The sequence below is a fragment of the Amycolatopsis sp. NPDC104587 genome, from assembly GCF_055583645.1.
This window is the reverse complement of the sequence record NZ_JBVJNO010000015.1, coordinates 1-108,772: the sequence shown is the minus strand read 5'-3', so window position 1 is coordinate 108,772 and position 108,772 is coordinate 1. Positions and strand designations below refer to the sequence as shown.

At 71.2% G+C, this 108,772-nt stretch carries 122 protein-coding genes and 1 tRNA gene (1 of these 123 cut by a window edge); 75 read left to right on the top strand and 48 right to left on the bottom strand.

The genetic code is table 11. The features are described 5' to 3' along the window. Positions 1 to 738, bottom strand: the 5' portion of a protein-coding gene (locus tag ACZ61C_RS37890; RefSeq protein WP_465312732.1) for an FAD-dependent monooxygenase. The gene continues 453 nt to the left of window position 1, outside the view; 738 of the gene's 1,191 nt are visible here — the first part of the coding sequence; it begins with the start codon at positions 736 to 738; its stop codon lies beyond the left edge, outside the window. 119 nt (positions 739 to 857) lie between these two features. Between ACZ61C_RS37890 and ACZ61C_RS37885 the strand changes: the two genes are divergently transcribed. Then, the gene (locus tag ACZ61C_RS37885; protein ID WP_465312731.1) at positions 858 to 1,505 is read left to right on the top strand and encodes a TetR/AcrR family transcriptional regulator; all 648 of its coding nucleotides are present in this window, start codon (positions 858 to 860) and stop codon (positions 1,503 to 1,505) included. Here ACZ61C_RS37885 and ACZ61C_RS37880 read toward each other — a convergent pair. From ACZ61C_RS37880 to ACZ61C_RS37860, 5 genes are all read right to left on the bottom strand, one after another. Then, the gene (locus tag ACZ61C_RS37880) at positions 1,500 to 1,775 is read right to left on the bottom strand and encodes a YggT family protein (RefSeq protein ID WP_465312730.1); all 276 of its coding nucleotides are present in this window, start codon (positions 1,773 to 1,775) and stop codon (positions 1,500 to 1,502) included. The genes ACZ61C_RS37885 and ACZ61C_RS37880 overlap by 6 nt on opposite strands. Before the next feature lie 86 nt (positions 1,776 to 1,861). Beyond that, positions 1,862 to 2,860, bottom strand: coding sequence for a hypothetical protein (locus tag ACZ61C_RS37875; RefSeq protein WP_465312729.1), 999 nt, complete (start codon positions 2,858 to 2,860; stop codon positions 1,862 to 1,864). Next, a complete protein-coding gene (locus tag ACZ61C_RS37870; RefSeq protein ID WP_465312728.1) occupies positions 2,857 to 5,037 on the bottom strand; it encodes a hypothetical protein in 2,181 nt (726 codons plus the stop codon). Before ACZ61C_RS37870 ends, ACZ61C_RS37875 begins: the two co-directional genes overlap by 4 nt. Positions 5,038 to 5,071: 34 nt before the next feature. Next, entirely contained in the window at positions 5,072 to 5,680 is a 609-nt protein-coding gene (locus ACZ61C_RS37865; RefSeq protein ID WP_465312727.1) for a TIR domain-containing protein, read from the bottom strand. Between the two features lie 60 nt (positions 5,681 to 5,740). Beyond that, entirely contained in the window at positions 5,741 to 6,496 is a 756-nt protein-coding gene (locus ACZ61C_RS37860; protein WP_465312726.1) for a hypothetical protein, read from the bottom strand. 589 nt (positions 6,497 to 7,085) lie between these two features. Here ACZ61C_RS37860 and ACZ61C_RS37855 point away from each other — a divergent pair. Together ACZ61C_RS37855 and ACZ61C_RS37850 are read left to right on the top strand one after the other, a co-directional pair. Then, positions 7,086 to 7,466 carry a hypothetical protein gene (locus ACZ61C_RS37855; RefSeq protein ID WP_465312725.1) on the top strand — a complete coding sequence of 127 codons (381 nt, stop codon included), beginning with the start codon at positions 7,086 to 7,088 and terminating at the stop codon, positions 7,464 to 7,466. Between the two features lie 211 nt (positions 7,467 to 7,677). Further along, a complete protein-coding gene (locus tag ACZ61C_RS37850; protein WP_465312724.1) occupies positions 7,678 to 8,352 on the top strand; it encodes a hypothetical protein in 675 nt (224 codons plus the stop codon). A 52-nt stretch (positions 8,353 to 8,404) separates the two neighbouring features. On the opposite strand, the gene ACZ61C_RS37845 is transcribed toward ACZ61C_RS37850, so the two are convergent. The 11 genes from ACZ61C_RS37845 to ACZ61C_RS37795 form a co-directional block, all read right to left on the bottom strand. Continuing rightward, complete coding sequence (locus ACZ61C_RS37845) at positions 8,405 to 8,845, bottom strand: sugar 3,4-ketoisomerase (RefSeq protein WP_465312723.1); 441 nt, start codon at positions 8,843 to 8,845, stop codon at positions 8,405 to 8,407. 31 nt (positions 8,846 to 8,876) lie between these two features. Further along, the gene (locus tag ACZ61C_RS37840; RefSeq protein ID WP_465312722.1) at positions 8,877 to 10,418 is read right to left on the bottom strand and encodes an amino acid adenylation domain-containing protein; all 1,542 of its coding nucleotides are present in this window, start codon (positions 10,416 to 10,418) and stop codon (positions 8,877 to 8,879) included. Between the two features lie 26 nt (positions 10,419 to 10,444). After that, entirely contained in the window at positions 10,445 to 11,524 is a 1,080-nt protein-coding gene (locus ACZ61C_RS37835; RefSeq protein ID WP_465312721.1) for an acyl-CoA dehydrogenase family protein, read from the bottom strand. Then, positions 11,517 to 12,704, bottom strand: coding sequence for an acyl-CoA dehydrogenase family protein (locus tag ACZ61C_RS37830; RefSeq protein ID WP_465312720.1), 1,188 nt, complete (start codon positions 12,702 to 12,704; stop codon positions 11,517 to 11,519). The genes ACZ61C_RS37835 and ACZ61C_RS37830 overlap by 8 nt, the downstream gene beginning before the upstream one ends. Next, complete coding sequence (locus ACZ61C_RS37825) at positions 12,701 to 12,955, bottom strand: acyl carrier protein (RefSeq protein WP_465312719.1); 255 nt, start codon at positions 12,953 to 12,955, stop codon at positions 12,701 to 12,703. The genes ACZ61C_RS37830 and ACZ61C_RS37825 overlap by 4 nt, the downstream gene beginning before the upstream one ends. Positions 12,956 to 12,957: 2 nt before the next feature. After that, positions 12,958 to 14,265 carry a type III PLP-dependent enzyme domain-containing protein gene (locus ACZ61C_RS37820; protein ID WP_465312718.1) on the bottom strand — a complete coding sequence of 436 codons (1,308 nt, stop codon included), beginning with the start codon at positions 14,263 to 14,265 and terminating at the stop codon, positions 12,958 to 12,960. Continuing rightward, on the bottom strand, positions 14,258 to 15,766 hold the full coding sequence (locus ACZ61C_RS37815) for a class I adenylate-forming enzyme family protein (RefSeq protein ID WP_465312717.1): 1,509 nt from the start codon (positions 15,764 to 15,766) through the stop codon (positions 14,258 to 14,260). The genes ACZ61C_RS37820 and ACZ61C_RS37815 overlap by 8 nt, the downstream gene beginning before the upstream one ends. Further along, positions 15,763 to 16,830, bottom strand: coding sequence for an acyl carrier protein (locus tag ACZ61C_RS37810; RefSeq protein WP_465312716.1), 1,068 nt, complete (start codon positions 16,828 to 16,830; stop codon positions 15,763 to 15,765). Before ACZ61C_RS37810 ends, ACZ61C_RS37815 begins: the two co-directional genes overlap by 4 nt. Before the next feature lie 264 nt (positions 16,831 to 17,094). Continuing rightward, on the bottom strand, positions 17,095 to 18,291 hold the full coding sequence (locus tag ACZ61C_RS37805; protein ID WP_465312715.1) for an ABC transporter substrate-binding protein: 1,197 nt from the start codon (positions 18,289 to 18,291) through the stop codon (positions 17,095 to 17,097). Then, the gene (locus tag ACZ61C_RS37800; protein ID WP_465312714.1) at positions 18,288 to 19,532 is read right to left on the bottom strand and encodes an acyltransferase family protein; all 1,245 of its coding nucleotides are present in this window, start codon (positions 19,530 to 19,532) and stop codon (positions 18,288 to 18,290) included. Before ACZ61C_RS37800 ends, ACZ61C_RS37805 begins: the two co-directional genes overlap by 4 nt. A 239-nt stretch (positions 19,533 to 19,771) precedes the next feature. Continuing rightward, positions 19,772 to 19,844: transfer RNA gene (locus ACZ61C_RS37795), tRNA-Arg, on the bottom strand. Between the two features lie 149 nt (positions 19,845 to 19,993). Between ACZ61C_RS37795 and ACZ61C_RS37790 the strand changes: the two genes are divergently transcribed. Both ACZ61C_RS37790 and ACZ61C_RS37785 read left to right on the top strand, forming a co-directional pair. Next, positions 19,994 to 21,082, top strand: coding sequence for an epoxide hydrolase family protein (locus ACZ61C_RS37790; protein WP_465312713.1), 1,089 nt, complete (start codon positions 19,994 to 19,996; stop codon positions 21,080 to 21,082). Between the two features lie 177 nt (positions 21,083 to 21,259). Beyond that, entirely contained in the window at positions 21,260 to 22,180 is a 921-nt protein-coding gene (locus ACZ61C_RS37785; RefSeq protein ID WP_465312712.1) for a cation diffusion facilitator family transporter, read from the top strand. On the opposite strand, the gene ACZ61C_RS37780 is transcribed toward ACZ61C_RS37785, so the two are convergent. Both ACZ61C_RS37780 and ACZ61C_RS37775 read right to left on the bottom strand, forming a co-directional pair. Then, positions 22,181 to 22,873: a DUF305 domain-containing protein gene (locus tag ACZ61C_RS37780; RefSeq protein WP_465312711.1), complete on the bottom strand. Its 693-nt coding sequence runs from the start codon at positions 22,871 to 22,873 to the stop codon at positions 22,181 to 22,183. Then, on the bottom strand, positions 22,870 to 23,670 hold the full coding sequence (locus ACZ61C_RS37775) for a DUF3105 domain-containing protein (protein ID WP_465312710.1): 801 nt from the start codon (positions 23,668 to 23,670) through the stop codon (positions 22,870 to 22,872). Before ACZ61C_RS37775 ends, ACZ61C_RS37780 begins: the two co-directional genes overlap by 4 nt. 196 nt (positions 23,671 to 23,866) lie before the next feature. On the opposite strand from ACZ61C_RS37775, the gene argS reads away from it, so the two are divergent. The 8 genes from argS to prfA all read left to right on the top strand — a co-directional run bounded on the left by argS (position 23,867) and on the right by prfA (position 34,245). Next, positions 23,867 to 25,528 carry an arginine--tRNA ligase gene (argS, locus tag ACZ61C_RS37770; RefSeq protein WP_465312709.1) on the top strand — a complete coding sequence of 554 codons (1,662 nt, stop codon included), beginning with the start codon at positions 23,867 to 23,869 and terminating at the stop codon, positions 25,526 to 25,528. Positions 25,529 to 25,531: 3 nt separating this feature from the next. Next, entirely contained in the window at positions 25,532 to 26,962 is a 1,431-nt protein-coding gene (gene lysA, locus ACZ61C_RS37765) for a diaminopimelate decarboxylase (protein WP_465312708.1), read from the top strand. 6 nt (positions 26,963 to 26,968) lie between these two features. After that, on the top strand, positions 26,969 to 28,282 hold the full coding sequence (locus ACZ61C_RS37760; protein ID WP_465312707.1) for a homoserine dehydrogenase: 1,314 nt from the start codon (positions 26,969 to 26,971) through the stop codon (positions 28,280 to 28,282). 76 nt (positions 28,283 to 28,358) lie between these two features. After that, on the top strand, positions 28,359 to 29,420 hold the full coding sequence (gene thrC, locus ACZ61C_RS37755; protein ID WP_465312706.1) for a threonine synthase: 1,062 nt from the start codon (positions 28,359 to 28,361) through the stop codon (positions 29,418 to 29,420). Next, a complete protein-coding gene (thrB, locus tag ACZ61C_RS37750) occupies positions 29,417 to 30,301 on the top strand; it encodes a homoserine kinase (protein WP_465312705.1) in 885 nt (294 codons plus the stop codon). The genes thrC and thrB overlap by 4 nt, the downstream gene beginning before the upstream one ends. Before the next feature lie 410 nt (positions 30,302 to 30,711). Then, entirely contained in the window at positions 30,712 to 32,688 is a 1,977-nt protein-coding gene (gene rho, locus ACZ61C_RS37745) for a transcription termination factor Rho (protein ID WP_465312704.1), read from the top strand. 179 nt (positions 32,689 to 32,867) lie between these two features. After that, entirely contained in the window at positions 32,868 to 33,098 is a 231-nt protein-coding gene (gene rpmE / locus ACZ61C_RS37740; RefSeq protein ID WP_086863515.1) for a 50S ribosomal protein L31, read from the top strand. A gap of 76 nt (positions 33,099 to 33,174) precedes the next feature. Continuing rightward, a complete protein-coding gene (prfA, locus tag ACZ61C_RS37735) occupies positions 33,175 to 34,245 on the top strand; it encodes a peptide chain release factor 1 (RefSeq protein ID WP_465312703.1) in 1,071 nt (356 codons plus the stop codon). Between the two features lie 13 nt (positions 34,246 to 34,258). Here the strand turns inward: prfA and ACZ61C_RS37730 are convergent, their stop codons facing one another. The 4 genes from ACZ61C_RS37730 to ACZ61C_RS37715 are packed head-to-tail and all read right to left on the bottom strand — an operon-like array spanning position 34,259 to position 37,555. Further along, positions 34,259 to 34,639: a VOC family protein gene (locus tag ACZ61C_RS37730; protein ID WP_465312702.1), complete on the bottom strand. Its 381-nt coding sequence runs from the start codon at positions 34,637 to 34,639 to the stop codon at positions 34,259 to 34,261. A gap of 22 nt (positions 34,640 to 34,661) precedes the next feature. Further along, positions 34,662 to 36,125 (bottom strand): glycan biosynthesis hexose transferase WsfD, encoded by a 1,464-nt coding sequence (gene wsfD / locus ACZ61C_RS37725; protein WP_465312701.1) that lies wholly within the window; start codon positions 36,123 to 36,125, stop codon positions 34,662 to 34,664. Positions 36,126 to 36,143: 18 nt separating this feature from the next. After that, positions 36,144 to 36,575 carry a GtrA family protein gene (locus tag ACZ61C_RS37720; protein WP_465312700.1) on the bottom strand — a complete coding sequence of 144 codons (432 nt, stop codon included), beginning with the start codon at positions 36,573 to 36,575 and terminating at the stop codon, positions 36,144 to 36,146. Further along, the gene (locus tag ACZ61C_RS37715) at positions 36,572 to 37,555 is read right to left on the bottom strand and encodes a glycosyltransferase family 2 protein (protein WP_465312699.1); all 984 of its coding nucleotides are present in this window, start codon (positions 37,553 to 37,555) and stop codon (positions 36,572 to 36,574) included. The genes ACZ61C_RS37720 and ACZ61C_RS37715 overlap by 4 nt, the downstream gene beginning before the upstream one ends. 235 nt (positions 37,556 to 37,790) lie before the next feature. Here ACZ61C_RS37715 and prmC point away from each other — a divergent pair, with 235 nt between their 5' ends. The 16 genes from prmC (at position 37,791) to aroA (ending at position 52,899) form a co-directional block, all read left to right on the top strand. After that, on the top strand, positions 37,791 to 38,657 hold the full coding sequence (gene prmC / locus ACZ61C_RS37710; RefSeq protein ID WP_465312698.1) for a peptide chain release factor N(5)-glutamine methyltransferase: 867 nt from the start codon (positions 37,791 to 37,793) through the stop codon (positions 38,655 to 38,657). A 148-nt stretch (positions 38,658 to 38,805) separates the two neighbouring features. Beyond that, positions 38,806 to 40,776, top strand: coding sequence for a M6 family metalloprotease domain-containing protein (locus ACZ61C_RS37705; RefSeq protein ID WP_465312697.1), 1,971 nt, complete (start codon positions 38,806 to 38,808; stop codon positions 40,774 to 40,776). A gap of 67 nt (positions 40,777 to 40,843) precedes the next feature. Then, positions 40,844 to 41,494: an L-threonylcarbamoyladenylate synthase gene (locus ACZ61C_RS37700; protein ID WP_465312696.1), complete on the top strand. Its 651-nt coding sequence runs from the start codon at positions 40,844 to 40,846 to the stop codon at positions 41,492 to 41,494. A gap of 74 nt (positions 41,495 to 41,568) precedes the next feature. Then, positions 41,569 to 42,726 (top strand): glycosyltransferase family 4 protein, encoded by a 1,158-nt coding sequence (locus ACZ61C_RS37695; protein WP_465312695.1) that lies wholly within the window; start codon positions 41,569 to 41,571, stop codon positions 42,724 to 42,726. Between the two features lie 49 nt (positions 42,727 to 42,775). Next, a complete protein-coding gene (locus ACZ61C_RS37690; protein ID WP_465312694.1) occupies positions 42,776 to 43,213 on the top strand; it encodes a hypothetical protein in 438 nt (145 codons plus the stop codon). 522 nt (positions 43,214 to 43,735) lie between these two features. Further along, positions 43,736 to 44,521 carry a F0F1 ATP synthase subunit A gene (atpB, locus tag ACZ61C_RS37685; protein ID WP_465312693.1) on the top strand — a complete coding sequence of 262 codons (786 nt, stop codon included), beginning with the start codon at positions 43,736 to 43,738 and terminating at the stop codon, positions 44,519 to 44,521. A gap of 55 nt (positions 44,522 to 44,576) precedes the next feature. Beyond that, on the top strand, positions 44,577 to 44,831 hold the full coding sequence (locus ACZ61C_RS37680; protein ID WP_465312692.1) for an ATP synthase subunit c family protein: 255 nt from the start codon (positions 44,577 to 44,579) through the stop codon (positions 44,829 to 44,831). Positions 44,832 to 44,865: 34 nt separating this feature from the next. After that, positions 44,866 to 45,417, top strand: coding sequence for a F0F1 ATP synthase subunit B (locus ACZ61C_RS37675; protein ID WP_465312691.1), 552 nt, complete (start codon positions 44,866 to 44,868; stop codon positions 45,415 to 45,417). Between the two features lie 6 nt (positions 45,418 to 45,423). Next, complete coding sequence (locus ACZ61C_RS37670; RefSeq protein ID WP_465312690.1) at positions 45,424 to 46,248, top strand: F0F1 ATP synthase subunit delta; 825 nt, start codon at positions 45,424 to 45,426, stop codon at positions 46,246 to 46,248. A gap of 57 nt (positions 46,249 to 46,305) precedes the next feature. Next, positions 46,306 to 47,943, top strand: coding sequence for a F0F1 ATP synthase subunit alpha (gene atpA / locus ACZ61C_RS37665; protein WP_465312689.1), 1,638 nt, complete (start codon positions 46,306 to 46,308; stop codon positions 47,941 to 47,943). Between the two features lie 11 nt (positions 47,944 to 47,954). After that, on the top strand, positions 47,955 to 48,893 hold the full coding sequence (locus ACZ61C_RS37660; RefSeq protein WP_465312688.1) for a F0F1 ATP synthase subunit gamma: 939 nt from the start codon (positions 47,955 to 47,957) through the stop codon (positions 48,891 to 48,893). Further along, the gene (gene atpD, locus ACZ61C_RS37655; protein WP_285476233.1) at positions 48,893 to 50,320 is read left to right on the top strand and encodes a F0F1 ATP synthase subunit beta; all 1,428 of its coding nucleotides are present in this window, start codon (positions 48,893 to 48,895) and stop codon (positions 50,318 to 50,320) included. Before ACZ61C_RS37660 ends, atpD begins: the two co-directional genes overlap by 1 nt. Positions 50,321 to 50,434: 114 nt before the next feature. Next, a complete protein-coding gene (locus ACZ61C_RS37650; RefSeq protein WP_465312687.1) occupies positions 50,435 to 50,800 on the top strand; it encodes a F0F1 ATP synthase subunit epsilon in 366 nt (121 codons plus the stop codon). A 25-nt stretch (positions 50,801 to 50,825) separates the two neighbouring features. Further along, on the top strand, positions 50,826 to 51,260 hold the full coding sequence (locus ACZ61C_RS37645; RefSeq protein WP_465312686.1) for a DUF2550 domain-containing protein: 435 nt from the start codon (positions 50,826 to 50,828) through the stop codon (positions 51,258 to 51,260). Between the two features lie 69 nt (positions 51,261 to 51,329). Beyond that, positions 51,330 to 51,650: a putative quinol monooxygenase gene (locus ACZ61C_RS37640; RefSeq protein WP_465312685.1), complete on the top strand. Its 321-nt coding sequence runs from the start codon at positions 51,330 to 51,332 to the stop codon at positions 51,648 to 51,650. 10 nt (positions 51,651 to 51,660) lie between these two features. Continuing rightward, a complete protein-coding gene (gene aroA, locus ACZ61C_RS37635) occupies positions 51,661 to 52,899 on the top strand; it encodes a 3-phosphoshikimate 1-carboxyvinyltransferase (protein ID WP_465312684.1) in 1,239 nt (412 codons plus the stop codon). On the opposite strand, the gene ACZ61C_RS37630 is transcribed toward aroA, so the two are convergent. Beyond that, positions 52,896 to 53,468, bottom strand: a complete 573-nt coding sequence (locus ACZ61C_RS37630; protein WP_465312683.1) for a cob(I)yrinic acid a,c-diamide adenosyltransferase — start codon at positions 53,466 to 53,468, stop codon at positions 52,896 to 52,898. The two genes, aroA and ACZ61C_RS37630, sit on opposite strands and share 4 nt — an antisense overlap. A 61-nt stretch (positions 53,469 to 53,529) precedes the next feature. On the opposite strand from ACZ61C_RS37630, the gene murA reads away from it, so the two are divergent. Both murA and ACZ61C_RS37620 read left to right on the top strand, forming a co-directional pair. Next, positions 53,530 to 54,804 carry a UDP-N-acetylglucosamine 1-carboxyvinyltransferase gene (murA, locus tag ACZ61C_RS37625; RefSeq protein WP_465312682.1) on the top strand — a complete coding sequence of 425 codons (1,275 nt, stop codon included), beginning with the start codon at positions 53,530 to 53,532 and terminating at the stop codon, positions 54,802 to 54,804. Between the two features lie 50 nt (positions 54,805 to 54,854). Then, the gene (locus ACZ61C_RS37620; protein ID WP_465312681.1) at positions 54,855 to 55,430 is read left to right on the top strand and encodes a Uma2 family endonuclease; all 576 of its coding nucleotides are present in this window, start codon (positions 54,855 to 54,857) and stop codon (positions 55,428 to 55,430) included. 3 nt (positions 55,431 to 55,433) lie between these two features. Here ACZ61C_RS37620 and ACZ61C_RS37615 read toward each other — a convergent pair whose 3' ends face one another. Further along, positions 55,434 to 56,027 carry a TetR/AcrR family transcriptional regulator gene (locus ACZ61C_RS37615; protein ID WP_465312680.1) on the bottom strand — a complete coding sequence of 198 codons (594 nt, stop codon included), beginning with the start codon at positions 56,025 to 56,027 and terminating at the stop codon, positions 55,434 to 55,436. Positions 56,028 to 56,120: 93 nt separating this feature from the next. On the opposite strand from ACZ61C_RS37615, the gene ACZ61C_RS37610 reads away from it, so the two are divergent. Genes ACZ61C_RS37610 through ACZ61C_RS37600 form a run of 3 tightly spaced genes read left to right on the top strand, consistent with a single transcriptional unit; the run spans position 56,121 to position 58,544 of the window. Then, the gene (locus ACZ61C_RS37610) at positions 56,121 to 56,546 is read left to right on the top strand and encodes a nuclear transport factor 2 family protein (RefSeq protein ID WP_465312679.1); all 426 of its coding nucleotides are present in this window, start codon (positions 56,121 to 56,123) and stop codon (positions 56,544 to 56,546) included. After that, positions 56,539 to 57,357 carry an NAD(P)H-binding protein gene (locus ACZ61C_RS37605; protein WP_465312678.1) on the top strand — a complete coding sequence of 273 codons (819 nt, stop codon included), beginning with the start codon at positions 56,539 to 56,541 and terminating at the stop codon, positions 57,355 to 57,357. Before ACZ61C_RS37610 ends, ACZ61C_RS37605 begins: the two co-directional genes overlap by 8 nt. Then, entirely contained in the window at positions 57,354 to 58,544 is a 1,191-nt protein-coding gene (locus ACZ61C_RS37600) for an alpha/beta hydrolase family protein (protein ID WP_465312677.1), read from the top strand. The genes ACZ61C_RS37605 and ACZ61C_RS37600 overlap by 4 nt, the downstream gene beginning before the upstream one ends. On the opposite strand, the gene ACZ61C_RS37595 is transcribed toward ACZ61C_RS37600, so the two are convergent. From ACZ61C_RS37595 to ACZ61C_RS37585, 3 genes are all read right to left on the bottom strand, one after another. After that, a complete protein-coding gene (locus ACZ61C_RS37595; RefSeq protein WP_465312676.1) occupies positions 58,541 to 59,155 on the bottom strand; it encodes a LysE family translocator in 615 nt (204 codons plus the stop codon). The genes ACZ61C_RS37600 and ACZ61C_RS37595 overlap by 4 nt on opposite strands. A 77-nt stretch (positions 59,156 to 59,232) precedes the next feature. After that, positions 59,233 to 59,856, bottom strand: coding sequence for a LysE family translocator (locus ACZ61C_RS37590; RefSeq protein WP_465312675.1), 624 nt, complete (start codon positions 59,854 to 59,856; stop codon positions 59,233 to 59,235). Continuing rightward, on the bottom strand, positions 59,856 to 60,479 hold the full coding sequence (locus ACZ61C_RS37585) for a LysE family translocator (protein WP_465312674.1): 624 nt from the start codon (positions 60,477 to 60,479) through the stop codon (positions 59,856 to 59,858). Before ACZ61C_RS37585 ends, ACZ61C_RS37590 begins: the two co-directional genes overlap by 1 nt. Before the next feature lie 78 nt (positions 60,480 to 60,557). On the opposite strand from ACZ61C_RS37585, the gene ACZ61C_RS37580 reads away from it, so the two are divergent. The 6 genes from ACZ61C_RS37580 to ACZ61C_RS37555 all read left to right on the top strand — a co-directional run bounded on the left by ACZ61C_RS37580 (position 60,558) and on the right by ACZ61C_RS37555 (position 64,709). Continuing rightward, positions 60,558 to 60,770, top strand: coding sequence for a hypothetical protein (locus ACZ61C_RS37580; protein WP_465312673.1), 213 nt, complete (start codon positions 60,558 to 60,560; stop codon positions 60,768 to 60,770). After that, complete coding sequence (locus ACZ61C_RS37575; protein WP_465312672.1) at positions 60,743 to 60,934, top strand: hypothetical protein; 192 nt, start codon at positions 60,743 to 60,745, stop codon at positions 60,932 to 60,934. The genes ACZ61C_RS37580 and ACZ61C_RS37575 overlap by 28 nt, the downstream gene beginning before the upstream one ends. Further along, a complete protein-coding gene (locus ACZ61C_RS37570) occupies positions 60,900 to 61,421 on the top strand; it encodes a PH domain-containing protein (RefSeq protein ID WP_465312671.1) in 522 nt (173 codons plus the stop codon). Before ACZ61C_RS37575 ends, ACZ61C_RS37570 begins: the two co-directional genes overlap by 35 nt. Before the next feature lie 264 nt (positions 61,422 to 61,685). After that, positions 61,686 to 62,192: a hypothetical protein gene (locus ACZ61C_RS37565; RefSeq protein WP_465312670.1), complete on the top strand. Its 507-nt coding sequence runs from the start codon at positions 61,686 to 61,688 to the stop codon at positions 62,190 to 62,192. 271 nt (positions 62,193 to 62,463) lie between these two features. Continuing rightward, complete coding sequence (locus ACZ61C_RS37560) at positions 62,464 to 62,601, top strand: hypothetical protein (protein WP_465312669.1); 138 nt, start codon at positions 62,464 to 62,466, stop codon at positions 62,599 to 62,601. A gap of 92 nt (positions 62,602 to 62,693) precedes the next feature. Beyond that, entirely contained in the window at positions 62,694 to 64,709 is a 2,016-nt protein-coding gene (locus tag ACZ61C_RS37555; protein ID WP_465312668.1) for a protein meaA, read from the top strand. Here the strand turns inward: ACZ61C_RS37555 and ACZ61C_RS37550 are convergent. Beyond that, complete coding sequence (locus tag ACZ61C_RS37550) at positions 64,702 to 65,238, bottom strand: cysteine hydrolase family protein (protein ID WP_465312667.1); 537 nt, start codon at positions 65,236 to 65,238, stop codon at positions 64,702 to 64,704. The genes ACZ61C_RS37555 and ACZ61C_RS37550 overlap by 8 nt on opposite strands. Positions 65,239 to 65,309: 71 nt before the next feature. Between ACZ61C_RS37550 and ACZ61C_RS37545 the strand changes: the two genes are divergently transcribed. Next, a complete protein-coding gene (locus ACZ61C_RS37545) occupies positions 65,310 to 66,272 on the top strand; it encodes a GlxA family transcriptional regulator (RefSeq protein ID WP_465312666.1) in 963 nt (320 codons plus the stop codon). Further along, positions 66,269 to 67,042 (top strand): enoyl-CoA hydratase-related protein, encoded by a 774-nt coding sequence (locus ACZ61C_RS37540; RefSeq protein WP_465312665.1) that lies wholly within the window; start codon positions 66,269 to 66,271, stop codon positions 67,040 to 67,042. Before ACZ61C_RS37545 ends, ACZ61C_RS37540 begins: the two co-directional genes overlap by 4 nt. 10 nt (positions 67,043 to 67,052) lie before the next feature. On the opposite strand, the gene ACZ61C_RS37535 is transcribed toward ACZ61C_RS37540, so the two are convergent. After that, entirely contained in the window at positions 67,053 to 67,598 is a 546-nt protein-coding gene (locus ACZ61C_RS37535) for an NUDIX domain-containing protein (RefSeq protein ID WP_465312664.1), read from the bottom strand. Between the two features lie 37 nt (positions 67,599 to 67,635). Between ACZ61C_RS37535 and nucS the strand changes: the two genes are divergently transcribed. After that, positions 67,636 to 68,295, top strand: a complete 660-nt coding sequence (gene nucS / locus ACZ61C_RS37530; protein WP_465312663.1) for an endonuclease NucS — start codon at positions 67,636 to 67,638, stop codon at positions 68,293 to 68,295. Between the two features lie 58 nt (positions 68,296 to 68,353). Here the strand turns inward: nucS and ACZ61C_RS37525 are convergent, their stop codons facing one another. Both ACZ61C_RS37525 and ACZ61C_RS37520 read right to left on the bottom strand, forming a co-directional pair. After that, positions 68,354 to 68,881: a hypothetical protein gene (locus ACZ61C_RS37525; protein WP_465312662.1), complete on the bottom strand. Its 528-nt coding sequence runs from the start codon at positions 68,879 to 68,881 to the stop codon at positions 68,354 to 68,356. 12 nt (positions 68,882 to 68,893) lie between these two features. Continuing rightward, the gene (locus ACZ61C_RS37520; RefSeq protein WP_465312661.1) at positions 68,894 to 69,052 is read right to left on the bottom strand and encodes a hypothetical protein; all 159 of its coding nucleotides are present in this window, start codon (positions 69,050 to 69,052) and stop codon (positions 68,894 to 68,896) included. 448 nt (positions 69,053 to 69,500) lie between these two features. Between ACZ61C_RS37520 and ACZ61C_RS37515 the strand changes: the two genes are divergently transcribed. The 8 genes from ACZ61C_RS37515 to ACZ61C_RS37480 all read left to right on the top strand — a co-directional run bounded on the left by ACZ61C_RS37515 (position 69,501) and on the right by ACZ61C_RS37480 (position 77,769). Continuing rightward, a complete protein-coding gene (locus tag ACZ61C_RS37515; protein WP_465312660.1) occupies positions 69,501 to 70,277 on the top strand; it encodes a hypothetical protein in 777 nt (258 codons plus the stop codon). A gap of 188 nt (positions 70,278 to 70,465) precedes the next feature. After that, positions 70,466 to 72,163, top strand: a complete 1,698-nt coding sequence (locus ACZ61C_RS37510; RefSeq protein WP_465312659.1) for a sodium:solute symporter family protein — start codon at positions 70,466 to 70,468, stop codon at positions 72,161 to 72,163. Positions 72,164 to 72,172: 9 nt separating this feature from the next. Continuing rightward, positions 72,173 to 72,463 (top strand): hypothetical protein, encoded by a 291-nt coding sequence (locus tag ACZ61C_RS37505; RefSeq protein ID WP_465312658.1) that lies wholly within the window; start codon positions 72,173 to 72,175, stop codon positions 72,461 to 72,463. A 47-nt stretch (positions 72,464 to 72,510) separates the two neighbouring features. Beyond that, positions 72,511 to 73,515: a DUF3558 domain-containing protein gene (locus ACZ61C_RS37500; protein WP_465312657.1), complete on the top strand. Its 1,005-nt coding sequence runs from the start codon at positions 72,511 to 72,513 to the stop codon at positions 73,513 to 73,515. A 67-nt stretch (positions 73,516 to 73,582) separates the two neighbouring features. Next, positions 73,583 to 74,584 carry a dihydroxyacetone kinase subunit DhaK gene (dhaK, locus tag ACZ61C_RS37495; protein WP_465312656.1) on the top strand — a complete coding sequence of 334 codons (1,002 nt, stop codon included), beginning with the start codon at positions 73,583 to 73,585 and terminating at the stop codon, positions 74,582 to 74,584. Then, positions 74,584 to 75,213 (top strand): dihydroxyacetone kinase subunit DhaL, encoded by a 630-nt coding sequence (dhaL, locus tag ACZ61C_RS37490; protein WP_465312655.1) that lies wholly within the window; start codon positions 74,584 to 74,586, stop codon positions 75,211 to 75,213. Before dhaK ends, dhaL begins: the two co-directional genes overlap by 1 nt. Then, entirely contained in the window at positions 75,210 to 75,881 is a 672-nt protein-coding gene (gene dhaM, locus ACZ61C_RS37485; protein WP_465312654.1) for a dihydroxyacetone kinase phosphoryl donor subunit DhaM, read from the top strand. The genes dhaL and dhaM overlap by 4 nt, the downstream gene beginning before the upstream one ends. A 121-nt stretch (positions 75,882 to 76,002) precedes the next feature. Further along, positions 76,003 to 77,769 (top strand): 3-hydroxyacyl-CoA dehydrogenase family protein, encoded by a 1,767-nt coding sequence (locus tag ACZ61C_RS37480; protein WP_465312653.1) that lies wholly within the window; start codon positions 76,003 to 76,005, stop codon positions 77,767 to 77,769. On the opposite strand, the gene tsaA is transcribed toward ACZ61C_RS37480, so the two are convergent. Genes tsaA through ACZ61C_RS37465 form a run of 3 tightly spaced genes read right to left on the bottom strand, consistent with a single transcriptional unit; the run spans position 77,770 to position 79,441 of the window. Beyond that, on the bottom strand, positions 77,770 to 78,180 hold the full coding sequence (gene tsaA, locus ACZ61C_RS37475; protein ID WP_465312652.1) for a tRNA (N6-threonylcarbamoyladenosine(37)-N6)-methyltransferase TrmO: 411 nt from the start codon (positions 78,178 to 78,180) through the stop codon (positions 77,770 to 77,772). After that, positions 78,177 to 78,605: a nucleoside deaminase gene (locus ACZ61C_RS37470; protein WP_465312651.1), complete on the bottom strand. Its 429-nt coding sequence runs from the start codon at positions 78,603 to 78,605 to the stop codon at positions 78,177 to 78,179. The genes tsaA and ACZ61C_RS37470 overlap by 4 nt, the downstream gene beginning before the upstream one ends. Continuing rightward, positions 78,602 to 79,441 (bottom strand): LLM class flavin-dependent oxidoreductase, encoded by an 840-nt coding sequence (locus ACZ61C_RS37465; RefSeq protein WP_465312650.1) that lies wholly within the window; start codon positions 79,439 to 79,441, stop codon positions 78,602 to 78,604. The genes ACZ61C_RS37470 and ACZ61C_RS37465 overlap by 4 nt, the downstream gene beginning before the upstream one ends. A 93-nt stretch (positions 79,442 to 79,534) precedes the next feature. Between ACZ61C_RS37465 and ACZ61C_RS37460 the strand changes: the two genes are divergently transcribed. Together ACZ61C_RS37460 and ACZ61C_RS37455 are read left to right on the top strand one after the other, a co-directional pair. Further along, a complete protein-coding gene (locus ACZ61C_RS37460) occupies positions 79,535 to 79,999 on the top strand; it encodes an Lrp/AsnC family transcriptional regulator (protein WP_465312649.1) in 465 nt (154 codons plus the stop codon). After that, positions 79,983 to 80,507 carry a P-loop NTPase family protein gene (locus ACZ61C_RS37455; protein ID WP_465312648.1) on the top strand — a complete coding sequence of 175 codons (525 nt, stop codon included), beginning with the start codon at positions 79,983 to 79,985 and terminating at the stop codon, positions 80,505 to 80,507. Before ACZ61C_RS37460 ends, ACZ61C_RS37455 begins: the two co-directional genes overlap by 17 nt. Before the next feature lie 2 nt (positions 80,508 to 80,509). Here the strand turns inward: ACZ61C_RS37455 and ACZ61C_RS37450 are convergent, their stop codons facing one another. After that, positions 80,510 to 80,986, bottom strand: a complete 477-nt coding sequence (locus ACZ61C_RS37450; protein WP_465312647.1) for an Lrp/AsnC family transcriptional regulator — start codon at positions 80,984 to 80,986, stop codon at positions 80,510 to 80,512. A 58-nt stretch (positions 80,987 to 81,044) separates the two neighbouring features. Here ACZ61C_RS37450 and ACZ61C_RS37445 point away from each other — a divergent pair, with 58 nt between their 5' ends. Further along, a complete protein-coding gene (locus ACZ61C_RS37445; protein WP_465312646.1) occupies positions 81,045 to 82,163 on the top strand; it encodes a trans-sulfuration enzyme family protein in 1,119 nt (372 codons plus the stop codon). On the opposite strand, the gene ACZ61C_RS37440 is transcribed toward ACZ61C_RS37445, so the two are convergent. Next, positions 82,160 to 82,366 carry an FmdB family zinc ribbon protein gene (locus ACZ61C_RS37440; RefSeq protein ID WP_465312645.1) on the bottom strand — a complete coding sequence of 69 codons (207 nt, stop codon included), beginning with the start codon at positions 82,364 to 82,366 and terminating at the stop codon, positions 82,160 to 82,162. The two genes, ACZ61C_RS37445 and ACZ61C_RS37440, sit on opposite strands and share 4 nt — an antisense overlap. A 45-nt stretch (positions 82,367 to 82,411) precedes the next feature. On the opposite strand from ACZ61C_RS37440, the gene ACZ61C_RS37435 reads away from it, so the two are divergent. The 3 genes from ACZ61C_RS37435 (at position 82,412) to ACZ61C_RS37425 (ending at position 85,252) form a co-directional block, all read left to right on the top strand. Further along, positions 82,412 to 83,536: an alkaline phosphatase family protein gene (locus ACZ61C_RS37435; protein ID WP_465312644.1), complete on the top strand. Its 1,125-nt coding sequence runs from the start codon at positions 82,412 to 82,414 to the stop codon at positions 83,534 to 83,536. 94 nt (positions 83,537 to 83,630) lie between these two features. Next, a complete protein-coding gene (locus ACZ61C_RS37430; protein ID WP_465312643.1) occupies positions 83,631 to 84,731 on the top strand; it encodes an NAD/NADP octopine/nopaline dehydrogenase family protein in 1,101 nt (366 codons plus the stop codon). Between the two features lie 215 nt (positions 84,732 to 84,946). Beyond that, positions 84,947 to 85,252 carry a hypothetical protein gene (locus ACZ61C_RS37425; RefSeq protein WP_465312642.1) on the top strand — a complete coding sequence of 102 codons (306 nt, stop codon included), beginning with the start codon at positions 84,947 to 84,949 and terminating at the stop codon, positions 85,250 to 85,252. Positions 85,253 to 85,283: 31 nt separating this feature from the next. Here ACZ61C_RS37425 and ACZ61C_RS37420 read toward each other — a convergent pair whose 3' ends face one another. Continuing rightward, positions 85,284 to 85,823, bottom strand: coding sequence for a GNAT family N-acetyltransferase (locus tag ACZ61C_RS37420; RefSeq protein WP_465312641.1), 540 nt, complete (start codon positions 85,821 to 85,823; stop codon positions 85,284 to 85,286). Between ACZ61C_RS37420 and ACZ61C_RS37415 the strand changes: the two genes are divergently transcribed. Then, the gene (locus ACZ61C_RS37415; RefSeq protein WP_465312640.1) at positions 85,822 to 86,583 is read left to right on the top strand and encodes an alpha/beta fold hydrolase; all 762 of its coding nucleotides are present in this window, start codon (positions 85,822 to 85,824) and stop codon (positions 86,581 to 86,583) included. The genes ACZ61C_RS37420 and ACZ61C_RS37415 overlap by 2 nt on opposite strands. On the opposite strand, the gene ACZ61C_RS37410 is transcribed toward ACZ61C_RS37415, so the two are convergent. After that, positions 86,571 to 87,392 (bottom strand): phosphotransferase, encoded by an 822-nt coding sequence (locus ACZ61C_RS37410; RefSeq protein ID WP_465312639.1) that lies wholly within the window; start codon positions 87,390 to 87,392, stop codon positions 86,571 to 86,573. The two genes, ACZ61C_RS37415 and ACZ61C_RS37410, sit on opposite strands and share 13 nt — an antisense overlap. A gap of 134 nt (positions 87,393 to 87,526) precedes the next feature. Here ACZ61C_RS37410 and ctaD point away from each other — a divergent pair, with 134 nt between their 5' ends. The 4 genes from ctaD to ACZ61C_RS37390 all read left to right on the top strand — a co-directional run bounded on the left by ctaD (position 87,527) and on the right by ACZ61C_RS37390 (position 91,857). After that, positions 87,527 to 89,314: an aa3-type cytochrome oxidase subunit I gene (gene ctaD, locus ACZ61C_RS37405; RefSeq protein WP_465312637.1), complete on the top strand. Its 1,788-nt coding sequence runs from the start codon at positions 87,527 to 87,529 to the stop codon at positions 89,312 to 89,314. 116 nt (positions 89,315 to 89,430) lie between these two features. Next, positions 89,431 to 90,660, top strand: coding sequence for a phosphoserine phosphatase SerB (gene serB / locus ACZ61C_RS37400; RefSeq protein WP_465312636.1), 1,230 nt, complete (start codon positions 89,431 to 89,433; stop codon positions 90,658 to 90,660). Further along, positions 90,657 to 91,436 carry a peptidyl-tRNA hydrolase gene (locus ACZ61C_RS37395; protein ID WP_465312635.1) on the top strand — a complete coding sequence of 260 codons (780 nt, stop codon included), beginning with the start codon at positions 90,657 to 90,659 and terminating at the stop codon, positions 91,434 to 91,436. The genes serB and ACZ61C_RS37395 overlap by 4 nt, the downstream gene beginning before the upstream one ends. 16 nt (positions 91,437 to 91,452) lie before the next feature. Further along, positions 91,453 to 91,857: an OsmC family protein gene (locus ACZ61C_RS37390; protein WP_465312634.1), complete on the top strand. Its 405-nt coding sequence runs from the start codon at positions 91,453 to 91,455 to the stop codon at positions 91,855 to 91,857. Here the strand turns inward: ACZ61C_RS37390 and ACZ61C_RS37385 are convergent. The 4 genes from ACZ61C_RS37385 to ACZ61C_RS37370 all read right to left on the bottom strand — a co-directional run bounded on the left by ACZ61C_RS37385 (position 91,854) and on the right by ACZ61C_RS37370 (position 95,473). After that, positions 91,854 to 92,102 carry a hypothetical protein gene (locus tag ACZ61C_RS37385; RefSeq protein ID WP_465312633.1) on the bottom strand — a complete coding sequence of 83 codons (249 nt, stop codon included), beginning with the start codon at positions 92,100 to 92,102 and terminating at the stop codon, positions 91,854 to 91,856. The genes ACZ61C_RS37390 and ACZ61C_RS37385 overlap by 4 nt on opposite strands. 1 nt (position 92,103) lies before the next feature. Then, the gene (locus ACZ61C_RS37380; RefSeq protein ID WP_465312632.1) at positions 92,104 to 92,445 is read right to left on the bottom strand and encodes a hypothetical protein; all 342 of its coding nucleotides are present in this window, start codon (positions 92,443 to 92,445) and stop codon (positions 92,104 to 92,106) included. Positions 92,446 to 92,503: 58 nt separating this feature from the next. After that, the gene (locus tag ACZ61C_RS37375) at positions 92,504 to 94,555 is read right to left on the bottom strand and encodes an ATP-dependent DNA helicase (protein WP_465312631.1); all 2,052 of its coding nucleotides are present in this window, start codon (positions 94,553 to 94,555) and stop codon (positions 92,504 to 92,506) included. Positions 94,556 to 94,885: 330 nt separating this feature from the next. After that, on the bottom strand, positions 94,886 to 95,473 hold the full coding sequence (locus ACZ61C_RS37370; RefSeq protein WP_465312629.1) for a biotin transporter BioY: 588 nt from the start codon (positions 95,471 to 95,473) through the stop codon (positions 94,886 to 94,888). 206 nt (positions 95,474 to 95,679) lie between these two features. Between ACZ61C_RS37370 and ACZ61C_RS37365 the strand changes: the two genes are divergently transcribed. After that, on the top strand, positions 95,680 to 96,297 hold the full coding sequence (locus ACZ61C_RS37365; RefSeq protein WP_465312881.1) for a hypothetical protein: 618 nt from the start codon (positions 95,680 to 95,682) through the stop codon (positions 96,295 to 96,297). On the opposite strand, the gene ACZ61C_RS37360 is transcribed toward ACZ61C_RS37365, so the two are convergent. The 3 genes from ACZ61C_RS37360 to ACZ61C_RS37350 are packed head-to-tail and all read right to left on the bottom strand — an operon-like array spanning position 96,298 to position 98,823. Next, entirely contained in the window at positions 96,298 to 96,942 is a 645-nt protein-coding gene (locus ACZ61C_RS37360) for a bifunctional 4-hydroxy-2-oxoglutarate aldolase/2-dehydro-3-deoxy-phosphogluconate aldolase (protein ID WP_465312628.1), read from the bottom strand. After that, on the bottom strand, positions 96,939 to 97,508 hold the full coding sequence (locus tag ACZ61C_RS37355; protein WP_465312627.1) for an isochorismatase family protein: 570 nt from the start codon (positions 97,506 to 97,508) through the stop codon (positions 96,939 to 96,941). Before ACZ61C_RS37355 ends, ACZ61C_RS37360 begins: the two co-directional genes overlap by 4 nt. Positions 97,509 to 97,521: 13 nt before the next feature. After that, complete coding sequence (locus tag ACZ61C_RS37350; protein ID WP_465312626.1) at positions 97,522 to 98,823, bottom strand: nicotinate phosphoribosyltransferase; 1,302 nt, start codon at positions 98,821 to 98,823, stop codon at positions 97,522 to 97,524. A gap of 73 nt (positions 98,824 to 98,896) precedes the next feature. Between ACZ61C_RS37350 and clpS the strand changes: the two genes are divergently transcribed. The 6 genes from clpS (at position 98,897) to ACZ61C_RS37320 (ending at position 102,499) form a co-directional block, all read left to right on the top strand. After that, positions 98,897 to 99,196 carry an ATP-dependent Clp protease adapter ClpS gene (gene clpS, locus ACZ61C_RS37345; RefSeq protein WP_465312625.1) on the top strand — a complete coding sequence of 100 codons (300 nt, stop codon included), beginning with the start codon at positions 98,897 to 98,899 and terminating at the stop codon, positions 99,194 to 99,196. After that, on the top strand, positions 99,193 to 99,750 hold the full coding sequence (locus ACZ61C_RS37340) for a DUF2017 domain-containing protein (RefSeq protein WP_125313000.1): 558 nt from the start codon (positions 99,193 to 99,195) through the stop codon (positions 99,748 to 99,750). The genes clpS and ACZ61C_RS37340 overlap by 4 nt, the downstream gene beginning before the upstream one ends. Continuing rightward, complete coding sequence (locus tag ACZ61C_RS37335) at positions 99,747 to 100,730, top strand: P1 family peptidase (RefSeq protein WP_465312624.1); 984 nt, start codon at positions 99,747 to 99,749, stop codon at positions 100,728 to 100,730. Before ACZ61C_RS37340 ends, ACZ61C_RS37335 begins: the two co-directional genes overlap by 4 nt. A 68-nt stretch (positions 100,731 to 100,798) precedes the next feature. Then, positions 100,799 to 101,206, top strand: a complete 408-nt coding sequence (locus ACZ61C_RS37330) for a M67 family metallopeptidase (RefSeq protein WP_465312623.1) — start codon at positions 100,799 to 100,801, stop codon at positions 101,204 to 101,206. Between the two features lie 66 nt (positions 101,207 to 101,272). Continuing rightward, positions 101,273 to 101,545 (top strand): MoaD/ThiS family protein, encoded by a 273-nt coding sequence (locus ACZ61C_RS37325; RefSeq protein ID WP_086679767.1) that lies wholly within the window; start codon positions 101,273 to 101,275, stop codon positions 101,543 to 101,545. Between the two features lie 3 nt (positions 101,546 to 101,548). Beyond that, positions 101,549 to 102,499 carry a PLP-dependent cysteine synthase family protein gene (locus tag ACZ61C_RS37320; protein ID WP_465312622.1) on the top strand — a complete coding sequence of 317 codons (951 nt, stop codon included), beginning with the start codon at positions 101,549 to 101,551 and terminating at the stop codon, positions 102,497 to 102,499. 1 nt (position 102,500) lies between these two features. Here ACZ61C_RS37320 and ACZ61C_RS37315 read toward each other — a convergent pair whose 3' ends face one another. Beyond that, on the bottom strand, positions 102,501 to 103,328 hold the full coding sequence (locus ACZ61C_RS37315) for an MBL fold metallo-hydrolase (RefSeq protein ID WP_465312621.1): 828 nt from the start codon (positions 103,326 to 103,328) through the stop codon (positions 102,501 to 102,503). A gap of 9 nt (positions 103,329 to 103,337) precedes the next feature. On the opposite strand from ACZ61C_RS37315, the gene ACZ61C_RS37310 reads away from it, so the two are divergent. After that, positions 103,338 to 104,045, top strand: coding sequence for an aspartate/glutamate racemase family protein (locus ACZ61C_RS37310; RefSeq protein ID WP_465312620.1), 708 nt, complete (start codon positions 103,338 to 103,340; stop codon positions 104,043 to 104,045). Position 104,046: 1 nt separating this feature from the next. Here ACZ61C_RS37310 and ACZ61C_RS37305 read toward each other — a convergent pair whose 3' ends face one another. Then, on the bottom strand, positions 104,047 to 104,889 hold the full coding sequence (locus tag ACZ61C_RS37305; protein ID WP_465312619.1) for an arylamine N-acetyltransferase family protein: 843 nt from the start codon (positions 104,887 to 104,889) through the stop codon (positions 104,047 to 104,049). Positions 104,890 to 104,982: 93 nt separating this feature from the next. Here ACZ61C_RS37305 and ACZ61C_RS37300 point away from each other — a divergent pair, with 93 nt between their 5' ends. From ACZ61C_RS37300 to rdgB, 5 genes are read left to right on the top strand one after another with little or no spacing between them, the layout of a single operon-like run. Further along, positions 104,983 to 105,633, top strand: a complete 651-nt coding sequence (locus tag ACZ61C_RS37300) for a rhomboid family protein (protein ID WP_465312618.1) — start codon at positions 104,983 to 104,985, stop codon at positions 105,631 to 105,633. Beyond that, positions 105,630 to 106,436, top strand: coding sequence for a glutamate racemase (gene murI, locus ACZ61C_RS37295; RefSeq protein WP_465312617.1), 807 nt, complete (start codon positions 105,630 to 105,632; stop codon positions 106,434 to 106,436). Before ACZ61C_RS37300 ends, murI begins: the two co-directional genes overlap by 4 nt. A gap of 29 nt (positions 106,437 to 106,465) precedes the next feature. Beyond that, positions 106,466 to 107,233 carry an MBL fold metallo-hydrolase gene (locus ACZ61C_RS37290; RefSeq protein WP_465312616.1) on the top strand — a complete coding sequence of 256 codons (768 nt, stop codon included), beginning with the start codon at positions 106,466 to 106,468 and terminating at the stop codon, positions 107,231 to 107,233. A 23-nt stretch (positions 107,234 to 107,256) separates the two neighbouring features. Then, entirely contained in the window at positions 107,257 to 108,033 is a 777-nt protein-coding gene (gene rph, locus ACZ61C_RS37285) for a ribonuclease PH (protein ID WP_155541338.1), read from the top strand. Beyond that, the gene (rdgB, locus tag ACZ61C_RS37280) at positions 108,030 to 108,638 is read left to right on the top strand and encodes an RdgB/HAM1 family non-canonical purine NTP pyrophosphatase (RefSeq protein WP_465312615.1); all 609 of its coding nucleotides are present in this window, start codon (positions 108,030 to 108,032) and stop codon (positions 108,636 to 108,638) included. Before rph ends, rdgB begins: the two co-directional genes overlap by 4 nt. Positions 108,639 to 108,772 lie beyond the last annotated feature (134 nt).

Below are 108,772 nucleotides of genomic sequence, written 5' to 3'. Positions count from 1 at the left end.
GCCGGTGTCCGCGAAGAGCTGCGCGACGAGCGCGCGCTGCTCGTCGGTGGTGCGGCGGCGGAACTCGACACCGTCGGCGGCGAAGACGAGCGCGACGTGCAGCCGGTCCGGCAGCCGGTGGCTGCCGACGGTCAGGCCGCGGCCGGGCTCGTTGTACATGACGCTGCTGTGGTCGAGGCCGAGGTGGTTGGGCGCGGTGAACCCGGCGATGCCGAACCCGAGGTCGCGGCGGAAGTCCGCCTCGGGCCCGAAGGCCGCGGCCCGCACCCCGGAGTGCACGCCGTCGGCCCCGACGGCGAGGTCGAAGGTCCGCGGCGCGCCGCGGGAGAAGGTGACCTCGACGCCGTCCGCCGTCTCGGTCAGGCTGGTGACGCGGTCACCGAAGACGTATTCGGTGTAGTCCGCGGTGTGCTCGTAGAGGATCCGCGCGAGGTCACCCCGCAGGATCTCGACCTCCCCGCTCCAGGCGGCGCCGGGCACGGTGAGCGCCGGCCGCGCGTCGAGCCCGAGCACGGTCTGGTCACCCATGGCGGTTTCGTGGCGGCGGACGTCGTCGAGGATGCCCATGGCGTCGAGCAGCTTGACCTGCTCCCCGCGGAAGTCGACGGCCTGCCCGCCGGGCCGCAGCGCGGGCGCGGTCTCGACCACGGTGACGCGGTAGCCGCTGCGGTGCAGCCAGAAGGCCGCCGACGGGCCGGCGATGCTGGCCCCGGACACGAGCACGGTCTTGGCGGTCATCGGAAGTTCCTCTCGGTCGGTGCTGATGACCGAAGAGTGCGGGAGACCGCTGACGGCCCTCGCACGATCCGCTGACGGTTCGGCCGGTGGTGCCCGGTTCGAGTGGTTAGCATGGCGCGGTGGACCGCTCCGCCGCAGGCCGGATCCAGGACGGCGAGGAGATCGTCGAGGCGCGCATCCTGGATGCCGCCGCGCACCTCATCGCCGAGGACGGGTTCGGCCGTCTCAAGCTCGGGGGCGTCTGCGCTCGCTCGGGGTACGCGCGGTCCGTCATCTACCAGCACTTCGGCGACAAGGACGGGCTCGGGCAGCGGCTCGTCGAGCACGCCGTCGAGGAGTTCACCAACGCCTACAGCGAGGCGGTCGCGGCCCGGACCGGCGCGGCGACCGCGACGCCGATGGACATGCTGCGCGCGCTGCTGGACATCATCTTCGAGCTGATCCGCACGATGCCGACGCTCAACCAGGCGTTCCTCGCCCTCTGGGGCGACGCGGCGGCGGAGAGCTCGGCCCTGCGCGGCGCCCTGACCGAGGCCGACCGCCGCTTCCGGTTCGCGATCGCCCAGACGGTGGCCAGCGGCGTCGCGGACGGGACCATCACCGGCGTCCGCGACGCGGACTCCTACGCGTCGGCGCTGCTCGCCCAGCTGCGCGGCATCTCGATGCAGGCACTGGTCGACCCGGACGGCGTCGACCTCCGAGGCGTCCGGGCCGAGCTGGAACGCGGCATCGACCGCCTGTCCGCGGGCTTCCGCGGCTCGTTATAGGGCGAACGCGATCGACCGCAGCACCAGCACGGCGATGAAGACCAGCGTGAAGGCCAGATCGAGCGAAATCCCCCCGATCCGCACCGGCCGCACGACCCGCCGCACCGGCCCGATGACGGGTTCGGTGGCCGAGTAGGCCAGCCCCCGTGCCCGCCGGGCCCACGGCGGGCTGTCGGCGACCATCCCCACCCAGTCCAGCACCATCCGCGCGATCAGCACCAGCATGTACAGGGTCAGCGCGAAACCGAGCAGTGTCCCTAGCGCACCCATGGTTCCCTCCGTCCTTCTCACCTGGAGAACGTCCGGAGGGGACCGGGTAGTGCCGGATCCGTCCGTTTCTCAGCTTTTCGACAGGATCACGCGTCGCCCGAGGGCCCGGCGCCGTTCGAGCCGCCCGCCGGCTCGGCCGGTGCCTTGTCGGACGACGGCTTGGCGGGCGCGGGCTTCGGCGCCGGGTCCGCCGTCTTGGCCGCGGCCGGCTCGGTGACCCCGGACACGACGGGACCGCTTTCGATCGCCGCCTTGGTGTTCCGGCGCTCGAGACGCTGACGCATCGTCTCCCGCTGGCCGCCGAGCCCGTTGCCGCCGAAGAGGTTGCCGAACGCGGTGCGGTGCACCTCGGAGACGTCCATGTCCTCGAGGTTCCCGCCCATCGCGATCTGCAGCGCCTTCAGCTTGATCTCGGCCTCGGTGTTGCGCTCGCTGCTCAGGTAGGCCAGCACCTCGCGGACGTCGCCGTTGTTCGTGGCGAGCAGCTGCGCGATCTGCTCCTCCGAACTGCCGTGGGAGACCTCGCGCAGCTCCTTGCGCCGCAGCTCCTGCACCCCGAGCTCCTGCTTGGCCTCGACCACGCCCTGCGTGTTCACCGGCTGGACCGTGACCGAGTAGCCGCCGAGCTCCACGTCCCGGGACGGGTGGGCCGAGCTCAGCCGCGCCTCGATCGCCCGGGCCGCCTCGGTCGGGCGCAGCACGTCGAACCGCGCCGCCGTGTCGCGGATTTCGCGGGCGAGCGAGGGGAGCAGCGCGGCGGTCATGTCCTGGATGCTGTCCCGCGCGATCGTGAACGGGTCGAGCACGCGGCACGCCAGCTCGACCCGCACCGAGAAGGGGAACACGGCTTCCGCGCTGGCCGCCTGCACGGTGAACGAGAGCCCGTGGTTGGCGACGTCGATCACGTACCGCCGGTACTTGCCGAGCCGGCCGGTCGGCGCGGGCCGCCCGTGCCACAGCACGATCGGCTCGCCCGCGGTGCGGATGAGCACGTGCGCCGTGCCGAGCTCGGGCACCGGGGGCGAGCCGAACCAGCGCCGGCCCACCTCGGTGCGTTCCAGGATGGGGTTGTAGGTCCGGGTCATGACACCTCTTCTTCCGCCTCGTCCATCAGGTCGTAGAACGTCGCCGCGGCGACCGAAGGCTGGTAGCGGTCCTGGGCCCACAGGCCCAGCGCGTAGTGGACGCGGTTCTGGTCGCCGGTGCTCTCGTCCGCGATGTCGGCGACGAGGCCGAGGACGACCTCACCGGCGTCGGCGTCCTCGTCGACCCGACGCACCCAGGTCCGCAGTCCGGCGAGGGCCAGGTCCCGGACGAACCGGTTGCTCATGGCCCGGCTCCACAGCATCGCCATGTACTCCCGGTTTTCGTCCGCGGTCCGCAGCAGCAGGGGCCAGCTCTCGTCGGTCTCGGGCCGGACGACGCAGGTGAACACGAGCAGCGCCTTGATGAACGCGTCTTCGTCGTCGCGGTTGTCCGTCCATTCGCCCAGCGCTTCCAGCACGTCGCGGCCGCAGCCCGCGCCGAGGAGGGCGCCCGCGCTCGCGGCCACCGCGCCCAGCACCTCCCACTTGTCCGGGCAGACCACGAAGTCGCGAAGGATTCCCAGCGCCCTTCGCGGCTCCCGGATCCCGAGTGGACCGCCGGCGGCCAGCGCCGCGGTCGTGCAGAGATTTTCGGTGTTCTTGGAGTACGCCGCCACCGCCCAGTCCTCGAGCACCGACCAGGCCGCGCGTTCGTCACCGAGCGCGCCGGCGACGTTGAGCCCCTGCGCTGCCGTCTGCCGCAGCCACGGTGAGCTTTCCCGGCCCCACGGCTGCAGGTACTCGTGCACCCCGTGCTGGAAGTCCTGCCGCGCCAGGATGCCGATGGCCTGCGCCGCACCGGCGCGGATCTCGACGTCGGCGTGTTCGGCCAGCTCCTTGAGCCACTCCAGGATCTTCAGCCGCGCCCCGTCGTAGCCGCACCAGACGATCCCGAGCACCGCCGGGCGCACCCGCGGGTGCCGGAACCGGACCGACGGCGCGCGGCGCAGATCTTCGGACGGCACGAGCTGGAGCCAGGTGTGGTCGGCGAGCAGCCGCTGCGTGTACCGCAGGGACGTCGGCGCCCGGCTGCCGCCGCTCAGCCGCTTGTAGAGCGAAACCGCCGCGTCCGCCACCTTGAGGTAGCCGGTGTTGTCCAGCACCGCGGTGGCCAGCACCAGCGAAAGGTCCTTCGCCTCCGGTTCCCGGCTGAGCCACTCGCGGACCAGGCCCTCCGGGTTGCCCAGCTTCGCGGCGGTTTCCGCGAGACTGCGCCCGGTGCGGTGGCTCTCCTGGATCTCCGTGGCGGCGCGGACCGCGAACGCCGGGGTGTTCCGCTCGGTGAGCACTTCGAACAGTTCGGTGCCGGCCAGCTCCTCGAGCAGCTCCTCGGCTTCGGACGGCATCGTGTCCCGCAACCGGCGGCGGAGGATCTCCACCGGGTCGGGCAGCTCCCACTCGTCCAGCACGAACTCAGCGCGGTTGGGCACCTCGTCGAGCGAGCCGCGGGGCGGGCCGGTGACGACGACCAGGTAGCTGTTCGCCTCGTGCAGCCGCTGCGCGGTGTTCCGCAGCCACTCCTCGGTGATCCGGGCCGCGGTGAAGGCGTCGTTCCGGCCGGGTTCGTCGAACACGACGAACCCGGTGTCCTCGCGCGGCACCCGCCACATCGGGTTCGTGAGCGCCGACGCCGGCACTTCGGCGACGGCCTCCGCCTGCTTGCCCTCGTGGAGGGTCGTCCGGAGCAGCTGCAGCGCCCGCGTCCGCTTGCCGGTGCGGGCCGGGCCGGCCAGCACGACGAGGTTTCGCTCCGCGAGCAGCTCCAGCTCGTCGCGGAACCCCGGCGGCTCGACGAAGGACGCCGTCGCTTCGTCCAGGTCGCGTTCGGAGAAGCTGACCTTCGGTGAGCGGCGGCCGGGACGCCGCCGGTCGAGCTCCTCGTCGAAGGAGCCGGTGAAGACGGTGATCGACTCGGCGTTGAACTGGTTGATCCCGCGGGCTACGTACTCGCCCATCCGGGTCTGGGCCAGATGGCTCGTCTCCCCCTGCACGTTGCGCACGGCGCTGTCACGCCCGAGGTCCGCCGGCGGGGACGACGGCGCGGCCGGCTCTTCGGTCTTGGTCTCCGGCTTCTCCCCGGTCTTGGCCTCCGGCGGGGGCGTGGCGGGCGGCGGAGGTGGCGAGGGCGGCGTCGCCGGTGGCGTCGGCGGCGGGCTGGGTGGTCTTTCGTCGGCCACGGGGACTCTCCTCTGACGGGCTGGGTGAGATCGGTCAGGTGCCGGCGGGCCAGTCGCCGAGGAAGATGCCGCCGATGTGCGTGCCGCTCTGGATGACGTTGCCGTGGACCGTGCCGAGGACGGTGTTGTTCGTGGTGGTGCCGGCGCCGGGCGCGCTCGGCGGTGCCGGGGCCGGGCCCAGCGCCGGGATCTGCCGCCGCAGGCGCGTGACGAGCCGGTCGAGGTCGGGCTTGCTGTTGCGGAACGCCACGATGGTGCTCTGCTTCTCGGTGAGCTCGCGCAGCGATCCGGGCAGCTCGGCCGGGTCGAGCAGGTGACGGCGTTCGAGGTGCACCGGGATGACCTGCTTGTTCAGCCGGAGCCCGAGCTCGATCTCACGGCGGACGAAGTCGTTCGGGTCGTCCAGCCGCCGTCGGCCGTCTTCGCCGGTCGCGGTCAGCCACCGCGGCCCGATCACCACGAGCACCGCGACGGAGGCGGACACGGCGTCGAACATCGCCGTCGCCCAGTCGTCGCCGAGGTCGATCGAACGGGAGGCGAAGAACACCGCGTCCGGACCGAACTCGCGGGTGAGCTCGTGGTCGAAGAATGCCGCCGCGAACGGTTCGTCGGTGGTGCGATAACTGAGGAAAACCTGGGTCACGGGCAGCTTCTCCGTATCCGAGTTCGTCGTGTTTTTGTCCGTCAGTTGTCCAGCGGGGTGCTATTTCCGGAGCAGGGTGCTGCCGTTGTAGCCGCCGGTGTGCGTGATGCGCTTCGCGTAACAGCCGTCCTTGTCGATGCCGGCGGTGTCGCACCAGCCGTTCGCGGACTCGCCGCTGCTGTAGGGCTGCGGGAGGACGGTGACCCAGAAGTTGCCCTGCTTGAAGCTGCTGTAGTCCCCGGACCACAGCAGCAGCGCGCCGGGGTACCTCGCCTGCAGGTTCGCGAAGTCCGCCCAGATGGCCAGGTGGTCGTAGGTCGTGCCGTTCGCCTTGAGGCCGAGCGACTTCGACGACAGCTGGGGCACCCAGGAGTCCGCGAGCTGTTCGACCTGGCCGCGGTCGTGCGCGACCTGGGCTTCGAGCCGTTGCTGCGCCGAGCTTTCGTCGGTGGGCGTGGGATCCGGCGTGCTCGTGGCGACCTCGAGCGGAGCGGTGGTCGTGACCGGCGCCGCGACGTCGCTGGGCGCGGCCGCGACCGGCGTCTTGCGCCCGGTGTTGGCGGTCAAGGCGACGATCACCACGATCGCGGCGACCACGGCGACCGCCGCCACTGCGGCGAGAACCCGCTTGACTTGCCGCGGCTCGCCCGGCGCGGGCTCCTCGGACGCCGGCTCGGCGGGCGGCGGCGTGCCGGGCACCAGCACCGGCGCGGGGGCCGGCGGCAGGTCCTCCAGCGGGATCAGCCGGACGTCGGTCTCGTCCTCGGCGTGCTCGGTTTCCGGCTGCACGGCGGGGAATTCCAGGGTCATGGACATGGCGGCCGCCGGCCCGCAACCGTCGCAGAGCTCACCGCCCGGTCGCGTGGGCGCCGTTCCACACCGCGCACAGGGGACAGACATGGTCGGCTCGCCTTCACTGGATCGTTTTCCATCGCTGAGATCGAAGTCTCGTCAGCCATTTGGAACGTTACCGGATCAGGTCAGGACGGCATAAGGTATTGGCAACGGTTGGATATCGAGGAATGGGAAAGTGGACAGATCCAGGAAAATTCCTGGACAGAAATGCCGAAAAGGCCTGATGGCAGCCTTGTGCGTGGCCGGGCGCGGGAGCGCTTTCTCGTCTGGTGGCGAGCCGAGTGTTGGTCCGGCAACCGGATCCCGTGCCACTGTGCTGCTCGTCGCAGCCGTGCTCCATGCGTGTTCACTTGAGGTCTCCCGACCTGCGAATATTACTTTTAGTAGTCAGTTGAGCGGGGTTTATGGGTTGCATTTGGGTGGCATGTGGGTAGCATAAGAGGACGTCGCAGGCCGGGAAGTGGCCTGCCGCAGGTCCCCGTGCGCCGATGGGTCGGCGTGGTGCGGCGGGGAGCTGCGGCACCCGTGGCGTCCGGACCTAGGAGGCCCCATGCCGCCCGTTGATCTCGACATCGACATCCACGAGCAGACCACGCGACTCGACCTGCCGGAACTGGTCCGGCAGCTGATCGCGCACCTCGGGCCGACCCTCGTAGCCACCCTCGCGGATGTCCGGGACCGCAAGCTGCCCTACAAATGGGCCAACCCCGACGGCGCCACACCGCGGCCCGAAAGCCAGCAGAAACTGCTGGCCGCGCATCGGATCTGGGCGATGATCAGCGGGGCCGAGGGGGACAACGTGGCTCGGGCGTGGTTCATCGGGGCCAATCCGCGCCTGGGCGAAGAGGCGCCGGTCATCCGCCTTCGCGAAGGTCAGATCAAAGCGGTTCTCCAGGCCGCCAAGGCGTTTGTCGAGGGGGTCGACGACTGAGCCGGCGCACGTCACTTTGTCGTGACGACTGGTAACACGGACCCGTTCGGGTCACGACTGTCCATGCATTGAGGCGACACTGGGCCGAACCGGCCCAGTCGACTGAAATGAGGACAGCGTGACTCGCCGGGTATGTTCCCAGACAGGTCTGAAGATCGAATCCTTCCCCCGGCGGCCGGTGTGGCGCATTGCCAAGATCTCTTACGGGCCGATGAACCCCCGTCAGCGCCCGGAGGTCGCCGAGCGGGGGGACTGGGGTCGGTACGACGTCCCGAAGCACCGCACGATCTACGGTGCGACGCCGAGGGAATGCGCCTACGCGGAGTCGCTGGCCGCGCAGCGGCTGAAGTTCGTTCCCGGGACGTCGCACGACCTGAACCTCGCCGACCTGTTCGACGGCGAGGAAAACGCCAGCTTCCACGATGAGATCGAACGGGAGTGGCAGGAACGCAACCACATGTCGCCGGGCACGGTTGCCGCCGGCTGGCGGCACGAACGCAAGCTCTATTCGTTGCAGCTGCCGGAAAACGGCTATTTCGTCGACGTCGAAGCGGCGGAGAGCATCAGCGTGATCTCACGGGCGATGCGCCTCGAGTGGCTCACGGTGGGCGCCTTGCGCGGGGAAAATCGGGTGCTCACCACCAAGGTCGCCGAGTGGTTGTGGAACGTCGAGCTCGACGACGGTTCGTCCCCGCACGGAATCCGGTACGCGTCGAAGCACGGGAACGACTGGCTTTGCTGGGCCATCTGGCTTCGCGTGATGGACGACGGCGGGACCGCTTCGGACGAACCGACCTCCGCCGACTCCGGCGTGGCGATCGAGGCGAGCGAACGGAACCGTCCACTGCGGAGGGTTGCCGACATGAACGACCTGAAGATCTTTTGAGCTCCAGCGGAGGCTCCCGGGCCCTCGCTCGGCAGCCCAGGAGCCCCGCCCGCTAAGCGGCCAGCCCCTGCGCCGCCTCGTGGAACTCGTCGTAGTCGCGGTAGTAGTCCGCCTCGTCGTACTCCTCGGAGGCCAGGCACAGCAACACCGCTCCCGGGGCGAACTCCGTGACGTCGCACCACACCATCGGGCTCACGTACAACCCCCGGCTCGGGTTGTCCAGCACGTACGTCGCCTGCTCGAAGCCGTCGTTCGCGACCACCGTGAAGCTTCCGTGGATCGCGATCAGGAGCTGGCGCAGCTCGCGGTGGCCGTGGGCGCCGCGGGACGCGCCGTCCGTGATGTTGTGGAGGTAGAACGCTCGGCGGACCTCGAACTCGATGTCGTGGCGGGGCTGGATCACCGTCAGGCGGCCGCGCTCGTCGGCGTGCTCGGGGAAGTCGATGATTCTGCAGGGCTCGATCCTGCCGATCACGGGCTGGTTGTCGGCCATGGGTCACCTTTCCTTCGCGTTGACGGGATCCTCACGCGGCCTCGGGCGTGGCCAGCCGGGCGGCCACCACCGCCCGGTCGACCTTGCCGTTCGGGTTGAGCGGCAGCTCGTCGAACGCCGTCGCGTGGCGCGGCACCATGTAGGCGGGCAGCTTCGCCCGCACCCCGGCGAGCAACGCCTCGGCGTCCTGGACGCCGCCGGTGTACGCGGCCTCGAGGTCCAGCTCGCCGTTCGGGCCGGCCAGCGCGACGACCACCGCGTCCCGCACGCCCGGCCGCGCCCGCAGCGCCGCCTCGATCTCGCCGAGCTCGACCCGGTAGCCGCGGATCTTGACCTGGTGGTCGAGCCGGCCGTGGTGGACGAGCTCGCCGCCGGAGACGCGGACGCGGTCGCCGGTGCGGTACCAGTGCTCGTCGGTCAACGGCGCCGATCCGTCGTAGACCTCGGCGCGCTCGCCGTCGAACGTGACGAACCGGCCGATGTTGTCGGCGGGGTCCAGGTAGCCAGGGAACCGCTGCGGCCCGCGCATGCACAGCTCGCCGTCTTCCGCGGGCACGCCGTCCTCGTCGACGACCAGGGTCTCCAGCGCCGGGTACGCCGTCCCGATCGGGACCGTGCCGTTCGCCGGCCGCGGCCACGCGCCGAGCTCGCCGGGCAGGCGGTAGCCGGTGCAGGTGATCGTCACCTCGGTGGGGCCGTAGCTGTTCTCCAGCGCGCTGTCCGGCGCCGCCGCGCGCCACGCCTCCGCCTGGCTCGTCGTCAGCGCCTCGCCGCAGAACACGCTCCACTTCAACGTCGGCATGCTGCCAGGAGCCAGGCCGCGCAGCCGCTGCGCGAACGAAACCACCGACGGCACCGAGCACCAGTGCGTGATGCGCGCCCGCTTCACGAACCGCGCCGGCGCGAGGACGTCGTTGCCGGTGGGCACCACCAGCGTCGCGCCCGAACCCCACGCCAGGAACATGTCGCGCACGGACGGGTCGAAGGTGAGGTCGAAGATCTGCGACACCCGCGCGTCCGGGCCCACGCCGTACAGCGGGATCACGTAGTCCAGGTACGCGGAGACGTTGTGGTGCCGGATCGGCACGCCCTTCGGGGTTCCGGTGGACCCGGACGTGAAGAGGATGTAGGCGAGGTCGTCCGGACCGGCTGCGGAGCGCGGCAGCTCGGGCGGAATCCCCTCACGGAGTTCGGCCAGCCGAGGATCGAGCCGGACGACGGGAGCCGGAAAGTCCGGGACGTCTTCCTGCGTCAGCACCAGGTCGAGGCCGGCCGCCTGGGTGATCGAGGCGTTGCGGGCCACCGGGAACGCCGGGTTCAGCGGCACGACGGTGGCGCCGAGGCGTTGCGCCGCAAGGTATCCCGTGTAGGCGAGCGGGCAGCGCGCGGCCAGCAGGCCGATCCTCGCCGGCACCCCGCCGTGCTCGGCGACGAGCGCCGCCGCCAGCCGCCGGGCCAGCGCGTCGAGCTCGGTGTAGCTGAACTGCTCGCCGGCCACCTCCAACGCGGTCCGGTCGCCGAACCGCGCCACGGTGGTGGTGAACCAGTCGTCGAGCGTGCGGGTGTCGGTCATGGGTTCCCTCCTCGGCTGGGCCGTCATCAGGCCGTCTCCGCCAGCAGCGCGTCGGCCGCGTCCGCGACCCCGGACAGCACGACTTCGGTGACGCCGCCGCCGATCCCGAAGACCGCGGCCTGGGCGCGCAGCCACTGCGCGCCGCCGGTCGCGAAGCCATCGGCGCCCTGCAGCTGGGCGCAGTCCGCGAGCACTCGCTCGGCGGTCAGCCCGGCACTGGCCTTCAGCAGCGCGGCGGCCGAGCCGTCGTACCGCGTCGCCACGCGGTCGCCGAGCTCCTGGCACAGCGCGTGCAGCTGCCGCACCGCCACCACGGACGCGGCGAACCGCTGGCGCACGCTGTCGTTGCGCCACAACGGTTCGTCGGACCGCGCGGGGTCTTCCAGCCGGCTCTTCGTGGCCGTCAGCACCCGCCGGCACAGCGCGACCGCCCACAGGGCGCCGGCGAGCCGTTCCACGGCGATCTGGCGGGCGAACCCGGCCAGGCCGCGGCCCGGGCGGCCGACCAGGTGCTCGCGCGGCAGCCGCACGTCCTCGAAGGTCACGTGGCCGACGCCGGCGCCGTCGAACAGCTCGGTGTCCGCTTCGCGCGCGGTCACCCCGGCGGCCGACGCCGGGACCAGCACCCACGTGAAGTTGGTGAAGTGCCGGCCGGGGCGGTGCCGCGCCAGCACCAGGAACTGGTCCGCCTGGGTGGCGTTGGTGATCCAGCGCTTGCCGCCGCTCAACACGAGCTCGTCGTCGCCGATGGCGACTTCGGTGCCGAGCGCGGTCAGGTCGGAGCCGGCGGTGGTGTCGGTGGCGGCCAGCGCCGTCACCGACGTCCCGGCGAGCGCGTCCGCCAGCGCCGCCGCGGCCGGGCCGGAGCCGGTGGTCAGCAGCGGGACCGCGGTGGCCACCTGGACGCACACCGAAAGCGTGGCCCCGACGCTCACCTGAGCGTCCACTTCGGACAGCAGACGGCCGAGGCCCGCGGGGTCCACACCGAGTGCCGGGTCGCCGCCGCGGTACGCCGACCGCAGCGCGCCGGACGCGCCCAGCGCGGCCCAGACCTCCCGGCCGCCGCCGGTCAGCGCGTCACCCGCGTCGGGCCGCAGCTCAGGCAAGACGCACCTCCGGGTCGAGCAGGGCCAGTCGGCCGTCCGCGAGCCGCAGCCGGTCGTTGCTGTAGTTCAGCGCCGCGGACCGCAGGTCGCGCAGCGACCGCTCCAGGCCGGTGGGCGAGTCCTTCAGGTAGCCGTGCTGCAGGCCGACCGCGTCGATCAGGTCCTCCACCGCGGCGTGGCACTGCTCCGCGGCGGTGACCTTCAGCGCGTTCAGCAGGAGCTGATAGCGCGGGCGCGAGAGGTCGTCGGCCTCCGCCACCCGCTGCGCGGTCTGCCGCAGCAGGGCGTGCACCGCGTCCACCCGCTGCCGGGCCGACCCGAGCCGGCTCAGCAGCAGCTCGGAGTCGAGGTTGAACCGGCGACGGCTTTCCCGGGCGCGCAACAGGGTCAGCACCCCCGACAGCGCGCCGCAGGCGGTGCCGAGCCAGCTCGCCGACCACCCGAGGTGGGCCAGCGGCCCGAAGACCTCCGACGCGATCTTGGCGAAGCCGCCGTGCTCCCCGACGACCTGGTGCGCGGGCAGCCGCCCGTCCAGCCGCAGCGGTGCGCTGTGGCTCGCGCGCATCCCCATCGGCTGCCAGTCGCCCGACGCGGTCAGCTGCAGCTGGTCGCGGTGCGCGTACACGAGCGAGACCTGGTTGGGCGACGTCGCACCGGGACTGCGCATGGTGACGAGGAAGCCGTCCGCGTGCGTCCCACCGGTCACGATCGGCGCGAACCGGTCCACGACCAGGTCGCCGCCGGACTCCTCGAGCTCGGCCTGCGCGGTGCGCAGGTGCCCGCCCTTGCCGGCCTCGGTGGTCACCGACGCCAGGTAGATCCGGCCCGCGGCGATCTCGGGCAGCAGCTCCGCGCGCAGCCGCGGGCCCGCGTGCCCCACCACCGCGGCGACCTGCTGGCAGTGCATCGCGAAGATCATCGCCACGGACATGTCGGCGCGCCCGAGCTCGATCGCCGCGTCCAGCAGGTCGGTGACGCCGCCGCCGAGGCCGCCGTGGTCGCCGGGGACCAGCAGGCCCAGCAGCCCGGTCGCCCGCAGCTCGGCCAGCGCCTCCACCGGGAACGTCGCTTCCCGGTCGTGGTGCGCCGCGTGCTCGGCGGCCACCGCGGCCACGCGCTTCGCGAGGGCTGTGACGCTCGCCGGCGACGGCTCGGCCAGGGCCACCGTCGCGTCGCTCATGCCGCTTGCTCGCCGGGGGTGCCGAGGGCGGCCTGCACCGCGTTCCACAGGCTGCCGGCGGTGGCGAAGGTGGCGTCGGTGAGGTCCTCGTCCGGCAGCGAGACGTCGAAGACGTCCTCGATGGCGAACAGCAGCTCGATGGACTGCATGGAGTCCAGCCCGAGCTCCCACAGCTTCGACTCGGGGGTGATCTCCCGCCCGTCCAGGAACCTCAGGAATCGGGTGAGCAGCTCGGTGAATCGCGGGTCCATGATCATTCCTTTCCTGTGGCACCAAGGCGAATCGGGTCACGCGCGAGGTGCAGCCGGGAGGCGTGGACAACGGGCGAACCGGGCCGGTCACCGTCGATGACGAGCTCCGCCGGGGCGGGGTGGCCGAGGAAGCCCAGCAGGCTCGCGTGCAGGCCGTAGGCCCCGGTGTTGGGGACCGCCAGCAGGTCTCCGGGCACGAGCCGGGGCAGCGGGGTGTTGCGCGCCCAGGTGTCCAGGGGGGTGCACAGCGGGCCGACGACGGTCGTCTCGACCGCGTCGCCCCGATCGGGTGCGTCGCCGACGGTGAGCAGGTGGGGGACCAGGGGCGGCAGCCGGCGCAGGCCGGACATGCCGCCGAGGTGGTTGATGCCGGACTCGAGGACCACGATTTCCCGGCCGTGGGACCGTTTTGCGTCGAGCACGGCGGTGACGAGCGTGCCCGCGGTGCCGGCCAGGTAGCGGCCCGACTCGAACGCGATCTCCGGGCTGCCGGTGCGCCAGCCGGGCACGCCGTCGTCGAAGAGCTGCTCCAGCCGTTCGCGCAGCCCGGCGAACTCGACCGCGGCGCCGGCCCGCGCGAACGGCGCGCCGAAACCGCCGCCGAGGTCGAGCACCTCGATCGTCGCGCCTTCCGCCTCCAGCGCCGCGACCAGGCGCGCGGTGGTGCGCAGGGTGTGGCCGAACTGGGCGACGAGGTCGTCGGTGCTGACCAGGTTCGTGCCCATGTACAGGTGCAGCCCGACCACGGCCGCGTGCGGCCGGCCCGCGAACCGGCCGGGTTCGGCGAGCACCCAGCCGGTGTCCGCGCCGAACTGGGACGGCACGCCGGTCATCGCCAGCCGCTGGCCGGGCGTCGGCTGGTCGTCGTTGACCCGCAGCAGGCAGCGCGCCCGGACCCCGAGGCCCGCGGCGATCCGGTCCAGCTGGTCCAGCGCCGCCGGCGAGTCCACCGAAAACGTGCGGACGCCCGCGCGCAGGGCCGCCGCGACGTCGGCGTCGCGCTTCCCGGGCCCGGTGTAGAGGGCCTTCGCCGCCGGCCAGCCCGCCTCGATCGACGCCGCCAGCTCACCCGGCGAGCACACCTCGGGCTCCGCGCCGGCCTCCCGCAGCTCCCGCAGCAGCGCCGGGTGCGGGTTCGCCTTGAGCGAGTAGTAGAGGCCGCAGCCCTCGGGCAGCGCGGCCCGCAGCCGGCGCGCGTTGCGCCGCACCTCGGCCAGGTCGTACACGTACGCGGGGGTGCCCACCTGCGCGAGCGCGTCCCGCACCGACGGGGTCAGGGTGAGCCGCTGGTCCAGCACCGCCTCAGACATGCCGCGCCTCCTTGATCAGGCCGGCGAGCGCCTTGCGGTCGACCTTCCCGTTGCGGGACAAGGGAAGCTCGTCGATGACCACGCAGCGGCGGGGGATCTTGAACTCCTCGATCTGCTCCCGCATGCCGGCCAGGACCTGCTCGGCCGTCAACGTCCCGGTGACCACCAGCGACGCCGGCTCGCCGTCGCCCGGCGGCAGCACCGCGGCCGACGCGCAGCCGGGCACCCGGCGCGCGGCGGCCTCGACCTCGGTCGCGCTGACGCGGAAGCCGCGCTCCTTGTAGATATCGTCCCGGCGGCCGGAGAAGTAGAGGTAACCGTCTTCGTCGACCCAGCCGTAGTCGCCGGTGCGCAGTTGCGGGAACAGCCCGTCGGCCTTGGGGAACCGCTGCTCGGTCAGGTCGGGACGCCGCCAGTAGCCGGCCATCACGTTCGGCCCGCGCACGACGATCTCGCCGACCTCGCCCGGCGGTTGGCGCCGCCCGACGTCGTCCACGACGAACACCTCGGTGCCCGGCAGCGCGCGTCCGCTCGAACCCGGGCGGGCCAGGTCCTCGTCCGGGGGCATGATGGTGGCCCGCTTGCACTCGGTGAGCCCGAACATCAGCTGCACGCGCAGCGTGGGAATGGCCGCGCGGAGGGAAACCAGCGCCTCGGACGGCATCGCCGCGCCCGTGTTGGTGATCAGCCGCAACGCCGGGGCCGGACCGCCGCGGGCCAGCAGCCGGGCGAGCGCCTCCGCGACCGCCGGCACCGCCGCCAGCACCGTGGCGCCGGCGCGCACGAGGTTGCGGGCCAACGCCGGCCCGACTTCCGCCGGCTGTCCGAGCCAGACGTGCGCCCCGCTCGCCGCTCCGAGGAACAGCTGGTAGAGCCCGTAGTCGAAGGACAGCGGCAGCGGCGAGTACACGACGTCGTCGTCCTGATAGGACAGTTGCGAGTGGATGGCGAGGACCGCGAAGACGGCTTGCTGGTGCGTGGAGACGACGGCCTTGGGCAGCGACGTCGTGCCCGAGGTGTAGATCAGGCACACCGGGTCGACCGGCAGCGGCTCCTGGCCGGCCGGCGGCGTCCAGGGCCGCGGTTCGCCGGTGAACGCGGCTTCGGCCAGCTCCTCGGTGCCGATCGCGTCGATGCCTTTGGCACGAGCGTCGTCGACGACCGACTCGTCCGCCCCGACGACCAAGACGGGCTCGCAGTCGTCGAGCACGTGGGCCAGGGGACGGCCGCGCACCTGCTCGTGCAGGAGGGTGAACGCCACCCCGACGCGCGCCGCCGCGTACAGCAGCGCGGGAGTCAGCGGGGTCGAGCCGGCGACGACGACCATCCGGTCGCCGCGCCGCAGACCGCGGTCCGCGAGCCGATGGGCGAGCCGGTGGCTCGCGGCCGCCAGCTCGGCGTGGGTCAGGGTGGTCCCGCCGCTGGTCACGGCCGGCCGGCCGGGCCATCGGGCGGCGGCGTCGTCCAGCAGCTGCGCCAGCAGGGTCGGCTGGGAGTTCACGCGGCTCCTTCCGTGGCGCCGGCCAGCCGGCACAGCCCGTCGAGGTGGTGCAGGTTCTCCGGCAGCAGGTCGTCCGGGTCGAACTCGACGTCGAGCCGGTCTTCCAGGCGCGCCACGACCTCGACCAGCCGCACGGAGTCGAACCCGGGCAGCAGGGTGAGCTCGGGCTCGGCCAGCACGCGCTCGGTGCTCGTGCCCAGCACGTCGGCCACGATCCCGGCGACGGTGTCGCGCAGGTCGTCCGGCGAGGCTGCGCCGAACACGTCCCGGTCGGCGGCCAGCGCCTGGCCGAGCCGGTCGAGCAGCCCGGTCGGCTCCCGGCGGCCCCGCTCCACGCGGCGGGCGGCCAGGTAGGTCTGCTCGGTCAGCAGGTCCCAGGCGCGCAGGTGGTCCTCGGCCGCGCCGGCGCCCGAAAACGCGGCGTGCAGCTTGCGGGACCGGGTCAGCAGCCAGGTTTCGAGGGTCAGCCGGTGCAGCGCCGCGGCCCGGTCTTCGTGCCGGGCGTACGCGTCCAGGTAGGGCGCGGGATCGGCGATGTCGACGACCGGGGTGACCACCGGCGCGCTCGCGGCGGGCGCCAGCGCGACGACGTGGTCCGCGGTGGGGAGCTTCGCCCAGTCGGTCGACCAGTGGCCGGGCACGGCGTTGCCCCACGGCGTCTGGTTCCGGTAGGCGTCGGTGATCTCGGCGCCGGCGGGGCTGTTCTCCACCAGGAAGCTGTGCTCCATGTGCTGCTGGCCGTAGTACGGCGTCCAGGAGAGGTCGTAGGCGTCGGCCACGACGTAGAGCTCGCCGTACTGGAGCGCCAGGTCCGCGAGCTCCGTCGCCGGGACGTCCCGCCAGTGCTCGGTCACCCGCAGGCCCAGGAGCTCTTCCGCGTCGGCGAGGTGGGCGGCCAGGCTCGGCTCGACGGTCGGCAGCCCGTCCGGGCCGGCCGCGGGCCGGAACCGCAACGCGGCGCCCAGCGCCAGGTGCGTGTCCGGACCGTGGTGGCGGTCGGCGACCACCGCGAGGTTGGCCTGGAGGCAGTCCAGCAGCTCCGCGTGGACCGTGAGCTCCGTCATCGGACCCGCCTCCCCGCTTCGCCGGCGGAGCAGGCGGACGACGGTGGGCTTTCCTGCTGCACGAGCGTCATGTCCACTCCCAAGTCTCAGCGCTTCAGGTCGCGGGCACCGACCGGAACCCGGCCACCGGCGTTGGGGAAGCGGTGGATCTCGCCGTCCGCCGGCGGATCCCCGAGCTCCGGACCTCACGATCGAGCCTGTTCGGCTCCCTCTGATTCTTCTGAACCCCCGCCGTGGGGGTCTACTCCTGGAGTGTCTTCGGCCTCACCGGCCGGTGAGGCCCGCCGCGATCGCGGCTTGCAGCTCCGCGACGTCACCCGTCGAGGAGAAGGAGTTCACCGCGAGGACGACCGGCATCACCCGGTCCGGGGAGGTCGCCGAGCCGTGCATGCACGACGGGACGAGCCGCAGCCGGTGGAGGTCCGCGATCGCCGCCCGCTGGTAGGGCGGGTAGTCGGCGGGGTCCGCGTCCCGGCGGATGGGGACGGATCCCTTGCGGGTGTTGAAAGCCCGCTGCCCTTCGAGGCCGGCGACGGTCTGGAGCCAGCGGTTCGCGCCCGCCGCGTTGGGGGCGTTCTTGGGCAGGACGAACCCGTCGCCGAGCCACTGGAACGTCCCCTCGGCGCCCGGGAACGGCTGGTACGTGTAGTTCGTGAGGCCGTTGTCCTCCAGTTCGGCGGCCACCCAGTCGCCCATGAAGAAGTAACCGGCTTTCCCGTTGCTCAGCCGCTTCGCCGCTTCGGTCCAATGCAGACTGTCGCGGTCCGGGTTGGAGTACGACAGCAGCTTCTTGTAGTCCTCGAGCACGCGGGTGATGTCCGCGTGCGCCCAGTCGGCGTCCGCCGTCCAGAGGGATTCGAAGCGGTCGGCGCCGAGCTCGCCGAGCAGGAGTCCTTCGAGGAGGTCGAGCTGGGTCCAATGTGGACCGAGTGCGAGCGGGTGATCGAGGCCCGCGGCGCGCAGCTCGTCCAGGTGGTGGAAGAGCTCCGCGAGGGACGCCGGCCGGGCGGTGAGCCCGGCCCCGGCCAGCGTGTCCCCGTTGCCCCACAACAGCAGGCGGTGGATGCCCGTCGGCAGGCAGTAGACGCTCCCGTCGACCGAGAGGCCCTCGAGCAACGCGGGAGGCAGGAGACTGGTGAGGCCCCACCGCGCGAACTGGTCGTCCAGGTCGGCGAGCGCCCCGGCGGCGACGTGGTCGGTCACCTCGCCGCCGGGGTGGACCTGGAAGCTGTCCGGCGGGTCGCCGGCCCGCAACCGGGAGGTGAGCGCCGCCACCGGGTCCGCCACCCCGTCCCCGGAGAGGACGGGGTTGACGAACTCCAGGTCGGGCGACCGGCGGGCGAACACCTCCGCGAGGGAGTCGACCGCGGCCTTCTCGACGACCCGTTCGGGATCATCGTCGGTCGCCCAGGCGTAGACCTCGACCTTGCGGTCGTCCCGGTGTGCGGGCTCGGTGCTCATGCCGCGCTGCGCTCCTCACCCGCGTCCGGCGACTTCGGGCCGGGCGTCTCGACCGCCTTGAGCGGCGCGGTCTTCTTGCGGCCGAACTTGCGCATCATCGGCGACTCCACGAAGCGGAACAGGATGAAGCCACCGAGGATGCTCAGCGCGGCCATGCCGAGCAGGACCAGGATCGCGACGGGGGTGGAGAACTGGCCGCCGGTGACACCCCGGAACCAGAAGACCGTCACGATCTGGACCATGTAGAACCCGAAGGAGATCTGCCCGAGGAAGACCCAGCGTTTGCCGTTCACCCGGGTGCGCGCGCCCCGCAGGTCCGCGCTGGCGAAGGCGGCGATCACGATGCCGATCGGCGCGAGGGTGATCAGGTTGATCGCCAGCTGCACCGGCGCGTACAGCGCGACGAACCAGGCGACGACCATGATCACGGTCGCGACCAGCGGGCCGACCTGCTTCGGCCACTTGCCCGCGGCGACGATGCGCGCCAGGAACATGCCGGTCAGGAACTCGAAGATGCGCCCGACGGGGAAGAGGTAGGCGAGCCAGTACTGCGTCGGGGACATCGGGTCCGGCGAGCCGGCGGCCGGGCCCTCGATGACGGTGTTGACCAGGAGCTGGTAGATCCCGAGGCCGGCGAGCATCGCGACCGCGCCGATCCACAGGCCGCGCGCCTTCAGCCGGAAGAGCGGCCGGACGAGCAGCGGGAAGGTCAGGTAGAAGAGCAGCTCCGCGCAGAGCGACCAGGCGGGCACGTTCATGGCCTGGCTGATCTCGTAGGTGGGGAACCACGACTGGATCAGGAACAGGTTGGGCAGCCACACGCGCCAGCTGACCACGCCACCGGCGAACAGGACCATGACGACGATCCACATGACCACGTGGTTCGGGAAGACCTTCACCAGCCGGCGGCGGATGAACGACCTCGCGGTGGTGGTCGGCCGCGCGGACCAGGTGATGACGAAGCCGCTCAGCACGAAGAAGAAGGACAACCCGATGTAGCCGCTGAAGGCGAAGGTCGTCGCGTACCACGTCGCGGCGCCGGTGTCGGCGAACGGGCTGACCGACGCGAACGTCGGGCCGAGCGGGCTCATCATCAGCCCGGTGTGGAAGAGGAACGTCATGATCGCGGCGATGAACCGCAGCCCTGTCAACGAGTTCAGCGCCTTGGCCGGCGTCGCCGTGCCCCCGGAGCCTGGGCCGACGGGCACTAGCCTCGCCGCGCCGCCATTGCTGTCACTCACGACCTACTCCTTCACGCTGGCCGGTCGGTTCTTTGGCGGAACCGTACGATTCCGGACGCGACGAAGACGTCTCCACGTTTGCTCTGGGAGGAGATCGAAGGCGAGTACCCACGCAAGGTGACCACGCTCGGGGGTCCGGGGGCTTGCCCCCGGCGGGGGCCTGGGGGCTCGGCCCCCGGAAAGCACAAAACCCGAGATCCGGTTCGCGCAATCCGCGAACAGACCTCGGGCATCTCGGGTGCCCTCGGCAGGATTCGAACCTGCGACACCTGCCTCCGGAGGGCAGTGCTCTATCCCCTGAGCTACGAGGGCCCATCGCTGGGCGACTCGGAAAGCTTAGCGCATCGTCCGGGGCTCGCGCGGGCAGGTGGGGCGATGGGTGATCCCGCTGGTCAGCGCAAGGAAGTTGATCCACTCACCCGCACGTCGCTAGCGTGGGAGCCTCACCCGAAGGAGGCGAGATGGCCGAACCCTTCCAGGTACCTCTCGACGAGGTCGACATCGCCGATCTGCGGGAGCGGTTGCGGCGGACGCGGTGGCCGGAGGCGGAGACCGTCGGTGACTGGTCGCAGGGGGTTCCGCTGGCCTACGTGCGTGAGCTCTGCCGGGACTGGGGTGAGGAGTACGACTTCGGGTTCGCCGGGCGGCTCAACGCCTTTCCGCAGTTCCGGGCGACCGTCGACGGGGTCGGGGTGCACTTCCTGCACGTCCGGTCGCCGCACGCGGACGCGCTGCCGCTGGTGCTCACCCACGGGTGGCCCGGCTCGGTGCTGGAGTTCCTCGACGTCATCGGGCCGCTCGCCGAGCCCGAAGATCCCGCCGACGCCTTCCACGTCGTCGTTCCCTCCCTGCCCGGGTACGGGTGGAGCGACAAGCCGGCGCTGAAGATCGCGCGGGTCGCCGAGCTGTGGGACGCGCTGATGGTGTCGCTCGGCTACGACCGCTACGGCGCCCAGGGCGGTGACTGGGGCGCCGCCGTGACGAACGCGCTCGGGCGCTCGCCGCGGGTGGCCGGGGTGCACGTCAACTTCGCGCCCGTGCGGCTCGAGCAGGACGATCCGACGCCGCAGGAGCGCAAGGCGCTCGCCGACCTGCAGGAGTTCCGGCGGACCGGGGCGGGCTACTCCGCCGAGCAGGGCACGCGGCCGCAGACGCTCGGGTACGGCCTGACCGACTCGCCGGCCGGGCAGGCCGCCTGGATCGCCGAGAAGTTCTGGGCGTGGACCGACAACAAGGGCCACCCCGAGGACGCCGTCGACCGGCAGAAGATCCTCGACGCGATCTCGGTCTACTGGTTCACCGCCACGGCGACCTCGTCGGCGCGGATGTACTGGGAGAACAACGACCGCGACCTGTCCACAGTGGACGTGCCGGCCGGGGTTTCGGTGTTCCCCAAGGAGATCGTGCGGCCGTCGCGGCGGCAGGCCGAGCAGCGGTACACCGACCTGCGCTGGTTCGAGGAGCTGCCCGTCGGCGGGCACTTCGCCGCCCTCGAGCAGCCGCGGCTGTTCGTCGAGCAGGTTCGCGGGTTCTTCCGGCTGGTGCGCTAGCCGCGGGCGACGTCGAAGCGTGACCGGTCCACCAGGCGGGAAACCCCTCCTGGTGGATTGGTGACGAACAAGCCGCGGAGTAGCTTTCGGATGGGTGAACTTAGCCTCACCTCTGTTGCACATATGCGCATTCGACTATATGTTTGGCCTCGGAACAACACGCGGAACGGAGGCGAGATGGGACACGGCCACGGACACGGCCACACGAGCGCGCCGGCGAGCGCGTCCGGGCGGTACGTGCGCAGCCTGACCGTCGCGCTGGGCGTCGGCGCCGGCTTCATGGTGCTGGAGTTCGTCGTCGGCTTCACGACCGGCTCGCTGGCCCTGATCTCCGACGCCGCGCACATGTTCACCGACGTCCTCGGGGTCGGCATGGCCCTGACCGCGATCGTCCTGGCGCGGCGCAGCGGCCCTACGGTCAGCCGAACGTTCGGGCTCTACCGGGCCGAGGTGCTGGCCGCGCTCGGCAACGCGATCCTGCTGTTCGGCGTCGCGGGGTACGTCCTGGTCGAGGCCATCGGCCGGATCAGCGACCCGCCGGCGGTGCCCGGCCTGCCGGTGCTGCTGGCCGCGTCGGCCGGTCTGCTGGCCAACGTCGTGTCGTTCGCCGTGCTGCGCTCGGGGGCGAAGGAGAGCCTCAACGTCCGCGGCGCGTATCTGGAGGTGCTGGCCGACCTGATCGGCTCGGTCGGCGTCCTGGTCAGCGGCGCGCTGACGCTGCTGACCGGCTGGCGCTACGCGGACCCGATCATCGGTGTGGCGATCGGCCTGTTCGTGCTGCCTCGCACGTGGGCCCTGGCCCGCCGCGCGCTGCGGATCCTCTTCCAGCACGCACCCCACGGCGTCGACGTGGGCGCGATCAACGCCGAGCTGGCCGCGCTGCCGGGGGTCGCGGACGTGCACGACCTGCACGTCTGGACGCTGACGTCCGGCATGGAGGTGGCTTCGGCGCACCTGACGCTGGCCCCGCCGGCGAAGCAGTCGGACGTGCTGACGGAGGCGCAGAACCTGCTGGCCTCGCGGTACTCGATCGAGCACGCGACCCTGCAGGTGGAGGCGCCGCAGTGCGCGCAGCGCTGCCAGGAGCTTTCCTGGTAGTCAGGGGAGCGGCTGGGCGCCCCGGCTGGAGAGCATCAGCTTCATCTGGTCCATCTCCGCACCCTGCGACGTCACGATGCTCCGCACCAGGGCCTGCAACGCCGTCAGGTTCGAATGCCCCGCCGCGTACTGGGCCATCGCCGTTCCGCCCTGGTGGTGGCGCAGCATCAGCTGGAGGAAGTACACGTCCAGCTCCTTGCCCGACAGCGAGCGCAGCTTGGCCAGCTCCGCCTCCGTGGCCATACCCGGCATCAGGGCGCCCGCCGCCGGGTTGACCGACGACGTGCCCATCGACATGCCCGGCATGCCGGACATCGGCTCCGTCATCCACTTCATCGGCGCGCCGATCGCCTGCTCCGGCTGGTCCCACAGCATGAGCCAGCCCTTCATGCGGCCGACCTGCTCCAGCTGCGTGCGCTCGATGTCGAACGCCAGCTGGCGGATCTCCGGGTCGGTCGAGTGGTCGCGCGCCCAGCCGGCCATCGTGACGGCCTGCAGGTGGTGCGTCGACATGTCCTGGGCGAACCCCACCTCGACCGACCCGGCTGCCGGGGTGGCGGCAGCCGAGCCGTTGTCGAGGGTGCGGGTCAGGAACATCCCCGCGGTCGCGCCGATCAGCAGCACCGCCAGCAGCGCGCCGCCGATGATCACCCAGCGCGACCACGTGGGCGGCCCGGGGGCCTCCGAAGTCACTTGGTGGCCGGGGCCGACGGCTGCTGGCTCATCCCGCCGGTCTGCTGGTCGGTCTGCGCGTTCGGCGTGCCCTTGTAGTCCATCGGCTTCGCGTCCGGGCCCGGCTTCGACGGGTCGAACGGCGGCGGGTTGTCCGGGTCGAACTGGCCCGGGCCGAGCGCGTCACAGGAGGCGCCGACCTCGGGGTAGACGCCGTTCGGGTTGCTCCGCAGCGCGGCGATGAACTCGTCGATGCGCGGGTCGTCGGCCTTGTCGACCTTCAGCTGGTGGCCCCACGACTGCAGCGAGACCGGCTTGTCGAGGCCCGGGTACGGCGACATCATCGTGTACGGCTTGCCCTCGACGCGGACCTTGAGCAGGTTCAGCGCGTCACCCGTGATCTGCTGCGGGTTGTAGGCGATCCACACGGCGCCGTGCTCGAGGCCGTGCACCATGTTCTCGGTGCGGACGGCGTTCGGGTACACGGTGCCGGTGCAGGTGGCCCAGTACCCGTCGTGCGGGCCGCCGAACGGCGGGGTCTTGTCGTAGGCGACGCGCTCGGTCGGGAGCACGTGCACACTGCCGGTGTAGGTGGCCGTCACCACGCCCGGGATGCGCTTGGAGGGGTCCGGGTCGGACGCGGTCGGCGCGAAGGACGCGGCGGCCGCCTCGCGGTCGGACTGCTCACGCTTCGGCGCGGACGCCACCATGTAGTAGGTGATCACGGCTCCGGCCAGGGCGACGATGGCGATGACCGCGATGATCGTGCCCCACGGCGTGCCCTTCTTGGCCACGACCGAACCGCGGGCCGCCTTCACAGCCGACCCCTTTTTCCGAGTTGTCCGGTTCGCCATGGCTCCCGCGTTCTCCCTCTGGTGGCTGCGGACGGATTCCCGCCCGGGCCAGTGTAGAGACCGCGCGTCTGATCACCGTTAACGCCTCACGTGCTCGCCCATCGTGATGTCCCCGAGACCGATGAAAGCGCCCGACCTGGGCACACCTAGAATTCGCGGAGTGACTCCCGCCGCTCTCGCCGACCTGGTCCGCAGCTCCGCCGTGCAGGTGCTCGCCGCACGCGGCATCACCGACGCCGTGCTGCCGGAGCAGGTGACCATCGAACGCCCGCGCAACCCCGACCACGGCGACTACGCGACGAACCTGGCCCTCCAGGTGGCCAAGAAGGCCGGGCTCAAGCCGCGCGACTTCGCCGACGCGCTGGCCGAGGCGGTCTCGGCGGACGAAGGCGTCGCCTCGGCCGAGGTGGCGGGCCCCGGCTTCCTCAACTTCCGGCTCGCCGCGGCCGCCCAGGGCGACATCGTGCGCCAGGTGCTCGACGCCGGCGCCGCGTTCGGCCGCGGGGACGCGCTGGCCGGCACGAAGATCAACCTCGAGTTCGTTTCGGCGAACCCGACCGGCCCGATCCACTTGGGCGGCACCCGCTGGGCCGCGGTCGGCGACGCGCTGGGCCGGGTCCTGGGCTCGCAGGGCGGCGAGGTCACCCGCGAGTACTACTTCAACGACGCCGGCGCGCAGATCGACCGGTTCGTCCGCTCGCTGATCGCCGCCGCGAAGGGTGAGCCCGCGCCGGAGGACGGCTACGCGGGCGGGTACATCAACGACATCGCCGCCGAGGTCATCAAGGCCGAGCCGAGCGCGCTCTCGCTGCCGGAGGAGCAGCGGCACGAGACGTTCCGCCGGATCGGCATCGAGCTGATGTTCACCGAGATCAAGCAGAGCCTGCACGAGTTCGGCACCGACTTCGACGTCTTCTTCCACGAGAACTCGCTGCACGAGTCGGGCGCGGTCGACGCCGCCGTCCAGGAGCTGAAGGACTCCGGCAACCTCTACTTCGAGGACGGCGCCTGGTGGCTGAAGTCGAAGGAGTACGGCGACGACAAGGACCGCGTCGTCATCAAGCAGGACGGCAACCCGGCCTACATCGCCGGCGACCTGGCCTACTTCAAGGACAAGCGCAACCGCGGCTTCGACCTCTGCATCTACATGCTCGGCGCGGACCACCACGGCTACATCGCCCGCCTCAAGGCCGCGGCCGCCGCGTTCGGCGACGACCCGGGCACGGTCGAGGTGCTGATCGGCCAGATGGTCAACCTGGTCAGCGACGGCAAGCCGGTCCGGATGTCCAAGCGCGCCGGCACCGTGATCACCATGGAGGACCTCGTCGAGGCGGTCGGCGTCGACCCGGCCCGCTACGAGCTGATCCGCTACTCCGTGGACTCCACTTTGGACGTCGACCTGGACCTGCTGCGCAAGCACTCCAACGACAACCCCGTCTACTACGTCCAGTACGCGCACGCGCGGCTGGCGTCCCTGCAGCGCAACGCGGCCGACCTCGGCCTCGCGAAGCAGTCCGGTTCCGACGTCGATTTCGGACTGCTCACGCTGCCCGCCGAGGGCGACCTGATCCGCACCATCGGCGAGTTCCCGGAAACCGTGCGCCGTGCCGCCGAAATGCGGGAGCCGCACCGGATCGCGCGCTACCTCGAAGAACTCGCGGGCGCCTACCACAAGTTCTACACCGTGGGACGAGTCCTCCCGATGGGTGACGAAGAAGCCACCCCGCTGACCTTCGCGCGGCTCGCGCTGTGCGAAGCGGCGCGCCAGGTGCTGGCGAACGGTCTCGCCCTGCTCGGTGTCTCTGCTCCGGAACGGATGTAAGAAATGGCGCACCCCGCGGGCCCCCGGCACGCCGACGTCTACCCCCACGCCGACACCTCGGGGCTGCAGCCCTCGGGGGTCGAAGAGCTCGACAAGCTGCCCGCGAAAGTGTGGCCGCGCAACACCTTCCGCGGCGGTGACGGCGTCGTGCGGATCGCCGGCGTCGACGTCCGCGAGCTGGCCGAGCAGCACGGCACGCCGCTGTTCGTGGTCGACGAGGCCGACTTCAAGTCCCGGTGCGCGGACTACGCCGAGGCGTTCGACGACCCGTCGCTCGTGCACTACGCGTCCAAGGCGTTCCTCTCCATCGAGATCGCCCGCTGGGTGGCCGAGCAGGGGCTGAGCCTGGACGTCTGCAGCGGCGGCGAGCTCGCGGTGGCACAGCGCGCGAACTTCCCGGCCGACCGGATCACCTTCCACGGCAACAACAAGTCGCCCGCGGAGCTCGAGGCCGCGATCGTCGCCGGCGTGGGCACGATCGTGCTCGACTCCTACTTCGAGATCGCCCGGCTGGCCGACATCGCCGCGCGGCACGACGTCGTGCAGGCGGTCCTCATCCGGGTGACCGTCGGCGTCGAGGCGCACACCCACGAGTTCATCGCGACCGCGCACGAGGACCAGAAGTTCGGGTTCTCGCTGGCCTCCGGCGACGCCGCCGAGGCGGTGCGCCGGGTGCTGAACTCGCCGTCGCTCAAGCTGGTCGGCCTGCACAGCCACATCGGCTCGCAGATCTTCGACGCCGACGGCTTCGAGGTCGCCGCCCGCCGCGTCGTCGGGCTGCTCGCCGACCTGGCCAAGGAGCACGGCCCCGAGCTGCTCGACCAGCTGAGCCTGGTCGACCTCGGCGGCGGCTTCGGCATCGCCTACACCGACAAGGACAACCCGCCGCCGCCCGCGCAGATGATCACGCAGATCCGCGAGATCGTCCGCAAGGAGTGCGCGTACGCGGGCCTGCCGGTGCCGCGCATCGCCGGTGAGCCCGGCCGCGCGATCGCCGGCCCGGGCACGGTCACGCTGTACGAGGTCGGCACCATCAAGGACGTCTCGCTCGGCGACGACCGGTCGCGCCGGTACGTCAGCGTCGACGGCGGGATGAGCGACAACATCCGGACCGCGCTCTACGACGCGGTGTACGACGTCCGGCTCGTTTCCCGGTCCGCGGGCGACAACGAGCAGCCGACGCAGGCCGTGCTGTCCCGGGTCGTGGGAAAACACTGTGAGTCCGGCGACATCGTCGTACGAGACTGCTGGCTGCCCGACACGCTGGCTCCCGGCGACCTGCTGGCCGTCGCGGCGACCGGCGCCTACTGCTATTCGATGGCGAGCACGTACAACCGGCAGCCGCGCCCGGCCGTGGCCGCCGTGCGCAACGGCAGCGCCCGGCTGCTGCTGCGGCGGGAGACGACCGACGACATGCTGCGCCTGGAGGTCTGAGCACCAGTGTCTGCCCCAGAGGAACGACCGTCCATCAGGGTCGCCCTGCTCGGCTGCGGGACCGTCGGCGGCCAGGTCGCCCGGCTGCTCACCGAGCAGGCCGGGGAGCTGGCCGCGCGGGCGGGTGCGCCGGTCGAGCTGGCCGGGATCGCGGTCCGCCGCCCGGACAAGCACCCCGAGCTGCCGCCGGAGCTGCTGACCGCGGACGCCGAGAAGCTCGTGACCAGCGACGACGTCGACGTTGTGGTCGAGCTGGTCGGCGGCATCGAGCCGGTGCGCGGCTGGCTGCTGGCCGCGCTCAAGGCCGGGAAGTCCGTGGTCACGGCCAACAAGGCGCTGCTGGCCGAGCACTCCGCCGACCTGTTCGAAGCGGCCGACGCCGCGGGCGCCGACCTCTACTTCGAGGCCGCGGTGGCGGGGGCGATCCCGCTGCTGCGCCCGCTGCGCGAGTCGCTGGCCGGTGACCGCATCACCCGCGTGATGGGCATCGTCAACGGCACCACCAACTACATCCTCTCGGCGATGGACTCCACCGGCGCGGGCTACGCCGAGACGCTCGACGAGGCCAGCCGGCTCGGGTACGCCGAGGCCGACCCGACCGCCGACGTCGACGGGTACGACGCCGCGTCGAAGGCCGCGATCCTCGCTTCGCTCGCCTTCCACACCCGGGTCACGGCTTCGGACGTGCACCGCGAGGGCATCGCCGACGTCACGGCCGCCGACCTCGGCGCGGCCCGGATGCTCGGCCGCACGGTGAAGCTGCTGGCCATCTGCGAGCGGGTGGCCGACGACGACGGGGTCGAGTCGGTGTCCGCCCGCGTGCACCCGGTGATGATCCCGCGCGGCCACCAGCTGGCCGGCGTCGGCGGCGCGTTCAACGCCGTCTACGTCGAGGCCGACGCGGCCGGCGAGCTGATGTTCTACGGCCAGGGCGCGGGCGGCGCGCCGACCGCGAGCGCGGTGCTCGGCGACCTCGTCGCGGTGGCCCGCAACCGGGTCGCCGGCGGCCGCGGCCCGCGCGAGTCCGCGCACGCGGCGCTGCCGGTGCGGCCGATGGGCCAGACGCCGACCCGGTACCACGTAAGCCTTTCCGTGGCCGACCGCGCCGGTGTGCTCGCGCAGGTGGCGCAGGCGTTCGCCGCGAAGGGCGTCAGCATCGCGGCGGTGCGCCAGAGCGACGTCGGCGACCGCGCGAGCCTCGTCGTCGTGACGCACCAGGCGCCCGACGCCGCCCTGCAGTCCACTGTGGACGAGATCGCGCGGCTCGACGTCGTGCACGAAGTTGTCAGCGTCATGCGGGTGGAAGGCGAAGACCAGTGAGCGACGCTTGCGAGCGAACCATGGAAATCATGCGCCAAAAAGGATTGAACACTGTCTCGCGGAGCGAGGCGATCGCATGATCAGCCAGCCCTGGCCGGGAATCATCGAGGCGTACCGGGACCGCGTCCCGGTCCCGGACGGCGCGCAGGTCGTCACGCTCGGGGAGGGCAACACGCCGCTGCTGCCCGCGCGGCACCTGTCCGAGCTGACCGGCTGCGAGGTGCACCTCAAGGTCGAGGGCGCCAACCCGACCGGCTCGTTCAAGGACCGCGGGATGACCGTGGCCATCACGCACGCGCTCGCGAGCGGGCTCAAGGCGGTGATCTGCGCGTCGACCGGCAACACCTCCGCCTCGGCCGCGGCCTACGCCGCCCGCGCCGGCCTGACCTGCGCCGTGCTGGTGCCGCAGGGCAAGATCGCGATGGGCAAGCTCGCCCAGGCCGTGCTGCACGGCGCGCGGATCCTGCAGGTCGACGGTAACTTCGACGACTGCCTCGAGCTGGCCCGCAAGACCGCGGCCGACTACCCGGTCACGCTCGTCAACTCGGTCAACCCGGTGCGCATCGCCGGCCAGAAGACCGCTGCCTTCGAGATCTGCGACGTGCTCGGCGAGGCGCCGGACATCCACTGCCTCCCGGTCGGCAACGCCGGCAACATCACGGCGTACTGGGCGGGGTATTCGGAGTACGCGAACGACGATGTGGTGAAGAACACCCCGCGGATGTTCGGCTTCCAGGCGGCCGGCGCGGCGCCGCTGGTGCACGGCGAGCCGGTGCGCGACCCGGACACGATCGCCACCGCGATCCGGATCGGCAGCCCCGCGTCGTGGACCGCCGCGGTGAAGGCGAAGGACGCCTCCGACGGGCTCTTCGAGGCCGTCACCGACGAGAAGATCCTCGAGGCGTACCGGCTGCTGGCCGGGCGCGAGGGCGTGTTCGTCGAGCCGGCGTCGGCCACCAGCGTGGCGGGCCTGCTCGCCACGGCCGCCGACGGACGGCTGCCGCGCGGCTCCCGCGTGGTCTGCACGGTCACCGGCCACGGCCTGAAGGACCCGCAGACGGCGCTGGCGGGCAACGTCGAGGTCGAGCCGCTGGCCGTCGACCCCTCGGCGGTCGCGGCGGCGCTGGACCTGCGATGACCGGGTTCCGCGTCACCGTCCCGGCCTCCACCGCGAACCTCGGGCCGGGCTTCGACGCCTTCGGGATGGCACTCGGCCTCTACGACGTCGTCGAGGTGCAGGTCGTCGACGCCGGCCTCAAGGTCGAGGTGGTCGACGCCGGCGCGGGCGGCGTCGCGGACGTCCCGACCGACGAGACCCACCTGGTGGTGCGCGCGATCCGGCGGACCTGCGCGCACCTCGGGGTCGAGCCGCCCGGCCTGCACCTGCGCTGCTTCAACGCGATCCCGCACGCCCGGGGGCTCGGCTCGTCCGCGGCGGCCGTCGTGTCCGGCGTGGCCGCGGGGTACGCGCTGGCCGGCCGTCAGCTCGACGGCTTCGACGCGTTGCAGCTGGCCGCGGGCTTCGAGGGCCACGCCGACAATGCCGCGGCCAGCCTGGTCGGCGGGCTCGTCGTCGCCTGGTGCGAGGGCGGGGAGTTCCACGCCGAGCGGCTCGCGCCGCACGCGTCGATCCGGCCGGTCGTGGCCGTGCCGTCGGTGCGCTCGGCCACCGCGACCACCCGCGGCCTGCTGCCGGCGGCGGTGCCGCACGCCGACGCCGCGCACAACGCCGGCCGCGCCGCGCTCGCCGTGCACGCGCTGACGGCGAAGCCGGAGCTGCTGCTCGCGGCCACCGACGACCGGCTGCACCAGCACTACCGCGCGCCCGCCTACCCGGCGAGCGGCGAGCTGGTGGCGACGCTTCGTGCACGCAGCGTGGCCGCCACCGTCTCCGGCGCGGGCCCGACCGTGCTCGCGCTGACGACGACGGGAATAGTGCCGCCAGAGGTCGACGTTGAGGGCTTCGACGTCTTCGAGCTGCCCGTGGATCTCACGGGTGTGCAGGTTGCGGCTCAGTAAAGGCTGGGTCACGTGGCCGCGGCCGGTCCCGCCACGCGGGGGGTGGTTGTTGCACCCGGCACCGCCGCGGTCTACCCTCGGGGGCGTTCGATCACCGTGCGTTTCCGCACCCGATGTCGGTCCCGGGAAATTTCCCGGATGGCATCCTTCGTCGATCCGCCGAATCCGCACCGCCTGGCAAGCGGGGTAACGCGGAGGGACGCAGGCGGGTTTCCGGTCTCGGCGGTGTCGGATTCCGCATCCTCCGAATGGAGGACGCAAACCCCTGTGGTGGAGGCGCTCCAGCTGTGTTTCGCACGGCCGAAGAGCTCATCTCCCGTATCGGGGGGCAGTTACGCCGGTTCGCGATCAGAAGCGAGCGGCAGTCCGCTGATCCGCCTGGAGGCGTGGATCGGTCAGGAAGGACATGTGTGAGCAACACCGATCTTTTGAGCGACGTGGGTAGCAGCGCCGCGGAGTCGAACGGCAGCACCCCCGCTCCCAAGAAGACGGTCGGCGGGTTGACCGGTAAGACCGTGGCGGAACTGCGTTCGCTGGCTGGGGAGCTCGGCGTCGGCGAGACGACGGGCATGCGCAAGGGCGACCTGATCGCCGCGATCCGCGAGCGTCAGGGCAAGTCCCGCAAGCGTGCGGCCGCCGAGACGCTGCCCCTGGAGGGCGTCGGCGAGCCGGTCAAGGCTCCGAAGCGCGAGCCCAAGGCCGAAGCGCCGTCGGCGCCGGCCGAGACCAAGCCGGAGCCGCAGGCCGAGGCCCCGGCGGCGAGCGCCACCGATCTGCCGGCCGCCCCGCCGCAGGAGCGCCCGCAGCAGGACCGGCAGGACAAGCAGGACGGCCCGCAGGGCCAGGACGGCCAGCCCGAGGAGGGCGGCCGCAGCCGGCGCCGCCGCGGGTCGAACCGCGCCGCCGGCGCCCCCGAGGGGCAGGGCGGCGACCGTCAGCAGGGCGAGCGCCAGCAGGGTCAGGGCGGCGACCGCCAGCAGGGTGGCGGGAACAACAACCGCGACCAGCAGCGTCAGGGCGGCGGCAACCGCAACGACAACCGCCAGGACGGCAACCGCCAGCGCAACCAGCAGGACGGCGGCAACCGCGGCGGCGGGCAGGACAACCGCGACAACCGCGCCCAGCAGCAGGACGACGACGAGGAAGGCGGCCGCCGCGGCCGTCGCTTCCGCGACCGTCGTCGCCGGGGCAGTGGCGGCGGCCAGCGTGACGGCGGTTCGCCGGACACCGAGATCCGCGAGGACGACGTCCTGCTGCCCGTCGCGGGCATCCTGGACGTGCTCGACAACTACGCGTTCGTGCGCACGTCCGGCTACCTCGCCGGCCCGAACGACGTGTACGTGTCGCTCTCGCTGGTCCGCAAGTACGGCCTGCGCCGCGGTGACGCCATCACCGGTGTCGTGCGCCAGCCGCGCGACGGCGAGCAGCAGCGGCAGAAGTTCAACCCGCTGGTGCGCGTCGACTCGATCAACGGCCTGGAGCCGGACGAGGCCAAGCGCCGTCCGGACTTCACCAAGCTGACCCCGCTGTACCCGAACGAGCGGCTGCGCCTCGAGACCGAGTCGCACAAGCTCACGACCCGCGTGATCGACCTGATCATGCCGGTCGGCAAGGGGCAGCGTGCCCTGATCGTGTCGCCGCCGAAGGCCGGTAAGACCACGATCATGCAGGACATCGCGAACGCGATCTCCACGAACAACCCCGAGTGCCACCTGATGGTCGTCCTGGTCGACGAGCGTCCGGAAGAGGTCACCGACATGCAGCGCTCGGTGAAGGGCGAGGTCATCGCCTCGACCTTCGACCGGCCGCCGGCGGACCACACCTCGGTCGCGGAGCTGTCGATCGAGCGGGCCAAGCGCCTGGTCGAGATGGGCCACGACGTCGTCGTGCTGCTCGACTCGATCACGCGGCTCGGCCGCGCGTACAACCTGGCGGCCCCGGCGTCCGGCCGGATCCTGTCCGGTGGTGTCGACTCGACCGCGCTCTACCCGCCCAAGCGGTTCCTCGGCGCGGCGCGCAACATCGAGAACGGCGGCTCGCTGACCATCTTCGCCACGGCGATGGTGGAGACCGGGTCGACGATGGACACGGTCATCTTCGAAGAGTTCAAGGGCACCGGTAACGCGGAGCTCAAGCTCGACCGCAAGATCGCCGAGCGCCGGGTGTTCCCGGCCGTCGACGTCAACCCGTCGGGTACGCGCAAGGACGAGCTGCTGCTGAACCCGGACGAGCTGGCCGTGACCGTGAAGCTGAGCCGGGTGCTGCACGCGCTCGACTCGCAGCAGGCCATCGACCTGCTGATCTCGCGGCTGCGCAAGACGAAGACGAACGTCGAGTTCCTGATGCAGGTCTCGAAGACCGCCCTCGGCGGCGGCGAAGACGACTGAGCGTACGCCGGAGGCCTCCCCGCGGTCGGCGCGAGGAGGCCTCCGGCGCGTTCGGAATACCAGGTCAGCGGGGTGCGTTCCAGTGATCGTCAGCCCGTCTGGCAGAATTACCCGCTGAAGTCCGGCGCCGGTTCACCCCGTGGACGACTGGGGACCCGGAGCCAACGAGAGAGGACACCATGAAGAGCGGCATTCACCCCGAGTACGTGGTCACCGAAGTGAACTGCGACTGCGGAAACAGCTTCACCACGCGCAGCACCAAGACCAGCGGCAACATCCACGTCGAGATCTGCTCGAACTGCCACCCGTTCTACACGGGCAAGCAGAAGATCATGGACACCGGTGGCCGGGTCGCGCGCTTCGAGGCTCGCTACGGCAAGCGGCAGAAGAAGGACGCCGACGCCAAGTAGCTTTTTTCACGGCGCCCACCCGCACGCGCGGGTGGGCGCCGTTTCTTGTCTTTACCCGGGCTGAGAGGTGGCAGAGGTGGATTCGAGCTCGCTCAAGGGGCTGCTCGCCGAGCACGCGGAGCTGGAGACCCAGCTGGCGGACCCGGCGGTGCACGCCGACCAGGCGCGCGCCCGCAAGCTCGGCCGCCGCTACGCCGAGCTGACGCCGGTGGTGCGGGCCGTCCACGAGCTCGACACGGCCCGCGACGACCTCGCGGCCGCGCGGGAGATGGCGTCGGAGGACGCGGAGTTCGCCGCCGAGGCCGAGGAGCTGAGCGCGAAGATCCCCGACCTGGAGTCGAAGCTCACCGAGCTGCTGCTGCCGCGCGACCCGTACGACGGCTCCGACGTCGTGATGGAGATCAAGTCCGGCGAAGGTGGCGAGGAGTCGGCCCTGTTCGCCGGCGACCTGCTGCGGATGTACCTGCGCTACGCCGAGCGCCACGGCTGGAAGGCCGAGGTGCTCGACTCGGTCGACTCCGACCTGGGCGGCTTCAAGGACGTCACACTCTCGATCAAGACGAAGTCGGCGGTCGTCGACGGCGTCTGGTCCCGCCTGAAGTTCGAAGGCGGCGTGCACCGCGTCCAGCGTGTGCCGGCGACCGAGTCGCAGGGCCGGATCCACACGTCGGCGTCCGGAGTGCTGATCTACCCGGAGCCGGAGGAGGTCGAGGTCGAGATCGACCCGAACGACCTGCGCATCGACGTGTTCCGCTCGTCCGGCCCGGGTGGCCAGAGCGTCAACACGACCGACTCGGCGGTCCGGATCACGCACCTGCCGACCGGCATCGTCGTGTCGTGCCAGAACGAGAAGTCCCAGATCCAGAACCGCGCGCGAGCCCTGCAGGTGCTGCAGGCCCGCCTCCAGGCGATCGCGGAGGAGGAGGCGGCGGCCAAGGCGTCGGACGCGCGCAAGTCGCAGGTCCGCACGGTCGACCGCTCGGAGCGGATCCGGACGTACAACTTCCCGGAGAACCGCATTTCGGACCACCGGGTGAACTACAAGGCGTACAACCTGGACCAGGTCCTCGACGGCGACTTGGACGGTGTGCTGGACGCGCTGGCGACGGCGGACCGCGAAGAACGCCTGGCGGCTTCCGCCGGCTGACGCGCCTGGCTGGTCAGCGCTGTTCGGCGACCAGCCAGCACAGGCAGAAGGGGTGACCGGCCGGGTCGGCGTACACCTGGAAGTCGTCGCCGGACGTCGCTCCCGACGCCGGCTTCAGCACCGTCGCGCCAAGCGCCGTGACCTGCTCGTGCGCCTCGGCGAAGTCGTCGACCCACAGGTCGAGGTGCACCTGCTGCTCGACCGGGCCGGCCGGCCACTCGGGCCGCCGGTGATCCGGCGCGAGCTGCACGCCGATGCGTGGGGCGCCGTCGACCAGCACCATGTGCCAGTCGCCGTCCTCGTCCACCTGCCCGCCGAGGACGCCCGCCCAGAAGTGGCTCTCGGCCGCGAGGTCGGCCGCGTCGAACGTGACGACCTGGTGCTTGATCCGCATCACCGCAGTCTGCCAAAGGCGGTCAGCGGAGGGCGGGCTTCTCCGGCTCGCGGAAGGCGTCGAAGATCTCGGTCGGCTGATCCACATCCGCGACCTCTTCGGGCCCGGGCTCGGCCTGAGCCGGCTTCGGGAAGAAGCTGATCACCCCGAACACCAGGGCCAGGAACGTCGGGAACAGCGTCAGCAGCTGGTGCTTCACCCCCTCGACACCCTCACCGAGCGCCGAGAGGCCGAACTGGCCCACCGCGAACAGCAGCAGGAAGAACACGACGATCCCGAACTCGCGCCGGTGGCGGCGGAACGCGCGGATGCCGGCCCAGCCGATCAGCAGCCAGAACGGCACCAGCACGAACAGTCCCAGCGGCGCCGCCAGCGCCGACAGCCCGGAGAACACCGGCACGCGGAACTCCTGGGCCATCTGCGGGAACCCGGCCGACTCGGCGAAGCTGCCCAGGCGGGCCGGCCGCGCCGTCAGGGTGTCGACCGCGCCCTGCTGGAGGATCTGGGCCGTGCGCAGCGGGTGGGACGCGTAGTACTGGACCACGTTGCGGCGGCTGATCTTGTCGCGGAAGCCGTTGTAGTCCGCGTCCGTCCACGGGCTCGCTTCCCACCAGCCCTTGCCGATGAACTTCTTCGCGCTCGGCGGCAGACCGAGCGCGTCCAGGTCGGCGTCAGTGTTGTGCTTGCCGTCCACGATGCTGTCGAACACGACGTGGAACACGTTCGCTTCGCGGTACTCGGCGTTCGCCGGGTCGCCGTGGGACTGGACCAGCGCCGTCCCCGCGCCGACGACCACCAGCACGCCCAGCGGCAGCACCCAGCGCGCGAAGCCCCGCTTCCCGAGCGGCCGGACCAGCACCAGCGCGAGCACCAGCAGCGGGATCAGCAGCAACGTCTGCGACTTCGCGTTGATGCCGATCAGCGCGCCCAAGACGGTCAGCGCCGCGCCCCAGTAGCGCCACGCGCCCGCGCGGTGCATCAGCAGCAGCCCGCCCGTGGTCAGCAGCATCCCCACGAACCCGGCGCCCTCGCTGAGCACGGACGCGAAGTAGCCGAAGAACGCCGAGTCGGCCATCACCAGCAGCAGCAACACCGCCGCGACGACGCGGTAGCGGGTGCTCAGGTCGAGCGCGAGGACGGTCGCCGCGACCCCCACCGCGACCAGCACGCACGTGATCGCGCCGAGCACCAGCAGGTTGAGCTCCGCCGACGAGCCGAGCACCTTCCCCAGCTTGCTCGCGAACCAGTCGAGCCACGCCTGGCTCGAGATGTAGTCGCTCTTGCACGCCGACCCCGGGCCGTAGCTGAAGTGCACGTAGAACTCGGACTTCAGCTCCGGGTGCCGGCCGCCGAGGGCGCACAGGAGGCGCCAGCCGTCGCCGTTGTCCGCCATCCCGACCGGCCTCGGCACGAGGAACCGGAGCAGCAGCACACCCAGCGAAAGGACGAAGACGCCCAAGCCGAAGCGCAGTTCACGAGTACGCACTCGGAACAGCGTACGAGATCACGCAGAGTCGGCGGGCGCTGCACCGGGAACGGGCGAAACGGGCCGGTGCCGGAACACCACGTAGTGGTAGAGCAGGTAGTTCCAGAACAGCCCGACGACGATCGCCGCGCCCTTCGGCACCAGCAGGTTGACCCCCGGGAACAGGTGGCTGACCAGCGTGATCACGCCGAACTGGACCACCCAGAGCCCGAACGCCGTCACGCCGAAGAACAGCAGCGCCTGGCGGCGGATGTCGCCGTCCCTCGCGCGGAAGGTGAAGTTCCGGTTCAGCGTGAACGACAGCAGCATGCCCGCGGTCGTCGAAATGAAGTTGGCCAGGAACGTCGGCACGCCGAGCGTCGCGAGCAGCGCGTACCCCAGCGCGTCGACCAGGGTGTTGCCGATCCCGACGATCCCGAAACGGACCTGCGTCGCGGTGACGAACCTCATCGGGCGGCGCTCCGGTTCCCGGCGGGCTGCCCGGTGCGCACCGACGCCACCGTGTATAGCGGCCGGTTCTGCACCTGCGAGTACGTGCGGCCGACGTAGCTGCCGAGCACGCCGAGCATGATGATCTGGATGCCGCCGAGGAAGAACATCGCGATGGTGATGAACGCCCAGCCGGGCACCGCGGTCTCCGGCGCGAACAGCTTCACGCCGACGACGTAGAGCACGCCGAGGAAGCTCAGCAGCGAGATCAGGTACCCCATCCGCGTGATCATCCGCAGCGGCGTCGTCGAGAACCCGAGGATGCCGTCGGCGGCGAAGCGCAGCATCTTCGTCAGCGGGTAGCCGGTCACGCCGGCGTGGCGCTTGTCGCGGTCGAACAGCACCGCCGTCTGCTTGAACCCGACGTAGCTGACCAGGCCGCGCAGGAACCGGTCGCGTTCGCGGTACTTGCGCAGCTCGTCGACGACCTTGCGGTCGACCAGCCGGAAGTCGCCGGTGTTCTTCGGGATGTCCACCGCGGCCATCTTCCGCAGGAACCAGTAGAACGCGCTCGCGGTGAACCGCTTGAACGGCGGGTCCTGGCGCGACCGCCGTTGCGCGTAGACGACGTCGTAGCCCTCTTCCCACTTCTCGAGCAGCTCGAGCGCCACCCGCGGCGGGTCCTGCAGGTCGCTGTCCATGATGATCACGGCGTCCGCGTCGACCAGGTCGAGCCCGGCGGTGACGGCCATCTGGTGCCCGAAGTTGCGGGACAGTTCGACGACGGTGACGCGAGGGTCGCGCGCGCCGAGCTCGGTGAGCCGCTCCAGTGAGGCGTCGCGGCTGCCGTCGTCGACGTAGACGAAGCTGAACTCGTACCGCCCGGCCAGCGGCGCGGTGACCTCGTCGACCGTGCGGTGCAGCAGGTCGACGTTCTCTTCCTCGTTGTAGATCGGGAAGATGAACGCGACCCGGCGGCGCTGGTCCGGCTCGTTCGGCACGGGCACTCCCGGAGGTCGGTGTCACGGTCATCTTAGGAACCGCCGGCGGCTTCGCCGGCCACGGTGTCCGGTTCCATTCTGGCGGTGACCGCCGTTACGCGGGCGTTTGTCACGCGCGTGAGCCGGGCACGGCCCGCGCGGGTGCCTCGATACGCTGGACGATGGAGGACCGGCGCGTGTCCTGACGGGGGAGTTCCGCCTGGTGTGCCAGGCTTGACGAGGTGAAGGACGACGAGTGAATCGGCAGCCGCTGCGCCTGGCCATCATCGAGGCCACCCGGATTCTCGAGCGGGCCGGTGTCGCCTCACCGCGGTTCGACGCCGAGGTGATCGCCGCGCACGTGCTCGGGGTCGAACGCGGGCGGCTGCCCATGGTGCCGCTGGTCGACCCGCCCGTCATCGAGGCCATCGGGCAGCTCGTCCAGCAACGCGCGAAGCGGATCCCGCTGCAGTACCTGACGGGCTGGGCCGCGCTCGGGGAGATCACCGTCGCGGTCGGGGCCGGCGTGTTCGTGCCGCGGCCGGAGACCGAGCTGCTGCTCGAGTGGGGCGTCAAGTTCCTGCAGGGCCGGGAGTACCCGGTCGTGGTGGACCTGTGCACCGGCTCCGGGGCGCTCGCCCTGGGTGTCGCGCACGCCCGGCCGGACGCGGTCGTCTACGCGGTGGACGTCGACCCGCAGGCGCTGGCCTGGGCGCGGCACAACGCGGACGTCCACGCCGACGCCGGCAACACCCCGATCCGGCTGTACTCCGGGGACATCGGCGACCCGACGATGTTCGCCGAGCTCGACGGCCTGGTCGACCTGGTGCTGTGCAACCCGCCGTACGTCCCGGAGGGGACCCCGGTGCCCCCGGAGGTCGCCGAGCACGACCCGCCGCGCGCGGTGTTCGCGGAGGAGAGCGGCCTGGCGGTGATCCGCCACGCGATCGCGGCGGGCGCGCGCCTGCTGCGCCCGGGCGGCGGCCTGGCGATCGAGCACGACGACACGCACGGCTCGGCGGTCCCGGCGCTGGTGCGCGCGCGGCGCGTGCTGACCGGCGTCGAGGACCACGCGGACCTGACGGGGCGCGCGCGGTTCGTCACGGCTCGACGACTGGGCTGAGCGGCGGCGCGGCTGACAAACCGGCCAGACTTTCGTCGTGGGGCAAGCGGGTAAACCTCCCTCCGCGGCAGAACGGGGACAGCTCGGCTCAATACGGTCGATCACCGGGACCCACCTCCCCCGTGGGTGTCCAGTGAAGGAGCCGCAGATGCGTTCCAGAACCCCGAAAGCGCTCGCCCTGCTCGCCGCCGTCACGGTCCTGACCGGGCTCGGCGCGGGCACGGCCGCCGCCGCGCCGCTCACCCGTGGCTGGCCGGCCCCGATCGACGCAACGCACTGGGAGAACCAGGACCACATGACCTGGTCCGACTACAAGAAGGTGCCCGGCACGAACTGGGCCGACCCGAGCCTCAAGCCCACCCAGCGCACCTTCAAGGGCGCCGTTGTCCTCGCCGACTACCCGGACCAGGACTTCGTCGTCACGAAGCCGGCGAACTCGACGATCTTCGGCAACCCGGGCCCCGCCGCCGCGAACATCCCGCGGGCCGGCGTCGCGAAGTACTACCAGGACTTCCTCAACAAACCCGAGGCGCTCAACAACGGGCACACCATCAACGAGTACTGGATGGAGGACTCCGGCGGCCGGTTCGGCGTGCAGCTGACCGCGTTCGGGGCGTACCGGATGCCCGGGAAGTCCTACGAGTACGGCATGGAGTTCCAGCCGAGCGCCTGCCCGCCGAGCGCGAACTGCACCAGGGACATCCGCACCGACGCCAACGCGGCCTGGCGCGCCGACGTCGGGGACACCGCGAACCAGTTCGACTTCGTCTTCTACCTCTCCGCCGGCCAGGACGAGAGCTCGACCTGGCAGGAGTTCGGCGAGATGAAGTTCGGCGCCAAGGAGAACGTGCCCGACGCGTTCGGCCCGCCGAACCACGACCTGCCCAACTACGCGGCGACCCGTTATGTCCCGTGGACGTCGTGGGCGTCGGCCGCCAGCATCTGGCCGAACGCGCAGGACGGCAGCTCGGTGCAGGCCGAAAGCTCCGGCCAGTCGACCTACGCGCACGAGTTCAGCCACATCCTGGGCATCGGCGACAACTACAACAACCCGTTCGGGGTCCCGCCGTCCCGCAGCTACAGCGGGCCGTGGGACATGCTTTCGCGCGGCACGTTCAACGGGCCCGGCGGACCGCACACCCGCTGGCAGATCCCGGCGACGCAGGGCAGCTCGATGGGCGCCCAGCACCAGCTGCGCAACAAGCTGAAGCTCGGCATCGTCGACCCGGCGGACGTCCTGCAGCTCGACCGCGACGCGCTGGCGAAGACCGGCCCGGTCAGCGCGCGCCTGACCGCTCGGGAGACCGAAGCGCAGCCCGGCGCGTTCACCGGGCTGAACATCAAGCTCACCGGCGGGGACAAGGCGCCGAAGTGCGACCGCGCCAAGGACCCGTTCTGCGACGGCGGCGGGTACGACAACTACACCGTCGAGGTGGTCGACCGGATGGGCGCGGACTCCTTCGCGCCGGACTCCGGCGTCATGATCACCAAGACGAAGAACAAGGACAACGCGCCGTTCGACTGGGTGATCGACGCCAACCCGCAGGACATCGGCATCACCGACTACACCAAGCCGGACGGCACCCCGGTGAAGATCACCGTCGGGGACTACCGGCAGCTCAACGACGCCCTGTTCAAGGCGGGCACCGAGGCGGCGAGCCCGTACGAGTACACCGACCAGGCGAACCGGCTGCGGTTCCTGGTCACCGATCTCGCCCGGGACCGCCGCGGCATCCTGTCGTACACGGTCACGGTCGCCTCGCTGGACGGCGCGGGCAGCCAGGCGCGCGGCGCCGCGGTGACCCCGGCGCTGCCGGCGTTCACCCGCGACGGGCTCGCGACCTGCGACTTCGGGCTGCTCAACACGGGCTCGGCGCGCGGTGCGAAGGCGCCGTACGACACCGACACCTACCGGCTGAGCGTCTCGACGGACGCGAAGGGCTGGCAGGTGCGGCTGCCGAACGAGCTGGCGACGGCGAAGTTCGGCCAGTTCACGAAGGTGGCTGCTTTCGCGAAGCGCGGCGGCGGTGACCTGGCCGCCCGGGTGAAGCTGACGGCGACCTCGGTGAGCGACCCGTCGAAGACCGCGACGGCGAGCTGCACGGCGTTCGGCTTCTGACGCGTGCTCGTGGGTGGTGAGCGGGGCTGACGGCCTCCTCACCACCCACGAGGCTAGGCTCCTTGCCATGAGCGTGGTCTACGACTGCAGCAAGCGTGACTCCCGGGCCGACGGGCTGGCCGCGGCGGCGGGTGCGGTCCGGTCGAGCAGGCTGGTCGTCCTGCCGACCGACACGGTCTACGGCATCGGCGCCGACGCGTTCGACGCGGGCGCCGTCCAGGCGCTGCTGCGCGCGAAGAACCGCGGCCCGGACATGCCGGTCGGCGTGCTCGTCGGCTCCTGGTCCACTGTGGACGGACTGGTGCTCGGCGTGCCCCCGCAGGCGCGCGCGCTCATCGAGGCGTTCTGGCCGGGCGACCTGTCCATCGTGCTCCCGCACGCGCCGAGCCTGCAGTGGAACCTCGGCGACGCGCGCGGCACCGTGATGCTCCGGATGCCGCTGCACCCGGTGGCGCTGGAGCTGCTGCGCGACGTCGGCCCGATGGCCGTCTCGAGCGCGAACGTCTCCGGCCGGCCGCCGGCGAGCACCGCGCAGGAGGCGCAGGAACAGCTGGGCGACTCGGTCGCGGTGTACCTCGACGGCGGCTCCAGCGGCGAGGCCGTCGCATCGACCATTGTGGACCTCACCGGCGCCGAACCGGTGGTGCTGCGCGAGGGCGCCGTGGCCAAGGCAGCCGTGGCGGAGGTGCTCGGTGTGCCCGCGGAAACGTTGGCGTGAAGCCGGATCAGGCCGGGAACCGCGGCACGATAGCGTGTCGCGGGTGACCCCGACCCCGCGAGCGTGACGCCCCCGTGCCGCCCACATCCGGTCTGCTCCCCATCCGGGAATACATCCTCGTCGCGCTGACCGCGACGGCCGTGACCTACCTGCTCACCGGTCTCGTGCGCCGGCTCGCGATCCGCGTCGGCGCGATCGCCAACCCGCGGGCGCGCGACGTCCACGTCGCCCCGATCCCGCGGATGGGCGGGATCGGCATCTTCCTCGGCGTCGCCGGCGCGATGGGCCTGGCCCACCAGCTGCCCGCGCTGTCCCACGGCTTCGACGCCTCGTTCGACTCGGTCGGCGTGCTGCTCGCGGCCGGGGTCATCTCGCTGATCGGCGCGCTCGACGACCGGTTCGAGCTCGACGCGTGGACGAAGCTCGCCGGCCAGGTCATGTGCGCCGGGATCCTGGTCATCTTCGGCGTGCAGTGGGTGTCGTTCTGGGTGCCGTGGGGCGGGCAGGGCGACTCGTTCGGCTCGGTGCTGGTGCTGGACAAGAACCAGGGCGCGCTGCTCACCGTGCTGATGGTCGTGGTGATGGTCAACGCGATGAACTTCGTCGACGGCCTCGACGGGCTGGCCGGCGGCCTCGGGTTCATCGCGGCCGCGGCGACGTGCGCGTTCTCCCTCGGGCTGCTCGACAGCTCCGGCGGCGACGTCGGCACGTACCCGCCCGCGCTGATCGCGGCCACGCTCGCCGGGGCGTGTCTGGGCTTTCTGCCCTACAACTTCCAGCCGGCCAAGATATTCATGGGCGACTCCGGCTCGATGATGATCGGCCTGATGCTCGCGGGCGCGACGACGTCGGCGTCCGGGCGCGTGCCCTACCCGCAGTTCAGCGGCAAGGACGCGATCGCGCTGCTGTCCCCGCTGGTGGTCGTGGCGGCGGTGCTGTTCGTGCCGCTGCTGGACCTGATCATGGCGGTCGTCCGGCGCACCCGCCGCGGCGAAAGCCCGTTCGCGGCGGACAAGATGCACCTGCACCACCGGCTGCTGGAGATCGGGCACTCCCAGCGCCGCGCGGTGCTCCTGATCTACTTGTGGGCCGGGATCCTCGCGTTCGGCGCGGTGTCGGTGACGCTCTTCGACGACGCCGCGGCGCTGTGGATCATCGGCGCCGGGCTGGTGTTCGCGGTGGTGGTTTCGGTCATCCCGCGGCTGCGCTCGCGCCACCAGCCCGGCGCCTGATCCGCCGGGTTCTCTACACTCGGGTGTCGAACCGAGCAGGGAGCCAGTCGTGAGCGAGACCGAAACGCAGGAGAACCCCCACGCCAAGCCCGTGGTGGAGGCGGCCCGCGCGATGACGAAGGCTTCGCTGGTGGCGACCGTGCCCGCGGTGGTGGTCTGCATCGTCCTCTTCAGCATCCTCAACGGCCTGCACGGCTTCCTCGGCTCGCTGGTCGGCGCCGTGCTGGCGATGCTCGCGTCGCTTTCGACGCTGGGCATGATGCGCTTCAGCGCGGGCCTCGACCCGATGTTCGTCATGGTCATCGCGCTGAGCGGGTACGTCGTGAAGGTCATCGTGCTCTTCGGTGCGTTGACGCTGTTGAAGGGCGTAACCGCCCTGCACCCGCTGTCGCTCGGGATCACCATGATCGTCGCCATCCTGGTGGCCGCCGGGGCCGAGTTCGCGGCCTTCCGCAGGACCAAGATCCCGACGATCATCCCCTCCTGACCACAGCCGGGTCCCCTCACGCAGGGTGAGGCGGCCTGCCGCCGCCCGAGTGTGACCGGGACCACCTCCGTGCGCTTTCGCGCGCCCCTCCGGGACCCCTTCGAAGGGCTCGCCTGCGGCGTGGGAGACGGGGTCCCGCCCGGGTCCGGACCTGGGTCCCGGGACCACCCGGGACCTAAGTCCTGGGCTGATCGGTTGGTATGGAGTACGCCTGTACGGCACTGATTGACCTGCTGGTATGGTCCGCGTCAAGGGTGGCGGCCTCGGCCGCACGCTCCCTAAGACGAACCGCGATCAGCAGTGTGGCGACCGTGTAGTTCCGCCTCTTCCGCCGCTGGTCCGAAGTAGACCGCAGGGCAGTGTTCACGCGAGACAACCCCGTGTGCAGAACGTGAAGCCGTGTTCATCGCACAGTGGGGCAGCCGCCTCCGGCGTCCCGATACGTATCGGGTACGTTAAGTCCAGATCGTGACGATTCCCCCGGCGGAGTGAACGCCGGCCGGGAGAACCGGAAGGAGCCCAGTGGGCGCGCTGGTACTGGCCGAGGGAGCGGTGTTCGCACCGCCCGGAGCCGAAAGCTTCATCTTGCCGCCGATCTTCGGCTCGGTCACCAAGCCGATGCTGCTGGTCGTGCTTTCGGTCGTGATCATCGCGACGTACTTCCTGCTGGCGACCCGCAAGCTGCAGGTTGTGCCGGGCAAGGGGCAGTTCGTTGCCGAGTCCATCTACGACTTCAGCCGCAACAACATCGCGCGCGAACAGATCGGCAGCAAGGACTTCAAGCGGTTCGTCCCTGTCATCTTCGCGCTGTTCACCTTCATCCTGGTGAACAACCTGTACGGCGTCATCCCCGTGCTGCAGTTCCCGACCATGGCGCGCTTCGGTTTCCCGGTCGCGCTGTCGGTCCTCGTGGTCTACCCCGTGTATCACTTCGTCGGGATCAAGAAGCACGGCCTGGGTGGGTACCTCAAGAAGGAGCTCGCGCCACCCGGAGTTCCGCCGATGGTGCTTCCGCTGTTCGCACTGATCGAGTTCGCGGAGAAGTTCTTCCTCAACCCGCTGACGCTCGCCATCCGTGTTTTCGCGGCGATGTTCGCCGGTCACCTGATCCTCGCCGTGTTCACCCTGGGCGGCACCTTCCTGCTGACGGAGACGTCCGGCTGGGCCCTGAAGCCGGTTTCGCTGGTGGCGTGGATCTTCGCCATCGGACTGACCTTCCTCGAGGCCTTCATCCAGGTGCTGCAGGCCTACATCTTCGCCCTGCTGTCGGCCGGGTACATCGGCGCCGCGCTGGCGTCGGAGCACTGAGAACACAAGCCCCCGATCCACGCGAGCGCGTGGACCGAAGTGAAGGGAAATGCACGTGAGCAACATCGTTCTGGCCCAGCAGGCCGCCGAGGCCGTCAACCTGAACAAGGGTCTCGCCGCCATCGGCTACGGCCTCGGCGCCATCGGCCCGGGCATCGGTGTGGGTCTGATCTTCGCCGCCGTCATCAACGGCACCGCGCGTCAGCCGGAGGCGCAGAGCAAGCTCCAGGGCATCGGTTACGCGACCTTCGTGCTGACCGAGGTGCTCGCCCTGATCGGTATCGTCATCTACTTCATCGCCTCCGCCTGAGCCCGTCCAGCTCGCCGCTTAAGGAGACGTTGTCGTGACGAACGAACTGGTTCTGGCATCGGAAACACCGTTGCCGATCGTGCCGGACATTTCCGAGCTCATTCTCGGCATCGTCGCCTTCCTGATCCTGCTGTTCATTCTCAAGAAGTACGTCGTCCCTCGTTTCGAGAAGGCGTACGAAGAGCGTGCGCAGAAGATCGAGGGAGGCATCGAGAAGGCCGAGAAGGCCCAGGCCGAAGCCGAAGAGGCGCTGGCCAAGTACCGGGCGCAGCTCAACGACGCCCGGTCCGAAGCCGCGAAGATCCGCGACGACGCCCGGCTCGAAGCCGAGCAGATCAAGGCGGAGCTGCGGGCCGAGGCCGAGGCCGAGTCCCAGCGGATCGTCGCCCAGGGCCAGGCCGCGCTGCAGGCCCAGAAGGCGCAGATCATCGCCGAGCTGCGGGCCGACATGGGCCGCAACGCCGTGGAGCTGGCCAGCCGCATCGTCGGTGAGTCGCTCGAAGACGAGGCGCGCCGTCGTGGCACCGTCGACCGGTTCCTCGCGGAGCTGGACACCGCCGGTGCTGCTGGTGGGGCGGGGAAGTAGACCGGAATGACGCTGCATGCTGCGAGCCGTGAAGCGCTCGGCCTCGCCGAGGAACGCCTCGGCGAGGTTCTGGCCGACGCGGGAGCCGACGCGGCCACGGTCGGCGACGAGCTGCTCTCGGTCGTCGACCTGCTGGACCGTGAGATCGGCCTGCGCCGGGCCGTGAGCGACGCCTCGACCACGCCGGAGGCGCGCACCGGGCTGGTGCGCCGGCTGTTCGACGGCAAGCTCTCGGAACCGGCGCTGAAGGTGCTCGACGCCGTGGCGGGCAGCCGCTGGTCCAGCCCCCGCGAGCTGACCGACGGGCTCGAGTCGCTCGGCCGCTCGGCGCTGCTGACCGCGGCCGAGAAGACCGGGAACGTCGACACCGTCGAGGCCCAGCTGTTCCAGGTCGCGCGGATCGTGGCCGGCGCCCCGGAGCTGGAGACGGCGCTCTCCGACCTGGCCGGCCCCGCCGACGCAAAGCGCACCCTGGTGCGCGGGCTGTTCGCCGACAAGGTGGACGTCGTCACCGAAACCCTCGTCGAGCAGGTCGTGCGCCGGGCCAAGGGCCGCGGCGTCGGCGTCGGGCTCGACAAGCTGGTCAAGCTGGCCGCGGAACGCCGTGAACGCTCGGTCGCGTACGTGACCAGCGCGAACGCTCTGTCCGACGAGCAGACCGCCCAGCTGGGCGCGAAGCTCAACGACATCTACGGGCGGCAGATCGCGCTGCACGTCGAGGTCGACCCGCGGCTCGGCGGCGGGCTCGTCGTCCGCGTGGGCGACGAGGTCATCGACGGGAGCGCGGCGGGTCAGCTGGCGGCCCTGCGCAGGCGGCTGGCCCGGGCATAGCCCCGGGTCACACAAGACTTTGCATACTGGCAAGAACGAAGCGAGAGCGGGAAAGACATGGCCGAGCTGACGATCTCCTCGGATGAGATCCGTAGCGCGATCGAGAACTACGTCTCGAGTTACGCCCCGGACGTGAGCCGGGAAGAAGTTGGCGTCGTGGTCGACGCGGGTGACGGCATCGCCCACGTCGAAGGCCTCCCCTCGGCCATGGCCAACGAGCTGCTCGAGTTCCCCGGCGGCGTCCTGGGCGTCGCACTGAACCTGGACGCGCGCTCCATCGGCGCCGCGATCCTCGGCGACTTCGAGAGCGTCGAAGAAGGCCAGCAGGTCAAGCGCACCGGCCAGGTCCTGTCGGTGCCGGTCGGCGACGGCTACCTCGGCCGCGTCGTCAACCCGCTGGGCGCCCCGATCGACGGTCTCGGCGACATCGAGACCACCGACCGCCGCCCGCTGGAGGTCAAGGCCGCTTCGGTGGTCGAGCGCCAGCCGGTGTCGGAGCCGCTGCAGACCGGCATCACCGCGATCGACGCGATGACCCCGATCGGCCGCGGCCAGCGCCAGCTGATCATCGGTGACCGCAAGACGGGCAAGACCGCCGTTGCCGTGGACACGATCATCAACCAGAAGGCCAACTGGGAGACCGGCGACCCGCAGAAGCAGGTCCGCTGCATCTACGTCGCGATCGGCCAGAAGGGCTCCACGATCGCGGCCGTGAAGAAGTCCCTCGAGGACTCCGGCGCGATGGAGTACACCACCATCGTCGCGGCGCCCGCGTCCGACTCCGCCGGCTTCAAGTGGATCGCGCCGTACACCGGCTCGGCCATCGGCCAGCACTGGATGTTCGAGGGCAAGCACGTCCTCATCGTGTTCGACGACCTGACCAAGCAGGCCGACGCGTACCGCGCGATCTCGCTGCTGCTGCGCCGCCCGCCGGGCCGCGAGGCCTTCCCCGGCGACGTCTTCTACTTGCACTCCCGTCTCCTCGAGCGGTGCGCGAAGCTCTCGGACGAGCTGGGCGCCGGTTCGCTGACCGGGCTGCCGATCATCGAGACGAAGGCCAACGACGTGTCGGCCTACATCCCGACGAACGTCATCTCGATCACCGACGGCCAGTGCTTCTTCCAGTCGGACCTGTTCAACGCCGGTCAGCGCCCGGCCATCGACGTGGGCATCTCGGTGTCCCGCGTGGGTGGCGCCGCGCAGGTCAAGGCGATGAAGTCGGTTTCCGGCTCGCTCCGCATCGACCTGTCGCAGTACCGCGAGCTGGAGGCGTTCGCCGCCTTCGCCTCGGACCTCGACGACGCGTCGAAGGCGCAGCTCGAGCGTGGTGCCCGCCTGTACGAGGTGCTCAAGCAGCCGCAGTACTCGCCGATCCCGGTCGAGGAGCAGGTCTGCACGGTGTGGCTGGGCACGAACGGCCACTACGACTCGGTCCCGACCGAGGACGTGCGCCGCTTCAACCACGAGTTCCTCGACTCGGCGCGCCGCAAGCACGACGACGTCCTCGGCGCGATCCGCGACTCGGGCAAGTTCGAGGACTCGACCGCCGAGAAGCTGGTCGCCGCGGTGAACGAGTTCAAGAAGGAGTTCACCACCTCCGAGGGCAAGCAGCTCGAGGAGAACGCGGACGCCATGGAATCCGACAAGGTCGGGCAGGAGACCGTCAAGGTCAACAAGCCCGCCCCGAAGAAGTGAGCTGGTAGCTCATGGCCGCACAACTCCGGGAACTCCGGTCGCGCATCAAGGCGACCAAGTCGATCGGCAAGATCACCAAGGCGATGGAGCTCATCGCCACCGCGCGCATCACCAAGGCGCGGGCGCGGGTCGCCGCTTCCCGGCCGTACGCGGACGAGATCACCAAGGTGCTCTCGGCGCTGGCCGGCGCGGCCACCACGCTCGACCACCCCATGCTGGTCGAGCGCCCGAACCCGAAGCGGGCCGCCGTCCTGGTCGTGACCAGTGACAAGGGCCAGTGCGGTGGGTACAACTCCAACGTGCTGCGCGCTACCGAAGAGCTGCTCGCCCTCCTCCGTTCGGAGGGCAAGGAGCCCGAGGTCTACGTCACCGGCAACAAGGGGCTGAACTACTACCGGTTCCGGGGCCGCGAGGTCGTAGACGGCTGGACGGGCTTCTCCGACCAGCCGGGCTACGCGAACGCGGTCGCGGCCGGCGACGCCCTGGTCGAGTCCTTCATGCGGGGCGTCGACGACGAGCACGGCAACGCCGACGGCATCACCGGTGTCGACGAGATCCACATCGTCTACACCGAGTTCGTGTCGATGCTGACCCAGCGGCCGACGGCCAAGCGCGTCGCGCCGCTCGAGGTCGAGTACTCCGAAGGCGAAGAGGAGAAGCCCGCCGGGCTGCTCCCCAGCTACGAGTTCGAGCCGAGTGCCGACAAGCTGCTGGACGCGCTCCTGCCGAAGTACATCAACACGCGGCTCTACGCGGCCTTCCTCGAGTCGGCCGCGTCCGAGCTGGCCGCGCGCCGCACGGCGATGAAGGCCGCCTCGGACAACGCGAACGAGCTGGTGGGCAACCTGACGCGGGAGATGAACCAGGCCCGCCAGGCGCAGATCACCCAGGAGATCTCCGAAATCGTCGGTGGCGCGAACGCGCTCACCGCAGCAGGAAGTGATGATTGATGACCAGTACTGAAGCCCCGCGCGCCAAGGGGCGCATCGTCTCGGTGACCGGGCCGGTCGTCGACGTCGAGTTCCCGCGCGGTTCCGTTCCCGACCAGTTCAACGCGCTCAAGGTCGAAATCGAGTTCGAGCAGCTGCGCAAGACCGTGACGCTCGAGGTCGCCTCCCACCTGGGTGACAACCTCGTCCGCACGATTTCGCTGCAGCCGCAGGACGGCCTGGTCCGCGGCGCCGAGGTCACCGACACCGGCAAGCCGATCACCGTGCCGGTGGGCGACAAGGTCAAGGGCCACGTCTACAACGCGCTCGGCGAGTGCCTCGACGAGCCCGGCTACGGCGACGACCTCGAGCGCTGGGGCATCCACCGCAACCCGCCGTCCTTCGACCAGCTCGAAGGCAAGACGGAGATGCTGGAGACCGGCCTGAAGGTCGTCGACCTGCTCACCCCGTACGTCCAGGGTGGCAAGATCGGCCTCTTCGGCGGTGCCGGCGTGGGCAAGACGGTGCTCATCAAGGAGATGATCACCCGTGTCGCCCGGAACTTCGGTGGCACCTCGGTGTTCGCCGGGGTCGGCGAGCGCACCCGTGAGGGCAACGACCTCTTCCTGGAGATGAGCGAAGACGGCGTCATCAACGACACCGCCCTCGTGTTCGGCCAGATGGACGAGCCGCCGGGCACGCGCATGCGCGTCGCCCTGTCCGCGCTGACCATGGCGGAGTACTTCCGCGATGTGCAGAACCAGGACGTGCTGCTCTTCATCGACAACATCTTCCGGTTCACCCAGGCCGGCTCCGAGGTGTCGACCCTGCTGGGCCGCATGCCTTCGGCCGTGGGTTACCAGCCGACGCTGGCCGACGAGATGGGCCAGCTGCAGGAGCGGATCACCTCGACCCGGGGCCGGTCGATCACCTCGATGCAGGCGATCTACGTCCCCGCGGACGACTACACCGACCCCGCGCCGGCCGCGACGTTCGCCCACCTGGACGCCACCACCGAGCTTTCGCGTGGTGTCTTCCAGAAGGGCATCTTCCCGGCGGTGGACCCGCTGGCGTCGACGTCGACGATCCTCGACCCGGCGATCGTCGGTGAGGACCACTACCGCGTGGCCTCCGAGGTCATCCGGATCCTGCAGAAGTACAAGGAGCTGCAGGACATCATCGCGATCCTCGGTATGGACGAGCTCTCGGAAGAGGACAAGCTCACCGTCCAGCGGGCCCGCCGGATCGAGCGGTTCCTGTCGCAGAACATGCTGGTCGCCGAGGCGTTCACGCAGATCCCGGGCTCGACGGTGCCGCTTTCGGAGACCATCGAGTCGTTCGACCGCATCTCCAAGGGTGACTTCGACCACTACCCGGAGCAGGCGTTCCTGGGCATCGGTGGCCTCGAGGACCTGGAGAAGAAGTACAAGGAAATCACCAAGAAGTGATTTCGTGAGCTCGGCGGGGGCAGTGTCCTATGTGGACTCGGGCCCCCGCCGTTCTCATACCGGGATACAGACCTATTACACTCGGTGGTAACACCCCGAGCGAAGGAGTGCTACGTGGCCGAGATGTCCGTGGAGCTGGTGGCTGTCGAGCGCCGTCTCTGGTCGGGTACCGCCACTTTTGTGGTGGCCCAGACCACCGAGGGTGAGATCGGCATCATGGCCGGCCACGAACCCGTGCTCGGGCAGCTCGTCGAGGGTGGTGTGGTCAAGGTGACGACCACGGACGGTGAGACGGTCTGCGCCGCGGTGCACGGCGGGTTCCTCTCCGTGACCGGCACCGGGGTGAGCATCCTCGCCGAGAGCGCCGAGCTGTCCGACGAGATCGACGTCAGCGCGGCGAAGGCGGCCCTGAACGCCGATGACGAGACCGAGCGGACGAGGGCCACCGCCCAGCTCCGCGCGGCAGGTCAGTCGGCCTGAGCGGGAGACGGGCAGGAGCCGGGCCGTGACGATCACCGTGGTGGTAACCGGGCTCCTGATCGTGCTCGTCGTGCTGGTCGGGTGGTACGGCCAGCGCTGGATCCGGATGCGCCGGGGCGGGGGCGTGAGCGTCGCGCTGCGGTGGCGTCCGGACAACGCGCGCGCGGGCTGGCACCTGGGGCTGGGCCGCTACGAGGGGGACGAGTTCGTCTGGTACCGCGTGTGGAGCCTGCGGACCGGCCCGGACCGCGTCTTCCAGCGTGAAAGCATGCAGATCGCCGATCGGCGCGACCCCTCCGGCAGTGAGGCCTACGCCGTCCCCGAGGGGGCGACCGTGCTGCGCTGCGAGTCCGAGACCCAGGAGGCGATCGAGATCGCCATGGGCCCGGGCGCGCTGACCGGCTTCCTGTCGTGGCTCGAGTCCGCCCCGCCCGGGCGACGTCTTCCCCGGGCTTCCTGACCCGCTGTCTCACTGTGCTGTCTCAAACCGAGACAGCCACGGCCGCGGTTTTGGCCTACGGTTGAGGCCATGATCTTCATCGTGGTCAAGTTCCCGGTCAAACCGGAGCACGCGGAAGCCTGGCCGGACATCGTCGCGGACTACACCAAGAACACCCGCGGCGAAGCGGGCAACCGGTTCTTCGAGTGGTCGCGCAGCCTCGAGGACAAGAACACGTACGTGCTGGTCGAGGGCTTCGAAGGCCAGGATGCCGCCGTCGCGCACGTCGGCTCCGAGCACTTCAAGTGGGCGGTCGCGAACCTGGGCGCCTACATCAGCGACCACCCGCAGATCATCAACGTCCAGGACGCCTCCGACTGGGGCCCGATGGCGGAGATCCAGCCCCACTAAACTGGGGTCCGTGACCCTCGTCGAGATCCCCGGCTCCAAGTCCGTCACCGCCCGCGGCCTGTTCCTGGCCGCCGCCGCGCACGGCACCACGACCCTCGGCCGTCCGCTGCATTCGGACGACACCGAGGGCTTCGCCGAGGGGCTCGTCAAGCTCGGTTACCGCGTCGACCGGCAGCCGGGCGCGTGGACGATCGAAGGCCGTCCGTCGGGTCCCGGTGTCGCTTCGGCCGACGTCTTCTGCCGCGACGGCGCCACGACGGCCCGGTTCCTGCCCGCGCTGGCCGCGGCCGGCACCGGGACGTTCCACTTCGACGCGTCCGACCAGATGCGCCGCCGCCCGCTCGGCCCGCTGACCGACGCGCTGCAGGAGCTCGGCGTCGACCTGACCTTCGAAGGCGAGCCCGGGCACCACCCGCTGACTGTGCGCGCGAACGGCGTCAAAGGCGGTTCACTGACCCTCGACGCAGGCTTGTCGTCGCAGTTCCTGACCGCGTTGCTGCTGCTCGGGCCGCTGACCGCGGAGGGGCTGCGGATCACGGTGACGGACCTGGTGTCGGTGCCGTACGTCGAGATCACGCTGGAGATGATGCGCCGCTTCGGGGTCGACGTCCGGCGTGAGGGCAAGACGTTCGTCGTGCCGCCTGCGCCGTACCAGGCGTGCGAGTACCCGGTGGAGCCCGACGCGTCGACGGCCAGCTACTTCCTGGCCGCGGCGGCGGTCACCGGCCGCACGGTGACCATCCCGGGGCTGGGTTCGGCCGCGCTGCAGGGCGACGTTCGCTTCGTCGACGTCCTGCGCCAGATGGGCGCGCACGTGTCGCTGGAGCCGGATTCGGTGACGGTCGCGGGTCCGTCCGACGGCCTGCGCGGCGTCACGGTGAACATGCGCGACATCTCCGACACGGTCCCGACCCTGGCCGCGATCGCGCCGTTCGCTTCGGGCCCGGTGCGCATCGAGGACGTCTACAACACGCGGATCAAGGAGTGCGACCGCCTGGACGCGTGCGAGGAGAACCTGCGCGCGCTCGACATCCAGGTCGAGACGGGCCGCGACTGGATCGAGATCCAGCCCGGCACGCCCACCGGAGCCCTGGTCAAGTGCCGCCGCGACCACCGGATCGCGATGGCGTTCAGCATCACCGGCCTGCGGACGCCCGGCATCACCCTGGACGACCCGGACTGCGTGAAGAAGACCTTCCCCGGCTTCCACCAGGCGCTGGGGTCGCTGCGGGCGAGCTGGGGGATCTAGGGCTGCCCGCCCGGCGCCCACAGCACGTCACCCTCGGGGTTCGCCAGCCGCGCGAGGATGAACAGCAGGTCCGAGAGCCGGTTCAGGTACTTCACCGCGACCGGGTTCGTCGTCTCCGGCTCGGCCTCGTACAGCGCCCACGCGCTCCGCTCCGCCCGGCGCGACACCGTGCGCGCCTGGTGCAGGAACGCCGCACCCGGCGTGCCCCCGGGCAGGATGAACGACGTCAGCTTCGGCAGGCGGTCGTTGAACTCGTCGCACCAGCCCTCGAGCCGCTCGACGTACTTCTCCGTGATGCGCAGCGGCGGGTACGGCGGGTCGTCGGAGATCGGGAGGCACAGGTCCGCGCCGACGTCGAAAAGATCGTTCTGCACCGTGCGCAGGACATCCTTGACCTCGTCCGGCAGCGCGCCCAGCGCGACGGCCAGGCCGATGACCGAGTTCGCCTCGTCGGTGTCGGCGTAGGCGCCCAGGCGCGGGGACGTCTTCGGCACGCGGGACCCGTCGCCGAGCGCGGTCGTGCCGCTGTCGCCGACCTTCGTGTAGACCCGGTTGATGCGAACGACCATGAACCCACCATAGCGGCCCCCGCCCGGGCCGAATCCGGGCGAGAGGGCATGATTGGCGGCCATGAGCGAGCACTTCGACGTGCATGGCGGAGCCCGGCTGGTCGGCGAGGTCGACGTGGTCGGCGCGAAGAACAGCGTGCTGAAGCTGATGGCCGCGGCCCTGCTGGCCGAGGGCACCACGACCATCACGAACTGCCCGCAGATCCTCGACGTCCCGCTGATGGGCGACGTGCTGCGGAGCGTCGGCTGTGAGGTCGTCATCGAAGGCGACACGGCCACCATCACGACGCCGGCCGAGCTGTCGCACCGCGCGGACTCGGCCGCGATGGGCAAGCTGCGCGCGTCCGTCTGCGTGCTGGGCCCGCTGGTCGGCCGGCTGAAGCAGGCCGTCGTGGCGCTGCCGGGCGGCGACGCGATCGGCTCGCGGCCGCTGGACATGCACCAGAACGGCCTGCGCAAGCTGGGCGCGACGAGCACGATCGAGCACGGCTGCGTCGTCGCGAAGGCCGAGACGCTGGTCGGCGCGCAGATCTGGCTCGACTTCCCGAGCGTCGGCGCGACCGAGAACATCCTGATGGCGGCTGTGCTCGCCGAGGGCACCACGGTCATCGACAACTGCGCGCGCGAGCCCGAGATCGTCGACATCTGCACGATGCTCGTCGAGATGGGTGCGAAGGTCGAGGGCGCCGGGACCTCGACGCTGACCGTGCACGGCGTGGAGCAGCTGCACCCGACCACCCACAGCGTCATCGGCGACCGGATCGTCGGCGCGACCTGGGCGTTCGCCGCCTCGATGAGCCGCGGTGACATCACCGTGCGCGGGGTCAACCCGCACCACCTCGACCTGGTGCTGAGCAAGCTCCAGCTGGCCGGCGCGGACGTCGAGACGTTCGGCGACAAGGGCTTCCGCGTGGTCCAGCCGGAGCGCCCGAAGGCCGTCGACTGGGTGACGCTGCCGTACCCGGGCTTCGCGACCGACCTCCAGCCGTTCGCGGTGGCGCTCTCGGCGGTGTCCGAGGGCACGTCGATGATCACGGAGAACGTCTACGAGGCGCGGTTCCGCTTCATCGAGGAGATGATCCGCCTCTCCGGCGACGCCCGCACCGACGGCCACCACGCGGTGGTCCGCGGCGTCGAGCGGCTCTCCAGCGCGCCGGTCTGGGCGTCCGACATCCGCGCGGGCGCGGGGCTGGTCCTGGCCGGCCTGTGCGCGGACGGCGTCACCGAGGTCTGGGACGTCTTCCACATCGATCGCGGCTACCCGCACTTCGTCGAGAACCTCAACCGCCTGGGCGCGAACATCAAGCGCGTGAGCGGCGAACCCGACCGCAAGTAGTCACGCACCAGGTATCGTAAACTTCGGTAAACCGCGGACAGGGGGTTGCGATGACGGCGCTGCCCGACTGGATGGTGCTTCCGCCCGAAGGCCTGTCGGTCGACGGATACGAAGCTTTGCCCGAAGAGGTCTGCCGTGTCATCGAGATCGTCGATGGAGCGATTGTCGTGAATCCGGCCCCGCGCCGTCCGCATCAGAAGATCATCCGCCGGATGTCCTATGCGCTTGAAGAGGCATGCGGAGCTGGTCTGGCCGTCGAGTTCGACGTTGACCTTCGGCTCCGGGACGTGCCGCTGCTCAATCGGCGGCCGGACCTCGTCGTCTATGACGCGTCGCTGAATGCGGATGCTGTCCTGCGGCCGGATCACTGTTCCCTGGTGATCGAAGTCATGTCACCGGGGTCGATCACAGCCGACCAGACGGATAAACCCGCGGAGTACGCGGCCGCACGGATTCCCCGCTTCTGGCGGGTGGAGAACGAGACGGACGACGTCCGCGGGCTCACGGTTTTCTGCTACCGGCTCGACCCGACGACCGGCGTTTACACCTCTTCGGGCGCACACAAGGGGAAACTGGCCGTTTCGGATCCCTTCGACTTCGCGATGGACCTCGCCGACCTGCTTTGAGCGTCAGGCGTCCCGCGCGCCCAGCGCGCGCAGGGCGTAGGTCACCAACCGGTCGAGGTAGTCCGGTTCCGCCGGGGCCAGGCGGACCACCAGGCGCCAGTAGATCGGCGCCGCAAGGGCGTCGAGCGCCAGCTCCATGTCCAGGTCCGCCGCCAGCTCGCCGCGGGCGATCGCACGGCGCAGCATCGCCTCGCCGACCTCGCGGCGGGGGCCGCCGATCGCCTCGCGCAGGCCGGCGCCGCGGTCCGGGTTGCGGGCGTCCTCCGCGACCAGGTCCGGCAGGATCCGCGAGAACAGCGGGTGCGTCAACCAGTCGATCAGGGCCTGCATCGTTTCGCGCAGGTCCCCACGCAGCGAGCCCGTGTCGACCTCCGGCGCGCGGGTCACGCTGAACTCCGTCACGACGGAGGCGATCATGTGGTCCTTCGACACCCACCGCCGGTACAGCGCGCTCTTGCCGACGCCGGCGCGTTTCGCCACGGCTTCCATCGACAGCCGCCCGTAGCCCTGCTCGGCGAGTTCCCACATGACGGCGTCGGCGATCGCCTGCGTGACCTCGGGCTGGAGGACCGCGGCGCCGGTCGGGGTGCGTGCCATGAGCGCAGTGTAGCGGGTGGACGGAACGGTACCGTCCCGTCTACAGTGACGTCGGGACGGTACCGTCTCGTCCAAACGTCGAAGGAGACTGCGATGCAGCCGCGAGACCTCGTTCGGCAGGCCCTCGACCTGCTCCTCGAGCACAACATGACCGGGTTTGCGAACCTCTGGGCCGCCGACGGCGTGCTCGAGTTCCCGTTCGCCGCGCCGGGCTACCCGCAGCGCGTCGAGGGTCGCGACGCGATCCGCGAGTACCTGCGCGACTACCCGAACCTGCTCGACGTCCGAGAGCTCACCGCGCAGACCGTGCACGAGACCGCGAACCCGGCCGTGGTCGTCGTGGAGATGACGGTCGCGGGGGTGGTCGTCGCGTCGCAGAAGCCGTACGAGCTGTCCTACATCGCGGTGATCACCGTCGCGGACGGCGAGATCCGCCACTACCGCGACTACTGGAGCCCGCTCGCCGCGGCCGAGCTGCTCGGTGGCGTCGACGAGCTGACGGCGGCCTTCAGTGGCTGACGTCCTCGTCCTCGGCGGCACCGGCACCACCGGTCGCCGGGTCGTCGCGGGCCTGCGTGAGGTCGGCGTCACGGTGCGCGCCGCGACGCGCAAGCCGGACGAGCCCGGGCAGGTCCGGTTCGACTGGACCGACCGCGCGACCCACGCCGACGCGCTGCGCGACGTCTCCGCGGTGTACCTGCTGCCGCCGATCGGCGAGGCTTCACCGGCGAAGCTCGTGGCGCCGTTCCTGGACGACGCTCTGACGGCGGGCGTCCGGCGGGTCGTGCTGCTCAGCTCGTCGGCCGTCACGGTGGACACACCCGGGCTCGGCGACCTGCAGCGGCTGGTGCGCGCGGCGCCGGAGTGGGCCGTGCTGCGGCCGTCCTGGTTCATGCAGAACTTCACCGGCGAGCACCTCGTCGCGCGGGGCGTGCGGGACGGCGAGATCGTCACCGCCACCGGCGACGCCCGGATCGCGTTCGTCGACGCCGGCGACATCGCCGCGGTCGCCGTCCGCGCGCTGACCGACGCCGAACCGCACAACACCGAACACGTGCTGACCGGTCCGTCGGCGGTGAGCTACGCCGAAGCGGCCGCGATCATCACCGCGCGCACCGGACGTCCGGTGCGTCACCGTGCGGTCAGCACTGCCGAGTTCGCCGCCCTGGTCGCGGCGTCCGGGATCCCCGGAGAGTTCGCCACTGTTCTCGCCGCGCTCGACGAAGACATCCGGCGCGGCGCCGAAGACCGCGTCACCCCGGCCGTCGAAGCGGTCACCGGCCGGCCCGCCCGCCCGTTCGAAACCTTTGTGGAGGAAGAAGTCCGATGAAGCAGCTCATGTTCGAAGAGGACCCGCAGTTCTGGTTCGAAACCCTGCGCCTGTTCGGCCACGCGGCCTACGGCGGCTCGGACTTCGGCGAGGTGCTCGCCGCCGCGTCGACCGTGACGCCCGGCGACTACGACAGCTGGCACGACGCCTACCGCGGGCTCGCCGACCGGCTGTACACCGAAGCCGCCAATGCCGGCCCGGTCACCGCGCGCGACCTGCTGCTGCGCGCGTCGACCTACTACTTCTCGGCGGAGTTCTTCCTGCACGGCGACCCGTCGGATCCGCGGATCGCGGCGGCGTACGACCGCAGTGTCGAGTGCTTCCGGCGCGCGGAGGTCGCCGAGCCGGTCGAAATCCCTTACGAGGGAACGGTTCTGCGCGGGTACTTCTACCGCGCGCCGGGCTCCGGGCCGAAGCCGGTGCTGCTGATGCACAGCGGCTTCGACGGCAGCGCCGAGGAATGCCACTTCATGGGCGCGGGAGCGGGCGCGGAACGCGGTTACCACGTGCTGACGTTCGACGGCCCCGGCCAGCCGAGCGCGATCCGGCACGACAAGCTCGTGTTCCGGCCGGACTGGGAGCACGTCGTGACCCCGGTGGTGGACTTCGTGCTCGGGCTCGAGGACGTCGACCCGGCGCGGATCGCGCTGCTGGGCATCAGTCTCGGCGGTGAGCTGGCTCCGCGCGCGGCGGCGTTCGAATCCCGGCTGGCGGCGGTCGTCGCCGTCGACGGCGTGTACGACGCGGGATCCGCGGTGACGCAGATGCTGCCGTGGCCGCGGGAGGAGATCGTCCGCCGGGCTTCCGCGCCGGAGGACGAAGAGTTCGACGCGATCCTCGCGGCCGGCCGCGAGGATCGCGCGACCCTGCGCTGGGCGTGCGACCACGGCCGTTACGTCCTGGGCGCGGCGACGGACCGTGAGTTCATCGCGAAATACCTCGAGTACACATTGGAAGACGGGATCGCGGAGCAGATCACGGCCCCGACGCTGGTCTGCGAGGCGGCGGACGACCTGTTCTTCGGCGGTGAGCAGGAGACCGAGCCGCGCCGGCTGTACGCGCACCTGAACGCGCCGAAGACGCTGATGACGTTCACAGCGGAGGAGGGCGCGGACGCCCACTGTCACGTCGGCGCCCAGCGGCTCGCGGCCGGCCGGGTCTACGACTGGCTGGACAAGACGCTCTAGCTTTCGACCGCGAGCGCGGCCCCGAAGCCGAGTAGCGCGGTGCCGGTGACGCCGTCGAGGGTGCGGCGGACCCGGCGCCGCAGCAGCCACGCCCGGATCCGGTGCACTCCGGCGACGATGACGAGCTGCCAGAGCGTCGCGAGCACCCCGACCGTGGCGGCGAGCAGCAGCGACTCGGCGATCGTGGACTCCGGCGTCAGGAACTGCGGCAGCATCGAGAGGTAGAAGACGAGGACCTTCGGGTTGGTGAGGTTGCAGAGAAAACCTTCCCGCCAGCGCCGGCCGCTGCTCGGCTTCGGCCGTGACAGCGCGCTGTAGTCGCCGCGCCACGCGGCGATCAGGGCTTTGACGCCGAGGTAGCCGAGGTACGCGGCGCCGGCCCAGCGCAGGGTTTCGAAAACGGGCTCGGACCGCACGATGACGGCGCCGAGGCCGAGCGCCGCGGCCGCACCTTGGACGAGGTTCCCGGACCCGATGCCGACCGCGGTCAGCACCCCGCCCCGCCGCCCGCCGGCGAGCGAGTTCTTGAGCACCAGTGCGGTGTCCGGCCCCGGCACGACCAGGACGAGCAGAACGAAGAGCACGTAGGTGCCGTAACTTCCCCAGGTCATCAGCCCAGGTTAGGACGGGACGACGCCGAGCCGGCCGAATCCCGGAATGTGGCATCGCCGCACGACGCGGCGCTTGGTCAGCCTTCGAGGGCCAGCGCCGCGCCGAATCCCATCAGCGCCATGCCCGTCGCGCCGTCCATCGCGCGGCGGACCCGGCGGCGCTGCAGCCAGCCGCGGACGCGGTGCACGAACAACAACAGCAGCACCTGCCACACCACGCCCAGCGCCGCGACCGTGTACGCCAGCAGCAGCGAATCACCGAAAGCCGACGCCGGGGTGAGGAACTGGGGCAGCACCGACAGGTACAGCACGATCACCTTGGGGTTGGTGATGTTGGACAGGAACCCCTCGCGGAAGCGCCGGCTCCGGGAAGCCCGGGCGCGGCGGACGTCGTCCAGCGCTTCGTAGTCACCTCGCCAAGCGCCGCGCAGGGCCTGGATGCCCAAGAACACCAGGTACGCCGCGCCCAGCCACTTCACCGTTTCGAACACCGGCTGGTAGCGCGTGATCACCGCGCCCAGCCCGAGCGCGGCCGCTGTGCCCTGCAGGAAGTTCGCGACGCTGATGCCGGCGCACGCCCAGCCGCCGCCGCGGGCGCCGCCGGTCAGGGCGTTCTTCAGGACGATCATCGTGTCCGGGCCCGGCATCATCGCCAGGAACGCCATCATCCCGGCGAAAGCCGCGTAGGTGCTCCACGTCATCAGGACTCCAGGGCGAGGGCGGCGCCGAACCCGAGCAGCGCGGTGCCGGTGACGCCGTCCAGCGTACGGCGCACGCGCCGCCGGCCCAGCCACGTGCGGACGCGGTGCACGAACACCAGGAGCACCAGCAGCCACAGCATGCCCAGCGCCGCGACCGTGTACGCCAGCAGGAGCGAGTCGCCGAACGTCGAGGCGGGAGTGAGGAACTGGGGCAGCACCGAGAGGTACAGCACCAGCACCTTCGGGTTGGTGATGTTGGAGAGCAGCCCTTCGCGGAACCGCCGGAACCCACCGCCGCGCCGCCGCTGGGCCTGCTCGACGACGTCGTAGTTCCCGCGGAACGCACCGCGCAACGCCTGGATGCCGAGGAAGACGAGGTACGCCGCGCCGATCCACTTGAGCGCGAGGAACACCGGCTGCGACTTCGCGATGAGGACGCCCAGCCCGAGCGCCGCGGCGCTGCCCTGCACGGCGTTGCCGGTGAAGATGCCGAGCGAAGCGAGCAGGCCGCCGCGGAAACCGCCGGAAAGCGCGTTCTTCAGCATAACCATCGTGTCGGGCCCCGGCGCGAGCACGATCAGGATGACGATGACCAGGTAACTGCCGTACGAACTCCACGTCACGGCTGCCCACGCTAACCGACCGGTATCGGTTCGGTCTCGCGGATTTCCGTCACATCGGCCGCCGCGTAGCTTGTGGGCGTGTACCGGGGGGAACTCACGCTGCAAGACAGCGAAAACCTGCTGTGGCAGTGTTCGCCGCGGCCGGTGCCCGCCGAGGTCGAGAACCGGAAGCTGCTCGTCGCGCTGTTCCTGCTCTGGCTCGGCGTGACCGGATGGTTCGTGGTGGACGGGGATGTCACGGGCGCCATCGTCTCGATCGCCCGATGCGCGACCTGCCCGAGCCCACGCTGAAGAAGCACGCCGACGGCACCGGCACGCTGACCTTCACCGACGCCGAAGACCGGCGCCTGCACCGGGTGATCCACCTCGACCGGCACGCCGAGCGCGACCTCAAGCTCGTCGGCAGAGTAGTGTTCGGCCATGTCAGCAGGGGAAATCGATCTTCTACCCGGTGAGCGCGTGCTCTGGGCGGGAGAGCCGGTCCAGCGCCCGTTGTACGTCGCCGCGGACGGGGTGATCGCCCCTGCCGGACTCGTCCTCGCCGCCGTCGCCCTCTGGTTCCTGCTCACGAAGGAGCCCAGCGGCCTGACGATGACCCTTACGCTTGTCGTGCTCGTGATCGGCCTCTACGGCGCGATCGGCCGCTCGGCTGTCCGGTATCTCGGGCTCGGGCGCACGACGTACGCCGTGACCGACAGCCGCGTCATCGCGCGCTCGGGGCTGTTCCGGCAGAAGGAACGCTCGAGCGAGCTGGCCGCCGTGTCGGAACCGGTCCTCAAGCCGGGATCGTCGTCCCGCACCGGCACGATCACGTTCGGGCCGGGGACGGTGACGCTGATGGGTGTCGGCGAGCCCAAGCGGGTGCGCGACCTGCTCACCAAGGCCATCACCGAGGCCAGGGCCCGCCAGGCTCCCCCGGAAACGGACACTCCGGCCGCCTGAGGACAACCCCGGCGCCCGCTCGAGCGTGCGACGGGCATGCAGGAACGCGTGCTGTGGACCGGCAAGCCGGTCGGGTACGTGTCCGGTCGAGCCGCGCCTGGTGGCCGCCGCCCAGTACGGCGCGCACCAGAACAAGTCCGGGCCGCTCCCCGGTGGTGCCGGCGGGCATCACCGAGCCGGACGATCCGCCCGTCCGACCCGGGTCGGGGCAACCCCTCGAAGCTCCCGCGCGTAAGTCGGGCAACAACACCGGGGGAGGCCAGAGTGGACGTGCCGCCGAACGTTCTGCTGCCGGGTGAGCGGCTGCTGTGGTCGGACCGGCCGCGGCGCTTCAGGCTCAACGGAACGGACTGGTCCCGCATCGTCTTCGGCGTGGCCTGGGCGACCTTCGGGTTCGTGTTCCTCGCCCCCGGACGGTTCGGGTTCTTCCCCCTGGTCTGGGCGCTGGCCGGGCTCGCGGGCGCGGGGTGGCCCGTCGTCGCGCGGCAGTGGTTCCTGCGTCGCACGGTGTACGTCGTCACCGACCTGCGGGTCGTGGCGGCCGACCGCGTCTCGGGAAAGACCTGGGGTTCGGCGGACCTGAGCGCGTTGCCGCCGCCGGTCGCGCGGGCCGGCGCCGTCACCTTCGGCGGGAGCGGGGGATTCCTGGCGGCTTTGACCCGCGTCTTGGGCAACGGGCCCGCCGTCGTGAAGCTCGAGGCGGTGCCGGACGCCGAACGCGTCCGCGACCTGATCGCCCAGGCGCGGACCCGGCCGACGGCGGCCGGATGAACACGGTGTTGTTCCCGGGCGACGAGGTGCTGTGGTCAGGACGGCCGAGCCGGTTTCCGCCGCACTTCGAGGAATGGCTCTGGCTGGGCTTGGCGGCGGCCTGGGGCGTGCTGATGTCCGTGCTCTTCGCGGTGTCGCTCGGCCGGCACAGCCCGATGGCCTTCTTCGTCCTGCCGATGATCGTGTTCGCCTTGCTGCCACCGGCCGCGCTGATCTTCGTCCGGCAGCGGATGGCACGCTCTCGTTCGGCTGGCCCGACCCGGTGGCCCGGGTGGGGGCGTTCTTCTCCCCGCCGCGGTGGGGGCCGCCGCCGGACCGGTCGCTGTCCCTGCGCCGGGTGGAGCTGCGCGGGATCCCGGAGCCGGAGCCGGTGCGGGACCTGATCGTGCGAACGCAGGGTGCGCGCTGACCGCTCGAATCACCCGGACGTGTCCGATTGCACTGCCCGGCTAAGTTACCGGCCGGTACACTCGACGAAACATCCACCGCCGGAGGTGTCCTGTGCCGTACCCAACGGACCGTGAACGTGACCGACCGTGGGTGATGCGGACCTACGCGGGGCACTCCTCCGCGGCCGCGTCGAACGAGCTGTACCGGCGCAACCTCGCCAAGGGCCAGACCGGCCTTTCGGTCGCCTTCGACCTGCCGACGCAGACCGGCTACGACCCCGACCACCAGCTGTCCCGCGGTGAGGTCGGCAAGGTCGGCGTGCCCGTGTCGCACATCGGTGACATGCGGCGGCTCTTCGACGGCATCCCGCTCGCCGAGGCGAACACGTCGATGACGATCAACGCGCCGGCCATGTGGCTGCTCGCGCTGTACGTCTCCGTGGCGCGCGAGCAGGCCGAGGCCGAGGGCCGGGACGTTGACGAAGTCCTCGAGAAGCTCACCGGCACCACGCAGAACGACATCATCAAGGAGTACCTGTCCCGCGGGACCTACATCTTCCCGCCGGGGCCGAGCCTGCGGCTGATCACCGACATGATCGCGTGGACCGTGCACCACGTGCCGAAGTGGAACCCGATCAACATCTGCAGCTACCACCTGCAGGAAGCCGGCGCGACGCCGACGCAGGAGGTCGCCTACGCGCTGTGCACCGCGATCGCCGTGCTCGACGCCGTCCGCGACTCCGGGCAGGTCGAGCCGGCCGACATGGCCAAGGTCGTCGCGCGGATCTCGTTCTTCGTCAACGCCGGCGTCCGGTTCGTCGAGGAGATGTCCAAGATGCGCGCGTTCACCGCGCTCTGGGACGAGCTCACGCGGGATCGTTACGGCGTAACGGATCCCAAGGCGCGCCGGCTGCGCTACGGCGTCCAGGTCAACTCGCTCGGGCTCACCGAAGCCCAGCCGGAGAACAACGTCCAGCGGATCGTGCTCGAGATGCTCGCGGTGTCGCTCTCCCGCGGTGCCCGCGCCCGCGCGATCCAGCTGCCCGCGTGGAACGAGGCGCTCGGGCTGCCCCGGCCGTGGGACCAGCAGTGGGCGCTGCGGATGCAGCAGGTGCTCGCGTTCGAGACCGACCTGCTGGAGTACGAAGACATCTTCGACGGCTCGCACGTCATCCAGGCCAAGGTCGACGAGATCATGGCCGGCGCGCGCGAGGAGATCGCGCGGGTGCAGGACCTCGGCGGCGCCGTCGCCGCGGTCGAGAGCGGTTACATGAAGTCGCAGCTGGTCGGGTCGCTGGCCGAGTACCGCCGCGGGATGGAGAACGGCGAGCGGATCCTGGTCGGCGTCAACAAGTTCGAGACGTCCGAGCCGTCGCCGCTGCAGGCCGAGGGCGCGAAGGCGATCGAAACGATCGACCCGGCCGTCGAAAAGGCCGCCGTCACGGCGATCGAGGAGTGGCGGACCCAGCGGGACGCCGCCGCCGTCGAAGCCTCGCTGGCCGCGCTGAAGGAACGCGCGCAGACCACGGAAAACCTCTTCGAGGCCACTGCGGACTGTGCCCGCGCCGGCGTCACCACCGGCGAGTGGTCCGGCGCGCTGCGCGAGGTGTTCGGCGAATACCGGGCGCCCACCGGGGTTTCCGCCACGGCCGCCGGCGGGGGTGACCCGGAGATCGAGCGGGTGCGTTCCCGGGTCCGGGAAACCGAAGCGGAGCTCGGCGAGCGGCTGCGGATCCTGGTCGGCAAGCCGGGCCTCGACGGCCATTCCAACGGCGCCGAGCAGGTCGCCGTGCGGGCGCGCGACGTCGGCTTCGAGGTCGTCTACCAGGGCATCCGCCTGACGCCCGAGCAGATCGTCGCGGCCGCGGTGCAGGAGGGTGTGCACGTCGTCGGGCTCTCGGTGCTCTCCGGCTCGCACCTCGAGGTCGTCCCGCACGTCGTCGACGGCCTGCGTGCCGCCGGTGCCGGCGACGTGCCGGTGATCGTCGGCGGCATCATCCCGCCGGACGACGCCGCGTTGCTGACCGAACGCGGCATCGCCCGGGTGTTCACGCCCAAGGACTACGAGCTGACCGGCATCATGGCCGGCATCGTCGACCTGATCCGCGAGCGCCACGGCCTCAGCTGAGGCCGGCCAGGATGTCCTTGGTGGATTTCACGGTGGCGAACTGGTTGGCCAGGTTCGCCGCCGTGACGCGGTACAGCTCGTCGGCGGTCACCTCCGGGAGGTCGAACGTGAAGGTCGCGTCGAGCGCGAAAGTCACGTCGTAGCCCAGGTTTCCGCCCATCCGCGCGGTGGTCTCGCAGCAGAAGTTCGTCTGGATCCCGGCGAGCACAAAACTCGTGATGCCACGCTTGCGCAGCCACGCGTCGAGGTCGACGTCGCCGAGGAACGCCGAGTTGACCTGCTTGCCGAACACCAGGTCCGGGCGCGCGCCGTCGAGCTCGGGCTTGAAGTCGTTGCCGGGCTGCCCGGGCCGCAGCGGCGAGCCCGGCTTCACGGAGTCGTGGTGCACGAGCACGACCGGCAGCCGCCGCTCCTGCCACGCGTCGAGGAGTGCCTTCATGTTCGCTTCGGCGCCGGGGTTGTTGCGCGGGCCCCAGAAGGCCGCGTCGTCGAACCCGCGCTGGACGTCGATCAGGATGAGTGCCGTCATGCCGTCGAGTTTTGCGGCTGCCCGGCCGTCAGGGGAGTGGCAGAAGACGCGCGATGCGGTACTTTCCTGCCATGCGCACGATCGGCGTTCTGCTGCTGCCGGGCACCCGGATGTTCGACCTAGCGGTGATCGGCGAGGTCTGGGGCCAGGACCGCACCGACAGCGGCATCGGCCCGTTCAGCGTCCGTTTGTGCAGCTCAGGGCGGGTGCGGACGGCGGTGTCGCCGTTCGGTGACGTCGCGGCGACGCATGGGCTCGCCGGTCTCGACGGCTGCGACCTCGTGCTGGCGCCCGGCCGCGACGACCCCCACGCCGCGGTCCCGGCGGTCGCCGTCGCGGCGCTGCAGCGGGCGCACCGGGCGGGGACGACCGTCGCCGCGTTGTGCTCGGGCGCGTTCACGCTGGCCACCGCCGGCCTGCTCGACGGCCGCCCGGCGACGACGCACTGGCGCGACTTCGACGCCCTGACCGTCGCCGCGCCGCGCGCCGACCTCCGGCGCGACGTGCTCTACACCGACGACGGCGGTGTCCTGACGTCGGCGGGGGTGGTCGGCGGCCTCGACCTCTGCCTGCACCTGGTCCGGCGTGACCACGGCGCCGAGGTCGCGGCGGCTTTGGCGCGCCGCTTGGTGATGCCCCCGGCGCGCGAGGGTGGGCAACGGCAGTACGTCGACAACCCGTTGCCTCCCGCGGCATCCCAGCCGGGGATGGCGTCCACAATGGACTGGGCGCTGGCGCGGCTCGGGTCCGGGATCGGCGTCGAGGACCTCGTCGGGCACGCGCGGATGAGCGAGCGGACGTTCCACCGCGAGTTCGCCGCGGCGGCGGGCGTGACGCCGGGACGCTGGTTGCGCGTGCAGCGCGTCCGGCTCGCGCAGCGGCTCCTGGAGACGACCGAACTGCCGGTCGAGCGCGTCGCCGAGCGGTCCGGGCTGGGGACGGCGGCGAACCTGCGTCGCCGGATGCACGCCGAAGTGGGTGTCGGGCCGGACAGCTATCGGCGCACCTTCCGACGGGTTACCGTCGGAGGATGACCGAGTACGAACACATCCTGGTCAAGCGCGACGGCGACACCGTCACGATCACGATGAACCGCGCGGCGCGGCGCAACTCGCTGTCCGCGGACCACCTGGCCGAGCTGCTCGCGGCGTTCCACGAGGCCGGGACGTCCGACGCGACCGGCATCGTGCTGGCCGGCGCGGGCCCGGTGTTCTCCGCCGGGCACGACTTCGGCGACGTCGCGGCGCGCGACCTGATGGGCGTGCGCGAGCTGCTGACGCTCTGCACGGACCTGATGAAGACCATGCAGTCGGTGCCGCAGGTCGTCGTCGCGCGGGTGCACGGCCTGGCCACCGCGGCGGGCTGCCAGCTCGTGGCGTCGTGCGACCTCGCCGTGGCGGCCGAGTCGGCGGGCTTCGCGCTGCCGGGCGGCAAGGGCGGCTGGTTCTGCCACACGCCGGCGGTCCCGGTGGCGCGCTCGATCGGCCGCAAGCGCCTGCTGGAGCTGGCGCTGACCGGCGACGTCGTCGACGCGGCGACCGCGCTCGACTGGGGCCTGGTCAACCGCGTCGTCCCCGACGAGCAGCTGGACGACGCCGTCGCGGAGCTGCTCGCGCGCGCGACGCGCGGCAGCCGGGCCAGCAAGACGATGGGCAAGCTGACGCTCTACGCCCAGCTCGACCGGCCCGAGGCCGACGCGTACGCGATCGCGCTGGAGGTCATGGCTTCGGCGTCCCAGCTGCCCGGCGCGCGCGAGGGCATGGCGGCGTTCCTGGAGAAGCGCAAGCCGTCCTGGCCCGACTGAGCGTCCCCGGTCAGGGCCGGTGCCGCTCGAACAGCGTGAGCTGCGTCCAGGCGGCGAGCGTCTGCGCGTCGGTGATTTCGCCGCCGAGCATCATCTTCTCGAGGTCCGCGCGCGAGAACCACGCGCTGCGCATGTCCTGCTCCTCGAGCTCGCGCTCCGGCTCGCCCTCGGTGATGTCCGTGGCGAGGAACACCCAGCCGCGCTGGCTGGTCAGGCCGGGGGCGACGTCGAGCTGCCCGATCGTCACCATCGACGCGGCGCGCAGCCCGGTCTCCTCTCGCAGCTCGCGGGCCGCGAGCTCCGCGGGCGGCAGGTCGGCGCGGTCCGGCGCGGTGCCCTGGGGGAACTCCCAGCGGCGCCCGCCGACCGGGTAGCGGAACTGCTCGACCAGCCGGAACCGGTCACCGTCCTGGGCGATGATGAGCGCGTAGGTCGGCTTGTCGACAACGCCGTAGATGCCCGCCGAGCCGTCGGGGCGGCGGATCTCGTCCTCCCGCATCGTCAGCCAGTTGTTCCGGTACACCTCGCGGGACGCGACACGCTGAATGGGGTCCACGCGCCCAGTATCACCGACCCTGTCCTACCCTCCTCGGGTGCGTCTCGTGATCGCGCGGTGCCAGGTCGACTACGCCGGCCGGCTCACCGCCCACCTGCCGATGGCCACCCGCCTGCTGCTCGTCAAGTCCGACGGCTCGCTGTCGGTCCACTCCGACGACCGCGCGTACAAGCCGCTGAACTGGATGAGCCCGCCCTGCTGGCTGATCGAAGACGGCAAGATCTGGATCGTCGAGAACAAGCAGGGCGAGAAGCTGGTGATCTCGATCGAGGAGATCTTCCACGACTACAGCCAGGCGCTGGGCGCGGAACCGGGCCTGCAGAAGGACGGCGTCGAGGCGCACCTGCAGGAACTGCTGGCCGAGCACATCAAGACCCTCGGCGACGGGTACACGCTGGTCCGCCGCGAGTTCCCCACCCCGATCGGCCCGGTCGACATCATGGCCCGCGACGCCGACGGCAAGTCGGTGGCGGTGGAGATCAAGCGCCGCGGCGAAATCGACGGCGTCGAGCAGCTGACGCGCTACCTGGAGCTGCTGAACCGCGACCCGCTGCTGGCCCCGGTGCAGGGCGTGTTCGCGGCGCAGATCATCAAGCCCCAGGCCCGGACGCTGGCCGAGGACCGCGGGATCCGCTGCCTGACGCTGGACTACGACGAGCTGCGCGGCATCGAGTCCGACGAGTTCCGCCTGTTCTGACGTTCCGGGAATCCGGGTGGTTCGCCGCCGCCCGAAGCCGGCGGCGAACCGCACTCGGTCAGCGACGCCATTTCTTGAACGACTTGATGATGTCACCGTTGCGGATCGTTCCCGCGCTCGTCGCCCAGGAGTCCTCCAGCTGTTCCGCCAGCGAACCGACGTCGAGGCGGCCGCTCGGTCTGGTGCATCTCGCCCACGTCGCCGCGGTCGCGATTCCCCGCTCGTCCAGGATGCGCGTGGTGGTCTCCTCGACCATGCGCCGATCTTGACGGCCGAGCCCGAACGAAGCCCACACCCCGACGATGATCTTGTCCTTGGCCGTCAGCCAGACCAGATGGGTGAGCGGACCGTTTTTCCAGTCGTGAATGCCGACTGATTTCAAGTTCACGCCCGGGATGCCGCCACCGGGGTGGCGCACCCGAGCGAGCTCCTTTTCGAGCTCACGCAGGCTTTCGTCGTGGAGGAACGAAAGCAGGTCCATGAGGTACGCGCCCGGGTCCGGCAGCCGGGCGGCGACTTCAGGATCCGGATCCAGGCCGGTCCAGTCGACGGACCGAATCTCCTCGTGGTTGCCGAACAACCCCATTTCGCCTCCGTCCTAGCGGATCGTCGCGCCTTCCCGGTGGGTGCACCTGCCCTTGCACCTCGGGCACCACTGGGTCTTGCACTCGTAGCGGCCGTACGGGCCGTCCAGCTTCTGCACGGTCTCGTAGATCGACATCGTGACGTTGCAGTGCGGGCACTTCGGCGCGGACATCCTGGGGTCCTTCCGGTGTGGGAGCGGCCGGGGGCCCGGCACGCGTCCCCGGAGTCGTCGGGGTGAGGCCTCCGCGTTACGCGTCCTTCGGACGGCATCACCGAAAGGTGGCGTTCGTAGCCGGATCGATGCCTGGATCGCGTATCTAATTCGGTGCTCGCGACTCTCCGGCCGGAAATCGTTAACCCGATAGGCGGCCGCGGAGTGATCAGATCTTTTCCGTTCCCGCCTTTCTGCGCTGTTCGGGTGAGTCCGGGATCTCATTAGCCGGAGTCGTGCGACACTCGATTTCGAGGGGTTCCGCCGGTGCTTCCGGCGTGGCCGGAGGGTGGTGCGCTCGGCCGTCTTTCTTTGTCGTGCCTACGTTTCAGTCCGCCTTCGAGCTCGGTGTGCGCATGTCCGTCCGGCCGGTGTGCGCGCGTTTTTCGCACGCACGGAGGAGGAAGTCATGCGTTATCGCCCACTCGGTTCCGATCCGGCCGACCCGCGCCTGGGCCGGTTCATTCCGGACGACTGGCGGCACGTGGAAAGGTATCCGCTGACCGCGCTGTCCGATGACGACCGGCCCACGCAGGCGCCCGTCGTGATCGGGGTCAACTGGTACTCCGCGTTCGACACCCCGGAACAGGACGAGGCCTCCGGTGAGTTCTTCATCGCGAAGGCCGGCGTCGCGAAGCTCGGCCGAATCCGCGGCGGGCACTGCGTGTGCCTCGAGCCGGGCGGCTCCCCGGACACCGACGCCTGGTACGCGTTCTACGACCAGGGCCGCGAAGGCGCCTGCGTCGGCTTCGGCTGGTCGCGCTGCATGTCGATCTTCAACGGCAGTGAGTACACCGCCCGGTGGCTGTGGGACTCGGCCAAGAAGCGCGACGAGTGGCCCGAAACCAACCCCGGCGACGACAACGGCACATCGGTCCGCGCGGCCGCCGAGGTGCTCGCCGAGGCCGGGCACGTCCTGTGGGACGACTCGTACCAGAACGACGACTGGGAAGCGCGCGAGAAGTACGTGCCCGAGGGCAAGCAGGGCATCAAGGCCTTCCGCTGGGCGCAGTCGGTCGAGGACGTGCACGCCGTGCTGGCCAACCCGCGCGCGGACGAGCTCGGCGCCGTGCCGCTGCTCAACTCGTGGGGTCCGGGCTACCCGCACCGGACCTACCTGCCCGACGAGGTGCTCGGCAAGCTGATCGAGGAGGAGGGCGAGATCGCCGTGCCCACCGATCGGTGATCGGCAGCCGCTCCCGCGGTGCGTGAACGAAGGCGCGTTTCCCCTGGTGAATGCCGGGGGAGGCGCGCCTTCCGGCCACTTTGGACAGGTCAGCGTGCCGACCCTGAATCCATGCAGTACTGTCCGGATCCGACAGGACAGTGGTGATTCCTGTGGGTTGTTGTCCAGTTTGAAAAGAGGTGGGTCGGGTGCTCGTCCTAGCCGATGCGAACCTGCGACTCGACGCGAGCGCGATCGACTACATCGAGTTGGCGTTCTACTTCGTGCTCGTGCTCGGCATCGGGTACCTGGCACGACGACAGGTGTCGAGCAGTCTCGACTTCTTCCTGTCCGGCCGGTCCCTGCCCGCCTGGGTCACCGGCCTGGCGTTCATCTCGGCCAACCTCGGCGCGGTCGAGGTCATGGGCATGTCGGCCAACGGCGCCCAGTACGGCCTGCCGACCGTGCACTACTTCTGGATCGGCGCGATCCCGGCGATGCTGTTCCTCGGCATCGTGATGATGCCCTTCTACTACGGCTCGAAGGTCCGCAGTGTTCCCGAGTTCATGCGCCGCCGCTTCGGCAAGCCGGCGCACCTGGTCAACGGCATCAGCTTCGCCGCCGCTCAGATCCTGATCGCGGGCGCGAACCTGTTCCTGCTGGCCAGCGTGGTGAACCTGCTGCTCGGCTGGCCGCTCTGGGTGTCGATCATCATCGCCGCCGTGATCGTGCTCTCCTACACCGCGCTCGGCGGGCTCTCCGCCGCGATCTACAACGAGGTCCTGCAGTTCTTCGTGATCGTCATCGCGCTGGTGCCGCTGACGATCATCGGCCTGGTCAAGGTCGGCGGCTGGCAGGGCCTGGTCGACAAGGTCACCAACAGCCCCGGCGGCACCGCGCAGCTGCACTCGTGGCCCGGTGACAACCTGACCGGCTTCGGCAACAACATCCTCTCGATCCTCGGCATCGTGTTCGGTCTGGGCTTCGTGCTCTCCTTCGGGTACTGGACGACGAACTTCGTCGAGGTGCAGCGCGCGATGGCGTCGAAGAGCATGTCCGCCGCGCGGCGCACGCCGATCATCGGCGCGTTCCCGAAGATGCTGGTCCCGTTCATCGTGATCATCCCCGGCATGATCGCCGCGGTCACCGTGTCCGAGTACGTCAAGGACAAGCAGGTCCTGCTGGACGGCGGCACCGCGGAAAGCGGCGTCACGTTCAACAACGCGCTCCTGCTGCTGATGCGCGACCTGCTCCCGAACGGCATGCTCGGCATCGCGATCGCCGGTCTGCTGGCCTCGTTCATGGCCGGCATGGCGGCGAACCTGAGCTCGTTCAACACCGTCTTCACGTACGACATCTGGCAGACCTACATCAAGAAGGACAAGCCGGACGGCTACTACCTGCGCCTCGGGCGCGTGGTGACGTCGGTCGGCACGATCCTCGCCATCGGCACCGCGTTCATCGCGTCGAACTCCGGCAACATCCTGAACTACCTGCAGGACCTGTTCTCCTTCTTCAACGCGCCGCTGTTCGCGACGTTCATCCTGGGCATGTTCTGGAAGCGGATGACCCCGCACGCCGGGTGGAGCGGCCTGGTGCTCGGCACCGCGTCCGCGGTCACCGTCTGGGGCCTGTCGCAGGCCGGGGTGCTCGGCCTCACCGGCCAGGGCATCAGCTTCGTCGCCGCCGGGACCGCGTTCGTCGTCGACATCGTGGTGAGCGTCGTGGTGTCGCTGGCGACCAAGCCGAAGCCGGACGAAGAGCTGGTGGGGCTGGTCTACTCGCTGACCCCGAAGGAAACGCGCAAGCACGACGACACCGGCGAGAACGCGGGCTGGTACCGCAAGCCGGGCCTGCTCGCGGGCATCGTGCTGATCCTGACCATCGCCCTCAACATCATCTTCTAGGAGGTCGGAATGGCCACCGAGTCCGGCGCGCGACCGCGGAAGGCGGGCGCCTTCGACATCCGGCTGATCATCGCGCTGCTGATCGGCGTGTACGGCGTCATCCTCACGGTGATGGGCATCGGCTTCACCTCCGACCAGGAGATCGAGAAGGCCGCCGGGGTGAACATCAACCTGTGGGCCGGCATCGGCATGCTGGTGGTCTCCGCGCTGTTCATCCTGTGGGCGCAGCTCCGGCCGCTGGTCGTGCCGGCGGAGACCGGGACCGAGGCCGGGGACACCACCCCCGCGGCGGGTGAATAGCCGGGTTGTCCGGACAGTGGCGCGAGGTTGCCGCTACCGTGCACCGCGTGCTCCTTGACGTTCGGCGCCGCCGTCTTCCGAAGCTGTTCCTGCTGGTCACCGCCCTCGCGCTGCCGCTGACCGCGTGCGGGCAGGACCTCGGCCGGTCCAACTTCGCGCGGACGACGGTGCCGGCCGCGGCCGGCACCGGCCAGGTCGCAGACGGCCCGATCACCGACGCCGCGGTGGCGGCGAACGTGCTCCGCACGATCAAGCCGTGCCAGTTCCTCACCAAGGACGCCCTCGGCGCGCTCGGCCTCGGCACGGTCGAGGAGGACCCGTCGCCGTCGTCGATCGCCTTCGACAAGTGCGCCAACAAAGTGAAGGACCCCGGCGGCAAGGAGATCCGGTTCGACTTCGAGATCGGCAGCACCCTGCTGCCGCACGCGGACAAGACGGCCGGGCAGGTCGGCGGGCTGCCGCTGCGGGTGAACAAGACCGACGACACCGACTGCACGGTCGCGGCGATGACGGCGCTGAACCCGGACAACGCCCTGGTGCTGACGGTCGCCTACCCCGGTGACCCCTGCCGCCCCGGGCAGACGCTGATGGACGCCGTGGTGCAGAAGCTGCACAACTCGCCGGAGAAGTACTCGACGCCGCCGGGCACCCTGCTGACCGCCGACCCGTGCGCGATGGCCGACACCGCGGCGGTCACCCCCGCCGTGCCGTCGGCGAAGTCCGCGCCGTCCGGCCTGCACTCGTGCGCGTGGCAGAGCAACGGCGCCAACCCGACCGTGACCGTCGAGTTCCTGCCGGGCCTGCCCCCGATCGTCGGGGACGGGTACTCCAAGGTGGACCTCGGCAACGGCGTCACGGCCTACCGGAAGCAGGGCGCGACGAGCTCGTCGCAGTGCACGGTGGAGTGGCAGCACCGGCCGTGGCAGGGCGACGACGTCGAACTGGCCCAAGTGGACTACCAGAGCTACACCGCCGAACCGGACGCCGACGACCCGTGCGGCAAGGCTCTCGGCGTCGCGAAGAACGTGGTCACGAAGCTCCCCAAAGCCTGACCTGGCGGCGGACCCCGCGGAGAGGTAGGAAGGGGACACCCCACCCGCCGATGTGCCGGAGGCTGCCGTGAAGAAGATCATCAACGATCCGGCGAACGTCGTCGCGGAGTCGCTACGGGGCCTCGCCGCCGCGCACGCCGACATCCTGCGGGTCCAGTCCGACCCGGACGTCGTCGTCCGGGCCGACGCGCCGGTCGCGGGCAAGGTCGCCGTGATCTCCGGCGGCGGGTCCGGGCACGAGCCGCTGCACGGCGGTTTTGTCGGCCGGGGCATGCTGTCGGCCGCCGTGCCGGGCGCGGTGTTCACCTCGCCGACGCCGGACGCCGTGCAGGCCGCCGTCACGGCGACCACCGGCGACGCGGGCGCCCTGCTCATCGTGAAGAACTACACCGGCGACGTGCTGAACTTCGAGACGGCCGCCGAGCTCGCCGCCGCCGAGGGCCTCGACGTGCGCAGCGTCGTGATCGACGACGACGTCGCGGTCAAGGACTCGACCTACACCGCGGGCCGCCGCGGGGTCGGCGGCACGGTGCTACTGGAGAAGATCACCGGCGCCGCCGCCGAGCGCGGCGACTCGCTCGACGCCGTGACCGCCCTGGCGGAGAAGGTGATCGGCCAGGTGCGCTCGATCGGCGTCGCGCTGACCGCGCCGACCGTGCCGCACGCCGGCACCCCGAGCTTCGACCTCGGCGACGGCGAGATCGAGTTCGGCATCGGCATCCACGGCGAGCCCGGCCGCGAGCGGATCCCGCTCGAGCCGGCCGACGCGCTGGTGGCGCGGCTGGTCCAAGCGGTGGTCGAGGACCTTCCCTTCGAGTCCGGTGACCGCGTGCTGCTGTTCACCAACTCGATGGGCGGCACCCCGCTCGTCGAGCTCTACCTGGCGCACGGCATCGCCGAGCGGCTGCTGGCCGAGCGTGGGATCGTGGTCGAACGCCGGCTGGTCGGGCCGTACATCACCAGCCTCGAGATGCAGGGGATGAGTCTGACGTTGCTCAAACTGGACGACGAGCTGACCGAGCTCTGGGACGCCCCGGTCACCACCGCGGCGCTGCGGTGGGGGGTCTGATGACCTGCAAGGCCGAGGGGGTCGCGGCCGCGGTGCGCGCCGCGGCGGGCGTGGTCGCCGAGCACCGGGCCGAGCTGGTCGAGCTCGACCGCGCGATCGGCGACGGTGACCACGGCGAGAACCTGAACCGCGGGTTCACCGCCGTAGTCGCGGCGCTCGACGCAGGCGCGCCGGACACGCCGGGAGGCGTGCTGAAGCTCGTCGCGACGACGCTGATCTCCAAGGTCGGCGGCGCCGCGGGGCCGTTGTACGGCACGGCTTTCCTGCGTGCTTCGGCCAAGCTGGGCACGGCCGGGGAGCTCGACGTCCCGGCGCTGCTGGACGCGCTGCGCGCCGGGCTCGAAGGGGTCCAGGCCCGCGGGAAGGCCGTCGGCGGCGACGCGACGATGGTCGACGCCCTGACCCCCGCGCTGTCGGCCGCGGAGAAAGCGGCCGAGGACGGCGGGGACGTCGCCGCGGTGCTGACGGCGGCGGCCGACGCGGCCGACCGCGGCGCGGAGTCCACTGTGGACCTCGTGCCGCGCAAGGGCCGCGCGTCCTACCTGGGCGAGCGGGCGGTCGGGCACATGGACCCGGGTGCGCGGTCCTCGGCTCTGCTGCTGCGCGCGTTCGCCGAGGCCGCCCGGTGAGCGTCGGAATCGTGCTCGTTTCGCACAGCGCGAAGCTCGCGGAAGGCCTGGCCGAGCTGGCCGCCCAGATGGCGCCGGACGTCACCATCCGGCCGGCCGGCGGCTTGCCCGACGGCTCGATCGGCACGGATTACGACGAGGTCGTCGCCGCGACCCAGCGCGCGGACTCCGGCGACGGTGTGGTGCTGCTCTACGACCTCGGCAGCGCGCAGATGACCGCCGAGCTCGCCGTCGAGTCGCTGGCCGACCCCTCCTCCGCCGTCGTGGCGGACGGCCCGCTGGTCGAGGGCGCGATCGCGGCGGCGGTCGCGGCGCAGGCCGGGCAGGACCGCAAGGCCGTGGCGGAAGCCGCCGCGGCGGCCGGGATGCCCGAGGACCTGACCCCTGCCGAGGCCACGGCCGGGGGCGCCGAGATCGAGCTGGAGCTGCACAACGAGGTCGGCCTGCACGCGCGGCCGGCCGCGGTGCTGGTGCGCGCGCTGAGCGCGTTCGACGCCGAAGTCACCGTCCGGCTCGGCGAGCAGGAGGCCGACGGCAAGAGCGTGCTGGCGCTGATGTCCCTCGGCGCGCGCCAGGGTGACCGGATCGTGCTGCAGGCCCGCGGGACGCAGGCTTCCGCCGCGCTGAACAAGGCGAAGGAGCTGGTGGACGGCAACTTCGGCGAGTGAAGCCGGTTTTGCCGACCGGGTGACTTGCGCGGTACTGACTCGATTCCGTGTGGGCTTCCGAAGGTGCGGTGTGGCAGAGTCAGGGGCCAATTACCAGCGAGTAACATCTCTGGAGGCCTCGATGGCGCGGGACATCTCGACGGTCGGAGTGGTCGGCCTGGGCACCATGGGGGCCGGCATCGCCGAAGTGCTCGCGCGCAGCGGGCTCGACGTCGTCACGGTCGAGCTCGACCAGCCGGGACTCGAGCGGGGCCGCGGCCACCTGCGGCACTCCACCGAACGGGCGCTCTCCGGCGGCAAGCTCGACGAGCCCGGCCGCGAGGCGTTGCTGGAGCGCATCCGGTACAGCACCTCGCTGTCGGATCTGTCCGAAGTGGACCTCGTGATCGAGGCGATCCCGGAAAGCCTCGAGCTGAAGGCCGAGGTGTTCACCGAGCTGGACAAGGTCACCCGGCCGGACGTCGTGTTCGTGTCCAACACCTCCTCGCTGTCGATCACCGAGATCGGCGTGCACACCGCGCGGCCCGGCAAGGTCGTCGGCATGCACTTCTTCAACCCGGCACCGGTGCTGAAGCTCGTCGAGATCGTGAAGACGGTGGTCACCGAGCCGGAGGTGGTCGCCGAGATCGTCGCGTTCGCCGAACGGCTCGGGAAGACGCCGGTGGTGATCGGCGACCGGGCCGGGTTCATCGCGAACGCGCTGCTGTTCGGCTACCTCAACCACGCCGTGCGGATGTACGAGCAGCGTTACGCGACGCGCGAGGATCTCGACGCCGCGATGCGCTTCGGCTGCGGCTACCCGATGGGGCCGTTGGCGCTGCTGGACCTGATCGGGCTCGACACCGCGTACGAAATCCTCGACACGATGTACCACCAGTCCCGCAACCGCCTGCACGCGCCGGCGCCGCTGCTCAAGCAGATGATCACGGCGGGCCTGCTCGGCCGCAAGACCGGCCGTGGCTTCTACACCTACGATGCCCCGGACTCGCCCACGGTGGTCGACTCCGGCAGCGCGTCCACTGTGGACTCCGTGCCACCGCGTCCGGTCGCGCGGGTGGGCGTGGTCGGCACCGGCACGATGGCCACCGGCATCGCGGAGGTGTTCGCGAAGCGCGGCCTCGACGTCGTGCTGCGCGCCCGCAGCCTGGAGAAGGCGCAGGCGTCCGTCGCGAAGGTGAAGAAGTCGCTCGACAAGGCCGTGGTCAAGGGCAAGCTGTCCGAAGAGGACGCGGCCGCCGCGCTGGCGCGGATCACCCCGGTCACCGACTTCGAGGCACTGGCCGACGTCGACCTGGTCGTCGAGGCGGTGGCCGAAGAGCTTTCCGTGAAGCAGGCGGTGTTCGCCGCGCTGGACGAGGTGGTGCGCCCCGGCGCGGTCCTCGCCACGACGACGTCCTCGCTCCCGGTGATCGAATGCGCGGCGGCGACGTCCCGGCCGTCCGACGTGGTCGGTCTCCACTTCTTCAACCCGGCCCCGGTGATGAAGCTGGTGGAGGTCGTCTCGACGATCGCGACCGACCCGGACGTGGTGGCGACGGCGAACGCGGTCTGCGGCGCGGTCGGCAAGCACGCCGTCCACTGCGGTGACCGGGCCGGCTTCATCGTCAACGCGTTGCTGTTCCCGTACCTCAACGACGCGGTGAAGATGCTCGAGGCGCACTACGCGGGTGCGAACGACATCGACACGGCGATGAAGGTCGGCTGCGGCCTGCCGATGGGTCCGTTCGAGCTCCTCGACGTCGTGGGCCTGGACGTCTCGCTCGCCATCCAGCGGACGCTGTACAACGAGTTCCGCGAAGAGGGCTTCGCGCCGGCGCCGCTGCTGGAACACCTCGTGACGGCCGGGCGGCTGGGCCGGAAGACCGGGAAGGGCTTCAAGGACTACTGATCAGCGGGCGGCCACCTCGCCGAGGACCGGTTTCACGTCGAGCACCGGGGTGCCGTCGATCGCCTCCAGGCCCGTCACCGTGAGCGTTCCGTTCTCGACCGCCGTCACCGTGACCACGTGGAGGCCGATCGGGTTCGGGCGGTCCGGTGAGCGGGTCGAGAACACGCCGGTGCTCGGACGATCCGGGTCGCCGCGCGGATGGACCGTCTGGACCGCCCGGTCGGCTTCGTGCAGCCAGGTGAGGAGGACCAGGCGGTCGCCGGGGCGGAGGTCGGCTGCCGCGTGGTGGAACTCGGGCGCGATCACCACGCGGGCCGGAGGTGCTCCTTCGTCACCTTGTTTCGGGGCCGTCGAACGGTCCGACAGCGGCGACTCCACCCGTGCCACCGGGCGGACGTCGTAGCTCGTCACTGGTAGTAGCCCTCGACCGGGACCCGGGCTTCGTCGAACAGGGCCGGGCCCTCCAGCTTGTGGTCGCCCCAGGTGACCGGCGGGCGCAGCGTGAGGAACTGCTCGGTCGAGAGCGCGTAGACGACCCGCCCCAGCCCGGACCGCTCGATCGCGCCGGTGCACATCCCGCACGGCTGCGTGCTGGTGAACATCGTGGTCGCCGCCGCGGCTTCCGGGGTCAGGTTCTGGGCCGCCCAGCGGGCCAGCTTCAGCTCCGGGTGGGCCGTGATGTCGTTGTCCGTCAACGACGTGTTGCGGTCTTCGACCAGGACCTGGCCGTCCGCGTCGGCCAGCAGGGAGCCGAAGGGCGGGTTGCCGTGCTCTTCGCGCGCCTCCCGCGCCAGCTCGATCGCCCGCCGCAGCAACGTCAGTTCGGTGTCGTTCACCGGATCTCCTTCCAGGCCGCGGCCACCGCCGCGAGGTCACGCCACGCCGCCTCCGGGTGGAGGGTTTCGGCGGGGTCCGAGTCGAACGGGTCGAGCACGACGGTGTCCGCGCCCAGGTCCCGCAGCTGCGCCAGGTCGTCGAGGACCTGGTCGAGAGTGCCTTCGCCGGCGCGCCGGTCCGGCCCGGTCACCGGGGCGCCGGTGACCCGCAGGAGGATCCGCGGCGCGAACGACGGCACGGGCCGGTCACCGGCCAGCTTTTCCAGGCGCGCCAACGACTCCCGGAAGCCCGGCATGGTCATCCGCAGCGGGTGCCACGCGTCGCCGAGCTCCAGCGCCCGGCGCAGGCCGGCGTCGCTGTGCCCGCCGAGCCACAGCGGGATCGGGCCGGCGCGGTAGTCGTCGTGGTCGGCCCAGGCCGCGCGGATCGCCCGCAGGTACTCGGTGGTGAGCTTCCCGCGCCGCTCGAACGGCACGCCCAGCGCGTCGAACTCCTGCTTCGCCCAGCCGATCCCGGCGCCGATCACCAGCCGGCCGCCGCTGAGCGCGTCGAGGTTCGCCGCCATCCGGGCCACCAGCAGCGGGTGGCGGTACGGCACGACCAGCACGGTGGTGCCCAGCCGCACCCGGCTGGTGATCCCGGCCAGCCAGGACAGCGTCGTGAACGGCTCGTAGAACGGCGCCGGGTACTGGCCGGCGACGTCGTGGGTGATCGCGACGTGGTCGGACACCATCAGCAGGTCGTAGCCGAGCCCCTCGACCGTCTGCGCCCACGCGCGCAGCGCGCCCGGGTCCGTGCCGGGGCCGAAGTTGGGGACGTTCACGCCGATCTTCACCGGGAAAGGCTATCGATGCGTACGTCCTGATCGGAAGGGAACGATCACGGCGTTGGGACGCTTTCGCCGTGGATCTCGCGGTATGTTCGGCCGATGACCGAGAGTCTCGACCCGACGGACTGGACCATCCTCGTCGAGCTCCAGCGGGACGCCCGGCTGCCGCTCACCGAGCTCGGCCGGCGGGTGAACCTCAGCGCGTCCGCGGCCACCGAACGGCTCCGGCGGCTCGAGACCGCCGGGGTGATCACCGGCTACCGCGCGGACATCGACCTCGGCAAGGTCGGCTACCCGGTGCTCGCCGTCGTCCGGCTCAAGTACCCCGGCAGCCGCCACGAGCCGCTGCACAAGCTGCTCGCCGAGCGCTTCGAGATCCTGGAGTGCCTGCGCACCACCGGCGACGACTGCTACACGCTCAAGATCGCCGCGGCGTCCATGGCCCATCTGGAGCACACCATGGACGAGCTGGCCCAGTTCGGCAGCACGACCACGAACGTCGTGTACAGCCAGACCCTGCCCTACCGCGGGCCGCAGGAAGCCGCCCGTGACCTCGAGTCCTGAGCGCATCGTCGTCTACGGCGTGACCGGCTCGGGCAAGTCGACGCTCGCGGCCCGCATCGCCGAACGCACCGGCCTCCCGTACGTCTCGGCCGACGACCTCACCTGGCTGCCGGGCTGGGTCGCGGTCCCCGACGACGAGCAGCGCCGCCGCATCGCCGAGGTGTGCGCGGGGGAGCGCTGGGTCCTCGACGCCGCGTACACCAGGTGGGCGGACGTCGTGCTGCCCCGCGTGCAGCTCATCGTGGGTCTCGACTACCCGCGCTGGCTTTCGCTGGGCCGCCTGGTGCGCCGGACGGCCTGGCGCTCGCTGACCCGCGAGCGCATCTGCAACGGCAACGTCGAGTCGCTCCGCCAGATGTTCTCCGCGGACTCGATCATCCGCTGGCACTTCGCGTCGTTCGCGCGGAAGCGGGCACGGATCCGGATGTGGGCCGCCGAACCGCCGTGCCCCGCGGTCGTCCGGCTGACGTCCCCACGCGGGACCCGCCGGTGGCTGGAAACGCTGTGACGTCAGGAGCTCGGCGGTAGCAGCGGCCCGCCGCTCCAGTGCTGGAACACCAGGTTCGTGTGCACCCGGGCGACCTCGTCGCGCGCGGTCAGCTCGTCGAGGACCAGCCGCTGCAGTTCGGCGGCGGAGCTGGTCGCGACGTGCGCGAGGAAGTCGTCCGGCCCGGTCAGGTGGTAGACCGCGCGCACCTCCGGCAGGGACAGCAGGTGCGCGACGAACGGGTCCACCAGCGGCCGCCGGTGCGGGCGCACCTGGACGAACAGGAACGCCTCCAGCGGCCGCCCCAGCTTCGCCGCGTCGACCGAGGCGTGCTGGCCGGTGATCACGCCGGTGTCCCGCAGCCGGGCCACCCGGTCCAGGCACGTTGACGGCGCGATGCCGACGGCGGCCGCCAGGTCCTTGTTGGTGATCCGGGCATCGTTCTGCAGCAACCGCAGAATTTCGAGGTCCACCGGGCTCAGTTCGACGGAATCGGGCATCGGCGAATGATATCCGAGACTGTTGCCTTCGATCCGGGGAAAGATCGAGCATGCTCGTATGACTTCCGCTCTGCGCACCCGAGCCGTCCACGCCGGCCGCGATGACCTCACGGACCTCGGCGTGCACGCCGCCCCGCTCGACCTGTCCACGACCTACCCGTCCCGTGACAGCGCCGCCGAAGCCGCCCGGATCGACGAGTTCGCCGCCGGGGGCGCGGTCGACGGCCCGCCGATCTACGGCCGCGTCGGCAACCCGACCGTCGAACGGTTCGAGCGCGCGCTGGCCGAGCTCGAGGGCTTCGAGCACGGCGTCGCGTTCGCCAGTGGGATGGCCGCCGTCTCGGCCTGCTTGCTTTCCGCCGTGGCGCAAGGGAAACGGCACGTCGTCGCGGTCCGCCCGCTCTACGGCTGCAGTGACCACCTGCTGGAGTCCGGTCTGCTCGGCACCGAGGTCACGTGGGCCGCGCCCGACGCCGTCGCCGCCGCGCTCCGGCCCGACACGGGCCTGGTGTTCGTCGAAACCCCGGCCAACCCGACGCTCGCCGAGGTCGACATCGCCGCGCTGGCCGCGGCCTGCGGTGACGTGCCTTTGGTGGTGGACAACACCTTCGCGACACCGGTGCTCCAGCGCCCCGGCCGGCACGGCGCGCGGATCGTGCTGCACAGCGCGACGAAGTTCCTCGGCGGCCACGGCGACGTGATGGGCGGGATCGTCGCGTGTGACGCCTCGGAGGCCGCGCGGCTGCGGCAGATCCGCTTCGCCACCGGCGGTGTGCTGCACCCGCTGGCCGGATACCTGTTGCTGCGCGGGCTTTCCACGCTGCCGCTGCGCGTGAACGCGGCGTCCGCCACCGCGGCGACGCTGGCCGCGCGGCTCGGCGACCACCCGGCGGTGACGGCCGTCCACTACCCGCGGCTGGGCGGGCCGCTGGTGGCGTTCGAGGTCGACGGCGACCCGCACGCCCTCATCGGCGCGGTCCGGCTGATCACGCCGGCCGTCAGCCTCGGCAGCGTCGACACGCTGATCCAGCACCCGGGCTCGATCAGCCACCGGATCGTCGACGCCGGCGACCGGCACGACGCCGGGGTGTCCGACCAGCTGATCAGGTTGTCGGCCGGGCTCGAGGACGTCGAGGACCTCTGGCACGACCTCGAGCAGGCGCTGAAGGCGGTTTAGCCGCAGCAACCGCCGCCGCAGCAGCCACCGCCGGCCGGGGCCGCGGGACCACTCGCGGCCCCGGTCAGGGCGACGGTGGTGAGCAGCTTGACGGTGTCGTCGTGGCCCTCCGGGCAGGCCGCCGGTGCGCTCGATTCGCTCATCGGGCGCAGGAGCTCGAAGGTCTCGGTGCACTCGCGGCAGCGGTAGGCGTAGGTCGGCATGCCGCGATTATCGCCGGAGGGGCCCGCGGATGGGAAGCTGGGCGCGTGCAGCCCCCTTCGCTCGCCGGCGTCCCGCACCTCGGCCAGGTCGTCCCGTCCCTGCTCGCCGCGCTGGGGGTGCCCGGCTGCGCGAACACGCTGACGCTGCCGGAGGCGCGCAGTGCGGGGGTGCTGCTCGTCGACGGGCTCGGCTGGGAGCTGCTCGCCGAGCACGCCGCGGACGCCCCGGTGCTGACCGAGCTCGCCCGGGAGTCGCTGCGCGTCGGCTTCCCGTCGACGACGGCCGCCGGGCTGGCCGCGATCGGGACCGGGCTCGCGTCGGGTGAGCACGGGATGGTCGGCTACACCTTCGAAATGCCGGGCACAGGCGTGCTCAACGCGTTGCGCTGGTGCAGCCACGACGACGGCAGCGACCTGCGGGGCGCGCTCCCGCCGCGTGAGGTGCAGCCGCTGGCGACGACGTTCGAACGGGCGGCCGCGGCAGGCATCGACGCCGCGGTGGTGTCGTCCGCGAAGTTCCGCGACACCGCACTGACGATGGCCACCCAGGGCGGCGCGCGCTACGCCGGGGTGCACGCGCTGGGCGACCTCGCCGCGCGGACGTTGTCGGTGCTCGACGGGCGTGCGTTCTGCTACGCCTACCACAGCGAGCTCGACCTGCTCGGGCACGTCTACGGCCCGGGTTCGACCGCGTGGCGGATGCAGCTGCGGCAGATCGACCGGCTCGTCGAGTCCCTTGTGGACGGTCTGCCGGCCGGCGCCCTGCTCGCGGTGGTGGCCGACCACGGGATGGTGACCGTCGAGGACAAGCTCGACCTCGAAGACGTGCCGGAGCTGCTGTCCGGCGTCCGGACCTTCGGGGGCGAGGTGCGGGCCCGGCACGTCTACACCGAGCCGGGCGCGGCCGCGGACGTCCTCGCGGCCTGGCGGGCGGTGCTGGGCGAGCGGGCGTGGGTGCGGTCGCGGGAGGAAGCCGTCGCCGAGGGGTGGTTCGGGCACACGGTCAGCGACCGGGTGCTGCCGCGGATCGGCGACGTCGTCGCGGCCGCGCGCGGGCGGTTCGGGATGGTGCGGGGGCTCGCCGAGGCCGTCGAGACGTCGCTGGTCGGGCAGCACGGTTCGCTGACCACCGCCGAGCAGCTGGTCCCGCTGGCGCTCGCGCAGGGCTGACGTCCCGATTTCCGGGAATGTGCGCTGGCGGGAACTTTCCCCGCCGGTGTGCCGACCTGTCCACTGCGTACCGGATCGACGGGGAGTGGGCGGGATGAGCGTGCTGGACGGGATCGGCGTGGTCGGCGCGGGCGGCGAGGGACGGGCCGTGGCGGCGTACCTCGCTTCGCGGGGGTTGCCGGTGCACCTGTACACCCGGGATCTCCGGGCCGTGGCGGAGATCGCGCGTCGCCGGGAGATCGCCGCGCGTGGGGTGCTCGACGGGCGGTTCCCGCTCCGTGAGGTGACCGCGGACCCGGCCGGGCTGGGCGGCCGCGCCGTCGTGCTGGTCGCGACCGTGACCACCGCCTACCCGGAGGTCGCCGCCCGGCTCGCGCCGCACCTCGGCGCCGGGCAGGTCGTGGTGCTGTTCTCCAGCAAGCTCTGCGGGAGCGTCGAGTTCGCCCACGCGCTCGCCGCCGCCGGGGCGCCGGCGGTCGACGTCGTCGAGACGGACGCGCTGTTCGCCGCGCGGCCGGCCGGGACCGACGGGGTGCGCGTGCTCGGCGTCAAGGGCTGGAACCTGGTCTCCGGGTGCACCGCGGCCGCCGTCGGACGGCACGCCGGGCTGCTGCGCGAGTGGTTCCCGATGCTGGAGGTCGCGCGCAACCCCGTCGAACGCGGGCTGCACGACTTCGGCGCGGTCGCGCACGTGCCGATCGCGCTGGCCAACCTCGGCACCATCGACCGCGCCGAGGAGCTGCTCTTCTACGTCGAAGGCGTCTCGCCGCGGACGATCGCCCTGCTGGAGCGCACCGAGGCCGAGTTCGCCGCCGTCGCCCGGGCGTACGGTGCGCGGCTGCTGCCCATGACCGAGGTCCTCGACCGCTACTACGGCTGCCCGGCCACGACGCTGCTCGACGCGTTGCGGACCGTGGAGCCGTACCGGACGATCGCCGCGCCGACCAGCCTCGACCACCGGTTCCTCAGCGAGGACATCCGCTCGACGCTCGTGCCGCTGCAGGCGCTCGCGCGGTGCGCCGGCGTCGCCACGCCGATGGTCGACGCCGCGATCACGATCATGTCCGTGCTCGGCGGTGAGGACTTCCGCCGGACCGGCCGGACACTGGACCGGCTCGGCTGGGAAGGCCTCGGCCACGACGGCATCCTGCGCCGGTTGCGGGCCGGTGACCGGGTGGCGGAGCGTGCGGCCTGAGCGCCGACGGGCATCACGCGTGACTGGACAGGCATCTCGCGTGATTGAGCGGGCATCTCGCGTGATTGGAGGGGCATCACGTGTGATTGAGGGGGCATCACGTGTGATTGGAAGGTCGACACTCGTGATTGGAGGGTCGACACGCGTACTCAGGTAGACGACGCGTGGGGTGGAGGTCGCGTCGGGGGTGGGTGGGCGGGAGATACCGTTCGGGGGTGCCTCGACGGAATCGTCCCGGCCGCCGGGCGGACGGCGGGCCGCCCGAACGCGAGCTCGGCGCCGCGACCGGCTGGGCCCGTGCGGAAGCCGGGGCCGACGGGGACTGGCTCGTGCGGACCGTGCCCGGCTCGCAGGCCACCAAGTTCTACCGCTGTCCCGGCTGTGACCACGAGATCCGGCCCGGCACCCCGCACCTCGTCGTCTGGCCCGCCGACGAGACCGGCTCGGTCGCCGACCGCCGGCACTGGCACCGGCCCTGCTGGGAAGCCCGTGCGCGGCGGCGGCCGCAACGCCGCCGTTGATTCGCTCTGGAGTTGTCAAACACCGCCCGGCTCAGCGCCGGTAGTGGCGCGACATCGCGCCGTCGTACATCTCCTCCGTGTACTCGGTGAAGCCGAGCCGCTCCGCCACCCGCAGCGACGGCTTGTTCGCGATGCTCACGCTCGCCAGCACCGGCACCGACGGCAGGTCGCGGGCGCACCACTCGAGCACCGCCAGCCCGGCCTCGACCGCGTAACCCTTGCCCCACGCCGAGGGCCGGAACCGGTAGCCGAGGTTCAGCACCTTCTCGCCGTGGAACTCCCGCAGCCGCACGCCGCACATGCCGAGCACCTCGGCGCCCCCGCGTTCGGTCACCGCGGGGTAGCCGAAGCCGTGCTCGGCCCAGTGCGCCAGCCAGTCCGAGAACATCGCCGACGCGGCCGGCACGTCGGGCGGGTCGGGGTGGAACCGGTTGGTGCGCGGATCGGTGTGGATGTCGACCATCGCCCGCCGGTCCGCCTCGTGGAGCGGACGCAGCAGCAGCCGGTCGGTTTCGATGTCGGTGAACACATCGGCGAAGCTAGCGCGGGGGTCCGACAAAATGGCGCGCATGACCGAACTGCCGCTGGTCCTCCTCCACGCCTTTCCCCTGGACGCCCGCATGTGGAACGCGGTGCGCGAGCCCCTCGCTTCACACCTTCGGGTGATCACTCCGGACCAGCGCGGGCTGGGCCGCTCACCGCTGCCGGACTCGGACCGGGAACCGAGCCTCGAAGACGCCGCGCGCGACGTCGTCGCCCTGCTCGACCGCCTGGAGCTGGACCGCGTCGTGCTCGGCGGCTGCTCGATGGGCGGTTACCTCGCGATGGCCGTGCTGCGGCTGGCGCCGGAGCGGGTCGGCGGGCTCGTCCTCATCGACACCAAGGCCGCGCCGGACACGCCCGAGGCCGCGCAGAGCCGGCTGGACGTCGCCAGGCGAGTCGAAGAAGAAGGCATCAAGGGCTGGCTGGCCGAGGCCAACCTGCCGAACCTGCTGGCCGAGTCGACGCGCGAGGAACGTCCCGAGATCGTCGAAACCGTCCGGGAGATCATCGAGTCGCAGCCGCCCGCCGGGATCTCGTGGACGGCGCTGGCCCTGCGGACCCGGCCGGATTCGCTCGACCTGCTCCGGGAAGCGAAGGTGCCCGCGCTGGTCGTCGTCGGCGAGCAGGACCCGATCACGCCGGTCGAGGCGGCGAGCGCGATGAGCGAGGCCATGCCCGGCTCGACGCTCGTGGTGCTGCCGGACGCCGGGCACCTGACCCCGCTGGAGGACCCGGCGGGCGTGGTCGAGGCGATCCTGTCCTGGTACCCGGCGACTCAGGAGAAGTAGGCGGCGAGCGCCGACCGGGCGCCGGGGAGCCGGTGCGGGAACCGGATCGCGACGACGTGGTGCCACACGACCGAGTACAGCTCCCGCACGCGGACCCACGGCTCGAGGGCGGTCTCGTCGAACGAACCGGGGTAGGCGGCGAGGAGCTCCGGGCCGCCCTGCCGGCCGAGGATCCCCAGGTCCCAGGCCAGCGGGCCGAGCCAGGTGTCCTCGAAGTCCAGCCAGCACGGGCCCGTCGGCGTCGCGATCAGGTTCCCGGGGTGTGCGTCGCCGTGCAGCGGCTGCACGGCGACGTCCGGGAGCGTCGCGGCGAGGCGGGCCGCCTCCGCGCGCAACCGGGGTGTTTCGCCGTCGAGGTCCTGCCGCTCGAAGATGCGCTCGAGGTCGTCGAGCGGGCCGCGCCGGGGCAGTTCGCCGGGATACTCCCGCAACGCCGCGTGCACTTCGGCGAGCGAGCGCGCGACGACGTCCGGTGCGTACCGGTGGTCCGGATCGTGCGGGGTGTGGTGCCAGAGCGTGACCGGCAGGCCCTCGGCGAAATGCGGCCCGGCCGGGGGATCCGTGGCCGGTGAGACGACGAGCACACCACGTTCGGTGAGGAACCGGGACAGCGCCACGTCCCGCTCCTGCCACGCCGGACCGGGCCGCGCCAGGCGGGTGGTCCCCGGCACCCGCGCGACCAGCGGACCCAGCTTCACCAGCACGTTCGAGCGCTCGTGGAGCACCTCCGGCTCGTGCTCGCGCAGGCCCAGCCGCGAGGTCACGGTCAGTGCCGCGCGAACCGCGGCGCGCGTGTATTCGTCGGCCACGGACCGATCTTGCCAGCCGGTGCGCGCGACTGTCGGTAGCGAGGGCTACGATCCCCCTAAGCCGTCGGACCGGGTGTTCCCGGGCCGGTGGCGCGACGATGACCACCACAAGGTTTCAAGTGTTGGAGGCAGGAGTGACGGCCGTAGCCCCCAAGCCGATCGCGACGCGCCCGTACCCCGCGCACGAGTCGGTCAAGGGTTCGTACCTGCTGCGGTTGTTCCGCACGACGGACCACAAGCAGATCGGGATCATGTACCTGGTCACGTCGTTCGCCTTCTTCATGGCGGGCGGCGCGATGGCCATGCTCATCCGTACCGAGCTGGCGCGCCCCGGGCAGCAGTTCCTTTCGCAGGAGCAGTACAACCAGCTCTTCACCATGCACGGCACGGTGATGCTGCTGCTGTACGCGACGCCCATCCTCTTCGGGTTCGCGAACTTCATCCTGCCGCTCCAGATCGGCTCGCCGGACGTCGCGTTCCCGCGGCTCAACGCGTTCTCCTACTGGCTGTACCTCTTCGGCGGCCTGATCGTGCTGTCGGGCTTCCTGACGCCGGGTGGCGCCGCCGACTTCGGCTGGTTCGCCTACACCCCGCTGTCGGACGCGATCCACTCGCCGGGCGTCGGCGCGGACCTGTGGATCTCCGGCCTGGTGGTCTCCGGTCTCGGCACCATCCTCGGTGCGGTCAACATGGTCACCACCGTGGTCTGCCTGCGTGCGCCCGGTATGACGATGTACCGGATGCCGATCTTCACCTGGAACATCCTGGTGACGTCGATCCTGATCCTGCTCGCCTTCCCGATCCTGACCGCGGCCCTGATGGGCCTGCTGGCGGACCGGCATCTGGGTGCGCACGTGTTCGACCCCGAAAACGGCGGGGTGATCCTCTGGCAGCACCTCTTCTGGTTCTTCGGCCATCCAGAGGTCTACATCGTCGCGCTACCGTTCTTCGGGATCGTGTCGGAGATCTTCCCGGTCTTCAGCCGCAAGCCCATGTTCGGCTACAAGAGCCTGGTCTGGGCGACGCTGGCCATCGCGGCGCTGTCGGTCGCGGTGTGGGCGCACCACATGTACGCCACCGGCGCCGTGCTGCTGCCGTTCTTCTCCTTCATGACGTTCCTGATCGCGGTCCCGACCGGCGTGAAGTTCTTCAACTGGATCGGCACGATGTGGAAGGGCCAGCTGTCCTTCGAGACGCCGATGATCTTCTCGATGGGCTTCATCGTCACGTTCCTCTTCGGCGGCCTGACCGGCATCCTGCTGGCCGCGCCGGCGATCGACTTCCACGTGTCGGACAGCTACTTCGTCGTCGCGCACTTCCACTACGTGCTCTACGGCACGATCGTGTTCGCCACCTTCGCCGGCATCTACTTCTGGTTCCCGAAGATCACCGGCCGGATGATGGACGAGAAGCTCGGCAAGTGGCACTTCTGGACCACGTTCATCGGCTTCCACGGCACGTTCCTCGTCCAGCACTGGCTGGGCGCGGAGGGCATGCCGCGGCGGTACGCGGACTACCTGACCAGTGACGGCTTCACGACGCTGAACACGATCTCCACGATCGGCGCGTACATCCTCGGCGCCTCGACGCTGCCGTTCATCTGGAACGTCTTCAAGAGCTACCGGTACGGCGAGATCGTCACGGTGGACGACCCGTGGGGCTACGGCAACTCGCTCGAGTGGGCGACGTCCTGCCCGCCGCCGCGGCACAACTTCACCGAGCTGCCCCGGATCCGCTCCGAACGGCCGGCCTTCGAGCTGCACTACCCGCACATGATCGAGCGCATCCACAGCGAGGGTGAGATCGGCTTCTTCGGGAAGCAGAGGGCCGAAGGCCACCGGGCGCCGTCGCAGGTGCTCACCGAGGCGTTGATCCCGGGAGACCACTCGAACGACAACGCGAGCGAGCAAGGCGACAAGTAGGACCCTGATCGAGTGAGCGCGTGCCCGGCTTTTGTGAAGCCGGGCACGCGCTCTACTTGTGTCCGGGTCCGGACCGGCAGACTGACCGTGCAGCGTTGCCGAACGAGGGATGACCAGTGAGCCAGACGCCCGTCCTGATCACGACGACCGGCCCCGACAAGCCCGGTGTCTCGTCCGTGCTGTTCGCCGTGCTGACCCGGCACGACGTCGACGTGCTCGACGTGGAGCAGGTCGTCATCCGCGGACGGCTCGTGCTCGGGGTGCTCGCCGGGGTCTACCGCGACCCCGAGGGCCTGCAGGAGTCGGTCGAGCAGGCGATGGCGTCGGTCGGCATGCAGGTCGACGTCACCATCGGGGCGGCCATCGGGGACGACCCGTTCGCGCTCGGCCGCCGCGACTCCACCCACGTCCTGGTCGTGCTGGGCCGCCCGGTCACCGCGCGGGGCTTTTCCGAGGTCGCGCGCCGGCTGGCGTCGCTCGGCGCCAACATCGACGCGATCCGCAGTGTCGCCGACTACCCGGTGACCGGCCTGGAGCTGTACGTCTCGGTCGACCAGGACACGCCGGAAGCGGACGCCGCCCTGCGCTCGGAGCTCGCCGACGCCGCGGTCGAGGCCGGGATCGACATCGCCGTCGAGCGGGCCGGGATCACCCGGCGCGCGAAGCGGATGGTCGTCTTCGACGTCGACTCGACCCTGATCCAGGGTGAGGTCATCGAGATGCTGGGCGCGCACGCCGGGGTCGAGCCGGAGATCCGCGAGATCACCGAGGCGGCCATGCGTGGCGAGCTGAACTTCACCGAGTCGCTGGAGCAGCGGGTCGCGCTGCTGGAGGGCCTGCCCGCGACGGCGATCGACGAGGTCGCCGCGTCGATCGAGCTGACACCGGGAGCGCGCACGACCATCCGCACGCTCAAGCGGATGGGGTTCAAGACCGGGGTGGTGTCCGGCGGGTTCACGCAGGTCATCGGCAGCCTGGTCGAGGACCTCGGCCTGGACTTCGCGGCGGCGAACGAGCTCGAGATCGTCGGCGGCAAGCTGACCGGCAAGGTGGTCGGCGAGATCGTCGACCGCGCGGGCAAGGCGAAGGTGCTTCGCCGCTTCGCCGGCGAGTACGACATCCCGCTCGAGCAGTGCGTCGCGGTCGGGGACGGCGCGAACGACATCGACATGCTTTCGGCGGCCGGCATGGGCGTCGCGTTCAACGCCAAGCCCGCGCTGCGTGAGGTGGCCGACACCGCGCTGTCGCACCCGTACCTCGACGCCGTGCTGTTCGTGCTCGGCCTGACCCGGGGCGAGGTCGAAGCGGCCGACGCCGCCGACGGCCTCGAGCTGCTGCGTCCATGAGCAGCGTTCTCGACCCGCTGGGCGCCCGGTACGCCTACTGGCTGGGGCTCCCGGCCGAAGACACGTCGGACACCTCCGACGAGCTCCCGGAGGAAGTCCGGGCGATGCCGGTGATCCTGCGCATCGAACGCGCCGAGCCGCCGGCCCGCACCGCCCTGCTGGAGGCCGCGGCGGCGGCCGCGCTCGCCGTCTGCCTCGACGAGCGCGCCGAGCCCGGCGGGGAGTGGGCCGAGCCGATGCACGCGTGGCTCGACAACCGGATCCGGAAGGTCGCCCGCCGCGCGCGGGGCGCGCACTGGGCGGTGGCCCAAGCCTTCCCCGGCATCACCGTCGAGGTCGACGGCGCCCAAGCGCGGGCCTTGGTGCCCGGCCTGGTCACCGAGACGCCCAAGGAGATCGCGCGGCTGCAGATCTCGGGCAGCGAGCTGCCGCCGGACGAGCCGGGCCCGGTCCCGGCCGGCGTGCCGCTGCTCCTGCTCAACCCGCACACGCCGATGACCGTCGGCAAGGCCGCGGCCCAGGTCGGGCACGCCACGATGATCCTCGCCGCGCTGCTGGGCGACGCCGAGCGGGCCGCCTGGGCCGAGCGGGGTTACCGGACGGCGGTGCGCACGGCGAGCGAGGCGCGGTGGAAGGAGCTGCACCCCGGCGACGACCCCGAAGGCGCGTGGCGACGCGACCGCGTGGTCGCCGTGCGGGACGCGGGGTTCACCGAGGTCGACCCCGGCACCCTCACGGTTCTTGCCCAGTGGGAGCCGGAACAAGCAGCTTCCTGAGCCGGTTGGAGCGGGCATGGGACTCGAAGTACAGCGCGACGGGCAGCACTCCTTCGTCGGCCGCAACGAGAGGGGCGCCGAGGTCCGCTTGGGCCGCACGGGCGCCGAAGGGGCGTTCTCACCCGCGGAGCTGCTGCAGATCGCGGCCGCGGGCTGCAGCGCGGTGACGGCCGAAGAGCTGATCACCCGGCGGATCGGCGAAGACGCGAAGTTCCGCGTCGCCGTCACGGCCGACCGGCGTGAGGGCGCTTCGGAGCTGGACGCGGTCCACGTCGCCTTCGATGTCGACGTGTCGACACTGGCGGAGGACCAGCGGGAAGCGCTGGCCGGCGCGGTGGACCGGGCGATCGAGCGGCTCTGCACGGTGAGCCGGACGCTCAAGAAGGGGATCCCGGTGACGGAGAGCTTCCCGGAGGCCTAACGGTCGTACGGGATCAGCTCGTCCATCGCGGTGGCGAGCGTGCTGCGCTGCTGGAAGTCCAGGAACGGCAGCAGGACCCCGCACTCGCCGCACGCGCGCGCCAGCTTGGCGGTGAACGCCGGCTCGGAGTGGATCGCGTTCCGCCGCTTGAAGCGCAGTTGCGGGCTGCCCCCGTGCGGGGTGGTGCTGACCAGCTTGCCGAGCGGGCTCAGGCTGCCTTCGGCACCGCAGGCGGGACAGCGCATCTCAGTTCTCGCTGGATTCCCAGACCACGTAGGCCTGGTCGGCGTCCGTGGTCATGGCTTCGATGAACTTCTCGTTGTCGAAGCCCGGAAGCGCCTGCAGGCGCTCGATCAGCGCGTCGGCCGCCGGGTCGCCGCTGGGGATCGCCGTGCCCTTGCCGTCGGTGCCCACCAGCATGAAGAAGACGTCTTCGTTCCACGGGCCGTCCGGGATCACCCGCACCATCACCGATGACAGGTCGGACCACGTGACGGCCTCTTCGCTGCCGTCCGCGAGCCGCCGTCGCACGCCGGTGTCGTCGACGCTGACGGTCCGGGACTGGGCGCTGGAGGAATCCTGGCTCAACCGGTGCTCCCTTGCTGCTTCGGTTGCTTCACCGTACCGGTCGGTGTTGTGGACCGCGTCATGCGGGCGCGGCTGCGTCCAGCCGGCGCAGGGCGTCACGCGCCACCTTCGGATCCATCGTCGGCCAGAACGGCGGCAGGGACGCACGGAGGAATCCGCCGTAGCGGGCGTTCGCCAGCCGCGAATCCAGCACCGCGACCACCCCGCGGTCGGTGACCGACCGGTGCAGCCGGCCGGTGCCCTGCGCCAGCAGCAGCGCCGCGTGCGTCGCCGCCACGGTGAGGAAGCCGTTGCCGCCGCGGGCTTCCACCGCGCGCTGGCGCGCCGAGGAAACCGGGTCGTCCGGGCGCGGGAACGGGATCCGGTCGACCACCACGAGCTGCAGCGACGGCCCGGGCACGTCCACGCCCTGCCACAGGCTGAGCGTGCCGAACAGGCACGTGCGGACATCTTCGGAGAACTTCTGGACCAGCAGCGACGTCGCGTCCTCGCCCTGGCAGAGGATCGGGAAGTCGAGCCGTCCGCGCATCTCCTCGGCGGCCTGCTTGGCCGCGCGCATCGAGGAGAACAGGCCCAGGGTGCGCCCGCCGGCGGCCTCGACCAGCTCGGCCAGTTCGTCCATTGTGGACGATGCGAGGCCGTCGCGCCCCGGCGGCGGCAGGTGCTTGGCCAGGTAGAGGATCCCGTTGCGCTTGTGGTCGAACGGCGAGCCGACGTCCAGGCCGGTCCACTTCGGGCCGGAGTCGACGTCCGACGGGACTTCCTTCTCCGTCGCGGCGCCCGGCGCCTGCTCCACGCGCGCCGCGGCCGGCGGGAGCCCCCACTGGCGCGCCATCGTGTCGAACGTGCCGCCCAGGGTCAGCGTCGCCGACGTCAGGATCGTCGTGTGCTGGTTGAACACCCGCTCGCGCAGCAGCCCGGCCACGCCCAGCGGCGCGACCTTCAGCGCCGGCGGCCGCGGGTTCGACGAGTACTTGTCGCCGGAGAGCCAGACGACGTCACGCTGGTGCGCCTGGTCGTCGTCGAACGCCTCCAGCAGGCGGACCGCGGTGTCGTGCACCTCGTCGAGCAGCGAGCGCGCCAGCTTGCGCGCGGTGGCCCCTTCGACGTCCTCCTTGCGGTCCGAGCCCAGTGAGGTGATGCACCGGTGCGCGGCGTCGCGGACCGCCGGGATGGCGCCCTTCAGCGGCTGCGGCAGCTGGTCCATCCGGCCCGCGGGCAGGTCGTCGACGATCAGCGCCAGGCCGTCTCCCGCCTCCAGGAGGCCGTCGGCGACGTCGGCGTCGATCAGCTTGCCGCAGCGGCGGGCGGCGGACGCGCACATCGCGCTGGTCAGCTCGCCCGTGGCGACCGAGGTGACCCGGTCGACGAGGTCGTGGGCCTCGTCGATGATCACGACGTCGTGGTCCGGCAGCACCTGGTAGCCCTGCAGCGCGTCGATGGCCAGCAGCGCGTGGTTGGTGATGATGACGTCGGCGCGGCCGGCCTCGGCGCGGGCCTTCTCGGCGAAGCAGTCCGTGCCGATTGGGCAGCGCGAAGCGCCGAGACATTCCTTCGCCGTTACCGATACCTGGCGCCACGCCTGGTCGGTGACACCCGGAACGAGCTCGTCGCGGTCGCCGGTTTCGGTGTCCGACGCCCACTCCCGCAGCCGCGTGACCTCTTTGCCGAGGCGCGACACCGCGAACGGGTCGAAGAGCTGGGCGTCCTCCGGCTCGTCCGGCGCGCCGGAGTCCAGCCGGTGCAAGCACATGTAGTTGCGACGGCCCTTGAGGATCGCGAAGGTCGGTTCGCGGCCGAGCGGCTTCTTCAGCGCCTTCGCGAGGCGCGGCAGGTCGCGGTCGACGAGCTGGCGCTGCAGCGCGATCGTGGCCGTGGAGACCACGACCGTGGCTTCCTTTTCGACGGCGTGGCGGATCGCGGGCACGAGGTAGGCCAAGGACTTGCCGGTGCCGGTGCCGGCCTGCACGGCCAGGTGCTCACCGGTGCGGATGGCGCGGCCGACCGCGTCGGCCATCTCGACCTGCCCCGGACGCTCGGCGCCGCCGACGGACTCCACCGCGTGGGTGAGGAGTTCGAGGACGCCGGGGAAATCAGTTCGAGCGGGCACAGCGACACATTAGCCGCCGGGCCCGACAGGATCGGTGATCCGTCGCGAACGGGCCACTCGCGCCGCTCGGGAAGGGCTGGGGTGCGGGGCGGTGTGGCGGACGCTCGCCGGGCGCGGAGCCGGGGTGGCCTGCGGTGACGAGGCCTGGCGCGTGGGTGACTGGGCTGGGCGCGACGAGGGAGGAAGCGGCGCGCCAGAAGTTGGGTGGTGGGTGCGGCGAAAGGGTTCCCCGCAAAGGTCGGGCCTGCAGTCAACGGCGAAGGGGACCTCCCCGCGACAGTCGCGGAGAAGCCCCCTTCGAGCCCAACAGAGGCGAGGACGCCCCGTACCTCACTCCTCGGTGCGGCCCGAGACCAGCTTCCAGGTCAGCGGCAGCAGCCCCGCCGCCACGACGATCTTGATCGCGTCGCCGACCAGGAACGGGGTCACGCCCTTGGCGAACGCCGTCGAGAGGTCGAAGCCGGTCGAGGCCATCAGCCACGGCACACCGAACGCGTAGATCACGATGTTGCCGAGCACCATCGTGCCCGCCGTGCGCGCCGGGGTCCGGTCGCCGCCGCGGCCGGCGAGGGCGCCGACCAGTGCGCCGGCGAAGACGAACCCGACGATGTAACCCGCGCTCGCGCCGGACAGGCCCGCGGTGCCGTGCTGGAACCACGGCACGCCCACCGCGCCGACGATCAGGTACACCAGCATCGACGCGGCGCCGCGCGACATGCCGAGCGACGCGCCCACGAGCAACGCCGCGAACGTCTGGCCGGTCATCGGCACCGGGCTGCCCGGCACCGGGATCGTCAGCTGCGCGGCGGCGCCGGTGAGCACGGCGCCACCCGCGACCAGCGCGATGTCCCGGACGAGCGAACCGGGCACGAGGTCGGCCAGCACGGGCCGCCTGCCGGCGAAGGACAGCGAAGACACAAAACCTCCCTGGGTGAGCGGACGCCCGAGGTTAACGCTCGTTACCCCAGGAAAAAGCCGGAAGTTGCGTTCCTCACCGGCCACCCGACCGGGTGGACCCGATCAGGGCGTGGCCCGGGGCTGCCGATGACGAAAAGGGTAACTACGAACAGTCACGGAACCGAGGAGGCCGGTGCATGCGAAACGCCAGGAAGAGGACATTCCGGTTGCTGGCGGTGACCGCACTGACCGTGCCACTCCTGGCCGCGGCGACCCCCGGGACGTCCACCGGATGGGCGTCTTCGGGCTCACTGGACGTGATGCTCGACAACGAGCACGTCATGACCGGTGAGCTGGCCAAATGCACCGTCGACGGCCCGCTGAGCGCGCGGACGCCGGGCGGCGTGACCGGTGACGTCGCCACGTTCGGCCTCGGGGAGAGCGGCTGCGGGCGCTCGGGCGCCGTCTCGGTCGCGCAGGCGTCCGGGCACCGCTTCGAAGCCACCGTGCTCAAGCGCTACGGCGGCCCGGTGCTCACCGTGCGCACCTACTCCGCGAAGTGCGCCACGAACGCCACCGGCAGCGGCGGCGAGGTCTCGATCGGCGCGGTCACCGGCATCACCGTGCCGGCGGAGATCCCCGCGAACGACCGGATCGTCATCCCGGGCGGCCCGGCCGGGACGGCGCTCGCGACGGTGATCCTCAACGAGACCGTGACGCCCCAGCCGCCGGACGGCAGCCTCGTGACCCACGCCGTGCACATCAAGCTGTTCCCGCAGGGCGGCCCGGCGAGCGGGGACATCTACCTGGGCACGGCCGCTTGCGACCCGTACGGCAAGAAGTAGCTACGCGGTCGCGAAGCGGCTCGCGGCGGCGACGAACTCGCCGGCCCGCGTGGCCAGGTCCGGCAGGCTGCCGCCCGAGGTCAGCGCGTCGCCCAGCAGCGGGGTCGCCGCCGCCACCGCGATCGCGCCCGAACGCAGGTACCCCTCGACGTCGGCCAGGTGGACACCGCCGGTCGGCACCAGCGGGACGTCCGGCAGCGGCGCCCGCACCGCGCGCAGGTACGCGATCCCGCCGACGGCCGCGACCGGGAACACCTTCACCGCGGCCGCGCCGAGCCGCCAGGCCTGGTCGATCTCCGTCGGCGTCAGCGCGCCGCAGACCACCGGGGTGTCCAGCGCCGCCGCGCGCTCCAGGACCGCCGGGTTGACCGTCGGCGTGATCAGGTACGCGGCGCCCGCGTCGACCGCGACGTCCACATCGGACGGTTCGCGGACGCTGCCGGCGCCGATCAGCGCGTCGGCCCCGAGCGCCAGGCGCAGCGAGGTGATGGCCGCCGGCGCGCCCGGGGTCGTCAGCGTCGCTTCGAGCAGGCGGATGCCCGCCGCGTGCAGCACCATCGCCGCGTCCGCGAACCGCGACGCGTCGGAGGCGCGCAGGATCGCGACCAGCCGGTGCTCGGCCAGAAGAGCCTTCAGGTCCTTCACGCGACGTGCGCCGTTCCGGTGTGCGTGACGCCGGCTTCGTCGAAGTCCCGCAGTGCGCTGTCGACCGAAGCCCGCGCGATCCCGGCGGTGTGGTCGAGCAGGACACGCACGCCGAACCCGGCGCGGGCCGCGTCCAGCGCCGTCGCCCGCACGCAGTAGTCGGTCGCGATGCCGACGACGTCGACGTCGGTCACGTCGTGTTCGCGCAGCCAGGCCTCCAGGGACTGCCCGCTCCGGGACGCGCCTTCGAAGCCCGAGTAGGCCGCGCTGTACTCGCCCTTGGAGAACACCTCGCCGATCGGCACGACGTCGAGCGCCGGATGGAACGAGGCCCCGGGCGTGCCGGCCACGCAGTGCGGCGGCCAGCTCTCCTGGAAGTCCGGGGTGTCGCTGAAGTGGGCGCCCGGGTCGATGTGGTGGTCCCGGGTGGCGACGACGTGCGAGTAGCCGCCGGTGGCGCTCAGCGCCGAGATCGTCGAAGCGGCCGCCGCGCCGCCCGCGACGGCCAGCGAGCCGCCTTCGCAGAAGTCGTTCTGCACGTCCACCACGATCAGCGCGGTTCCCATGGCCGGACTCCTTTCAGAGGAACAGGGTCGGGATCGCCGGGTCGCCGTGCGAGAGCTTGAGGCCCTCCCACGGCAGGCTGACCAGGCCCTGGCGCAGCCGTTGCCGCGCGTCGTCGAGCGTAGGCAGGTCCGCCTCCGCACGGCCGGCGCGGATCAGCGGGATCTGCAGCGGCCGGTCGTTCGGCTGGGGCTCGGGCGCGCCGCCCGCCGTGGTCCAGACGACCTCCTCGACCGCCGTGCCGGTGCCGCGGTGACGCCGCAGCGCGGACTTCCGGCCGCCGCGGGACTCCTTGTGCGCGCTGCGCTTGGCGACCGGCTTGCCATCCACCTCGACCAGCTTGTAGACCATTCCGGCGGTCGGCGCGCCGGACCCGGTGACCACCGAGGTGCCGACGCCGTACGCGTCCACCGGCTCCGCGCGCAGCGCCGCGATGGCGTGCTCGTCGAGGTCGCCGGAGACGACGATCCGGGTGTCCTTGGCGCCGAGGGAGTCCAGCTGCTCACGCGCGCGGCGGGCGAGCGGGCCGACGTCGCCGGAGTCGATCCGGATCGCGCCCAGCTCCGGCCCGGCGGCGCGGACCGCGCTCTCGATCCCCGCGGTGATGTCGTAGGTGTCGACCAGCAGCGTCGTGTCGGAGCCCATCTTGCTCACCTGCGCGCGGAAGGCCTCCTCCTCGCTGTCGTGCAGGAGCATGAAGGCGTGCGCGACGGTGCCGCGGGTCGGGATGCCGTAGCGGCGGCCGGCTTCGAGGTTGGACGTCGTCGCGAAGCCGGCCAGGTAGGCGGCCCGCGCGGCGGCGACGGCGGCGTACTCGTGCGTGCGCCGCCCGCCCATCTCGATGATCGGCCGGCCGTGCGCGGCACCGGACATCCGGGCCGCCGCCGACGCGATGGCGCTGTCGTGGTTGAGGATCGACAGCACCAGCGTCTCCAGCAGCACGCACTCGGCGAACGAGCCGGTGACGGTGAGGATCGGCGAGCCGGGGAAGTACAGCTCGCCCTCCGGGTAACCGTCGAGGTCACCGGCGAACTCGTAGTCCGCGAGCCAGGCCAGCGTCGCGTCGTCGACGACGGCGGTCGCCTCCAGCTGCGCCAGCTCGGCGTCGGTGAAGCGGAAGTCCGCGATCGCGTCCAGGACGCGCGCGGTGCCGGCGACGACGCCGTAGCGGCGCCCGTCCGGCAGGCGCCGGGCGAACACCTCGAACACGCAGGGGCGCGCGTGCGTCCCGTCGGCGAGCGCGCTGCCCAGCATGGTCAGCTCGTAGTGGTCGGTGAGCAGCGCAGTGCTGGCCGTGGCCGGCTCCGGTGAACCCATGTGGTCAGCCTATTCACCCACATGGCCGGACCTGGCGCGGCATACCCCGTCACCCCCGTGACACCATGGGTGCATGTCCACGCCTGTCGCATCCGAACAGACGCAGGTCGAACCGGCCGGGGCCGAGGTCGCGGAGTCGGACACCCCCTGGCGGACCGTGGTCTGGAACGACCCGGTGAACCTGATGTCGTACGTGACGTACGTCTTCCAGAAGCTGTTCGGCTACAGCCGCGACCACGCCACCAAGCTGATGATGGACGTGCACCACAAGGGCAAGGCGATCGTGTCGTCGGGCAGCAAGGAGAAGGTGGAGACGGACGTGGCGAAACTCCACGCGGCGGGCCTGTGGGCCACCATGGAGCAGCCTTCGTGAACGGCTGGCGGCGCAAGGGCGCGGTCATCCACGCGGGCTTCGAGCAGCAGGAGGCCGCCGTGCTGCGCGGCCTGGTCAGCCAGCTCGAGGACATGCTCACCGCGCGGGCCGAGGAGGCCCCGCAGGACGAGCTCGCCGAGCTGACCGGCATCCGGACCGGGCCCACCGAGTCCCCGGACGACCCGGTGCTCTCGCGGCTGCTGCCGGACTTCCACAAGCTCGACCCGGACAACCCGACCCGCGAGGACCTCGACTCCGCTTCGGCGATGCGCTCGCTGCACGAGCCGGAGCTGCTGGACATCAAGGTCGGCGTGGCCAAGATCGTGCTCGACACGCTGCCCCGCGACGGCGGCCACGTCCGGCTGACCGAGGAGCAGGCCGACGCCTGGCTGGGCGCGCTCAACGACGTCCGGCTGGCGCTGGGCACCGCCCTCGACGTCACCGAAGACATGCCGGACGAGCTGCCCGAGGACGACCCGCGGGCGCCGCACCTGGGCGTCTACCACTGGCTGACCTGGGTGCAGGAGACGCTGATCCAGGCGCTGACTGGATGATCACCGACGTCGCCGGGGTGCTCGTCGGGCACCACGAGCGGATCGGTGACGGCTGGGCGACCGGGACGACGGTGGTCCTGGTGCCGGGCGGCGCGGTCGGGGCCGTCGACCAGCGCGGCGGCGCGCCCGGCACCCGCGAGACGAACCTGCTCGAACCGGAGAACCTGGTGCAGCGGGTCAACGCCGTCTGCCTCTCGGGCGGAAGCGCGTACGGCCTGGCCGCGGCCGACGGCGTGATGCGGTGGCTGGCGGAGCGGAACCTCGGGTTCCCCGTCGGGGCGCAGCCGCACGAGGTCGTGCCGATCGTGCCCGCGGCGGTCCTGTTCGACCTCCCCCGCAGCGAGTGGGGCAACCGGCCCGACGCGGCCTTCGGCTACGCGGCCTGCGACGCGGCGGCTCCGGGTCCGGTCGCGCAGGGCACGGTCGGGGCGGGCGCGGGCGCCGCCGTCGGGTCGCTGAAGGGCGGCATCGGCACGGCGAGCGAAGTGGTGGGCGAGTTCACCGTGGGCGCGCTGGCGGCGGTCAACGCGGCCGGGGAAGCCGTCGACCTCTCGACCGGCCGCGCGTACGCCGCCGACCACGGCGACTTCGGCGTCACGTGGCCCTCGCGGCCCGCCGACCTGCCGTCGAAGCGGACGGACCTGAACACGACGATCGGCGTGGTCGCGGTCGACGCGGCGCTGTCGAAGGCCGAGGCGCGGCGGATCGCCGTCGCGGCGCAGGACGGGCTCGCCCGCGCGGTCCGCCCGGCGCACTCGATGTTCGACGGCGACACGGTGTTCGCGCTGGCCACGGGCGCGCACGAGCTGCCGGACGCGAGCGGCCCGTTCGGCGCAGCGGCCCGGCCGGCGGCGCTGGACACGCTGTGCGCGGCGGCCGCCCGGGTGTTCGCGCGGGCGATGGTGCACGGCCTGCTGGCGGCGACCACCGCGGGCGGGGTGCCGGCCTACCGGGACGTCTGGCCGGAGGCCTTCGGCTGAGCTGGTGTGCGCCGCAGCACAGCATCTCACGATATGGATTGTTCCCGTCCACCACCTAAGATGTCGGTGTGCTCCGGATTCGCCGTGAACTCGTCGACGAGATCGTCGCCCACGCCCGCCGTGACCACCCCGACGAAGCCTGCGGGGTGATCGCCGGGCCCGAGGGCAGTGACTCGCCGGAACGGTTCATCCCGATGCTCAACGCCGCGCGGTCGCCGACGTTCTACGAGTTCGACTCCGGTGACCTGCTGAAACTCTACCGCGAGCTCGACGCGAACGACGAAGAGCCGGTGGTCATCTACCACTCGCACACCGCGACCGAGGCGTACCCGTCGCGGACCGACGCGTCGATCGCGGCCGAGCCCGGCGCGCACTACGTGCTCGTGTCGACCCGGGACCCCGAAGTGCACGAATTCCGCTCGTACCGGATCGTGGACGCCGAGATCACCGAGGAGCCGGTCGAGATCGTCGGCTGAGCCGTCTCGGAACAAACCGCGCGCCACCGGCGTCTGCGTGTAGGAACCCACCGGAGGTAAGAACCCATGGCCGTGACCGTCTCCATCCCGACGATCCTGCGCACCCACACCGGCGGCGAGAAGTCCGTCGAGGCGAAGGGCGCGACCGTGCTCGAGGTCATCGACGACGTCGAGTCCCGGCACGCCGGCATCAAGGGCCGCCTGGTGAAGGAAGAGAAGCTGCACCGCTTCATCAACGTCTACGTCAACGACGAGGACGTGCGCTTCGCCGGCGGGCTCGAGGCCGAGGTCAAGGACGGCGACACGCTGACCATCCTCCCCGCCGTGGCCGGTGGCTGATCGATGGCTCGCTTCGAGTCCCTGCTCGACGCGCTCGGCGGCACCCCGCTGGTCGGGCTGCCCCGGCTCTCGCCCACGCACGACGTGCGCCTGTGGGCGAAGCTGGAGGACCGCAACCCGACCGGCTCGATCAAGGACCGCCCCGCGCTGGCCATGATCGAAGCCGCCGAGCGTGAGGGAAGGCTCCGCCGCGGCTCCACGATCCTGGAGCCGACGTCGGGCAACACCGGCATCTCGCTGGCCATGGCCGCCAAGCTCAAGGGCTACGGGCTGGTCTGCGTGATGCCGGAGAACACCTCGACCGAGCGCAAGCAGCTGCTGCAGGCCTACGGCGCGCGGATCGTGTTCTCGCCGGCCGCGGGCGGCTCGAACGAGGCCGTCCGGCGGGCGAAGGAGCTGGCGGAGGCGAACCCGGAATGGGTGATGCTCTACCAGTACGGCAACCCGGCCAACGCCGACGCGCACTACCGCGGCACCGGGCCCGAGCTGCTCAAGGACCTGCCGACGCTGACGCACTTCGTCGGCGGCCTCGGCACGACCGGGACGCTCGTCGGCTGCGGCCGGTACCTGCACGAGGCGAAGCCGGACGTCCAGATCATCGCGGCCGAGCCGCGCTACGGCGAGCTGGTGTACGGCCTGCGCAACCTCGACGAGGGGTTCGTGCCGGAGCTGTACGACGCCAGCGTGCTCAATGGCCGGTACTCCGTCGGCGCGTACGACGCGCTGCGCCGGACGCGGGAGCTGCTGGAGCACGAAGGCATCTTCGCGGGCATCTCGACGGGCGCGGTGCTGCACGCGGCGCTCGCCGTCGCGGAGAAGGCCGCGGCGGCCGGCAAGCCCGCCGACGTCGCTTTCGTCGTCGCGGACGCCGGGTGGAAGTACCTGTCGACCGGGGCTTACTCCGGCTCGCTCGACGAGGCCGCCGAGCGGCTCGACGGGCAGCTCTGGGCCTGAGTCACTCCGCCTTCCACAGCTCGGGCAGGGCGAGGTCGACGCCGTCGGCCTCGGCCAGCCGCTGGAAGGTGGCCATGGTCGTGCCCAGGTTGTCGACCAGCTTCGGCAGCAGCTTGAGCGGCTTCGACAGCGGGCGCCAGAAGGCGTCCCAGTGGATCGGGCGGACCTTGCGCGGGCCGAGCGCGCCGACCGTCTCCCGCCAGTACTCTTCGCGCCATTCCTCCGTCTGCTTGCCGGCGGCTCCGGCGCCCAGGTAGACGACGTCGGCGTTGTAGCCGGCCAGTGCACCGGGCACGAAGTTCGCGGACGCGTGGACCAGGACACTGCCCGCCGCGTGCGCGAGGTGGAACGAGTAGCACCGGCCGGTCTTGAACGCGGCGGTCTTCGCCGGCGGCCGGACGGGCTCGGTGATCTCGCCCGGGTAGCGGTCGCCGGCGCTGTGCTCGGCTTCGACCGGGGTCACGGTGAAGGCGCCGAACTCGACGGGCTTGCCCGGCACCAGCTCCTCGAACGGCTCGGCGGCCAGGCCGTACCCCTCCTGGACCTTCCGGGTCGACGGCGAGCCGGCCAGCGTGGCGCCGGTCAGCTCGGCGACGACCGGCGCGTCCAGCACGTGGTCGACGTGCGAGTGCGCCACCACGACGGCGTCGAGCTCCGTGACGCCGAGGCGGCGGAGGGCCTGCTCGATCCGGCCGCGGTCCGGCGCCACGCGGGTCGCCAGCTTCAGCAGGGACGGCCGCGAGAAGAAGCCGTCGACCAGCACGGCGGAACGGCCGTCGGTGACCAGGACGTTAGAAACCCCGGCGAACGTCGTGCGCAGTTCGGGCATGCTGTCAGAATGAAGGTCATCGGGCTGCTCGGCGGGATGAGCTGGGAATCTTCGGCCGAGTACTACCGGCTCGTAAACGAACGGGTGAAAGCCGCGCTCGGCGGGTTCCACTCGGCGCACACGGTGCTCTACTCCGTCGACTTCGCCGCGATCGAGGCCATGCAGGCCGACGGCCGCTGGGACGACGCCGGCGCCGAGCTGAACCGGGCGGCTCGCGCGCTCGAAGCCGCCGGGGCCGACTTCGTGGTGCTCTGCACCAACACCATGCACAAGGTCGCCGACCGGCTGACCGACGGCCTCGGCATCCCGCTGCTGCACCTCGCCGACGCGACGGCGGCCGCGGTCGAGGCCGCCGGGATCGGCCGGGTCGGCCTGCTCGGGACCGGGTTCACCATGAGCCAGCCGTTCTACCGCGACCGCCTGGCCGCGCACGGCCTCGACGTGCTCGTGCCCGCCGAGGAAGACCGCGACCTCGTGCACCGCGTGATCTACGAAGAGCTCGTGCTCGGGGTGGTGAAACCTGAGTCCCGAGACGCCTACCGCGGCGTGATCGCGCGGCTGGTCGAGGCGGGCGCCGAAGGCGTGATCTACGGCTGCACCGAGATCGAGCTGCTGGTCGGCCCGGAAGACGCCCCGGTGCCGACCTTCCCCACGACGCGGCTGCACGCCGAGGCCGCCGTCGACTACGCGCTGGGCAAGGCCCCGCTGCCCGAATGAGTCACACCGCGACCACCGGCCCGCCGCCCGTGTGGGCCTCGTGCTGGGCCACGACCTTCCCCCACAGCCGCTCGCGCTCCTCGGCGGTGAACAGGTCCGGCGTGATGCCGAAGACGTCGGCCGCGGCGGCCCACCAGGCTTCGGGTGTCTCGACCAGCTCCTTGGCGCCGTGGCGGTTCAGGGTCAGCGCCCGCAGCGTGTCGACGCCCGCCGCGTCCCGCCGCTGGATGACGCAGACCCGGACGAACCCGGACTCCGGGGACGTCGACAGGTACGCGTGCTTCTCCGCGAAGTCGGTCATCTCCGCGACGCCGGGCGCGAAGTCGAAGCCGGCGAAGCTGCCCGCCGGGTCGTGGTCGAAGTGCCAGCCGCCCGGCGCCACCTCGGACGGCCGCAGCCGGTAGGTGTGCGGGCCCTGGGTGTGCGAGCCCTCCCGCAGGGGCAGCGGCTCGTGGATGCCGTCGCCGAGGCCGGTGTCGACCAGCCACGCCGTCTCCGGCTCGTCCGGCAGGCCTTCGACGGTCAGCGCCAGGTGGTTCCGGCCGATGTTCGGCGCGACGCCCGGCTCGCCCTGCACCCCGCCCAGATGGCGCGTGACCTGGTAACCGAGCTCGCGCAGCAGCGCCGAGAAGGCGCCGTTGAGGTGGTAGCAGTACCCGCCGCGACCCCGCAGGATCCGCGCCAGCGACGCCGACGGCTCCAGCGGCGTCGGCCGCTCGAGCTGGATTTCCAAGGCCTCGTACGGCACGCGCTCGACGTGCGCCGCGTGCAGCCGCCGCAGCGCGTCCAGGCTCGGCGGCTCCGCTTCGAGGCCGAGCCGCGCCAGGTAACCGGTGACGTTCATGCCGGCCACGCTAGCGAGGGGCACCGACAAAAACCCCGGATCAGGGATTTCACCCGAGGCGGGGCCGCCGAGCACCGACGTAGCCTCGAAGACGTGAGCACCTTGCCCGTGAACCCGGCCCCGGAACCCGACGTCCGCAAGCGCGTGCTGCCGCCGAAACCGAAGGCGGCCGCGCTCGTGGCGCTGTCGTTCGTCGTCGTGCTGTACCTGGTCGAGCTGGTGGACGTGATCCTGCCCGGCGACCTCGACCAGGGCGGCATCATCTCCCGCAAGCTCTCCGGCCTGGACGGCGTCCTGTTCGCGCCGGTGCTGCACGCCGGCTGGTCGCACCTGTTCGCGAACACGGTGCCCGTGCTGGTGTTCTCCTTCCTCGCGATGGCGGCCGGGATCGGCCGGTTCGCGCTGGTCACGGCCATCATCTGGGTGCTGTCCGGGCTCGGGGTGTGGCTGGCCGGGCCGTCGGACACGGTGACTGTCGGCGCGTCGGGGCTGGCCTTCGGCTGGCTCGCCTACCTGCTGGTCCGCGGCATCTTCAACCGCGCGGCGGGCCAGATCCTGGTCGCCGTCGTCCTGCTGGGCGTGTGGAGCGGGATGCTGGCCGGGCTGCTGCCGGGCAACCCCGGCGTCTCCTGGCAGGGGCACGTCTTCGGCGCGCTGGCCGGGGTCCTCGCTGCCTGGCTGACCAGCCGCACCGGCAAGTCCGCGAAAACGGAGCCCGCGGCCCCGGGTAACCTCGGGGTGTGACGTCCCCGCCCGCTGATGCCCCGATCGGCGTGTTCGATTCCGGCGTCGGCGGGCTGACGGTCGCGAGGGCGATCCTGGAGCAGCTGCCCGCCGAGCAGCTCCGCTACGTCGGCGACACCGCGCACAACCCATACGGCCCGCTCCCGATCGCCACCGCCCGCAGCTACGCGCTCGCGGCTTTCGACGAGCTCGTCGAAAGCGGCGTGAAGGCGCTGGTCATCGCCTGCAACACCGCGTCCGCGGCCTGCCTGCGCGACGCCCGCGAGCGCTACGACGTCCCGGTGATCGAGGTCGTCCTGCCCGCCGCGCGCCGCGCCGTCGTCGCCACGCACACCGGCCGGGTCGGGGTGATCGGCACCGAGGGCACCGTGCGCTCGCGCGCCTACGGAGACGCGTTCGCCGCGGCGCCGGGCATCACGCTCACCAGCGTCGCCTGCCCGCGGTTCGTCGACTTCGTCGAGCGTGGCATCACCTCCGGCCGCCAGGTGCTCGGGCTCGCGCAGGGCTACCTCCAGCCGTTGCTCGACGCCGAGGTCGACACGCTCGTGCTCGGCTGCACGCACTACCCGCTCCTGCAGGGCGTGCTGCAGATCGTGATGGGCCAGGAGGTCACGCTCGTCTCGAGCGCCGAGGAGACCGCGAAGGACCTCGTGCGCGTCCTCACCGAGCAGGACCTGCTGACGACCAGGGACACCCCGCCGCGGCACGAGTTCCTCGCCACCGGCTCGGCCGAGCCGTTCACCCGGCTCGCCCAGCGGTTCATGGGGTTCGCCCCGGGTGTCCTCGCTCCCACCACCGCGTGATGAGACCTTCCGGCGCTTAGGGTGGCGACGTGCGACTGACCATCCTCGGGTGCTCCGGCAGCATCCCCGGGCCGAACACCGCCGCGTCCGGTTACCTGGTCGAGGCCGAGGGCTTCCTGCTCGGCCTCGAACTGGGCAACGGCACGCTGGCGCAGCTGCAGGCCGTGGCCGACCCGTTCGACCTGGACGCGCTCGTGCTCACGCACCTGCACCCCGACCACTGCGCCGACGTCAGCGCGCTCACCGTCCTGCGGCGCTACCACCCGGCGCCGCCCTACCCGGCGCGCCCGCGGCTGCTGCCGCTGTACGCGCCGCCGGACGCGCCGGTCCGGCTCGCGAACGCGTACGCGCCGAACGAGACCGAGCGGGCCGTCACGGACCTCTCGGACGTCTACGCGTTCCACCCGCTGCGGGCGGAGCCGTTCCGGATCGGGCCGTTCGAGGTCGTCGCGGTCGAGGTCGACCACCCGACGCCGGCCTTCGGCGTGCGCATCTCCTACGGCGGCCGGATCCTCGCCTTCACCGGCGACACCGGGCCGTGCCGGGCGCTGAACGAGCTCGCCGACGGTGTCGACCTGCTGCTCGCCGAGGCGTCGTGGACGGACTCGGCCGAGCGCCCGGCCGGGGTGCACCTGTCCGGCAGGCAGGCCGGCGAGCTGGCGCGCGACGCCGGCGTCGGCCGCTTGCTGCTGACGCACATCGCGCCGTGGACGGACGCGGGTGCGGTGCTGGCCGAGGCGTCGGCCGAGTTCCCGGGGGCCGAGGTCGTCAAGCAGGGTGCCGTCTACGACGTGTGAACGCCCGGTTCTAGAGTGCTCACGTGGCTCGAAAAGATGGCAGGAACGACGACCAGCTCCGGGACATCAAGATCACGCGGGGCTTCCAGCAGTGGCCTGCCGGGTCGGTGCTGATCGAATTCGGCAACACGCGGGTGCTGTGCGCGGCGAGCGTCACCGAAGGGGTGCCGCGCTGGCGGGCCGGTTCGGGCCTCGGCTGGGTGACGGCCGAGTACGCGATGCTGCCGTCCGCGACCAACACCCGCGGTGACCGCGAGTCGGTGAAGGGTCGCATCGGCGGCCGCACCCACGAGATCTCGCGGCTGATCGGCCGTTCGCTGCGCGCCTGCATCGACCTGGCGGCGCTGGGCGAGAACACGATCGTCATCGACTGCGACGTCATCCAGGCCGACGGCGGCACGCGCACGGCCGCGGTGACCGGCGGGTACGTGGCGCTGGCGGACGCGATCACGTGGCTGGGCGCGGCGAACCGCCTCAACGACCCGCAGCCGCTGTCGTCGTCGGTGGCGGCGGTGAGCGTCGGCGTGGTCGACGGCCGGGTGCGCCTCGACCTGCCGTACGAGGAGGACTCGCGCGCCGAGGTCGACATGAACGTGGTGGCGACGGACGCGGGCACGCTGATCGAGGTCCAGGGCACCGGCGAGGGCGCGACCTTCGCCCGGTCCACATTGGACAAGATGCTCGACCTGGCCCAGGCGGGTTGCGAAGAGCTGACCCGGCTGCAGAACGAGGCGCTGGCGCTGCCGTACCCGGGCGAGCTGCCGGAACCGCGTCCGGACAAGAAGAAGGGCTCGAAGTGACGAAGCTGCTTCTGGCCACACGCAACGAGAAGAAGCTCGGCGAGCTGCGGCGGATCCTTGCCGCGGAAGGGATCTCCGGGCTGGAGGTCATCGGTCTCGCGGACGTGCCTTCGTTCCCGGAGGCCCCGGAGACCGCGCCCGACTTCGAGGGCAATGCGGTGGCGAAGGCCCGGGACGCCGTCGCGGCGTGCGGGCTGCCCGCCATCGCCGACGACTCGGGCATCGCGATCGACGCGTTGAACGGGATGCCGGGGGTGCTGTCGGCCCGGTGGTCCGGCCGGCACGGCGACGACGAGGCGAACCTGGAGCTGGTGCTGGGCCAGCTCGGGGACGTTCCCGACGAGCGCCGGGGAGCGCAGTTCGTCTGCGCGGCGGCTTTCGTGCTGGCGTCCGGCGAGGAGACGGTGGTCCGCGGCGAGTGGCGCGGGACGATGGTGCGCGCGCGGCGGGGGACGAACGGGTTCGGGTACGACCCGATCTTCCAGCCGGACGGCGAGTCCCGGACGTCGGCGGAGATGGAGCCGGCGGAGAAGGACGCGGTCTCCCACCGGGGGCGGGCTTTGCGGGCCCTTCTTCCTGCCCTGCGGGAGCTGGCGGAGGGCTAACCCAGAGCGCCCCAATGTGGCCTTCGGTGCGTTGAACGCACCGAAGGGCCCCTTTGGTGCGTTGAACGCAACCGGGACGCCACCGTGGCGATGGGGTCAGGAGGGGGGGGGGGAGGGGGTGGGCAACCTTCTGT

Excerpts from the sequence above, each read along its gene's own strand:
- ACZ61C_RS37820 (WP_465312718.1), bottom strand. The coding sequence starts at position 14,265 with ATGTCTGAGGCGGTGCTGGACCAGCGGCTCACCCTGACCCCGTCGGTG.
- ACZ61C_RS37325 (WP_086679767.1), top strand. The coding sequence starts at position 101,273 with ATGGCCGTGACCGTCTCCATCCCGACGATCCTGCGCACCCACACCGGC.
- atpA (WP_465312689.1), top strand. The coding sequence starts at position 46,306 with ATGGCCGAGCTGACGATCTCCTCGGATGAGATCCGTAGCGCGATCGAG.
- ACZ61C_RS37575 (WP_465312672.1), top strand. The coding sequence starts at position 60,743 with ATGCGCGACCTGCCCGAGCCCACGCTGAAGAAGCACGCCGACGGCACC.
- thrB (WP_465312705.1), top strand. The coding sequence starts at position 29,417 with ATGACCGGGTTCCGCGTCACCGTCCCGGCCTCCACCGCGAACCTCGGG.
- ACZ61C_RS37620 (WP_465312681.1), top strand. The coding sequence starts at position 54,855 with ATGACGGCGCTGCCCGACTGGATGGTGCTTCCGCCCGAAGGCCTGTCG.
- ACZ61C_RS37615 (WP_465312680.1), bottom strand. The coding sequence starts at position 56,027 with ATGGCACGCACCCCGACCGGCGCCGCGGTCCTCCAGCCCGAGGTCACG.
- ACZ61C_RS37415 (WP_465312640.1), top strand. The coding sequence starts at position 85,822 with ATGACCGAACTGCCGCTGGTCCTCCTCCACGCCTTTCCCCTGGACGCC.
- ACZ61C_RS37550 (WP_465312667.1), bottom strand. The coding sequence starts at position 65,238 with ATGACGGCACTCATCCTGATCGACGTCCAGCGCGGGTTCGACGACGCG.
- ACZ61C_RS37730 (WP_465312702.1), bottom strand. The coding sequence starts at position 34,639 with ATGCGGATCAAGCACCAGGTCGTCACGTTCGACGCGGCCGACCTCGCG.
- ACZ61C_RS37520 (WP_465312661.1), bottom strand. The coding sequence starts at position 69,052 with ATGTCCGCGCCGAAGTGCCCGCACTGCAACGTCACGATGTCGATCTAC.
- ACZ61C_RS37805 (WP_465312715.1), bottom strand. The coding sequence starts at position 18,291 with ATGAGCACCGAGCCCGCACACCGGGACGACCGCAAGGTCGAGGTCTAC.
- ACZ61C_RS37335 (WP_465312624.1), top strand. The coding sequence starts at position 99,747 with ATGATCACCGACGTCGCCGGGGTGCTCGTCGGGCACCACGAGCGGATC.
- ACZ61C_RS37515 (WP_465312660.1), top strand. The coding sequence starts at position 69,501 with ATGCGTTATCGCCCACTCGGTTCCGATCCGGCCGACCCGCGCCTGGGC.
- ACZ61C_RS37385 (WP_465312633.1), bottom strand. The coding sequence starts at position 92,102 with ATGCGCTGTCCCGCCTGCGGTGCCGAAGGCAGCCTGAGCCCGCTCGGC.
- ACZ61C_RS37850 (WP_465312724.1), top strand. The coding sequence starts at position 7,678 with ATGAACCCCCGTCAGCGCCCGGAGGTCGCCGAGCGGGGGGACTGGGGT.
- ACZ61C_RS37855 (WP_465312725.1), top strand. The coding sequence starts at position 7,086 with ATGCCGCCCGTTGATCTCGACATCGACATCCACGAGCAGACCACGCGA.
- lysA (WP_465312708.1), top strand. The coding sequence starts at position 25,532 with ATGGCGCACCCCGCGGGCCCCCGGCACGCCGACGTCTACCCCCACGCC.
- ACZ61C_RS37350 (WP_465312626.1), bottom strand. The coding sequence starts at position 98,823 with ATGGGTTCACCGGAGCCGGCCACGGCCAGCACTGCGCTGCTCACCGAC.
- ACZ61C_RS37595 (WP_465312676.1), bottom strand. The coding sequence starts at position 59,155 with ATGACCTGGGGAAGTTACGGCACCTACGTGCTCTTCGTTCTGCTCGTC.
- thrC (WP_465312706.1), top strand. The coding sequence starts at position 28,359 with ATGATCAGCCAGCCCTGGCCGGGAATCATCGAGGCGTACCGGGACCGC.
- ACZ61C_RS37880 (WP_465312730.1), bottom strand. The coding sequence starts at position 1,775 with ATGGGTGCGCTAGGGACACTGCTCGGTTTCGCGCTGACCCTGTACATG.
- ACZ61C_RS37395 (WP_465312635.1), top strand. The coding sequence starts at position 90,657 with ATGAGCAGCGTTCTCGACCCGCTGGGCGCCCGGTACGCCTACTGGCTG.
- ACZ61C_RS37630 (WP_465312683.1), bottom strand. The coding sequence starts at position 53,468 with ATGGTCGTTCGCATCAACCGGGTCTACACGAAGGTCGGCGACAGCGGC.
- ACZ61C_RS37450 (WP_465312647.1), bottom strand. The coding sequence starts at position 80,986 with ATGCCCGATTCCGTCGAACTGAGCCCGGTGGACCTCGAAATTCTGCGG.
- ACZ61C_RS37430 (WP_465312643.1), top strand. The coding sequence starts at position 83,631 with ATGAGCGTGCTGGACGGGATCGGCGTGGTCGGCGCGGGCGGCGAGGGA.
- ACZ61C_RS37700 (WP_465312696.1), top strand. The coding sequence starts at position 40,844 with ATGAGCGTGGTCTACGACTGCAGCAAGCGTGACTCCCGGGCCGACGGG.
- ACZ61C_RS37460 (WP_465312649.1), top strand. The coding sequence starts at position 79,535 with ATGACCGAGAGTCTCGACCCGACGGACTGGACCATCCTCGTCGAGCTC.
- ACZ61C_RS37315 (WP_465312621.1), bottom strand. The coding sequence starts at position 103,328 with ATGCCCGAACTGCGCACGACGTTCGCCGGGGTTTCTAACGTCCTGGTC.
- ACZ61C_RS37305 (WP_465312619.1), bottom strand. The coding sequence starts at position 104,889 with ATGAACGTCACCGGTTACCTGGCGCGGCTCGGCCTCGAAGCGGAGCCG.
- ACZ61C_RS37570 (WP_465312671.1), top strand. The coding sequence starts at position 60,900 with ATGTCAGCAGGGGAAATCGATCTTCTACCCGGTGAGCGCGTGCTCTGG.
- ACZ61C_RS37310 (WP_465312620.1), top strand. The coding sequence starts at position 103,338 with ATGAAGGTCATCGGGCTGCTCGGCGGGATGAGCTGGGAATCTTCGGCC.
- ACZ61C_RS37545 (WP_465312666.1), top strand. The coding sequence starts at position 65,310 with ATGCGCACGATCGGCGTTCTGCTGCTGCCGGGCACCCGGATGTTCGAC.
- ACZ61C_RS37640 (WP_465312685.1), top strand. The coding sequence starts at position 51,330 with ATGATCTTCATCGTGGTCAAGTTCCCGGTCAAACCGGAGCACGCGGAA.
- ACZ61C_RS37790 (WP_465312713.1), top strand. The coding sequence starts at position 19,994 with ATGGCCGAACCCTTCCAGGTACCTCTCGACGAGGTCGACATCGCCGAT.
- ACZ61C_RS37505 (WP_465312658.1), top strand. The coding sequence starts at position 72,173 with ATGGCCACCGAGTCCGGCGCGCGACCGCGGAAGGCGGGCGCCTTCGAC.
- ACZ61C_RS37825 (WP_465312719.1), bottom strand. The coding sequence starts at position 12,955 with ATGGACCCGCGATTCACCGAGCTGCTCACCCGATTCCTGAGGTTCCTG.
- rpmE (WP_086863515.1), top strand. The coding sequence starts at position 32,868 with ATGAAGAGCGGCATTCACCCCGAGTACGTGGTCACCGAAGTGAACTGC.
- ACZ61C_RS37525 (WP_465312662.1), bottom strand. The coding sequence starts at position 68,881 with ATGGGGTTGTTCGGCAACCACGAGGAGATTCGGTCCGTCGACTGGACC.
- ACZ61C_RS37480 (WP_465312653.1), top strand. The coding sequence starts at position 76,003 with ATGGCGCGGGACATCTCGACGGTCGGAGTGGTCGGCCTGGGCACCATG.
- dhaL (WP_465312655.1), top strand. The coding sequence starts at position 74,584 with ATGACCTGCAAGGCCGAGGGGGTCGCGGCCGCGGTGCGCGCCGCGGCG.
- ACZ61C_RS37660 (WP_465312688.1), top strand. The coding sequence starts at position 47,955 with ATGGCCGCACAACTCCGGGAACTCCGGTCGCGCATCAAGGCGACCAAG.
- ACZ61C_RS37785 (WP_465312712.1), top strand. The coding sequence starts at position 21,260 with ATGGGACACGGCCACGGACACGGCCACACGAGCGCGCCGGCGAGCGCG.
- ACZ61C_RS37845 (WP_465312723.1), bottom strand. The coding sequence starts at position 8,845 with ATGGCCGACAACCAGCCCGTGATCGGCAGGATCGAGCCCTGCAGAATC.
- murA (WP_465312682.1), top strand. The coding sequence starts at position 53,530 with ATGAGCGAGCACTTCGACGTGCATGGCGGAGCCCGGCTGGTCGGCGAG.
- ACZ61C_RS37420 (WP_465312641.1), bottom strand. The coding sequence starts at position 85,823 with ATGCGCGCCATTTTGTCGGACCCCCGCGCTAGCTTCGCCGATGTGTTC.
- ACZ61C_RS37860 (WP_465312726.1), bottom strand. The coding sequence starts at position 6,496 with ATGTCCATGACCCTGGAATTCCCCGCCGTGCAGCCGGAAACCGAGCAC.
- atpD (WP_285476233.1), top strand. The coding sequence starts at position 48,893 with ATGACCAGTACTGAAGCCCCGCGCGCCAAGGGGCGCATCGTCTCGGTG.
- ACZ61C_RS37840 (WP_465312722.1), bottom strand. The coding sequence starts at position 10,418 with ATGACCGACACCCGCACGCTCGACGACTGGTTCACCACCACCGTGGCG.
- ACZ61C_RS37540 (WP_465312665.1), top strand. The coding sequence starts at position 66,269 with ATGACCGAGTACGAACACATCCTGGTCAAGCGCGACGGCGACACCGTC.
- ACZ61C_RS37670 (WP_465312690.1), top strand. The coding sequence starts at position 45,424 with ATGACGCTGCATGCTGCGAGCCGTGAAGCGCTCGGCCTCGCCGAGGAA.
- ACZ61C_RS37600 (WP_465312677.1), top strand. The coding sequence starts at position 57,354 with ATGAAGCAGCTCATGTTCGAAGAGGACCCGCAGTTCTGGTTCGAAACC.
- ACZ61C_RS37830 (WP_465312720.1), bottom strand. The coding sequence starts at position 12,704 with ATGAGCGACGCGACGGTGGCCCTGGCCGAGCCGTCGCCGGCGAGCGTC.
- ACZ61C_RS37610 (WP_465312679.1), top strand. The coding sequence starts at position 56,121 with ATGCAGCCGCGAGACCTCGTTCGGCAGGCCCTCGACCTGCTCCTCGAG.
- ACZ61C_RS37590 (WP_465312675.1), bottom strand. The coding sequence starts at position 59,856 with ATGACGTGGAGCACCTACGCGGCTTTCGCCGGGATGATGGCGTTCCTG.
- ACZ61C_RS37705 (WP_465312697.1), top strand. The coding sequence starts at position 38,806 with ATGCGTTCCAGAACCCCGAAAGCGCTCGCCCTGCTCGCCGCCGTCACG.
- ACZ61C_RS37445 (WP_465312646.1), top strand. The coding sequence starts at position 81,045 with ATGACTTCCGCTCTGCGCACCCGAGCCGTCCACGCCGGCCGCGATGAC.
- ACZ61C_RS37440 (WP_465312645.1), bottom strand. The coding sequence starts at position 82,366 with ATGCCGACCTACGCCTACCGCTGCCGCGAGTGCACCGAGACCTTCGAG.
- ACZ61C_RS37355 (WP_465312627.1), bottom strand. The coding sequence starts at position 97,508 with ATGGGAACCGCGCTGATCGTGGTGGACGTGCAGAACGACTTCTGCGAA.
- ACZ61C_RS37810 (WP_465312716.1), bottom strand. The coding sequence starts at position 16,830 with ATGACGGAGCTCACGGTCCACGCGGAGCTGCTGGACTGCCTCCAGGCC.
- clpS (WP_465312625.1), top strand. The coding sequence starts at position 98,897 with ATGTCCACGCCTGTCGCATCCGAACAGACGCAGGTCGAACCGGCCGGG.
- ACZ61C_RS37320 (WP_465312622.1), top strand. The coding sequence starts at position 101,549 with ATGGCTCGCTTCGAGTCCCTGCTCGACGCGCTCGGCGGCACCCCGCTG.
- ACZ61C_RS37390 (WP_465312634.1), top strand. The coding sequence starts at position 91,453 with ATGGGACTCGAAGTACAGCGCGACGGGCAGCACTCCTTCGTCGGCCGC.
- ACZ61C_RS37720 (WP_465312700.1), bottom strand. The coding sequence starts at position 36,575 with ATGAGGTTCGTCACCGCGACGCAGGTCCGTTTCGGGATCGTCGGGATC.
- ACZ61C_RS37875 (WP_465312729.1), bottom strand. The coding sequence starts at position 2,860 with ATGACCCGGACCTACAACCCCATCCTGGAACGCACCGAGGTGGGCCGG.